87 protein-coding genes and 11 pseudogenes (1 of these 98 only partly in view) are annotated in these 101,715 nt (G+C 63.8%); 34 read left to right on the top strand and 64 right to left on the bottom strand.

The window, feature by feature from the left end; all coding sequences use genetic code 11:
- A partial coding sequence (locus ACIBG0_RS34050) for a Tn3 family transposase (protein ID WP_397038288.1) occupies window positions 1–239 on the top strand: 239 nt, incomplete at its 5' end.
- Window positions 240–326: 87 nt separating this feature from the next.
- Here ACIBG0_RS34050 and ACIBG0_RS34045 read toward each other — a convergent pair.
- The 3 genes from ACIBG0_RS34045 to ACIBG0_RS34035 all read right to left on the bottom strand — a co-directional run bounded on the left by ACIBG0_RS34045 (window position 327) and on the right by ACIBG0_RS34035 (window position 2,807).
- Complete coding sequence (locus tag ACIBG0_RS34045; protein WP_397038287.1) at window positions 327–1,259, bottom strand: hypothetical protein; 933 nt, start codon at window positions 1,257–1,259, stop codon at window positions 327–329.
- Window positions 1,260–1,268: 9 nt separating this feature from the next.
- Window positions 1,269–1,823, bottom strand: coding sequence for a type VII secretion system-associated protein (locus ACIBG0_RS34040; RefSeq protein ID WP_397038286.1), 555 nt, complete (start codon window positions 1,821–1,823; stop codon window positions 1,269–1,271).
- Window positions 1,824–2,219: 396 nt separating this feature from the next.
- A complete protein-coding gene (locus ACIBG0_RS34035) occupies window positions 2,220–2,807 on the bottom strand; it encodes a hypothetical protein (protein WP_397038284.1) in 588 nt (195 codons plus the stop codon).
- Window positions 2,808–3,054: 247 nt separating this feature from the next.
- Between ACIBG0_RS34035 and ACIBG0_RS34030 the strand changes: the two genes are divergently transcribed.
- The 5 genes and pseudogenes from ACIBG0_RS34030 to ACIBG0_RS34010 form a co-directional block, all read left to right on the top strand.
- The gene (locus ACIBG0_RS34030; protein WP_397038282.1) at window positions 3,055–3,609 is read left to right on the top strand and encodes a transposase domain-containing protein; all 555 of its coding nucleotides are present in this window, start codon (window positions 3,055–3,057) and stop codon (window positions 3,607–3,609) included.
- 142 nt (window positions 3,610–3,751) lie between these two features.
- Window positions 3,752–3,976, top strand: a pseudogene (locus tag ACIBG0_RS34025) (transposase); the annotation flags it as partial.
- Window positions 3,977–4,027: 51 nt separating this feature from the next.
- Window positions 4,028–4,390 carry a hypothetical protein gene (locus ACIBG0_RS34020; protein WP_397038299.1) on the top strand — a complete coding sequence of 121 codons (363 nt, stop codon included), beginning with the start codon at window positions 4,028–4,030 and terminating at the stop codon, window positions 4,388–4,390.
- Window positions 4,391–4,537: 147 nt separating this feature from the next.
- Window positions 4,538–5,784, top strand: a pseudogene (gene istA, locus ACIBG0_RS34015) (IS21 family transposase).
- Window positions 5,784–6,155 (top strand): annotated as a pseudogene (locus ACIBG0_RS34010) (ATP-binding protein); the annotation flags it as partial. The pseudogenes istA and ACIBG0_RS34010, both read left to right, overlap by 1 nt.
- Window positions 6,156–6,229: 74 nt before the next feature.
- Here the strand turns inward: ACIBG0_RS34010 and ACIBG0_RS34005 are convergent.
- Genes ACIBG0_RS34005 through ACIBG0_RS33995 form a run of 3 tightly spaced genes read right to left on the bottom strand, consistent with a single transcriptional unit; the run spans window position 6,230 to window position 10,004 of the window.
- Window positions 6,230–6,673 (bottom strand): DUF6262 family protein, encoded by a 444-nt coding sequence (locus ACIBG0_RS34005; protein ID WP_397038280.1) that lies wholly within the window; start codon window positions 6,671–6,673, stop codon window positions 6,230–6,232.
- A complete protein-coding gene (locus tag ACIBG0_RS34000; RefSeq protein WP_397038278.1) occupies window positions 6,670–8,826 on the bottom strand; it encodes a tyrosine-type recombinase/integrase in 2,157 nt (718 codons plus the stop codon). Before ACIBG0_RS34000 ends, ACIBG0_RS34005 begins: the two co-directional genes overlap by 4 nt.
- A complete protein-coding gene (locus ACIBG0_RS33995) occupies window positions 8,823–10,004 on the bottom strand; it encodes a tyrosine-type recombinase/integrase (protein WP_397038276.1) in 1,182 nt (393 codons plus the stop codon). Before ACIBG0_RS33995 ends, ACIBG0_RS34000 begins: the two co-directional genes overlap by 4 nt.
- Before the next feature lie 124 nt (window positions 10,005–10,128).
- Between ACIBG0_RS33995 and ACIBG0_RS33990 the strand changes: the two are divergent.
- Window positions 10,129–10,575 (top strand): annotated as a pseudogene (locus tag ACIBG0_RS33990) (ATP-binding protein); the annotation flags it as partial.
- A gap of 209 nt (window positions 10,576–10,784) precedes the next feature.
- On the opposite strand, the gene ACIBG0_RS33985 reads toward ACIBG0_RS33990, so the two are convergent.
- From ACIBG0_RS33985 to ACIBG0_RS33910, 16 genes are all read right to left on the bottom strand, one after another.
- Window positions 10,785–11,033: a nuclear transport factor 2 family protein gene (locus ACIBG0_RS33985; RefSeq protein WP_397038274.1), complete on the bottom strand. Its 249-nt coding sequence runs from the start codon at window positions 11,031–11,033 to the stop codon at window positions 10,785–10,787.
- A 1,006-nt stretch (window positions 11,034–12,039) separates the two neighbouring features.
- Window positions 12,040–12,915, bottom strand: a complete 876-nt coding sequence (locus tag ACIBG0_RS33980) for a mycofactocin-coupled SDR family oxidoreductase (RefSeq protein WP_397038272.1) — start codon at window positions 12,913–12,915, stop codon at window positions 12,040–12,042.
- 33 nt (window positions 12,916–12,948) lie between these two features.
- The gene (locus ACIBG0_RS33975) at window positions 12,949–14,013 is read right to left on the bottom strand and encodes an Ldh family oxidoreductase (RefSeq protein ID WP_397038270.1); all 1,065 of its coding nucleotides are present in this window, start codon (window positions 14,011–14,013) and stop codon (window positions 12,949–12,951) included.
- Window positions 14,014–14,042: 29 nt separating this feature from the next.
- Window positions 14,043–15,092, bottom strand: coding sequence for a 3,4-dihydroxy-2-butanone-4-phosphate synthase (ribB, locus tag ACIBG0_RS33970; protein WP_397038268.1), 1,050 nt, complete (start codon window positions 15,090–15,092; stop codon window positions 14,043–14,045).
- Entirely contained in the window at window positions 15,089–15,595 is a 507-nt protein-coding gene (locus ACIBG0_RS33965; RefSeq protein WP_397038266.1) for a flavin reductase family protein, read from the bottom strand. The genes ribB and ACIBG0_RS33965 overlap by 4 nt, the downstream gene beginning before the upstream one ends.
- A gap of 125 nt (window positions 15,596–15,720) precedes the next feature.
- Window positions 15,721–16,566, bottom strand: coding sequence for a fumarylacetoacetate hydrolase family protein (locus ACIBG0_RS33960; protein ID WP_397038264.1), 846 nt, complete (start codon window positions 16,564–16,566; stop codon window positions 15,721–15,723).
- Window positions 16,567–16,623: 57 nt separating this feature from the next.
- The gene (locus tag ACIBG0_RS33955; protein WP_397038262.1) at window positions 16,624–18,081 is read right to left on the bottom strand and encodes an aldehyde dehydrogenase family protein; all 1,458 of its coding nucleotides are present in this window, start codon (window positions 18,079–18,081) and stop codon (window positions 16,624–16,626) included.
- A 51-nt stretch (window positions 18,082–18,132) separates the two neighbouring features.
- Window positions 18,133–18,504 carry a nuclear transport factor 2 family protein gene (locus ACIBG0_RS33950; protein WP_397038260.1) on the bottom strand — a complete coding sequence of 124 codons (372 nt, stop codon included), beginning with the start codon at window positions 18,502–18,504 and terminating at the stop codon, window positions 18,133–18,135.
- Window positions 18,505–18,597: 93 nt separating this feature from the next.
- A complete protein-coding gene (locus tag ACIBG0_RS33945; protein WP_397038297.1) occupies window positions 18,598–19,701 on the bottom strand; it encodes an LLM class flavin-dependent oxidoreductase in 1,104 nt (367 codons plus the stop codon).
- Window positions 19,702–19,820: 119 nt separating this feature from the next.
- Window positions 19,821–21,170 carry an MmgE/PrpD family protein gene (locus ACIBG0_RS33940; RefSeq protein WP_397038258.1) on the bottom strand — a complete coding sequence of 450 codons (1,350 nt, stop codon included), beginning with the start codon at window positions 21,168–21,170 and terminating at the stop codon, window positions 19,821–19,823.
- A gap of 27 nt (window positions 21,171–21,197) precedes the next feature.
- Window positions 21,198–22,028 (bottom strand): mycofactocin-coupled SDR family oxidoreductase, encoded by an 831-nt coding sequence (locus tag ACIBG0_RS33935; RefSeq protein WP_397038256.1) that lies wholly within the window; start codon window positions 22,026–22,028, stop codon window positions 21,198–21,200.
- Between the two features lie 166 nt (window positions 22,029–22,194).
- Window positions 22,195–23,574 carry an APC family permease gene (locus ACIBG0_RS33930; RefSeq protein ID WP_397038254.1) on the bottom strand — a complete coding sequence of 460 codons (1,380 nt, stop codon included), beginning with the start codon at window positions 23,572–23,574 and terminating at the stop codon, window positions 22,195–22,197.
- 433 nt (window positions 23,575–24,007) lie between these two features.
- The gene (locus ACIBG0_RS33925; RefSeq protein WP_397038252.1) at window positions 24,008–25,858 is read right to left on the bottom strand and encodes a sigma-54-dependent Fis family transcriptional regulator; all 1,851 of its coding nucleotides are present in this window, start codon (window positions 25,856–25,858) and stop codon (window positions 24,008–24,010) included.
- A 125-nt stretch (window positions 25,859–25,983) separates the two neighbouring features.
- Window positions 25,984–27,141: a UxaA family hydrolase gene (locus ACIBG0_RS33920; protein ID WP_397038250.1), complete on the bottom strand. Its 1,158-nt coding sequence runs from the start codon at window positions 27,139–27,141 to the stop codon at window positions 25,984–25,986.
- Entirely contained in the window at window positions 27,138–28,058 is a 921-nt protein-coding gene (locus ACIBG0_RS33915; RefSeq protein WP_397038248.1) for a UxaA family hydrolase, read from the bottom strand. Before ACIBG0_RS33915 ends, ACIBG0_RS33920 begins: the two co-directional genes overlap by 4 nt.
- Window positions 28,055–28,327, bottom strand: coding sequence for a UxaA family hydrolase (locus ACIBG0_RS33910; protein WP_397038246.1), 273 nt, complete (start codon window positions 28,325–28,327; stop codon window positions 28,055–28,057). Before ACIBG0_RS33910 ends, ACIBG0_RS33915 begins: the two co-directional genes overlap by 4 nt.
- A gap of 131 nt (window positions 28,328–28,458) precedes the next feature.
- On the opposite strand from ACIBG0_RS33910, the gene ACIBG0_RS33905 reads away from it, so the two are divergent.
- A complete protein-coding gene (locus tag ACIBG0_RS33905; protein ID WP_397038244.1) occupies window positions 28,459–29,337 on the top strand; it encodes a LysR family transcriptional regulator in 879 nt (292 codons plus the stop codon).
- 21 nt (window positions 29,338–29,358) lie between these two features.
- Here ACIBG0_RS33905 and rhaD read toward each other — a convergent pair.
- Together rhaD and ACIBG0_RS33895 are read right to left on the bottom strand one after the other, a co-directional pair.
- A pseudogene (rhaD, locus tag ACIBG0_RS33900) lies at window positions 29,359–30,715 on the bottom strand (bifunctional rhamnulose-1-phosphate aldolase/short-chain dehydrogenase); the annotation flags it as partial.
- 54 nt (window positions 30,716–30,769) lie between these two features.
- A pseudogene (locus tag ACIBG0_RS33895) lies at window positions 30,770–31,183 on the bottom strand (rhamnose isomerase); the annotation flags it as partial.
- An 88-nt stretch (window positions 31,184–31,271) separates the two neighbouring features.
- Between ACIBG0_RS33895 and ACIBG0_RS33890 the strand changes: the two are divergent.
- Together ACIBG0_RS33890 and ACIBG0_RS33885 are read left to right on the top strand one after the other, a co-directional pair.
- Window positions 31,272–31,949 (top strand): response regulator, encoded by a 678-nt coding sequence (locus tag ACIBG0_RS33890; RefSeq protein ID WP_397038242.1) that lies wholly within the window; start codon window positions 31,272–31,274, stop codon window positions 31,947–31,949.
- A gap of 215 nt (window positions 31,950–32,164) precedes the next feature.
- Window positions 32,165–32,812, top strand: coding sequence for a TetR/AcrR family transcriptional regulator (locus ACIBG0_RS33885; protein WP_397038295.1), 648 nt, complete (start codon window positions 32,165–32,167; stop codon window positions 32,810–32,812).
- Between the two features lie 57 nt (window positions 32,813–32,869).
- On the opposite strand, the gene ACIBG0_RS33880 is transcribed toward ACIBG0_RS33885, so the two are convergent.
- The 9 genes from ACIBG0_RS33880 to ACIBG0_RS33840 all read right to left on the bottom strand — a co-directional run bounded on the left by ACIBG0_RS33880 (window position 32,870) and on the right by ACIBG0_RS33840 (window position 45,531).
- Entirely contained in the window at window positions 32,870–34,348 is a 1,479-nt protein-coding gene (locus ACIBG0_RS33880) for an APC family permease (RefSeq protein WP_397038240.1), read from the bottom strand.
- A 325-nt stretch (window positions 34,349–34,673) separates the two neighbouring features.
- Window positions 34,674–37,526 carry an FAD-binding and (Fe-S)-binding domain-containing protein gene (locus ACIBG0_RS33875; RefSeq protein ID WP_397038238.1) on the bottom strand — a complete coding sequence of 951 codons (2,853 nt, stop codon included), beginning with the start codon at window positions 37,524–37,526 and terminating at the stop codon, window positions 34,674–34,676.
- A 58-nt stretch (window positions 37,527–37,584) separates the two neighbouring features.
- Entirely contained in the window at window positions 37,585–38,775 is a 1,191-nt protein-coding gene (locus ACIBG0_RS33870) for a cytochrome P450 (protein WP_397038236.1), read from the bottom strand.
- Window positions 38,776–38,818: 43 nt separating this feature from the next.
- Window positions 38,819–39,271: a flavodoxin domain-containing protein gene (locus ACIBG0_RS33865; RefSeq protein WP_397038234.1), complete on the bottom strand. Its 453-nt coding sequence runs from the start codon at window positions 39,269–39,271 to the stop codon at window positions 38,819–38,821.
- On the bottom strand, window positions 39,268–40,437 hold the full coding sequence (locus tag ACIBG0_RS33860; protein ID WP_397038232.1) for an FAD-dependent oxidoreductase: 1,170 nt from the start codon (window positions 40,435–40,437) through the stop codon (window positions 39,268–39,270). Before ACIBG0_RS33860 ends, ACIBG0_RS33865 begins: the two co-directional genes overlap by 4 nt.
- An 87-nt stretch (window positions 40,438–40,524) precedes the next feature.
- The gene (locus tag ACIBG0_RS33855; protein ID WP_397038230.1) at window positions 40,525–41,157 is read right to left on the bottom strand and encodes a fumarylacetoacetate hydrolase family protein; all 633 of its coding nucleotides are present in this window, start codon (window positions 41,155–41,157) and stop codon (window positions 40,525–40,527) included.
- Window positions 41,158–41,446: 289 nt separating this feature from the next.
- Window positions 41,447–42,817, bottom strand: a complete 1,371-nt coding sequence (locus ACIBG0_RS33850) for an NAD-dependent succinate-semialdehyde dehydrogenase (protein WP_397038228.1) — start codon at window positions 42,815–42,817, stop codon at window positions 41,447–41,449.
- A gap of 33 nt (window positions 42,818–42,850) precedes the next feature.
- Window positions 42,851–44,482 (bottom strand): flavin-containing monooxygenase, encoded by a 1,632-nt coding sequence (locus tag ACIBG0_RS33845; protein WP_397038226.1) that lies wholly within the window; start codon window positions 44,480–44,482, stop codon window positions 42,851–42,853.
- Window positions 44,483–44,634: 152 nt separating this feature from the next.
- Window positions 44,635–45,531, bottom strand: coding sequence for a LysR substrate-binding domain-containing protein (locus ACIBG0_RS33840; RefSeq protein ID WP_397038224.1), 897 nt, complete (start codon window positions 45,529–45,531; stop codon window positions 44,635–44,637).
- A gap of 268 nt (window positions 45,532–45,799) precedes the next feature.
- On the opposite strand from ACIBG0_RS33840, the gene ACIBG0_RS33835 reads away from it, so the two are divergent.
- From ACIBG0_RS33835 to ACIBG0_RS33825, 3 genes and pseudogenes are all read left to right on the top strand, one after another.
- The gene (locus ACIBG0_RS33835) at window positions 45,800–46,780 is read left to right on the top strand and encodes a C-terminal binding protein (RefSeq protein WP_397038222.1); all 981 of its coding nucleotides are present in this window, start codon (window positions 45,800–45,802) and stop codon (window positions 46,778–46,780) included.
- A 169-nt stretch (window positions 46,781–46,949) separates the two neighbouring features.
- Window positions 46,950–47,084 (top strand): annotated as a pseudogene (locus ACIBG0_RS33830) (CoA transferase); the annotation flags it as partial.
- 74 nt (window positions 47,085–47,158) lie between these two features.
- Entirely contained in the window at window positions 47,159–47,833 is a 675-nt protein-coding gene (locus tag ACIBG0_RS33825; protein ID WP_397038293.1) for an aldo/keto reductase, read from the top strand.
- A 76-nt stretch (window positions 47,834–47,909) separates the two neighbouring features.
- On the opposite strand, the gene ACIBG0_RS33820 is transcribed toward ACIBG0_RS33825, so the two are convergent.
- The 5 genes from ACIBG0_RS33820 to ACIBG0_RS33800 form a co-directional block, all read right to left on the bottom strand.
- Entirely contained in the window at window positions 47,910–48,425 is a 516-nt protein-coding gene (locus ACIBG0_RS33820) for an SCO family protein (protein WP_397038220.1), read from the bottom strand.
- Window positions 48,418–50,022 carry a hypothetical protein gene (locus ACIBG0_RS33815; protein WP_397038218.1) on the bottom strand — a complete coding sequence of 535 codons (1,605 nt, stop codon included), beginning with the start codon at window positions 50,020–50,022 and terminating at the stop codon, window positions 48,418–48,420. The genes ACIBG0_RS33820 and ACIBG0_RS33815 overlap by 8 nt, the downstream gene beginning before the upstream one ends.
- Window positions 50,023–50,145: 123 nt before the next feature.
- Window positions 50,146–51,249: an NAD(P)-dependent alcohol dehydrogenase gene (locus tag ACIBG0_RS33810; protein ID WP_397038216.1), complete on the bottom strand. Its 1,104-nt coding sequence runs from the start codon at window positions 51,247–51,249 to the stop codon at window positions 50,146–50,148.
- Window positions 51,250–51,259: 10 nt separating this feature from the next.
- Window positions 51,260–52,819, bottom strand: coding sequence for a class I adenylate-forming enzyme family protein (locus tag ACIBG0_RS33805; protein WP_397038214.1), 1,560 nt, complete (start codon window positions 52,817–52,819; stop codon window positions 51,260–51,262).
- Window positions 52,820–52,839: 20 nt separating this feature from the next.
- Window positions 52,840–54,300, bottom strand: coding sequence for an aldehyde dehydrogenase family protein (locus tag ACIBG0_RS33800; RefSeq protein WP_397038212.1), 1,461 nt, complete (start codon window positions 54,298–54,300; stop codon window positions 52,840–52,842).
- Between the two features lie 183 nt (window positions 54,301–54,483).
- Here ACIBG0_RS33800 and ACIBG0_RS33795 point away from each other — a divergent pair, with 183 nt between their 5' ends.
- The 4 genes from ACIBG0_RS33795 (at window position 54,484) to ACIBG0_RS33780 (ending at window position 58,899) form a co-directional block, all read left to right on the top strand.
- Window positions 54,484–56,109, top strand: coding sequence for a sigma-54-dependent Fis family transcriptional regulator (locus ACIBG0_RS33795; protein ID WP_397038210.1), 1,626 nt, complete (start codon window positions 54,484–54,486; stop codon window positions 56,107–56,109).
- 494 nt (window positions 56,110–56,603) lie between these two features.
- Window positions 56,604–56,978 carry a cupin domain-containing protein gene (locus ACIBG0_RS33790; protein ID WP_397038208.1) on the top strand — a complete coding sequence of 125 codons (375 nt, stop codon included), beginning with the start codon at window positions 56,604–56,606 and terminating at the stop codon, window positions 56,976–56,978.
- A gap of 47 nt (window positions 56,979–57,025) precedes the next feature.
- Complete coding sequence (locus tag ACIBG0_RS33785) at window positions 57,026–58,138, top strand: alcohol dehydrogenase catalytic domain-containing protein (RefSeq protein WP_397038206.1); 1,113 nt, start codon at window positions 57,026–57,028, stop codon at window positions 58,136–58,138.
- 80 nt (window positions 58,139–58,218) lie between these two features.
- Window positions 58,219–58,899, top strand: coding sequence for a GntR family transcriptional regulator (locus tag ACIBG0_RS33780; protein WP_397038204.1), 681 nt, complete (start codon window positions 58,219–58,221; stop codon window positions 58,897–58,899).
- A 27-nt stretch (window positions 58,900–58,926) separates the two neighbouring features.
- On the opposite strand, the gene ACIBG0_RS33775 is transcribed toward ACIBG0_RS33780, so the two are convergent.
- From ACIBG0_RS33775 to ACIBG0_RS33760, 4 genes are read right to left on the bottom strand one after another with little or no spacing between them, the layout of a single operon-like run.
- Complete coding sequence (locus tag ACIBG0_RS33775) at window positions 58,927–59,457, bottom strand: DoxX family protein (RefSeq protein ID WP_397038202.1); 531 nt, start codon at window positions 59,455–59,457, stop codon at window positions 58,927–58,929.
- A gap of 30 nt (window positions 59,458–59,487) precedes the next feature.
- Complete coding sequence (locus tag ACIBG0_RS33770) at window positions 59,488–60,921, bottom strand: aldehyde dehydrogenase family protein (RefSeq protein ID WP_397038200.1); 1,434 nt, start codon at window positions 60,919–60,921, stop codon at window positions 59,488–59,490.
- A complete protein-coding gene (locus tag ACIBG0_RS33765) occupies window positions 60,918–62,117 on the bottom strand; it encodes a CaiB/BaiF CoA transferase family protein (RefSeq protein WP_397038198.1) in 1,200 nt (399 codons plus the stop codon). The genes ACIBG0_RS33770 and ACIBG0_RS33765 overlap by 4 nt, the downstream gene beginning before the upstream one ends.
- A complete protein-coding gene (locus tag ACIBG0_RS33760; RefSeq protein WP_397038196.1) occupies window positions 62,117–63,307 on the bottom strand; it encodes an acyl-CoA dehydrogenase family protein in 1,191 nt (396 codons plus the stop codon). Before ACIBG0_RS33760 ends, ACIBG0_RS33765 begins: the two co-directional genes overlap by 1 nt.
- Before the next feature lie 285 nt (window positions 63,308–63,592).
- Here ACIBG0_RS33760 and ACIBG0_RS33755 point away from each other — a divergent pair, with 285 nt between their 5' ends.
- The 10 genes and pseudogenes from ACIBG0_RS33755 (at window position 63,593) to ACIBG0_RS33710 (ending at window position 75,348) form a co-directional block, all read left to right on the top strand.
- Window positions 63,593–64,450: a fumarylacetoacetate hydrolase family protein gene (locus tag ACIBG0_RS33755; protein ID WP_397038194.1), complete on the top strand. Its 858-nt coding sequence runs from the start codon at window positions 63,593–63,595 to the stop codon at window positions 64,448–64,450.
- Entirely contained in the window at window positions 64,447–65,046 is a 600-nt protein-coding gene (locus ACIBG0_RS33750; protein WP_397038193.1) for an amino acid synthesis family protein, read from the top strand. Before ACIBG0_RS33755 ends, ACIBG0_RS33750 begins: the two co-directional genes overlap by 4 nt.
- A gap of 36 nt (window positions 65,047–65,082) precedes the next feature.
- Window positions 65,083–65,634: a VOC family protein gene (locus ACIBG0_RS33745; RefSeq protein ID WP_397038191.1), complete on the top strand. Its 552-nt coding sequence runs from the start codon at window positions 65,083–65,085 to the stop codon at window positions 65,632–65,634.
- Entirely contained in the window at window positions 65,624–67,228 is a 1,605-nt protein-coding gene (locus ACIBG0_RS33740; protein WP_397038189.1) for a bifunctional 3-(3-hydroxy-phenyl)propionate/3-hydroxycinnamic acid hydroxylase, read from the top strand. The genes ACIBG0_RS33745 and ACIBG0_RS33740 overlap by 11 nt, the downstream gene beginning before the upstream one ends.
- 193 nt (window positions 67,229–67,421) lie before the next feature.
- On the top strand, window positions 67,422–68,660 hold the full coding sequence (locus ACIBG0_RS33735) for a PucR family transcriptional regulator (protein ID WP_397038187.1): 1,239 nt from the start codon (window positions 67,422–67,424) through the stop codon (window positions 68,658–68,660).
- 122 nt (window positions 68,661–68,782) lie between these two features.
- Window positions 68,783–70,426: a flavin-containing monooxygenase gene (locus ACIBG0_RS33730; protein WP_397038185.1), complete on the top strand. Its 1,644-nt coding sequence runs from the start codon at window positions 68,783–68,785 to the stop codon at window positions 70,424–70,426.
- A 120-nt stretch (window positions 70,427–70,546) separates the two neighbouring features.
- The gene (locus ACIBG0_RS33725) at window positions 70,547–71,476 is read left to right on the top strand and encodes an alpha/beta hydrolase (RefSeq protein ID WP_397038183.1); all 930 of its coding nucleotides are present in this window, start codon (window positions 70,547–70,549) and stop codon (window positions 71,474–71,476) included.
- A 44-nt stretch (window positions 71,477–71,520) separates the two neighbouring features.
- A pseudogene (locus ACIBG0_RS33720) lies at window positions 71,521–72,193 on the top strand (acetyl-CoA C-acetyltransferase); the annotation flags it as partial.
- A 193-nt stretch (window positions 72,194–72,386) separates the two neighbouring features.
- Window positions 72,387–73,484, top strand: a complete 1,098-nt coding sequence (locus tag ACIBG0_RS33715) for a CaiB/BaiF CoA transferase family protein (protein ID WP_397038181.1) — start codon at window positions 72,387–72,389, stop codon at window positions 73,482–73,484.
- Window positions 73,485–73,509: 25 nt separating this feature from the next.
- Window positions 73,510–75,348, top strand: coding sequence for an acyl-CoA dehydrogenase (locus ACIBG0_RS33710; RefSeq protein ID WP_397038179.1), 1,839 nt, complete (start codon window positions 73,510–73,512; stop codon window positions 75,346–75,348).
- A 34-nt stretch (window positions 75,349–75,382) separates the two neighbouring features.
- On the opposite strand, the gene ACIBG0_RS33705 is transcribed toward ACIBG0_RS33710, so the two are convergent.
- Window positions 75,383–76,006 carry a TetR/AcrR family transcriptional regulator gene (locus ACIBG0_RS33705; RefSeq protein ID WP_397038177.1) on the bottom strand — a complete coding sequence of 208 codons (624 nt, stop codon included), beginning with the start codon at window positions 76,004–76,006 and terminating at the stop codon, window positions 75,383–75,385.
- A gap of 108 nt (window positions 76,007–76,114) precedes the next feature.
- Between ACIBG0_RS33705 and ACIBG0_RS33700 the strand changes: the two genes are divergently transcribed.
- The 3 genes from ACIBG0_RS33700 to ACIBG0_RS33690 are packed head-to-tail and all read left to right on the top strand — an operon-like array spanning window position 76,115 to window position 79,003.
- On the top strand, window positions 76,115–77,251 hold the full coding sequence (locus ACIBG0_RS33700) for an NAD(P) transhydrogenase subunit alpha (protein ID WP_397038175.1): 1,137 nt from the start codon (window positions 76,115–76,117) through the stop codon (window positions 77,249–77,251).
- A complete protein-coding gene (locus tag ACIBG0_RS33695) occupies window positions 77,251–77,580 on the top strand; it encodes an NAD(P) transhydrogenase subunit alpha (protein ID WP_397038291.1) in 330 nt (109 codons plus the stop codon). Before ACIBG0_RS33700 ends, ACIBG0_RS33695 begins: the two co-directional genes overlap by 1 nt.
- Before the next feature lie 4 nt (window positions 77,581–77,584).
- Window positions 77,585–79,003: an NAD(P)(+) transhydrogenase (Re/Si-specific) subunit beta gene (locus tag ACIBG0_RS33690; protein ID WP_397038173.1), complete on the top strand. Its 1,419-nt coding sequence runs from the start codon at window positions 77,585–77,587 to the stop codon at window positions 79,001–79,003.
- 124 nt (window positions 79,004–79,127) lie between these two features.
- Here ACIBG0_RS33690 and ACIBG0_RS33685 read toward each other — a convergent pair whose 3' ends face one another.
- From ACIBG0_RS33685 to ACIBG0_RS33665, 5 genes and pseudogenes are all read right to left on the bottom strand, one after another.
- Window positions 79,128–79,784: a TetR/AcrR family transcriptional regulator gene (locus ACIBG0_RS33685; RefSeq protein ID WP_397038171.1), complete on the bottom strand. Its 657-nt coding sequence runs from the start codon at window positions 79,782–79,784 to the stop codon at window positions 79,128–79,130.
- A 7-nt stretch (window positions 79,785–79,791) separates the two neighbouring features.
- Window positions 79,792–80,085, bottom strand: coding sequence for a hypothetical protein (locus ACIBG0_RS33680; RefSeq protein WP_397038169.1), 294 nt, complete (start codon window positions 80,083–80,085; stop codon window positions 79,792–79,794).
- A 191-nt stretch (window positions 80,086–80,276) separates the two neighbouring features.
- Window positions 80,277–80,729, bottom strand: coding sequence for a MaoC family dehydratase (locus ACIBG0_RS33675; protein WP_397038167.1), 453 nt, complete (start codon window positions 80,727–80,729; stop codon window positions 80,277–80,279).
- A gap of 20 nt (window positions 80,730–80,749) precedes the next feature.
- Window positions 80,750–81,511, bottom strand: coding sequence for a 3-oxoacyl-ACP reductase FabG (gene fabG / locus ACIBG0_RS33670; RefSeq protein ID WP_397038166.1), 762 nt, complete (start codon window positions 81,509–81,511; stop codon window positions 80,750–80,752).
- A 157-nt stretch (window positions 81,512–81,668) separates the two neighbouring features.
- A pseudogene (locus ACIBG0_RS33665) lies at window positions 81,669–82,633 on the bottom strand (IS5 family transposase).
- A 136-nt stretch (window positions 82,634–82,769) separates the two neighbouring features.
- Here ACIBG0_RS33665 and ACIBG0_RS33660 point away from each other — a divergent pair.
- Window positions 82,770–84,083 carry a DUF4241 domain-containing protein gene (locus ACIBG0_RS33660; RefSeq protein WP_397038164.1) on the top strand — a complete coding sequence of 438 codons (1,314 nt, stop codon included), beginning with the start codon at window positions 82,770–82,772 and terminating at the stop codon, window positions 84,081–84,083.
- A gap of 295 nt (window positions 84,084–84,378) precedes the next feature.
- Window positions 84,379–85,827 carry an NF041680 family putative transposase gene (locus tag ACIBG0_RS33655; RefSeq protein ID WP_397038163.1) on the top strand — a complete coding sequence of 483 codons (1,449 nt, stop codon included), beginning with the start codon at window positions 84,379–84,381 and terminating at the stop codon, window positions 85,825–85,827.
- A 22-nt stretch (window positions 85,828–85,849) separates the two neighbouring features.
- On the opposite strand, the gene ACIBG0_RS33650 is transcribed toward ACIBG0_RS33655, so the two are convergent.
- Window positions 85,850–86,389 carry a TetR/AcrR family transcriptional regulator gene (locus tag ACIBG0_RS33650; RefSeq protein ID WP_397038161.1) on the bottom strand — a complete coding sequence of 180 codons (540 nt, stop codon included), beginning with the start codon at window positions 86,387–86,389 and terminating at the stop codon, window positions 85,850–85,852.
- Window positions 86,390–86,881: 492 nt separating this feature from the next.
- On the opposite strand from ACIBG0_RS33650, the gene ACIBG0_RS33645 reads away from it, so the two are divergent.
- Window positions 86,882–87,217 carry a hypothetical protein gene (locus ACIBG0_RS33645; RefSeq protein WP_397038159.1) on the top strand — a complete coding sequence of 112 codons (336 nt, stop codon included), beginning with the start codon at window positions 86,882–86,884 and terminating at the stop codon, window positions 87,215–87,217.
- Window positions 87,218–87,265: 48 nt separating this feature from the next.
- On the opposite strand, the gene ACIBG0_RS33640 is transcribed toward ACIBG0_RS33645, so the two are convergent.
- From ACIBG0_RS33640 to ACIBG0_RS33570, 15 genes and pseudogenes are all read right to left on the bottom strand, one after another.
- Window positions 87,266–87,400 carry a hypothetical protein gene (locus tag ACIBG0_RS33640; protein ID WP_397038156.1) on the bottom strand — a complete coding sequence of 45 codons (135 nt, stop codon included), beginning with the start codon at window positions 87,398–87,400 and terminating at the stop codon, window positions 87,266–87,268.
- Between the two features lie 307 nt (window positions 87,401–87,707).
- Window positions 87,708–88,903 (bottom strand): annotated as a pseudogene (locus ACIBG0_RS33635) (IS701 family transposase).
- Between the two features lie 65 nt (window positions 88,904–88,968).
- Window positions 88,969–89,752: pseudogene (locus tag ACIBG0_RS33630) on the bottom strand (IS5 family transposase).
- Window positions 89,753–89,795: 43 nt separating this feature from the next.
- Window positions 89,796–90,281, bottom strand: a complete 486-nt coding sequence (locus ACIBG0_RS33625; RefSeq protein WP_397038155.1) for a hypothetical protein — start codon at window positions 90,279–90,281, stop codon at window positions 89,796–89,798.
- Entirely contained in the window at window positions 90,241–90,570 is a 330-nt protein-coding gene (locus tag ACIBG0_RS33620) for a hypothetical protein (RefSeq protein WP_397038154.1), read from the bottom strand. Before ACIBG0_RS33620 ends, ACIBG0_RS33625 begins: the two co-directional genes overlap by 41 nt.
- Before the next feature lie 300 nt (window positions 90,571–90,870).
- On the bottom strand, window positions 90,871–91,461 hold the full coding sequence (locus tag ACIBG0_RS33615; protein ID WP_397038153.1) for a twin-arginine translocation pathway signal: 591 nt from the start codon (window positions 91,459–91,461) through the stop codon (window positions 90,871–90,873).
- A complete protein-coding gene (locus tag ACIBG0_RS33610) occupies window positions 91,458–92,099 on the bottom strand; it encodes a hypothetical protein (RefSeq protein WP_397038151.1) in 642 nt (213 codons plus the stop codon). Before ACIBG0_RS33610 ends, ACIBG0_RS33615 begins: the two co-directional genes overlap by 4 nt.
- Window positions 92,066–93,529, bottom strand: a complete 1,464-nt coding sequence (locus ACIBG0_RS33605) for an MCE family protein (protein WP_397038150.1) — start codon at window positions 93,527–93,529, stop codon at window positions 92,066–92,068. Before ACIBG0_RS33605 ends, ACIBG0_RS33610 begins: the two co-directional genes overlap by 34 nt.
- Entirely contained in the window at window positions 93,529–94,647 is a 1,119-nt protein-coding gene (locus ACIBG0_RS33600) for an MCE family protein (protein ID WP_397038148.1), read from the bottom strand. The genes ACIBG0_RS33605 and ACIBG0_RS33600 overlap by 1 nt, the downstream gene beginning before the upstream one ends.
- On the bottom strand, window positions 94,644–95,867 hold the full coding sequence (locus tag ACIBG0_RS33595) for an MCE family protein (RefSeq protein ID WP_397038146.1): 1,224 nt from the start codon (window positions 95,865–95,867) through the stop codon (window positions 94,644–94,646). The genes ACIBG0_RS33600 and ACIBG0_RS33595 overlap by 4 nt, the downstream gene beginning before the upstream one ends.
- Before the next feature lie 5 nt (window positions 95,868–95,872).
- Complete coding sequence (locus ACIBG0_RS33590; protein WP_397038144.1) at window positions 95,873–97,021, bottom strand: MCE family protein; 1,149 nt, start codon at window positions 97,019–97,021, stop codon at window positions 95,873–95,875.
- Window positions 97,018–98,046, bottom strand: coding sequence for an MCE family protein (locus tag ACIBG0_RS33585; protein WP_397038142.1), 1,029 nt, complete (start codon window positions 98,044–98,046; stop codon window positions 97,018–97,020). Before ACIBG0_RS33585 ends, ACIBG0_RS33590 begins: the two co-directional genes overlap by 4 nt.
- Window positions 98,043–99,251, bottom strand: a complete 1,209-nt coding sequence (locus tag ACIBG0_RS33580) for an MCE family protein (protein ID WP_397038140.1) — start codon at window positions 99,249–99,251, stop codon at window positions 98,043–98,045. Before ACIBG0_RS33580 ends, ACIBG0_RS33585 begins: the two co-directional genes overlap by 4 nt.
- A gap of 5 nt (window positions 99,252–99,256) precedes the next feature.
- Window positions 99,257–100,105, bottom strand: a complete 849-nt coding sequence (locus ACIBG0_RS33575; RefSeq protein WP_397038139.1) for an ABC transporter permease — start codon at window positions 100,103–100,105, stop codon at window positions 99,257–99,259.
- Window positions 100,106–100,114: 9 nt separating this feature from the next.
- Window positions 100,115–100,825 (bottom strand): MlaE family ABC transporter permease, encoded by a 711-nt coding sequence (locus tag ACIBG0_RS33570; protein WP_397038290.1) that lies wholly within the window; start codon window positions 100,823–100,825, stop codon window positions 100,115–100,117.
- A 396-nt stretch (window positions 100,826–101,221) separates the two neighbouring features.
- On the opposite strand from ACIBG0_RS33570, the gene ACIBG0_RS33565 reads away from it, so the two are divergent.
- Window positions 101,222–101,715, top strand: partial view of a TetR/AcrR family transcriptional regulator gene (locus ACIBG0_RS33565; protein ID WP_397038137.1) — the 5' portion only. It continues 88 nt past the right edge of the window; 494 of the gene's 582 nt are visible here — the first part of the coding sequence; it begins with the start codon at window positions 101,222–101,224; the stop codon falls past the right edge of the window.

The following is a 101,715-nucleotide window of genomic DNA, read 5'->3' as shown; positions in this document are numbered from 1 at the left end:
ACCGCGAGCACGCCGAGGTATCGATGCTCGCTTTGCACCTACTGCAATCGGCGATGGTGCACATCAATACCCTTCTGCTGCAAGCCGTCCTGGAATACCCGGAATTCCACGACCTGGTCGGTGACACCGAACGCCGCGCACTGAGCCCGCTGTTCTGGTCCAACATCAACCCCAACGGGCGCTGCCGTCTCGACATGACTACTCGCCTGGACCTCGCCCGGGAACGGGTTGCCGGGTGAGGAGCATTGGCGGCATCGGGTCGGCGTTTCAGTGGCAACGGCGGAATTCTGTACCGATACTACTGAAATACCTCCTCAAGGCTCTGCCTACCATTCCCGGGTTCCCGGCTTTGCTCCCAGGCGTTGCCATGCGGGACTGTCATCGGCTTTGTGCACTTCGATCCCGGTCCGGCCTGGGATGACATGATCCTTCAGCGCGCCCTGTACGGTTCTCGGGTCACCGATCGTGGTGGACACATCGCCGGTGGGTACGTACATCTCGGGACTGCCGATGCTTGTTCGCAGATTCTCGATATGCGCGGCGGCGGAGCTGGGAAAACTCTTGTCGGGCAGCAACACTACCGGGCCGGCGTTCTTCTGAGCGGCTCGTGCCAGTTGCATGTTCGCTGCCTGTACTTTCAGCAGCGTTTCGTCGTCCACGGCGACCGTCTCGGTCTTCCGCCATCCGGTCTTGACTGTCAGCAGCCTTCGTCGTCCGGGTGCACCGTCCGGAGACTGTGCGGTCTCGGTACTCACCGGCTCGGTCAACGACCGGCTGCGGACGAAGGTGTTGTCCTCCGGCGGCCATCGGCGAACCCACGGCGCAGTATCGAGGTTCCAACCATCATTGGCGGCTCTTTTGAATTGGACATCGTCGGGTCTGACGACGTTGTATCCGTGATCTTCCCCGTCGTATGCGTACTTCCCGTTCGACCACTGTTCCATGTGAGCGGCGTCCTCGACGGGATAATCGAGGACCAGTGCAGGTTTCTTGAACCTTTGTTCCGCCCGCCGCGTTTCACTGACCACCTGGGAGGGACGGAATGCCACTTCTCGATCGGGTACGAAGTTGTCGACCGGGATGGCTTCGAGACGCTGAAATCCATTCGCGCTGAACTCATCGGTCGCGGTGAATGTCCTGTCAGCCTCGCCGAGCTTTCCCGCGGTCCCAACGTACTTCTCCGCCAAGCCGCGGGACTCCTTGCCGGTGAGTTTGATCAGCGGATCGATGAGCAGCGATTTCAACCGTTCGGCGAACACAGCATCACCTCACACTCGGGGTGCGGGCTGTCGCAGCGCAGCGACCGTCAGACGACACGACACACGACTGCCGGGGTTGATGAGGACTTCCACGCCGGCGGGAACGACGGCGGCAATCTTGTCGCCCACCAACGGACGCCATCGATCCACCTCGACGCCCTGCCGATGCACCGCGGCGGTGGCGATCAGCACGCACGGCACACCTTCCGAGGTACCGAGCATCGGACGATTGTTGGCATCGCATCCGACATCGACAACCGAGTTTCGCAAGGTAGCGATGAAATCGCGGATCAGGTTCCGCTTGTCGACGGATTGCGAAGCATCGTCCGCCGCCTGACGCAGGATCGCATCAAGCGGATCGGAAGGCAACGACTCGTCAGCGAGCAGATAGGCGAGGTTCGGTTCGAACGGCCCCGAACGGCCGTCCTCGTCGATCTGCCAACCGCCTATGATCGCTTCTGGCGGTGGTTGCTGTTGTGCTGCCTCAGCGGGTTCCCAGCCCGGCGCGGTCAGGGCCAGCCAGCGCGTCTGACGCGTCTGAGGGGCAGGCTGATCCGTCATCATCTCATTCCTATCCGATCGGCCCGCATCCTTGGGACACGCACCACGCCCGAACCTAAGCGCCTTGTTCAGAGCGCCCAACGACGCTAGTCCACTCGGCGGTCGACTCGCCCACACGACTTCCCACCGACGAGAGCTACTCGAATACTGCCGCCACTAGGCAATACCGGCGGCAAAGGCGCGTTCTCGGAAAAGCCCACCATCGGGCATTGAACGCGATCTCTACCTGGCGCATAAGTAGTGGCAACCGAATCCGTCAGAAAGGGGCCGCGGTGTCAACGGCAGCTGAATCCTGGTTCAGGCGCACTTTTCGTGATGGCAGCCCGAAGCCTGTTCCCTCGACGCGGATTGCGGATTTTGGCACCGCTACCAGCCAAGATGCAGTTCGGCGTGCTGACGTCAATAGAGGCGCAGATCGAACTCATTCGCCAACACCAGTGCCTGTTCGTCGGTGGCGAGTACGTAGTAATCAGTGATTTCCGACTCATCGCGTTCAATCGGCCAGAATCTCCGGTGGTCGTCCGCGTTCGGTGGGTCGAGGTCATCGATGTTTTCCCATACCGTCATCAGGTCCAAATGGCGGCCGGACCGATGCTCCAACGACCACTGGACAACCGAACCGTTACAGGTAAACCGCAGGATATCCGCACCGTCGAGGCCGAAGGTCAGCTCGACATCATCGACGGCGACAGCATCGCCGGTGCAACGTGTCGCCGCACTGAGCAGACTCCTGTAACCAGCGGCGAGGTCATCGGTCTTGTCGCCGTCTATGGAGACCGCCACTTCGAATTCTTCCAAGGCCCACAGCAAATCCTCATCCTCGACGAGCCCGTCGCCGAAAAATCCGAGCACACGGTCCGCGGTGTCGGTCGAGATCATGCCAAGCGAAATCAGCCGCTCGGCCAGAGCGGCATAGGTTACTTGCTCTGCCTTTGTCACCTGGCCATCCTGACCGTGACGATGTGCCCGCTGCAAGCCCCCGATCACGGTTGGTAGCCGACCGGGGATTGCCCACGGATCAACCACGGCTGCAAGCGTTCTTCACCGACCGTCGCGACTTCTCGTCGTGCTCGATCACGGAAAGTGCGCTTGAACCGGCCGGTGTGGCGGGGGGTGTGAAGTGGGACAGCGGAACTGCTGGTAGAGAGGTTGTCGACCAAATCAACCTTCGGTGCAGGAGTTCCGCTGTCTGTTCAGTCGGTCATGCCCCGGCCCGGTGTGGTGGCCGCGGGGGGTGTTCGCACCGGCGCATCTGGGCGAGTTGACCCAGATCGTGTCGTTCGATCTGGTCGATGCGGCGTTGGAGTCCGCGCGTGCGACCCAGCGGCGGGTGCGGGTGCTGCCGTCACGGGTGGTGGTGTATCTGCTGCTGGCCGGAGCGCTGTTCGCCGGGATCGGCTACCGTCAGGTCTGGGCGCGGCTGACCGCGGGCCTGGGCCCGATCGCGGTGGCCGCACCGACGTCCTCGGCGCTGACCCAGGCGCTGCGCCGGGTCGGGCCGGCACCACTGCGGGAGTTGTTCGACCTGCTGCGCGGTCCGGCCGCCGGCGCCCGCTGGCGTGGACTGCTGGTGTGCGCCATCGACCGGACCTCGATGTTCACCCCGGACAGTGACACCAATTCCGCCGCGTTCGGCCGTCAGACCGGCCGGGCAGGCACTGGTGCGGGGTATCCGATACTGCGCCTGTGGCTGTGGTCGTGGGTGGTACGCGCACGGTCGTCGACGCCGTGTTCGGCTCCTATCTCGTCGGTGAAACAACCCATGCGCCACAGCTTTTCCGCTGTCTGAAACCGGGCATGCTGTTGTTGGCCGACCGCAACTTCGTAGTGACCGCGTTGATCGAGAAGATCACCGGCACCGGGCCGCAATTGCTGATCCGCTGCAAGGACAACCGGCACCTGCCGCCGATCACGCGGCTGGGCGACGGGTCGTGGCTGGCCCGTATCGGCGCGGTGACCGTGCGCGTGATCGACGCCGAGATCGTCGTGCGGCTCGGCGGCAGCGGTACCCGCCGTGTCGGCCGCTACCGGCTGATCACCACCTGGTCGACGAAAAGCGTTACCCGGCAAGTGAACTGGTTGCCCTCTACCATCACAGGTGGGAGATCGAAACCAGCTACTGCGAGCTGAAATCCACCATCCTGGGCGGACGGGTCCTGCGTGCCCGCACCCCGGCAGGAGTCACCCAAGAGGTCTACGCCCTGCTCGTGGTCTACCAGGCACTACGCACCACCATCACCGACACCGCCCTTGCTACCGGCATGATCAGTCCAGACCGGGGCAGCTTCACCGTCGCTCTGCACGCCGCCCGTGACCAGGTCATCCACGCTGCCGCCGCCGTCGCCGGCGCCACCATCGACCTGGTCGGCCGCATCGGGCAGGCCGTGCTAACCAACCCGATCCCATCCCGCCGCCACCGCAGCAGCCCCCGCGTGGTCAAACGCGCAATCTCCAAACACCGCGCCAAAGGGCCCATCGACCGCAACACCTACAAAATCCACATCAGCGTGCACCTGTTGCCCGGTTTGACAACCGGGCAACAGAACCAAACTGAGCGGCATTGCGGTTAGTCCCGAGGTACCCCGAGAGCTTCCAGACGCACCCCGCTGAGGCGAGCTTTGTCGACGGCAGGTGAATACTGACCCCCGCGTGGCATCTGAAAACAGACCCCTTGGTCGGTGATTCTGGCTCTAACCGAGCCAGGAGGACACGAAGGGATGCTTGCCGTGGAGGATTGGGCTGAGATTCGTCGTTTGCACCGGTCAGAGGGCGTTCCGATCAAGGCGATCGCCCGGTTGATGGGCGTATCTCGCAATACCGTGCGGGCCGCTGTGGCTTCGGACCGGCCGCCGAAGTATGAGCGGCCGGCGAAGGGGTCGATCGTGGACGCGGTCGAACCGCAGATCCGCGAGTTGCTGAAGAACTATCCCACGATGCCGGCGACGGTGATCGCCGAGCGGATCGGCTGGACGCGCTCGATCCGGACGCTCTCGGGCCGGGTTGCCGAGCTGCGCCCGGCGTATCTGCCTCCGGACCCGGCCTCGCGGACGGCGTATGTCGCCGGGGAGATCGCTCAGTGTGATTTCTGGTTCCCGCCGATCGAGTTGCCGGTCGGGTTCGGGCAGGTCCGAGGCCCGAAACAACTGCCGGTGCTGACCATGGTGCTGGGCTATTCGCGGTGGCTGATGGCGATGCTGATCCCGACCAGGCATTCCGAGGACCTGTTCGCCGGTTGGTGGACTCATATTCACCGGTTGGGTTCGGTGCCAAGGGTTTTGGTCTGGGATGGAGAGGCGCGATAGGCCGCTGGCGCGGCGGGCGCAGCGAACTCACCACAGAATGCCAGGCGTTCCGCGGGACGCTGGGCGCGAAGGTGATCGTCTGCAAGCCTGCCGATCCGGAAGCGAAAGGCATTATCGAACGCGCCCACGACTACCTGGAACGCTCGTTCCTTCCGGGCCGAACATTCACTGGTCCAGCAGATTTCAACATCCAGCTCGGCGAGTGGCTGGCGCTGGTGAACACCCGGACGCGCCGCGCGCTGGGATGCGCACCGGCCGACCGGGTCACCGCGGACCGCCACGCGATGCTCACCTTGCCGCCGGTGGCGCCGGAGACCGGGTGGCGGCGCTCCGGGCGACTACCCCGTGACCACTACGTCCGGCTGGATTCCAACGACTATTCGGTGCACCCGGCCGTGATCGGCCGCCGGATCGAGATCGTCGCCGACCTCGACCGTGTCCGGGTGTTCTCCGGTGGCCGGATCGTGGCCGACCACGAACGGATCTGGGCCTGGCACCAGACCATCTCCGACCCAGCTCATATCGAGGCGGCGAAAGTGTTGCGGCGCAGCCATATCGGCGTGCTGCGGCCAGCTCCCGAACCGGAAGTCGAGCAGCGCTGCCTGACCGACTACGACACCGCGCTCGGCGTCGACCTCGACACCGAAGGCGGGGTGGCCTGATGCCCGGACGAACCCGAACCACCGCCAAAACATCCACCACCGCACGGGATTTCACCGCCGAGCTGAACCTCCTCACCCGCGCGTTGAAGGCACCCTCGCTGCGGGAAGCCGCCGAGCGGCTGCCCGAACGCGCTCGTGCTGAGAATTGGAGCCACGAGGAGTTCCTGGTCGCCTGCCTGCAGCGCGAGGTGTCGGCTCGTGAGTCCCACGGCGGTGAGGGCCGCATCCGCTCCGCGCGTTTCCCTTACCGGAAGTCGTTGGAAGAGTTCGATTTCGGTCATGCTCGCGGGCTCAAACGCGACGTGGTCGCCCACCTGGGCACCCTGGATTTCGTCACCGCCAGGGAGAACGTGGTGTTCCTGGGCCCGCCAGTTATCGCCGGTTTGATCTTGATTTCTGCTTGTTTTCGCAGGTAGTGCCGTTCTTTCGATTGATGTGACGATGGTCAGCAGGGGCCGATGGTTTTGGCTGTGGTGGGTGGGGTGGGGGTGCCGCGTCGGGCGAGTTCGCGGCGTAGTTCGAGGTTTTCGCCGTGGGCTTGTTCGAGGGCTTCGCGCAGGGCTTGGACTTCGGTGCGGTGCCGCTTTTTCAGGTCGGTGATCTGCAGGCTGAGTGTTTGGATGAGGGTGTTCTCGGAATCTGTTGGGGGCGTCCCAGTTTGAGCTGGCCGGGCGTTGTGGCGCAGACGTTCGATGCGGGCTCGCAGGTCGGGATGGTTGTAGAGGAAGGCGTGGGAGACGCTCGCTTCGCGCCCGACGGCCTGGAAGGTGACGGGCTCGCCGCGTTTGAGCAGGCGCCGGATGGCTTGCTCGGCGTCGTCGGTCTTCTTGCCGGACTTGGCTTTCGCGGCGGCGACCAGGGCAGCGGTGCGGTCTTCTCGGCTCGTCACGGTCGTGTCCTTGCTGGGATGGGGCCAAGGGTGAGCGGGACGGCGCCTGATGCGGTGTCGCGGCAGCCGCCGCCTTGAACGGCGCGGCCGGAGTCGGCTGGCAAGGACTCCAGCAGCCGGGTCAGGGCTTGCTGTTCGGCGCGACGCTGGGCGAGCCAGACGTTGTCATCGGGCATCGGCCGTCCGTGCCGGTTCTCGAATTCTGTTGTGGCGCGGTCGATCAGGACCGTGGTGTCGTCAAGTTGGCGTTGCAGCGCGGCCGCGTGGGTGGCATCGGTGGCGAAGACCGAACACGTCAAACAAGCATTTCCCTTGTCGCAGGATTGCAGCGGCGGCAGCAGGCACCAGCCGTTGGGCAGGAACCGGTCCGCGCGGTCGAACAGGTGCAGGCTGTCGTGGTCGTCGCGAGAGAACTGGATGCGGGTGCCGTCGGCCTTGAGTTTCACCGTGGCCAGGAACGCCTGCTCGGCATGCTGGTCGCGAGCGGCGATGTAGTGCATGGTCATCGTCGGGGTGGCGTGCCCCGCATAGCGTTGCAGCACGTGGATCGGAAGACCGAGCTCGGCCAGCCGCGTCAGACGGGTGTGCCGGAACCGGTGGGTGTGGCTGAGCTGGACCGGGCGGGCTTGGCTGTCGGTGATCTGAACCAGGTCGTCGAACTGTCGCAGAATCCAGTTATAGCTGCCGGACGGGTAAGGCTTGTCGCCAGTTCGGTTGCCGCTGCGCTGGGAGAACAGGAACCGCGGCTGCCGGTCGGGAAACTGTTCACTGATCCAACGCCGCTGTTCGTCGATGACCTCGACCACTTCCTGATCGACCAGGATGGTGTCGGGTGCGACGTCGATTTTCGTTTGCGCGTAGTGGAATCGGGCGATCCGTTCTCCGTCGGTGCCAGCAGTGGATTCCGGTGGGGCGGACAGGCAGTCGAAGGCGCAGGTGCGGATCTCGCTGGATCGGCGGCCGGTCAGGATCTGCAGCAGGATCATCCGCATGGCCTGCGGGTTGCCCAGACCGTCGGCGGTGATCTGGGTTCGGTCACCGCGGGTGATGGTCATCTGTTCCTCGCGCGGCAACCCGATGATCGGGAGCGCGGCGGTGATCTGGGCCAAGGCGTGGTCGTCGACGTAGTGGGCGTCGTTGAACTCTCGGGTGTGAGGGATCCGGGTGACCTGGGCGAACCAACTGGCAGCATGCGCTGGGGTGATCCGGTCCCATGCCGAGGGACCGAGTATGGCGCGGGTTTCAGCGGGGTTGGCGGCGATGAAGGCCATCAGTTCTGCCACTGCCCGCAGGTCATCGTTGACCAGGCGGGGATGAGCCTGTTTGCCGAGGTCTCGCTTGTCGCCGGGGTAACGCACCCGGTTGCGCGGGTCTGCCGCCCAGCCCCGGAACTGAGCTGCCTGGTAAGCAGCGAGCGCTGGGTCTCCCAGCACCGAGGTCGGATCATCGATGCACTGAGTGAGCCAATTGTCGAAGCGGCGCAAGCATTTCAGCCGTTCCTGGCTGACCGTGGTCCAGCGCAGCGTCCCAGCCTCCAGCGCGGTCCCCAGATACCACTTCACCGCCGGCCGCAGCCAGGTCTGGGCGACCTGGCCCGGAATGCAGCCGTAGTTGGCCATAGGTTCGCGACCAGACAGTGGGATCCGTGGGTCGCAACGCGGATGCCAGTAGTCCAGCTCCCACCACGGGCCATCGTGGCAGCGGGCCAGCAGCGCCAAGCGCGCGAACCGGAACAGGATGCGCAACCGAGCGCGGACACCCTTATTCGGCAACCGCCCCAAGCGGCTGGCGTAATACCAGCCTTGCAGCGATGACGCTGTCTCCCAATCCATTTCACGGATCGAGGCCGGGAACTGATGCTCCTTCTTGATCGCGTGCCGGACGATGCCGGCGAGATGGTTGATCGCCAGCACCGACGAGCGAGTGCCGTCTTGGGCCTGCCAATGCGCCATCCAGGCCAGCTCGGCAGCCATCGGGTCCGGAAGGCCCGTCAGGATGATGTTGTGATCTTTGAGTTCGGTGAACGCCTCCCAGTTCTCGACCTCGGGCCCGATGATCGGTCCCTGCCAGGCGCGCGGCGACTCGAGCCAGAGCCGCCAGATCGGATCGACCTGCTCACCAGAGGCCAGGAATGGCGGACGATTCGTGTTCACTGACCCACCTGCCAGCCCGCGGCATAGGACTTCCAGTTCGCCGCCGCCCGCAACGCATCGTCCTCGCGGACCCAGCCATAAAGATCAAGCGTGGTCTGAACATGGGCGTGACCGAGCCGACGCGACACCACCCACTCCGGTGTCCCCGCCAGCAGAAGCGCACTGGCATGAGAATGCCTGAACCAATGCGGCGTCCAGTCATTCGGACCGATTCCTTTGCGCCGCAACGCATTCACCTTGTCCCGCACCGTCCCTTCCCGCAACGGCGCCAGCAGCGGCGGCCGGGCCAGGTTCACCAGCAGCGCCGAATCGACTGTGACCGGCAAGCCGAGTTCAGTTGCGCGGCAAGCCAGATAGGTCAGGTAGTCGGCGAACAACCGTTCGAGGTCGGCGCCGACATAGACCCGTCGGGGTCGCATCATCTTCACTCGCGCGCCGTTCTCGTTGTCCTCACGCGGAACAAGGTCGATGAAAGCGGTGCCGCCGCGGCCCAACACGAAATCACTGATCCGAAGCCCCAAGGCTTCACCCAGCCGCATGCCGGTCTCGGCCAGAATCGCGAACAGGAGCCGGTCGCGAAGGTTCCCAACCCAGTCGCCAGTGACGTGGTCGGCGACGGCGCATCCATCGAGGATGGCCTGGATCTGCTGCGGCAACAGCAACGGCGGCCGATCGGGAGGGCGTTGACGGCGCACCCGCACCAACGACGACGCCTGGGGCGCCGACCGAGCATCCAAATGCGCCAACAGCCCTCGAGCGGGCATCCGCCTCGGCGTTCCCCGCAAGAGCCGACCAGCAGCCGGAACACCGAACACCTCCTGCTGCCAGCGATAGAACGAAATCAACGCCGCCAGACGGGCTTCCAACGTCGTCGCGGTCGGCTGCTCCTCGGCGGGAACCAGGCTGTGTTCGACAGTGCGACCGTTGCGCAACCACGACAAGAACCCAGTCACCGCAGGGACCCCGACCTCCTGCCACCCGCCGGTCTCGCCGCGCTGCTCGAGGAAAGTCCACCACTGCGCCAACGCCGTGGCATACCCGCGGACCGTGTTCGGCGACCACAGATGCCGATGCGCCTCTATCCAATCCTCGACCGGGCCGACCGTCCGATACTTCGCGTCGACCACCGTCCACGTCCGCGCACCGCCGGACGGGCGCACCGCAATCCCATAGGCCACCAGAGCCATTCCTTCATCACGTCGTTGAAGCCCCACAGATAAGCAGGCAACAACGACCACCGATGCCCGCCATAGGTCTTCGTCGTGAACATCGATGAGGACGGGTCAGCACCCGTGGATAACGCCCGGCACCGGCAAAACCCACCTGGCGATCGGGCTGGCGATCCGGGCATGTCAGGCCGGGCACCGGGTGGCGTTCGCCACCGCTGCCGAATGGGTCTCACGCCTGGCCGAGGCCCATCATGCGGGCCGCCTGCAGGCCGAACTGATCAAACTCGGCCGCTACCCGCTCCTGGTCGTGGACGAGGTCGGCTACATCCCGTTCGAGAACGAAGCCGCCAACCTGTTCTTCCAGCTCGTCTCCTCCCGCTACGAACGCGCCAGCCTGATCGTGACCAGCAACAAGGTCTTCGGCCGCTGGGGCGAGGTATTCGGCGACGACGTCGTCGCCGCCGCGATGATCGACCGCCTCGTCCACCACGCCGAGGTCATCGCCCTCAAAGGCGACAGCTACCGGCTCAAGGACCGCGACCTCGGCCGCGTCCCCACTGCCGGCACAACTGAAGACTGAAACCAACCACCCCACCGACCAAAGGGGTCAAAATTCGGGCGCCGAGAAGTGTTCAGGATTCGCGCGCCGTTGACAAGCTTCTCCCGCCGCCGCCCGCCGCCGCCGTGCAAACGCTATTGACCAGCGCAGTCAAACCTCAATGCCCCTTTCTGACGTACTCCCACCTCCGGAGGGGAATCCGGATCGCTACTTTGCGGCTCAGGTCAGCATCAGGATTCCGGGGCCTTGTAGCACTCATCACCGGCATAGAACTCACGGATCGTCGTCAACTCGTACTCGGTGTGAGCGTCGAGCCAGTCGACGAGTGCCTGAGTCACCTCGGCACGGCCATCGGCAGCGATTGGCAGCCGAGCCGACTCGAAATGAGCGTCTTCAGCGAGTAATGCCGCGATGGCATCCGCATCGCGCGCGTTCTGCGCCGCCGTAAACTTGTGCGTGAGCTCGGGGTTCGAGGTCATATCTCACGTTCTCCTTGGCGTATGCCTTTGCGCCGTCGATGACGGCGGGTGCCGGTGCGGTGCGGTTGATTTCGGACTTACCATTGTTCCGATTCACCATCACCTGTTTGACAATATGCAGACGGCACGCGCAGAAACTGTGCCAATTCGGGAAGATGTCGACCATCGACTCATGTCGATCACGTGCAATACTAAGAATGCGAGTCCACTGTGAGCTGAGCGGACTGCTGCTGGCCATCGATAGCGCCAGGTGCGTACGCCGATACTGAGACAGAATTCGAGGGCCATCTGACACGTCGACTAGTTCGCCCGTGGTATTCGCTAGTGCCATTCGGGCCACTGAACCTTGCAGCCTCGCGCCAGCCGCGGCTGGTTCACCTGAGCAAGCCGAAACGGCTGCGCGCAACCTGCAACCGCCCCCATGGTGGGCGCCACATGTTCGGTGCACTGGATCTGGCCACCGGGCAGCTGTACTGCCGCGTCCACGAGCGGAAAAGATGGCCGGAAGTCCTGGCTTCTTGAAGTCCCTGCGTCGCGGGTGTCCAGGTCAGAAGCTGTATCTGGTCGCGGACGACAACTCGGTTCACAAGCGTCGCGAGGTGCAGCAATGGTCCGCGCCAACGAGTGGAGCTGGTGTTCGTGCCGACCTATTCGTCCTGGTCGAACCGCATCGAGTGCGAGTTCTCCGCGCTGGGCGGGACCAACCACTGCAGCCACGGCGAACTGGACGACGCGATCAGCACCTACATCCGCTGGCGCAACCAGCATGCCGAACCGATCCGCAAAATCGCTGTCGGCTCGAAACCCGCCACCCTCAGGCTCACTAGGCAAACAGCGTGTTGCCGTCGCATTGGGGCCTGGGTTTACGAGGACCGACTCGCTCAGAGAGGCGCGGATGTGAGCATCGCGGCGTTGATGGCAAATCTGGCCGTTGCATGCCGTCCAATTGCACGCTGTCCCCCAGGCTATGTCGGAGGTTCTTCGGTCCGAGCACCCGTGCCTCAGCTCAGAGTGACGCTGCTTCGTCGACGATATTGTTGTTGAAGTTCAGTCCTGGCAGCAGTCGATGCCCGGCGTCGATCAACATCTCCAACCCTGTCACGTGCCGAGATTCGTCCGACGCGAGCCAAATGGCACCGTCTGCGACAGCTTCTGGCGCCAGAGCGCTTCGGCCGCGGAGTACGTGCCAGTTTCGGCATGCCGCCAGGTAGTCTTCGCGCGTTGCTCCAGTCTTACCCGTGATTCGATCTCTGGTTCCAGGGTTGTCGTTGATCACTGTGTCGACAGGTCCGGGCAAAAGCGCATTGACGCGAATGTTGTATTGGCCGAGCGCAAGCGCCGCGGACTTCATCACCCCGATTACACCATGCTTGGCGGCGACATAAGACATGTTCCCTGCGTCACCTTCCTGCCCGTTCGTCGACGAGGTCAAGATGACCGACCCACGCATGCGCTCCATCATGTGCGGAGCCACGGCTTTGACCGTTCGCCAGACACCGCCGAGACAGGTGTCCGTCACGACATTCCATTCGCTGTCGGTGATCTCCCAGAATTGCTTATTGTCGAGCACACCGGCGTTCGCAACAACGACATCGATGTGGCCGAACTTGTCGAGTCCGGCGGCAACTACGCTGTCGATCTGGTCCTGGTCGCGGACGTCCGCGATCTCGGCAACCACACCGCGACCGATTCGTTCAACGGAAGCTGCTGTCTCTTTCAGATCCGCTGCAGTAGCGAGCGGGTACTTGATGTGTTCGATCGGCCCATCGATGTCACACACGATGATGTTCGCTCCTTCACGAGCGAATTTCTCAGCGATTGCTCGCCCTTGGCCTCGCGCACCACCGGTGATGAAGGCTGTCTTGCCTTCGAGACGGTTCATGTAATTCCCTTTCATTTCGTAATTTGGCCCGGACTAATTCAGCGACACCGGCTGTGGAATTCTGTCTGCGGCGCCTACCCGCGCCGCCGCGTCCTGAATGGCGTTCCACGCCCCTTCGCTGATCGCGATGCGATCCCCGCTCCGTTCCCTCGCCCGTTGCTCCGGGTCGCCTGGCGCGAGAACCTGCTGGAAACCTTGGGCCGGCGAGACGGCATGAATGTCGTCGCGGAGCTGTTCGGCTTCCGCGAGAACGTCGGATAAGCCGCGGAACGAGTCCGCCGCGACAGTCAGGATCAGCAGACCCTGCCGCTTGAAGATCGGACCGCCGCCGTCGCCGAAGCGTTCCGGCCCGAGCAGCACGCGTCCCAGCAGTTCGACGAGAACCGCAAGCCCGAAGCCCTTGTGATCACCGAAAGTTCGCATCGAACCGCCGCGCTCGAGCAACGTCGGATCGTCCGATGGCCGACCTTCCGCATCGACGAGGCTTTCAGTAGGCATCCTCCGGCCCTCCATCGCCGCGACCATAATCTTGCCGATAGGAGCTGCAGCCGTCGAGAAGTCGACGACCATCGGCTTCCCCGAGGCAGTGGGGAATCCCGCCGCAATCGGGTTGGTGCTGAGAAGCCCGGACCGACCTCCGAACGGGGCGACGAGGCGGCTACCACCCATCCCGCCGACGAAGGCCATCGCAATGCAATCTGCGGCTGCAGCTCGCTCGATGTAGGCACCGAGCCTGCCCACATGTGTGCTGCGGACCAGTCCCGCCAGTCCGAGACCGCCGGACCGGGCCTGCTCACACGCCAGATCGGTAGTAATCCGGGCCGCCACATGCGAGAAGCCCCACTCCGCACTCACTGTCGGCGACGTGGTATCGGTGAGAACTTGGGGTCGCGCGCCGGCAACGACCTGTTTGTCGTCGACGTACCTGGCGTACGAGGGCAGCCTGCTGATTCCGTGCGAGCCGTGGCCCACCAGATCGGCGTCCACGAGATGCTCGGCGATCTCTCGCGCCATGTCACCGGGTGTGCCCAGTCCAGCCATGACAGCTGCGGCCAAATCTATTGCGTCCGAGGAGGCCAACTCGACCGATGTTGTCATTCGTTCGTCTTCCTGTTGCATCGGTGTTGTCACGCAGTCCGGCTGAGGCGCGGAGGCAGGTATTGCGGTGTCCGGTTCGGATCGACACCCAAATCTCGCAGAATCCACTCATCGAGTTTCGCAATAGGTTCGCTTGCAGCATTATTCGTAGTCAGTCCGCACGCGCGACCGTTGTCGTGCAGATATACGACGACACCCGACCCTTGACTTCCGAATCGCGCGAGCGCAGAGGCCAATCGTGCGCCGCAGTCGCATGCAGCTCCGCCGAACATATCGGCAGTAAGACATTCGCGGTGCACGTATACCGGAGTATCTGGGCCAATCTTCTCCAAGGATCCGGACACCAGAGCCATATGCTCACCACCCTCGGCATCGCAGTAGCCAACGGCGTCGAACTGGCCGTACCGGGTGGACAGCAAGGTGGTCGCGCCGCGTACGACTTGAGGCTCGGTGCTGCGACGGTACTCGGCGATGTCGGCGACCGTGACAACAACCAGGCCGTGTTCGGCAGCGAACCGCTCGAGTTCGGGTCTGCGGGCCATCTGGTCGGGGAAGTCGACCGAGACGATCTCAGCGAGCGCCGCCGCAGGCGTGACGCCGGCCAGGTGGGTCAGGTCGATACCGGCCTCGGTATGCCCGCGCCGGGTAAGCACACCGCCTGCGCGGGCTCGCAGCGGTACCACGTGTCCTGGACGCACCAGGTCCGCGGCGGTGGTGTCGGGATCGCCGAGTGCTGCGATGGTGCGGGCACGGGCCGTAGCAGAAATACCGGTTCCGTTGTCGCGCAGGTCGGTAGCCACGCAGTATGCAGTGCCGTGCGGGTCGTCGTTGGAATAGTGCATCGCCGGCAGGCCGAGTCGGTCACAGGTGGCCTCGGGCAGCGCGACACACAGGAACCCTGAGGTGTGCCGGATCATGAACGCGACCGTTTCGGCGCTGGCGAGCGACGCGGCGAGGATCAAGTCGCCCTCGTTTTCGCGGTTTGCATCGTCGACGACCACAACGGGGCGGCCGGCGGCGATCGCAGTCCAGGCCGCGCGCACTCGCGTATGGGCCGAGTTTGTGCTGAGCGGAGTCACAGCGATACCGTCTCAAGTTCGGCGAGACGTCGAAATCGGCTCCCGTGAAACACAAGTGGAGAGTCGGCGCCTGTCCACGTTCCGTGAACCTCGAGCACCACGATATCGTGGTCCCCGCATGGCACCTCGGCGTGGATCGTGCAGTCCAGCCACAACGATGCTCCGTCGATGAACAGGCTTCCATCGCTCTCGACGGTGACGTCGGTTCCGGCGAACCGGTCACCGTGCTTGCTGGCGAGTCGACCACAGATCGCGTCGTGCCCTTCAGCGAGCACGCTCAGTCCCAGGTGCCGCGCGAGCCGCAGCTTCGGCCAGGTCGTAGAACTGCGCTGAATGCATACCGACACCAGCGGCGGTTCCAAGGACACTCCGGTGAATGAGCTTGCGGCTAAACCGGCCTTCTCACCGTCGATTTCCGCGCACACGGCCGTCACTCCCGACGGGAAATGTCCGAATACGCGGCGGATCTGATCGCCATCCGCGATAGGTTCGAGTGCAGGCACTGTGGCCTCCTAGAAGTTAATTTTCCGACCGCGCATCTGCGGATTGTTCTTAACGTTATTGGTGCTGACTGCGAGGGAAGTGTGTCAAAATCTGCCACCTTTGCGGCTAGCGTCCAGTCCTCACGTCACACGCGCTCGTTGCGGACGGTGTTGGTGAGCGAACCAAGACCTTCGATTTCGACCGTAATGCGGTCACCGTCCTCGAGGAATACCGGCGGCTGACGCTTCATCCCCACGCCACCGGGTGTGCCGGTGAGGATGACGTCGCCGGGCCGGAGGGTCGTGAACTCCGAGATCGTCTCGATGAGACGCGGGACATCGAAGATCAACTGTGAGATGACGGCTTCCTGGAGAACGTTCCCGTCGAGAACGGTCCGGATGCACGCATCGGCGATGCCCGGGACCTCCTGTGGGGTGACAAGGTACGGGCCGATCGGGGTAGAGCGGTCCCATGCCTTACCCTGCAACCACTGATGGGTTTTCCGCTGGTAGTCGCGCATCGAGATATCGTTGGCGACGGTGTAGCCGAGGATGTGTTCGTGAGCCTGCTCGCGCGGGATCCGTCGGCCGGGGAGGCCGATCACGAGGGCCAATTCGGCCTCGTAGTCGATCTCTGTGGTCTCCGGCGGTGCCTCGATGTCTTCGTACGGGCCGACGAGGGCGGAGGGGAATTTCGTGAACATCACCGGGTAGGTGGGTAGATCGCGTCCGGTCTCGCCGACGTGTTCGTGATAGTTGAGCCCGATGCAGATGATCTTTCCTGGGTTGGGCACAACCGGACACAGGCGCACTTCGTCCACGCCGACGGCCTCGTCTTCGAGCCGGCGGGCGCCGGCAAGGACGTCCGGAGTTGTGCTGGGGCCCAGTTCGAGGAGGCCGTCGAGAGATATCAAGCGATCAGCGGCGTGATCCGAACGCTCGACGGCACCGACGCGACGGCGGCCGTCGATTTCATAAGTTGCGTATGCCATGATCGGACAGATCCTGTTCTCGTTGTCTGAGGCCGCGAGCTGGTGTCGCCCTCGGCATCACATCTGCAGCGATTTGTAGGTGAGGAATTCTTCGATGCCGAAGCGGCCGCCCTCACGGCCGTGGCCCGAGGATTTGAAGCCGCCGAAGGGTGCCCGCGAGTTGTATGCGCCGCCGTTGATCGAGATTTGGCCGGTGCGGATGCGACGGGCCACGCCCAGCGCTCGGTCTGTGTCGCCGGACCAGACTGCCCCGCCGAGGCCGTACTCACTGTCGTTCGCGAGCTCGACGGCTTCGTCTTCGTCGTCGAAGGGAATGAGGACCGCAACGGGTCCGAAGATCTCTTCTTTTGCGATCGCCATGTCCGCGGTGACGTCGGAGAAGACGGTCGGGGCGACGAAGTAGCCGTGCGTGAGGTTGTCGGTTGTTTCGGTGCCCCCTGCGACGACACGTGCGCCGTTGGCGATTCCGCATTCGATGTAGTCGAGCACGCGGCGTTTCTGGTCGGCGCTGGCGACGGGGCCCATCGTCGAGTCGGGGTCGAACGGCTGTCCTACCCGGTAGGTGGCGGCTGCGGCGGCCGCCGCAGCTTCGGCGGCGTCGAGTTTGGCGCGCGGCACGAGTAGACGGGTCAGTGCGTTGCAGGTCTGTCCGGCGTTCTGATAGCACTTCGACAGACTGACGGTGATGGCTTCTTCGAGATCGGCGTCATCGAGGATCACCGAGGCGGATTTGCCGCCGAGTTCCATCGACACCGGCTTCGCGGCGGCTGCGGCGATCTCGGAGATCCGCCGCCCTGCTCGCGTCGATCCGGTGAAGGACACCATGTCGATGTCCGGGTGCGATACCAGGGCTTCTCCGGTGGTGATGCCGTCCCCGGAGATGAGGTTGAAGACTCCGTTCGGCAGTCCGATCTGGTTGATCACGTCGGCGAGGAGGAAGATGCTCAGCGGGGCGATCTCGGAGGGCTTGACCACGACCGTGCAGCCGGCTGCGAGCGCGCCGGCGATCTTGGCGGTGACCTGGTGCAGGGGGTAGTTCCACGGCGCGATGGCAGCGACCACACCGATCGGCTCACGCAGCACGAGCGAGTTGCCGATTCGTTCCTCCCACGCAACTTCGTCGATCGCCTCGGGCATCACCGTGAGATCGCCGATCGCGAGTTCGACTTGGATGGCCCGTGATTGGGCCAGGGGCACGCCGACCTCGCGAGAGATGAGCTCGGCGAACTCATCTGCCCGCGAGTCGATCGCGTCCGCGATCCGCCTGATCCATTCGCCACGCTCGCGCGGCGACAATCGCGACCATGAGTCGAACGCTGCCCGAGCCGCCCGAGCCGCCCGATCGACATCGTCGATTGTTCCGTTCGGAACCGAACCGATCAGTGACTCGGTGGCCGGATCGCGCACGTCGATGGTGCCGTTTCCGGTCGCCTGGACCCAGTGCCCGTCGATGTAGAGGTCGGGTCTGGTGATCAGGTCAGGGGCGATGATGAGGTCGGGGACGGAATTCGTCATGGCATGCTCCGGGAGTCGGTGGCAGGGGCGGATCGCGGACGCGGAATCGCGTCAGACCTTGCGGAACGAGCTCTTGGCGAGGATCTTCCCGTCACGGAGCTTGAAGTAGTCGATGCCGTGCGTATCGACGTCGGCACCGTCCTTGGTCTTCGCCACGAACCGCCACTCGTTGACGGCTTCGTCGTCGGTGTAGATCTCGGCGAGGATCTTGAAGCGACCGTTCTCGTGGTTGTTCAGCCAGCCGAGCAGGGCATCGAGGAATGCCTCCCTGCCCTCGAACGATGCGTCGCGAGCCCCGGGGTAGAACGTCGCGTCCTCGGTCAGCAGCGCCTCGATCGCCTGGCGATCGAGGTTGTTCTGACCTTCGGCGAACGCGCGGATCGTCTCGGCGTTCTTGGCAGCGGCGGCGGTGGGGGAAGTCATGAGTGCGTGTACTCCTTTCGTCATTCTTCATCGGTGTTCGAGTCCGCACCGGCGATCCGGCCGTGCTCGGCGGACAGGATGGGGTGGTGCGGATCAGCGTACGACCGCAATCTGCTGCTGCAGGTCGGACAGCGACTCGGTCTCGTGCTCGAGGTCCTTGATACGCGGCAGCACTTCGGTGCCCAGGAGTTCGAGGTTGCGCCGGTAGGCCTCCGGCTGGTCGAGGTAGTCGAAGGTAAAGGCGATAAGGGTGCCGAAGCCGCCGGAGACCTCGATATCGCGCTGCAATTTCTCGACTACCGTGTCTGGAGAGCCGATGAGCCAATGGTTTTCAGCGAAGTACTCGAGCGACATCGTTGCCGGGTCGTGCTCGTCGAGCTCGGGCGCCATCAGGGGGAGCATGCCGGAGCGCGCGTACGACGGCCACGTCCATTCGCGATAGCTGCGGCCGAGTCCGCCCTTGATCGCGAGCTCCATGGCCACTTCATCGGTGTCGGCGACGAAGACGGTGTGGGCGACGCGCCAATCGTTACGATTCGGCTTGTGGCCGGCAGATTCTGCGCCCTCGACGTACTTGCGCCAGTGGCCGGCCAGGTAATCGCGATTGATCGCGAAGCTCATCGGCAGACAGCCAGCTGCGCCGGCCTCCATGAGGGTGCCTGAGTTGGGGCTCAGTCCGGCCATCGCGAGCGGCGGATGGGGCTGCTGGTAGGGCTTCAAGAACGGCCCGCTCAGTTCCTCGCTGTAAGCGGGGATGTCGAGCGTCCAGTACTTGCCCTCGTGACGCTGAGGACCTTCACCAGACCACACCTTGCGCATGATCTCGACGGCCTCGGCCATCATCGCCTTGGGTTCGCTGGTGCCGTGGATCTGCAGGTCCTCGCGCGTCGCGCCGGCGCCCAGGCCCACCATCAGGCGGCCGCGGGACATGTGGTCGAACTGCATCAACCGATGGGCCAACGCGATCGGATTGTGATTCGCCGGAACATTGGCACCGGTCGCGAGTTTGATCCGGCTGGTCTGGGTGATCGCTGCGGCCAAGTACAGCTCGGGGCTGGCGACCGGTTCCCAGCGTTGGGTGGTGTGCTCACCGACCCACACCTCCGACAGTCCGTACTCCTCGGCCCACCGGATGAGCTGCATATCCCAGTCGAAGCCATCTTGGAGATTCGTTTCCGGAAGCCGAAATGGAACCATAAAAAGACCGATATCCACGACTTTCCTCCCATTGTTCTGAGTAGTTCTCGAAGAACTGTTGACCTACTTGAAGTGTCACAGTCACCGACGGGCGAGAACTGTGCCAAAGTGGCACGCGATCACACCGTGAATGCGACGATTTCCGCTACCGGAACATCGAGCGCGGCTTTTCGGATGTCCGCCCACAGCGCGGTCTTCGCGGGGCCGGCACAGGCGATGAATTTCGCCTCCAGTTCGGCGTCGCTCATCGGGTCCGCGTTCTTACCCCGAGCTATTTCGACCGTCTGCTCGATACGACGCCCGGACGCTGTGTGCACCTCCACCGAGGCCGGGAACTCGGTGCCGTCGCGATGCCGTTCGTCTACGACGAGCGTCATTCGCTGCATCAGTGCGCGCACGGCGGGATCAGTGACAGCGTCCGATGTGAAGTCCGACAGCTCGAGGTGGCCCCGGACCAACGCCGCCGCCACCGTGTACTGCGCGCTGAACCGCGCCTCGTTAGCGGTCTGCGGTGTGTTGTGTACCAGCAGCTTCGGTGTGAGGGCGCTGACTCCCACACGGACCTGCCGGATCTCGTCGTCACCGAGTTCGGCGTGGATTGCCAGCGCGGCTTGCACGGCCGGATGCGAAGCGCCACATGAGGGATACGGTTTGATCGCCAACCCCACCGGGTCGAGGAGAGACCAGGTTCTGCCCAGTTGCGCGGCGAACTCCACCGGGGTGCCCCCGGCGCGTCCCATGAAAACCGAGCAGAACCCGAGGTCGGCTTCCAGAGCTGCGGGATCGGCGTCCCAGCCGCGCACAGCGAGTCGAGCGGATTGGATTCCGCCCATGGCCGCCGCTCCGGCGTGCAGCGGTTTGGTCATCGTTCCGGTGTTGGCGCGCAGGCCGGCCGCGCGGGAGGCGGCGATTCCCAACGCTCGTTGTGTCGTCTCGGCGTCGAGACCCATCGTTCGGGCTGCCGCTGCCGCGGCGCCGACAGTGCCGATCGTGCCGGTGGAATGGAATCCGGTCTCGTAGTGCGCCATGTTCATCGCGCCGGCGAGGGCGGCATCGACCTCGAATCCCGCGATGTAGGCCGTCAGCGCGTCGCCGAACGAGGCGCCGCACTCTTCGCCGACCGCCAGAATCGCCGGTACCAGATGGCAGCTGGGATGTCCGTACAGCGGATGGTTCGAGTCATCGAAATCCATGGCATGAGCGAAGGTGCCGTTGACCAGGCCGGCGAGTTCGGGGGTCGTGCGACCGCCACCGAGTATTCCGGAGACCTCGCGTGCCCCTTGATCTTCCACGTACCCGAGCATGGTCGAGCCGATGTGGTGGCGGCGGCCCGCGAGAGCCACCCCGATGACATCGGCGATCGCCGTTCGCGCCCGGTCAACGGCCAGCTCCGGTACCTCGGAGAGAGTCAGTGCGCTGACGAATTCAGCGAGTTCCCGGGTTTGCCCCATCCGGCTCGCGGTCGTCATGGAGCACTTTCTGGCTGCGGCGTCATCTCATTTGACCTGGAAACCGGCGTCGATGGTGAACTGGGCGCCGGTGATGAAGCGGCCCTCATGGGAGACCAGGTAGAGCACGGCCGCGCTCACGTCTTCCGGCTCGATCCAGGGGACGTCGAGCAGATGAATCGTGCCGTAGGCCTCGATGGCATCCTCGAGTTGCGGGTTCTCCAAGTCGGGCCGGAACATCCGGAAGTTTCCCTCGTTGACGAGCATGTCCGTCCGGACGTTGCTCGGGTGCAGCGAGTTGACCCGGATGTTGTGCTTGCCGAGCTCGTTCGCCAGTGCCTTGGCCAGCCCTGTCACCCCGTGCTTGGCCGCAACGTAATGTCCGATGTTGTCCATGCTCCGCAGGCCGGCGGCCGAGCTGGTCAGCAGGATCGACCCGCCGTTGTCGGCGTCGATCATTTGGTTCATGCCGGCCCGGGCAGTGTTGAAAACACCGGTCAGGTTGATGTCGATCATCTCCTGCCACTGGGTGGCAGTCATTTGCGACATAAGCCCTTGGCTGACGATGCCCGCGTTGGCGAGGATGATGTCCAGGCGGCCGAACCGATCCACTCCCTCATCGACGATCTCGGTGAGGCGGTCGAGATCGCGCACGTCGGCCTTTCGGGCGAGAATCCGACCGCCCGCTTTCTCTACGAGACGCACCGTCTCCTGCAGATCTTCTTCCGACGCCATCGGATACGGTGCCGTCTCGACTGGAGCGCACACATCGAAGGCGATGATGTCCGCCCCCTCCTCGGCCAGGGCCACTGCATGGCTCCGACCCTGACCGCGTGCGGCGCCCGAGATAAATGCGACTTTGCCTTCGACACGACCCATTGCTTCGTTCCTCTCGTCCGGTGCTGCCCGTCGCAGGCGACCGGTGATCTAGATTCCCTGTACCGGGAGGCTGTGAATTGTGCCAATCTGGCACATCGCGAAATGCCCGTTCGGCACGTCGGACCACAGATTGATCCTCGGGTCGCCGAACAGGCACTTGCAACGCTCAGACCTGCAGCTTCCTGCCGTCCGGTGCGTCCTCGTCGCCACGTTCGGCGCGTCCGAGATTGTCGTAGTACTCCGGTTTCGCACTGCGGAAATACAGCGCGATGCCGATACCGATCACGAGCGCCGTCGCCGGAACGGCGAGCAGCCACGTCAACTGTCCGGGCTCACCGCCCACCACGAGATCGAACCGGGACATCGCGAACACAATGATCGTTCCGATGGCGATGATGGAGATGATGGGAGCGATGACGGTCTTCCATACGCTGTCGGTGCCGCGGTTGAGCGGGCGGGCGAACCAGGCAATGACGGCGATGCTGACCAGCACCATCAAAGTCATCACTCCCATCGAGCCGAGTCCACTCATCGCGCCGTACACCACGGGAGTATTGACAGGGAGTCCGGCGATCGTGACCAAGGCGATCACCGCCATCACCGCGATCGCAAGCGAGGCCCGGTAGGGCGAATGGTGCTTGGGGTGGACGCCGGCCAGGTACCGCGGCACCGCATGGTCAGCGGCCAGGTTGAAGATGTAGCGCGAGGCCACGTTATGCGTCGAGATCAGTGCCGCGATCGACGACGTGGAGACCAGTACAGCCGCGATCATCGAGACGTTCGAGGCTACGAACGTGTCGAGAGCGTCATTGAACATGCCGGCCGGGTTGTCTTTCGCAACCTGTTGGGAGCTCGGCCCGTAGGCTGAGATCAATGCGTAACAGGAGACGCTGTAGAAGATGCCGATGAAGATCACCGCGAGATAGGTCGCCCGCGGAATGGTCTTGACCGGTTCCCGAACCTCATCACGGTACAGAGCAGTCGATTCGAATCCGACGAAGTTGCCGAAGGTGAACAGAAGCGCGACGAAGATGCCGGTTCCGGCTCCCCCCATACCTGACGGGTTGAACGGCTGCCCTGAGAGACCGTCGACGCCGCCCTGCCCCAGCGATGCGACATTGAATACGACAACCAGCAGGATCTCAAACGCCATGACGATGCTAAGGACCTTGGCCGACACCTCAACATGGAAGTGTCCCAGCGTACTAACAATCGCCCACGCGACAAGCGTCCAAATCCACCATTCGGTTTCCGGGCCATGGAAGAGCGTGATCATCTCGGCGATGGTCACACCGGTGAAGCAGTAAAGGCCGACGAGAATCATCGTGTACGACAGTGCTGCAACGAAGGCACTGCCGAGTCCGAACGCTCTGCCTATCCCTACCGTGATGTAGGCGTAGAACGCTCCCGGACGCGGCACTCGCCGCGTCATCGTGGTGAACCCGACCGCGAAGATGAGAACCAACGCGGTGGTGATGAGGTAGACCAGCGGCGCTATCTCACCGGCGAAGTCGATGGCGAATGCCATATAGCCGGCAATCGTCACAATCGGAGCAGAAAACGCCATGACGCCGAGGACCAGCGGCGTCGTTCCGAGATTGCCGGTAAGCCGAGTTGGCTGTGTGACCGCGGTAGTGCCCCCGGCTCCGCTCGAAGGCAACGTCGAGATTGCCTGGGGTTCATCCTTTTTCATATCCACCTGATCCCATCGGGATTGAATCGGCAGTCCGTTTCGGCGGAGAGTGATCCGCCGCGTCGCCGGTTTTGCTTGAGAAGAGCCGCCACGTCACACTGCAGTTACATCGCACTGAAGTGATCTACGTCTCGTACTTCGGACTGGAGGAAGTCTAAGCAGCCGCAGTAGACGCCGAACTGTCTCATTATGGGACGGACGCCTCTGAGCTATGACTTTGAGCTATGACTTTGCAAAGCAAAAAGGGCCACATGCGCAATAAGCGCAGCGGCCCGTATGCCCCATCTCAACTGAGTTCGTAACCCCTCCGACTGTAGTTTTCCATCTTCCGATACAGCGTCGACCTCCCGATTTCAAGCAGATCGGCGGCTTTCGCCCGATTGCCTCCAGCCTCGGCCAGTGCCTGGCGTATCTGCTCGACCTCCGCGGCTTCGAGGCGGCTGAGCCGCCCGCGTGCGAGAGATGCCTGGTGCGCCTCGTTCAGGTCGGAAACACATACCGTTCCCGTTGTGTTGCGCAGAGCGGCCGTGGTCACGACCTCGCGCAGCTGCGCGACGTTGCCAGGCCATTCGGCATTCGCCAATGCAGTTAAGAGTCTGCCACTGCACACTTGCCGCGCGCCGGCGTCCGAGGATCTCAGAAAATACGCGACGAGCAGCGGTATGTCATCGCGCCGCGATCGCAGGGGCGGTAGTCGTAACTCGATGGGCACGGTACCGATGGCATCGGTGAAAAATCCGGCATCCATCTCGTAGGCGGTCACAATGAGCATTCCCCGATCCGCGGCCGCCCGAAGCGCGTCCCGCGTGTGTTCGAGAACGTCGAGCGAAATCTGATCGAAGTTTTTTGCGACGACAGTCTGGCCGACGGCAAGCGCGGCGTCCATTGCAGCTGCGCGCTCCCAGGCATTCCCCGAATCGGCAGGACCACATTCGATCACCGCCACATCCTGTGTCGCAGCCATCAGACGAGCAAGGTGAGTGCGACCTGCGCCTCGCTGACCAGTCAGACACACCGCGACACTCTGCGTCATCGCGGCTACGGCCGCCGCCTTCAGCCGACGCACCACGGCGCTGGCTCCGATGAAGTCGTCGAGCAAGGCCATCGAGGCCGCCGCCGGCAACACTGCGGAGCCGGCGATCGCCGACTGGGCCGTAATCTCATACAACCGCATCACCGCACCGACCACCTGTCCGTCGATCGTCACCGGTTTCACGTTGACCGTCAGCATCCGGCCGTCGGAGAGTGCCACAATCTCCTCCCGCACCTCGCCGAATGCGTCCACCTGCCGTGCGATTCCGGACAGGACCGCGAAGTCACTGTTAGACAGCATCTCTTTCGCCCGGTTACTCGCGATCGTCGTACGGCCGTCAATCGCAACGACGGCAGCACCGCCACGCAGTCGGGACTCACGTGTATAAGCCCGGAGAAGGGCCTGCTCACGGAAGGTCAAGCGATCGGACACGCGGCGTCCGATTTCACCAGCCGCCCACTCCACCGGTAGGGCGAGCGCTCCGGGTGCCGAAGACAGAGCAATTCGCTCAGGCACCATCAGCGTGAGCACCGCGACGACCCGGTTGCGCAGGCCATCGAAGATCGGCGCGGATGTGCAATACGTTCCCTGCAGGTCCTCGGCATAGTGCTCTGGCCCCCAAACCTGCACCATCCCGCCCTCTTCGAGCGCGGTGCCGTCCGAGTTCGTGCCCGCGAACTCCTCTGCCGCAGCCATGCCGATCACAGCCGCGTGCAAATCAGCCCAACGGAGCGCTACCGAATCACCCATGCGCAGCGCATGCACCCCTGAAGCATCCGATAGCAGAACGCAAGCCCCGGTGTCCTGCGCCATGTCGTCGAGCCGCTGCATGATGGGCGTTGCAATTTGAAGGAACGGAGCGTCGAGCCGGGATTCACGTACCTCTGTCCGCAGCACTTCGGGATCAACCAGACAGGCCGCACTGCGCCGCCACGACCGTTCGATCACCTCGCGGACCCCTGTCAATTCAGCATTGCCCGGGTCGGACAGGAACTGCTCGCGCAGCGCACGCTGCCGCGCCAGCGATACAGAGGTAGGACGCGCCCGAACCAATTCAGCACCTTTCGTGCGGATCGGACCGCCGGGGAGGATCAGCTCCGTCATCTTGTCAATCCTCCGACTTCTGTCGGGCCTCAGAAAGACCCGTATCGATACTTGTCCGGCGCATAGGACACATACGTCGCGTCACTAACCTATGCTTCCCGCGAACCCTGGTCCCATCCCGATTATCACGCTCCGGTCGGTCTGATGAAGCTGAGCGCGAATTCGTGATTGCCTCGCAACTCGGCCTTGGTGAGACGGCCTGAGGCGACCTCGATGAGCTCGTCCAGTATGCGCTGGCCGATTACCTCGATTGGCGTACCTGCGAGGACCGTACCTGCATCGATGTCGATCAATTCCGGAAGCCGTTGCGCTACATCGGAATTCGAGCTGATCTTCAAGCACGGTGCGATCGGGGACCCGGTCGGGGTGCCCAGACCTGTCGTGAATGCCACAATCTGTGCGCCCCCGGCCACCATCGCCACCATCTGCTCGATGTCTTGGCCCGGCGTATCCATGATGTACAGGCCCGGCGCCGAGGGACGCTCGGCATACTCGACTACACCGCTGATCGGGCCTGTGCCGCCCTTGCGGGCGGCACCCATCGACTTCTCTTCAATGGTCGTGAGACCGCCAGCGATGTTGCCGGGAGCCGGCTGGCTACCGAGCAGATCTACACCGATTCTGGCTACGTCTTTCTCGAATCTCGCGACTACCTCGATGATTTGCCGTGCCACCGCCTCGGTGACGGCACGCTTGGCCAGGAGATGCTCGGCCCCGAGTAGCTCGGTGATCTCGGCGAGGATGGATGTTCCGCCGGATTCGACGAGACGATCACTCGCCACCCCCAGCGCCGGATTCGCGGTAATGCCCGAGAAGGCGTCGGAGCTGCCGCATTCGAGTCCCAGACACAGCGTCGAAAGCGGTGCTGGCTGGCGGACGGCAGGAACCTTCTCCACCAACAATTCGGCTAGGGCATCCTTCGCGGCCGTCTCCAGACTGTCGAAAGTGCCGGCCCGGTCCAGCCGAACGATGCGATGCGGCTTCTGTGCGTCCGCCAACGCCTGCCCGAACAGCTCGACTTCGTCACCGATTCCCAGAATCAGCGTCGCGCCGACGTTGGGATGCGTGGCGAACCCCAGCAAGGCAGCCAGCACGCGCGCCTGGTCCGCGTGGCCTCGCGGGCTATCCCACTCGTGCCGGAGCGCGATGACTTCTCCGGTCGCGGCGTCAGCGACGTCCACGGCGATCTCGCACAGTGCCGCGTGCACGGGTACTACAAGCGTGTGGTCGCGGTACCCCCAGCGACCGTCTGGCCGCAGGAACCCCATCAGTTCGGTCTTCACATCGTCCTCAGCAATCGTGGAATAGCAAAGGTGGTGGAGTTCCGCAGTTCGGATTTCGCCGGAACGCCTGAAAAGACGTCGAGCACGGCGGCCCAGATGTCGACAGCGGCCTCGTCAGCAGCGATGTCGAACTCGCCGGGAATAGCCGCGTGCAAGCCTCCGGCTGCGGCGACACCGACGACCGGAACGAGCGCGATCGATGACGGCGGTTGGTTCTCCGCCGGGAACTCGACGATCACCTGCGGGCGGCAGGACGCCACCGCAAGTACGCGCGCACTCTGGGCACCGGGATCCTTCGCAAGCACGCTCAGTGAGGATGATCCTGGCTCACTACCCACTGCCAAGGGGGCGGGCGGTTCCGAGAGCCCGGACAAGTCGGCGTCGTCGGACCCGGCGAGAACGACCCTGGCGCCGCGCGCGACGGCATGTGCCACTAGGTCTGCAAGTCGGTCGTCCTTGCGATCGGCGACGATGCCGAGCGTCAAGGCACTCGCATCGGCGGCGTCTCGTTCGATGGCGTCGGCCAGCGCCTTCAGTCTCCGCGCGATACGAATGCCTTCCTCCCGCGCCGCTGTACTTCCGCCCCTGTCTTGGATGCCGACAAAGTGCGGATCCCGGCCGTGCCGCACGATCTCATCGACGACGGACCGTCCCTGAACGGTCTCGCATCCGAGGCTGACGACCAGCGACTGGGCCACATTCGGTGAGCTCGCCAGTCCCGCGAACAGCGCCCGGGTTTGCACGATGTCCTGCCCGATATGTCCGCAGCCGTGCTGATGCGCCACCGCCGTCGCGCCAGCGGCCTCGGCGATTTCAGCTGCGACGAGGGCCGAGCACACCACAGACGGGAGCACGAAGACGTGATTTCGGGCGCCCGGTTGCCCCTGCGTGCGGGGATAGGCGTTGATCTGGGTCATCGAGGGCAACCGGGCAACCGCTTGCTGATGACGTTATGCACGTGCACGTGCTCGCCGGATGCAATGTCGGAAGTGGCTTCGCCGACCGGCTCGCCGTAGCGGATGATGTCGGCACCCCGGGTTATCGCGCGCAACGCCACCTTGTGTCCACGCGGCACGTCGCTGCCGATGGTCAGGCGGATATCGTGCGTGCTCGTCACCTCGCCGCTGCGCAGATCGGTAACAGCGATCGCAACGTTGTCGCGGTCGTCGAGTAGGAGCAGTTTCATATGTCTCAGTCTCAGTGCTGCTGCCAGCCCTCGGAAACCACCAATCACTAACGGAGTCATTAGCTACGCTGATCATCCGGTAGCCTCAGCGCATTCGACAATGGCACGTTTTCACTGACAGGAGCCGATACGTGCAGTTCCGGCAGTTGGAGACCTTCATCTGCATCGTCGATGCGGGCACGCTGACCGGCGCTGCCCGGCGGCTCTACAAGACCCAGGGCGCCGTGTCGCAGGACCTGAAGTTGCTGGAGAACGGCCTCGGCGTCCAGCTCCTCGACCGGACAGGCCAGCGGGTCAAACTGACGGCGGCGGGTAGCGCTCTGCTGCCGATCGCCCGGCGCGTAATGAGCGACATCGCCGACGCGACGTTCGAAATGGAATGCATTCGTACCGGTCAAAATCCGGTCATCCGCCTCACATGCCTGCCGTCGCTAGGCCCACGTTTATGCCGACTGATGGCCGACTACACCCGTGGGCATCCAGGCACTCGGTGGTCGTTGGTCACGTCGCTGCGGGGTGCGATGATCACAGGTCTGCGCGACGACCAGTTCGATCTGGCCATCTGTGAAGGCTACGCCGACGAAGGCATCGTCAATATTCCCCTGATGCGTGAAACGTTGCACCTCGTTATGCCGCATGATCATCCACTGATAGGAAAGGCACCGCTGCGCCCCGCAGATCTTACGGATATGCCCTATATCGGGCTACATCGACGCTTGGGTGCGCTGCTGGAAGCGCAACGTTTCTTCTCGGCCGGCGAGGCCTACCCGACCCCGGTCGCCGAAGTCGACACCACCCAGCTAGTTGCCGAGCTTGCCGCCGGCCTCGCTGGCTATGGGTTCATCCCCGACTCGGCCATTCCTAAGGACGGGTTCCCTCTCGTCACTGTTCCGACCGATCCGCCGCTCACACGACAAATTTCGCTCGCCCGATCCGCCAACCGCAGCATTCCGCCCGTTGTGGAAATGTTCATCGATTACCTCATTGCCGCATGGCATGCGGATTCGTGATGAAAGTCCTGCAGTCCACTCAGCCGCGGCCTCGTCGCCATCGAGATCGGCGACGACAACGCAGGCGCCTTCGGCCGCCAAGCGCTCCACGATCGCCTTGCCGATGCCCGAGGCGGCACCGGTCATCAGGGCGATCCGCGTGGCCAGGGGTTTGGGTGCGGGCATCCTGGCCAGCTTGGCCTCCTCGAGTGGCCAGTATTCGATCCGGAACTTCTCGGCCTCGTCGATCGGGGTGTAGCGGGAAATGGCCTCCGCGCCACGCATGACGTTGATCGCGTTGAGGTAGAACTCGCCGGCCACTCGTGCGGTCTGCTTGTCCTTGCCATAGCTGAACATGCCCACACCGGGGATGAGCACAATGGCCGGATCCGCGCCGCGCATCGCCGGTGAATCGGCGGTGGCGTGACGCTCATAGTAGGCGCGATAGTCCTCACGGTAGGACTCGTGCAGTTCGAGGAGCCGGGCGCGGCATTCGTCGATGCTCGCCGCGGCGGGAAGATCGAGCACCAGCGGTTTGACCTTGGTACGCAGGAAGTGATCCGGGCAGCTCGTACCGAGTGCGGCCAGCCGCGGATGCTGTGTGGCGGCGAGGAATTCCAGCACCGGTTCGGCGTCGGTGAAGTGCCCGACCTGTCTTCTGTCGTGGAGACCAGACCCCGCAGGAACGGGGCAAGCGCGGCGGCCTTGGCGCGGCGCTCGTCCACCGGCAGCGGCGCGTATCCCGGCAGTGCGGGACCGAATGACGTTGGGCGACCGTGCATCTCGATGAGTTGTCGCGCGGACGTGATGATCTCGAGCGAGTGCGCTTCCGCTTCGTCGGAGGTCTCGCCCCAGGCGGTGATGCCGTGACCTCCGAGGATCACGCCGATCGCCTGTAGGTTGCGCTTCCTGATCGCGGCGATGTCCAGTCCGAGCTGGAAGCCCGGTCATCGCCAGGGGACCCAGATCACGCGATCGCCGAAGATCTTGCCGGTGAGTTCGGGTCCGTCGGCCGCGGTCGCCAGCGCGATACCGGAATCGGGGTGCAGGTGATCGACGTGCGCGGCTTCGATCAGACCGTGCATGGCGGTGTCGATCGACGGCGCGGCCCCGCCGCGGCCGTGCAGGGTGTAATCGAGCGCGGCGACCATCTCGTCTTCGCGATCAGGCCCCGGGTAGACCTCGGTCAAAGCGCGCAGACGGTCCGGCCGCAGCACGGCCAGTCCTTGTTCAGCGCCGAAGCCCTTGACCCACATCAGATCCACGGGCCCGCCGGTGACGGGATCGGTGCCGGCGCCTTTGGCTGAGGTGTGTTGCCGCCCGCGTAGTTGGTGTTGTTCGGATTCGATCCGAGCCGGTTCGACCGGGCGACCAGCTCCGCAATAACGGTGTGCGACATGATGGGTTTTCCTCGATTCAGTTCACGCTGAGTTCGGCAGTTCGCAACGAAATATCAAGCGCCCCAGACCGATTGAGCGCCACCGACACGTTCGGCGGCGATCTGCCGCTGGTAGCCCGACGCCGCGAAAGCCGCCACGGGGTCCTCGGGCAGACCACGATCGGCGCGCCAGCGGGCAAGCCAGGGGCGAACATCGGTGTAGAAGGCATCCATGAACACCGCGTTGGCTCCCAGCACGTCGCCGGATTCCTGCGCCGCGGCCAGCGCCTCGGTGTCGACCAGTGCCGCGCGGGCAGTCATCTCCTGCACGTTGAGTACCGATCGGATCTGGCCGGGGATCTTCGCTTCGATGTTGTGGCATTGGTCGAGCACCAGCGCTACGTCGGAGTCAGGATCGAGGCCGCCGCCGCGGATCACTTCGAAAAGGATCCGGAACAGCTGGAACGGGGCGGCCACGCCGACAATGAGCGGTAGCAGGTGGCACTCTCCGCGCGGAAGCCACCCTCGACGGGCACTTCACCCTGCACGCCGACCTACCAGCACCTAAGGCTATGGAATGACCATCCGGGTTCTGCTCGCCGACGACCAGGCGCTCATTCACGCCGGCTACAAGATGATTCTCGACTCCGAACCCGATATCGAAGTAGTCGGTGAGGCGGTCACCGGGCGCGACACGGTGCACCTGGCCCACACCACTCGCGCCGACGTCGTGCTGATGGATATTCGCATGCCCGACGTCGACGGCATCGAAGGCACGCGGCTCATCGCGGCCGACGAAAACCTCGTCGGCATCCGGGTGCTGGTACTGACGACATTCGAAAACGATGACAACGTCCTGCTCGCCCTCCGCGCGGGAGCCAGCGGATTCCTCGGAAAGAATGCCGGACCCGACGAACTGATCAACGCCGTGCGAGTCGTCGCCGCCGGCGATGCCCTGCTTTCTCCGAAAGCGACCCGCGGACTGATCACGCATGTCCTCGATCGACCCGATGCCTCCCCGCCGCAGGGCTCCGAGGTACTCGAGCTTCTCACCGACCGTGAACGTCAAGTCCTCGTGCTCGTCGCCCACGGCCTGTCCAACGACGAAATCGCCACACGCCTGTTTGTCTCTCCCCTGACCGCCAAGACCCACGTCAACCGCACGATGACCAAACTCGGCGCGCGTGACCGCGCTCAACTTGTCGTCACTGTCTATCAGAACGGACTTGTGCGCCCCGGCGATGCACAACCGTGAGGGAGGACGGATCGGGCAGCGACGCAGCACATCTAATAGAGCTCAGGAACGACGGAATCGCCGCTGCCTGAAACTGATTCCACAGCTGGACTATCGAGCCACTTGGTGGCCCGTGCGATTTCGGACGAACAGTGTAATCTCCCTGTGAAAGGCGCACCTGTGCCATTCGCATGTATTCAGGTCGTGCGCTACCGGCCCGACCATGATGGAGGGTGATGGTACAGCCGCTGTTCACGCAGGCCGCCGATGTGTTCCGGCGTCACCTCGACAAGTACGACTGGTCGGATCAGAGCCCCTCACGTCGCCATATCTTGCAGGCATTTCTTCGCCTGGCAACCGCGAACGGGTTCAACTCGGTGTCCATGCGGATGATCGCCCGTGAAGTAGACATCAAGGCGCCCAGCATCTACGCGCACTTCCCCGAGGGGCGGGACGAGATCGTCGCCGAGTCGCTACGCTGGCATTTTCACCGATTCGGAATCGCGATTCTGGAGGCCGTCGACCAGTCCGAATCACCAGAGGCTTCCTGGGACGCCATGGTTCGAGTGCATCTGACTCGTCAACTGCGGTTGCCCGAGAGCAATCTCTGGGATTTGCTGGTCGCGACCGACAAGATGGTGCACAACCTGCCGGCGGACGTGCGGACGGAAGCAGATCAATGGGTGGATCTGTATGAGCGGATGTACCGTGCGGCGGCTGCCGATATGGGAATCGAATCACCCGACGAGACGGTTCGAATTGTCATGGCGCTCTTGGAAAGCGCCTCGCGGTGGTCCGCCTGGAATGGCGATGACAAGGAGTTGCCGCGGCTGGCGGATCGAGCCGTCGCGCTCACGCGGTCGATACTCGACCTCGCACGATAGTCGAGGGCGCCCGTATCCCCTCATCGAATACGGGCGCCCTCGGCGGGTTTGCGGTCGCTACAACTGCTGGCGGCCGATGCGTTGGTAGACATCGGGTTTCGTTGCCCGCAGGATATAAGCGACTACGACACCCGCGATCGGCAGAATGAAGGTGAGGCCCAAGAAGAGCGCGGTGATCAGGCCGGTGTCACCGAGCAAATCCGAGTAGTTCGCGACCGCCAGCACGGTGACGACCCCGAGACCGATGACGGTCAATACCGGCGCTATCAACGTCTTCCACAGCGAGTCGGCGTCGTCCCCCCGGTTCTTGCGCAAATACACCACCACGGAAACGCTCGTAGCCAGCATGAGCAGCAAGACCGCGAAAGTTCCGCTGCCACTTGCGATCGGGTAGAGCTTGTCCGGTCCCACGCCGATGGCCGTGAACAGCAGCACGGCGATCGCCCAGACCCCACCCACCAGTGCTGCCGATACGAACGGCGAGCGGTGCCTCGGGTGCACCTTCCCGAGGAAGGTGGGCAGCACACCATCGGCGCCGAGCGAGAAAAGGTACCGGGCCGCCACATTGTGGATCGAGAGGACCGACGCCAGGATGGATGTCATCAAGAGAATTGTCACGATGTCGACGACAATCTTTCCGGTCAAATTCAGCAATGCGGAAGTGAACATTCCCGCGGTGTCGTTGGTCGCGGCGTCCTGGACCTTATTCGCGCCGAAGAAGGCGATATAGGCCCAGGCCGCGATCGCATAGAAGACGCCCACACTTACTACCGCGATGTACGTCGCCAGGGGAATTGTCCGGTCAGGGTTCTTGACCTCATCGCGGAAGATCACCGTCGCCTCGAAGCCGAGGAAGTTGCCCACCACGAACAGCACGGCTAAACCGAGATTCGAGTCCGAGATGTGCGGCAACGCGAACCCTGCTCCACCGGCCCCGGCAGGTTCACCGTGCACGAAGGCCGCGACATCGAATACCACGACCAGGATGACCTCGAGCACCATGACCGCTGTCAGCACTTTCGCCGACAGATCGATCCGCCGATACGCCAATGCTGTTGTCACGGCGACGAGTCCGAGTGCATACCAGTACCAAGGAATGTGCGGGCCGTGGAGGTTGTCGACAACGTAGCTCTGGATGGTCACCGCGAAAAACGGTGGCGCGAAGAAACCGATCGCCGTGTATCCGAATGTCGCCAGGAACGCACCGCCGAGCCCGATCGGCCGACCGAGGCCCGCCGTGACGAAAGCGTAGAACCCACCGGGATTCTGCACTCGCCGGCCCATCGTGGTGAACCCCACCGAGAACAGCACCAGCAGAATCGTTACGAGCATGTAGATCGCCGGTCCGGTGTGGCCACTGAACATCAACAGCACCGGGATGAACCCCGCCACTGTCGCGAGCGGTGCCGAAAACGCGAGCACGCTCATCACGAGTTCACCGACGCCCATATTGCCGCTCAGGCGGTCGGAGTGTTTGCCCGAGCCGACTTCCTGCATTTCACCACTAGCGGAGAATTCCGCTCTCTCTGTCGTCACAGCTATTTCCTTCGAGCTCCCCCGCACGGTTACTGGGGATAGATTCAAGATTGATCGTAGGCCTTCGTTGCCTACATCACAGTGATTGGGACGGTACCCGCATCACACCCTGCCGAACAGGGCGGATTGATGCGGAAAGTTCGTGCGATTATTGCGCCGATCGCAATGCCGTCACAATTACTTTCGCACGCTCATAAACTAACGAGTCGATATGACCGCAGCGTTTCGCCAATATGTCAATGCAATTCGAAGTACAGGTACTCTTGATGCAAGAAAAGCCCCGCGTCAGCAGGGCTCTTCGTCAACCACAAATACGAGAATCGGCCTAGGTTGTGAGTCGTCCTGACAACAGCTCGGCCAGATGACCCGCGCGCCGATCGGTGAGGTGGTCGATTTGTGTACGACACGAGAATCCGTCCGCCAGGACCACTGTCGTCGACGATACCGCGCGCAGAGCAGGAAGCAACTGCGTTTCGGCTACCGCCACCGACACGTCGTAATGACCACGTTCGGCTCCGAAATTGCCGGCGAGACCACAGCATCCGCCGACCGCGGTCACTCGAGCGCCGGCTCGCTTCAGCAATGCCCGGTCGGACTCCCATCCGAGGACGGCATGATGATGACAGTGCGGCTGTGCCAGCACCTCTACGCCCGTGAGATCTGGAAGCCGATAGTCCTCGTCCGAGATGAGCAGTTCCGCAAGGGTTTTCACAGCTGCGGCCACCTCGGCCGCGGCCGGGGAGTCAACCAACTCGGTCAGATCGGAACGCAGCACGGCGATGCATGACGGCTCGATTCCTATGACGGCCATGCCCTGACTCACGTAAGGATGCAACGCGGCAACGGTCCGTTCCAGCTTCCGTCGTGCGCTGTCCAACTGACCGGTGGAAATCCAGGTCAACCCACAGCACACGGTGCTCGATGGGAGGTGTACGCGATATCCGGCTGTGTGGAGTATCTCGAGCAGCGCGGTCGCCACCGCCGGAGTGAAACTGTCGGTGAAGGTGTCGGCGAAGAGCACGATGTCCTTCTTCGCCGAGCTTTCCAACGTCGCTCGCTGGCTTGCCCGCCAGGCGGATCGCTGCGCGGAGTCACCGATCGCGGGAATCGAACGGCGGGAGTCGATCCCGGCTATCCACGCGATTGCGGGATGCGCCGCCCGCACGCCGCTGAACCAGTTCACGAGCCTGGGCGCGCGGCGGGCGAAGCGCATCCACAGCGGGAGGCGACCGAGCGAATAGTGGGACCGCGGTCGCGCGCGGCCACGATATCTCTCGTGCAGTACTTCGGCCTTGTAGGTCGCCATGTCGACGCCGGTGGGGCAGTCGGACTTGCAGCCTTTGCAGCTCAGGCACAGGTCCAGTGCTTGAAGCACTTCGGGTGATGTGCGGCCCGCAGGGCCCAGACGCCCGGTGACCGCGTCCTGAAGGACACGCGCACGCCCTCGGGTCGAATCCTGCTCGTTGCGCGTCGCCTGGAAGGATGGGCAGATCACGGTGGACGCCGAGGAATCAGGGGCCACACATCGGCCGACACCCGTGCAGCGGTGCACCGCACCGAACAGATCGTCCGCGTCGTTCGGGTACGCGAAGGCCAGCGGAGTTCGTCGCGTCGGTGCCGGAAGGTATCGGACATCCGCGGACGCCGCGACCGGGTCGACAATGATGCCGGGATTCATGAGGCCGGCAGGATCGAAGTGATGCTTCACCGCCCGGAAGAGGTCGATCGCCTCGGGCGAATACATATGGGCGAGCAGCGAACTCCGCGCGCGGCCGTCGCCGTGCTCGCCGGACATCGAGCCGCCGTAGGAGCCAACCAGCCTCGCGGCCTCGTCGAGGAAATCCTCGTACCGCTGCCTGCCCCGGCCGTCCTCGAGCTCGAAATCGATGCGCACATGCACACATCCATCGCCGAAGTGCCCGTACGGGACACCGGTCAGGCCATAGTTCGAGAGCAGATCCTCGAAACGCACCAGATAGTCGGCGAGGTGTTCCGGCGGTACGGCGGCGTCCTCCCACCCGGCATGCGCGGGACGCCCACTCGGCGTCCGTGCCACCAGCCCCGAGCCGTCCTCGCGGATCTTCCACAGCGCGGCCGCCTCCGCCGCCGAGGCGACCAGACGCCAATCCAATGCGCCGCTGACCGATGCGATGGCCGCGACCATGCCTTCGAGTTCAGCGCGATCCTCACCCGCGAACTCGACGAACAACCACCCTGTGCCCCGCGGCATTTCGGGAACCGCGCCGGGGCGCAGCGCTCGCACGACATCGGTGATCCTGCTGTCGAGTCCCTCGCAGGCGATCGGCGAGAACGCCAGAATGGCGGGTACGGCGGCGGCTGCCGCGACCATGGTGCCGAACCCGAGTACTCCCATCACGCGGTGGGTCGCATCGGTGACGAGGCGAACGTCCGCTTCCACCACCACGCCGAGCGTGCCCTCCGACCCGACGAGCATTCTGGTGACGTCGAACCGGTTCTCGGGCAGCAGCGCGTCGAGCGCGTACCCCGACACCTGGCGACCGAACCGCCCGAACTCGGTTCGAATTGTCGCCAGCGAAGCCATCACCGTGGTGCGCAGCGAATCCAGCACCGGCGAAGCGGCGGGTTCGGCCGGCGCCAGACTGCCCAGCCGCAGGTGCTCCCCCGCGGCCGTGATCACATGCAGGCCCTTGACGTTGTCGCTGGTGCGGCCATAGCCGAGCGCCCTCGACCCGCAGGCGTTGTTGCCGATCATGCCGCCGATCGTGCACCGCGAATGCGAGGAGGGATCCGGGCCGAACCGCAATCGGTGCGGAATCGCACTTCGCTGCAGGGTCGCGTGCGCGACGCCGGGCCGCACCCGCGCGGACTTCGACTCGGGATCCACCTCGAGGACGGCATCGAGGTACTTGCTGTGGTCGAGGACCAGTCCGGTTCCGATCGCATTGCCCGCGATGGAGGTTCCCGCGCCTCTGCTGGTGAGGGGAACGTTCTTGTCCGCGCATTCGGCGACGATGGCGTCGACATCGTCGATGCTGCGCGGAAATACGACTGCCCCGGGCGAAACACGATAGACGGACGCGTCCGACGAGTACAGCGACCGCACGAGTGGGCTGTCATCGATCCGGACGCCGCGCGCCGACAATGTCCGCACCACTGCGGCGATGTCGGCAGCCTTCAGGTTGGGGCGAGGCTGCACGTCGAGTACTCCTTCGTGGTTCCGGAACCATTGGGCTCCAGGTCGTTCGGCCGGATCCTCAATGCAGGATGACGGGAAGCTTCTCGAAGACGACGAGGCGGTCGGTCCGGATCTCGATCGGATCCCCCGCCAGTTCCACCCGGTCATAGCGCTCGGCCACGACGGTGAGGATGGCCTCGACCTCCGCGAGGGACAGCGCTTTGCCCGCGCAGGTGTGCGGACCGAGGCTGAAGGTGAGGTGGCGGCTGGCCTCGTTTGGCCGTTCGTAGTCGAATTCGTCCGGGTTCTCGAAGATCTCCGGATCGCGGTTGGCGGCCCCGATCGGAAACTTCACGCACGATCCGGCCGGAATCCGCACACCGCGGATGTCGATGTCCTCGGTGGGAAACCGCGTGATGATCAGCTCGACCGGGTACATCCGGGCCAGTTCGTCGACGAACTTGCCTCGGATGTCGGACTTTTCACGATAGGCGGCCATCAGGTCCGGTCGTTGCGCGAAGAGCCTGAACGCCGCGCCGATGAGATACGCGGGATTGGGGCCACCCGACATGTGCAGAATGACGGTGGTCTCGAGAACCTCACGCCAACTGAGTTCGCCGCGCCCATGGGCGGCGAGCAGCTCGTCCACGAGGCCTGAGCCCGGATTCCGCTGCTTCGCGTCGAGGTGCCGCTCGGTCTCGCCGAACATGAACTCGAGTCCGGCGACCGACTTCTCGCGGGTGCCTTCGACCGGGTCGGTCGCATTGATGAGCATCGCGTCCCACAACGCCCAGAACATCGCCTCGACATGGCCTTCGGGCATGTCGAGAATCCGGCACATGGTGTCGTGCGTCGGCCTCACACCTAAATCGAAGTGGGCGTCGACCACTTCGCCGGCGGCCAGCTTGTCGAGTGTCGCGTTGAGCGATGCCCGTGTGGTCTCGAGATACTGGCTGATCAACTTCGGCGTGAACCACCGGTTCGTCAGGCGGCGCATCCGAGTGTGCTGCGGAGGGTCGAGCGACAACACCGTGTTACCGAATGCTTCCCACGGATGTGGTCCCCGCGGCGCGGGTTCGACGATGCTCATGGACGGCAGGCGACCGAAGTGCATCGTGTCGTCGTATCGGGTCACGACGTAGGAGCCCTCCGGTGCGCGATGGACCGGATCGATGCGGCGGGCGCGCTCGTACCAGGGATACGGATTCGCGCGGAATTCCGTGGTGTTCCAGGGAAATAGGATCTCGGTGTTGTCGAATTCGACGCTCATGACAGTTCTTTCGTCTCGATGGCCCGGCAGCGGAACGGTCAGTTCAGGCGGGGATGCGATCCATCAGGGAGCCCGCCCAGGTCGAGGCGAGATCGTCGGCGGGTTCGCCGGACGCGGCGTCGTGCTTGGCCGTCTCACCGATTTGCCGGGCGCCCAATGCGATCAGCACTCGATGGAGTGTCTCGATCCCGTTGTTGAAGGTCTCGTAGACGCTATCGCCCAGCCCGAACGCGCCGAAACTCAGGCCGCTGAGGTCAGGGCGTTCCCTGAGCAGTGCCTCATGGAACAAGGCAGCGCTTTCGGGTAGTTCACCTTCGCCATAGGTCGAGGTGATGACAACCGCCAGGCGCATGTCGGCGAGCCCGGGTACCAGACTGTCGGAGAGTTCCGCGATCTCGGTCTCGAATCCTTCGCTCTGCAGCGTAGCCGCGATGTCGTCGGCCACCATCTCGGCGTTACCGGATTCCGTGCCGAACAGGATGTGAATCGTGGTCATGGCGTGTCCCTGGATTCGGCCGCGGCAAGCAGTTCGTCGCGGGTGGTGAACTTGGTGCGGCAGCGCCCGGGACGTGCGCGGCGCGTCTCGGCCTCCTCTATTCGCTTCCAGCCCTCGAAGGTGACATGGTTTGCGGGCAGCAGGGATTCGAGAGCATCGGGCCCGGGCAGGGGACGCTTCCGCATCAGATAATCCGCAAGCGTCTGGGCCGCTGCCGTGGCGAGCTTCCGGTTCTCGGCCAGATTCCCCAAGCGCCCGCTCGCAGAACCGCCCACCCGGAAGACGTTCGAGGACTGGTCGAATTGCTCGCCCAGCGGCGAGGCGTCCTCGAATCCGACAGCCGAGATCACCGTGTCCACGGTGTAGTGCTGGGGCTTCGATGGGTTGATTCGCTCGTGGGTAGCTACCCGTGTTCTGTTGCCGTCCGTGGTGATCGAGTGCAAGACCTGCTCGAATCGCACATCGACGAGGACCGAACCTTCGCCGCGATTCGCGTCGGGGTCGAAAGGCTTCCCATCGAACCGCAGATCAACCGACTGGACCGATGCGAGCTCATGGATCATGGCGGGCTCCCATTTCGCATCCTCGCGCCGACTGCGGCCGATGATATGAATTGCTTTGATACGACCAGGAAGCAGCGCTTCCCGTGCGGCGTCGTCGATGTCCGACGACAGCAATTCGGCCGACGATTTGGTCAGCAGGCGGGCGACGTCCACGGCGACATTCCCGGTGCCGATGACGGCGACCTCCTCGCCGAGGTCCGGCACACCGTCGCCCCTGTGCCGCAATGCCGCGTCCGGATCCGAATTGAGCAGGCGGAGCAGGGAACCGGCGCCGAGCACCCGGGCGGCCGGGTCTTGGGGTACGCCGAGGCCACGGTCCTGGGACAGTCCCGTGGCGAGGACGACGGCGTCGAAAGTCTCGGACAGGACCGTCATCGGCAGGTCCTCGCCGATGACGGTGTTTCCGACGAAGCGAATCCCGTCCTGCGCGAACAGCCGGTCGAATTGACGGTGAACGGCTTTGGCTCCTTGATGATCCGGCGCGATGCCGTGGCGGATTAGCCCGTACGGCGTTGGCAGGGAATCGAATACGGTGATCCGAACCTGCGGCATGCGTTTGCGCAGCGCCTGGGCCGTGAAGCATCCGGAAGGACCGGATCCCACGATTGCCACCCGGTGTGGCGGTTCGGTCTCGAACTGCGGCTGCGCAATTGGTTGGCGAGCGATGTTCATGGCGGTTACCCCTACGCGTCACACGACTACGTTGCGGAGAAGCCCGATCTTCTCGATCTCGACCTCGACGGTGTCACCGGGTTGCAGCCACACCGGAGGTCGGCGCTTGGCGCCGATGCCCTCCGGTGTTCCGGTCGCGATGATGTCGCCGGGACTCAGCGCCAGGAACTGGCTGATATAGGACACAATCCGCGCGATCGGGAAGATCATGTTCTTGGTGTTGGAACCCTGCACCTGCAAGCCATTGACACGGGTGCTCAGGTCGAGCGACTGGGGATCGCCCACGTCGTCGAGCGTGACGAGCGCGGGGCCGCATGGAGTGGAACCGTCGACCGCCTTGCCCGCCAGCCACTGGGTCCCGCGGTACTGCAAATCGCGGGCGGTGATGTCATTGAAAACGGTCAGCCCGGCGATATGGCCGAGTGCGTCGTCCTCGGCGACCCGGCGACAATTCCGACCGATCACGATCGCGAGTTCGCCTTCGAAGTCCAGGTTCACCGAGACGTCGGAGCATGCGATGCCGTCGTGCGGCCCGATGAGGCTGCTGGCGAACTTGGCGAAGATGTCGGGGTGGCTCGGGAACTCCCGGCCAGTTTCGCCCACGTGGTCGGAGTAATTGAGGCCCACGCAAAGCACCTTGGCCGGATCCATGATCGGCGCGCCGAGTTCTATGACGTCAATCGTGCCAACGGGTCGCGCTGAGGACTCGTCCAGCCACTCCGCAAGGGCTCCGGAGAGCGCGGGCAGGCGATCTCCGTTGGCCGCGAGGAAGTCTCGCATGGACCCGAACCTGGCGTCCGCGATCGCACCACTTGCGGACAACGTATCGTTGAGCCCGAATATGTTGTCCCCGTGCTGGATTCCGGGTATCGGGCCTTCGCCTGTCAGATATGTGACGAGTCGCATGAAATGCCTTCTGTCAGAGTAGCTATCGGGTGGGCTACGCGATGCGCAGCAGCTTCTTGTTGGCGAACTCGTCGAGGCCGAGCCGACCGAGTTCACGGCCGATGCCCGATGCCTTGACACCTCCGAACGGAAGACTCGGCTGACTGCGGATCAGGGAATTCAAGCCGACCATGCCGACTTCGAGCCGATCGGCGATGTCAGCGGCCAGCTGCGGATCCGAGGTGAAGACCGCCGCACCGAGACCGAATCGGGAGTCGTTCGCGACGTTGATCGCTTCCTCCGCCGAATCGACCTTGTACAGGACCGCCACCGGCCCGAACAGTTCCTCGCCGTAGGCACGCATATCCTTGGTCACGCCGGAGAGCACGGTCGCCGGGTAGTAGGCGCCCGCCCCGTCCGGCACCACTCCCCCGGCATGGACTGTCGCGCCCTTGGCGACGGCGTCCTCGACCTGCTCGGCCAATTCCGCACGCCCTGCGAGGGAGGCCATCGGCCCCATCTTCGTGGCTCGATCCAGCGGGTCACCGGTGGTCCAACCCTGCGCGCGTTCGACGAACGACGTCAGGAACTCGTCCCAGATCGCGCTGTGCACGATCATCCGCTTCGACGAGGTGCACGCCTGACCGGCGTTCGAGAAGCGCCCTGTCTCTGCAAGATCCAGCGCGTGCCCGAGATCCGCGTCGGGCAGCACGATGAACGGATCGGACCCGCCGAGTTCGAGTACACACTTCTTCAGGTGTTTGCCTGCCTGCTCGGCTACGATCCGCCCCGCCTGTTCGGAGCCGGTAAGCGAAACGCCGTGCAGTCGGGGATCGGCGATCAGATTCCCGATCTGGTCCGAGGACACAAGGAGGTTCTCGTAGACTCCGGCCGGGGTTCCGGCGTCTCGGATCATGGACTCGATGAGCAAGCTGGTCCCGGTGCACGATCGCGCGTGTTTGAGCAGAATCGTGTTGCCGAGCAACAGGTTCGGAGCGACGAAACGCGCGACCTGATACAGCGGATAGTTCCAGGGCATGATGCCCAGGATCGGGCCGATGGAGCTCGTGCGGATCAGTGCCCGGCCTCCCCCGGCGACTTCTAGTTCCTCATCGCGCAGCAGGCTGGGGCCCTTTTCCGCGTAGTAGTCGAAAATCGATGCGGCGAGCCCGATTTCACCTTCGGTCTGGCTGACAGGCTTGCCCATTTCACTCGCCACCGCCTCAGCCACCTGAGTCTTACGCTGTCGGTGGAGTTCCGCGATACGGGAGAGCAGCGCCGCACGCTCGTGCAACGAGGTTCGCGACCACTTGCCATGGGCGTCGGCCGCGCGAGCCAAGGCCGACTGGGCATCGGCGTCCGACATCAGCTCGTACTGTGCGAGATTGGCGCCGGTACGGGGGTTCACGGTGTGATATGTAGTCATTCTCAATCCTCTGGGGGGCCGTCGGAATCGCAGTCAGACCGCGGCGGGAACATGGATCTGGTAGCTGGGGTATCCCTGCTCGGCTTCCGATTCGGCGATCTCGATGTACTTGTCCAGGCCACCAACGAAGAAGTTCGCGGTCTTCGTCTTCCGTTTTCCGGGGATGTTCGATCCGAAGATCCACGAACCGGTTTCCAGGAACAGCGAGCCCTTCAGTTCGTCGAGACAGGTTCGGAGCCAGGCTTCTTCGGCCTCAGGCCGGAGTTCGATCGAAGCGCCGGGTGTGTCGAGCACGCTGCCGATAGCCCGGCTGATCCATTGGGCTTCGAGGCCGATCGCGGGCGGCAGATTAACGAACGGGCCGTTCGGGCCGAGCACCATGAACATATTGGGAAATCCGGCGACGGCCACTCCGAGATGGCTGCGCGGGCCCTCATTCCAGTGCTCGCGCAGCGTCTTTCCACCGCGGCCCCGAATCTCGACGCCTCGATAACTGCCGTCGACAGCGTCGAAACCTGTTGCGAGCACCAGAACGTCGAGCTCGTGCAACATGCCGTCCTCGGTAACGACACCCGACTCGGTGAACTCCCTGATCGGTGTCTCCTTGAGGCTGACCAGCCTGACGTTCGGCTGGTTGAAGATCTGGTAGTAGCCGGAGTCGCAGATCGGGCGGCGCGCGAAGGGCTCCCACGGAGTGAGCCTGCGGGCGGTCTCCGGATCTTGCACGATCTGGGCGATCTTGCGACGAATGAAGTTGGCGGCCTCCTCGTTCGCTGCCCTGTCCGAGGTCACATCACAGAAGGTCTCGTTCGTGAAGGTGTAATTGCCGCCCTTGTTCCAGGCCCATTCGAAGATCTCTTCGCGCACTTCGGGGGCCACGCCGAGGGTATTGCGCGTGGTCTCCTCGGCGATGCCGAATCCGATCTTGACGTGCGCGAACTCCGCCCACCTCTCCTCGCAGGTGTTCTTGAAATGCTGCAGCTCCTCGTCGGTCCACTCCCGGTTACCGGCGGGCACGGTGTACTGCGGGGTGCGCTGGAACGAGGTGAGATGACGCACGACCTTCGCGGCCTCGGTCATGAATTGCACTCCGGTGGAACCGTTTCCGATCACACCGATGCGCTTGTCCGCGAGATCGAGGTCAGCGGGCCAGTCTGCCGTGTGCACGATGCGCCCCTGGAAGGACTCGATACCCGGGAAGTCCGGCACGTTGACCCGTGACAGCAATCCCAATGCGGTGACCAGGAATCGTGCCCGGAACGCCCCCTTGTCGGTCTCGATCCACCAGGTCTGCGACTCCTCGTCGAATACCGCGCTGCGCAGCTCGGTTTCGAGCCGGAAGTGATCCCGCAGCTTCCAGAAGTCCACCGCGTCCTCGAGGTACCGGCGGATTTCCGGACCCGTGGCATACCTGGTCTTCCAGTTCGTGACCTGCTCCTGGTAGAGCTCCTTTTCGAACGGGAGCTGATACATGAAGCTCTGAGTGTCCGACAGCGCGCCCGGATACCGGTTCCAGTACCACGTGCCCCCGATACCAGGTGCCTTGTCGATGACGACGGCCTCGAGTCCGAGATCGGCGGTCAGCCTGCGCAGGGCCATGATTCCGCCCATGCCGGCTCCGACGATTACCGCGTCGACCTCCCGCACCTGATCATCGTTACCCATTTCGAACTCCTTTATTGCACTGCGGATAATTACCGATTTCGGCCGCGCACGAGTTTTCAGATAGAGCGTGGAATGACACCCTTATTGAGAGGCGACTCTACGTGTGAAGTAAATCGATATCCAGGTGTCGTTGATGCGAATGCAGTCGGCGACTATTTCCGGTTCAGCAATTGTCCGAGCGCAGTCTTCACCACCGGGCTGTCCACCGGATCGCGCCAGGCCGCACGCAGGTGGACATCCGGAACCCGTTCGACATCGGCCGGCGCGAGCGGAATGAAAACGACATCGGGGTTGACATTGCATAGACCCACCGAGGCCAATGCGAGATGACAACCGACTCCGGCGCTGACGAGCGCAATGCACGCCTGAGTGTCCGGAGCGAATTGCACATTGTCGATGACGGTTCCGTAGGCATATCCGAGCCGCCAGAGTCGATCGGTGGTCACCGACCCCCACGCGTAGGGCAGCGAGACGAAGGATTCCTCCATCACCTGGGCGAACGTGACCGTGCCCGCAGCGGCGAGCCGGTGGGTTCGCGGCAGCGCGACGGACAGCGAGTCGGGCATCAGCACGCTCGTGGACACGCCCGGCGGCAGTTGATCCCATCGCCCGAGCCCGACGTCTATCTTCCCGTCGACGAGGTTCCGCATCACCGGTCGCGAAATCGACTGGGACGACAGCTCGAGGCGAATGCCGGGATGCTCGCCACGCATGTCACGCGCGAGGGCAGCGACGAACGGGTGCGCCGCGACGCCGGAAAATTCCACCCGGACCGCACCCGTCTCGCCCGACGCGACCGCGCTGACCGTTTCGGCGGCGCGTCGCACTGCGGCCAGCACCGCACGGGCCGGCTCGACGAGCGCCGCACCGGCGTGTGTCAATGCCACCGTCCTGGTGTTTCGATCGAACAAGCGCGCATCCAGCTCGTCCTCGAGGCTCTTGATTGTCCTGCTCAGCGGCGCTTGCGCCATGAAAAGCTGGTCTGCCGCGCGCCCGAAGTGCAGGTGTTCGGCCACGGCCAGGAACGCTTCCAACTGCCGGATGTCCATGACGCCTCCTGGTACTGCGTCCCGCCAGCCTAGCCTAACGCACGTTAGTTAGTAAGGTGATGTGATGAGCGTCCTCGCACGGCAGGGCGAGACTGATCCAGAATTGTCAGCGCAGTGGATCTAATTCGGAAATAGACTCCATACGGTCGGCGACGCCATTGACATCGACTCACCCGCGCTCCTACGTTCGAGCATGATTTCCACGATGAACCACATTCGCGGCGCAGCACGGTCGACAATTGCGCACGCGTAACGATAAGAGGGCACAATGACGCGCAGTGACGCCTGCGAAAACTTGCTAACCGATCCCAGTCGATTGGGTACGATCCTCATCGCGCCCCATCAATTTCCAGCAGTCGAGCGAGAAAGGGAACTCGCGAAGGAATTCGGCATGGAGATCGTTGTCGCCCCGGATTCCGATTCGTTTCATGCGGCCATCCCCGACGCCGCGTTGGTGTTGGTGACGCCCTATGCGAGAGTGGAGGCGGAGGATTTCACTGCAATGAAGCGGTGTGTGGCCGTGATTCGTTATGGAATCGGATACGACAACATCGACGTCGAGGCGGCGCGCGCCGCCGAGATCCCGGTCGCGATCGTCCCCGGGGCCGCCAGCGAGGAAGTCGGTTCACACGCCTTCACCATGGGTCTGGCCCTGGCCCGCAGGATCCCGGCAGGTCAGGCGTCCATCGCACGCGGCGCCTGGGCGGGGAGCGTCGGACTCGATACGCCTCGGTTCTCCGAACTCGATGTGGCCGTGATCGGCATGGGCCGCATCGGTCGACGGGTGGCCGATTGGTACGCCGCGATCGGCGCCAACGTCCGCGCCTACGATCCTTTCATCAAGTTCGATACGGTTCCTGCGGCTCCGCTCGAGGAATTGCTCGAGCAGTCCGACGTTGTGTCCCTGCACATTCCGCTCACGCCCGAGACGCGGCACTTCATCTCGGCTGATGTCCTGCAGCGCATGCGCGAGGGCTCGGTGATCGTCAATGTCTCGCGTGGCGGCCTGATCGACGAGTACGCACTCGCGGCCGCGCTGCACTCCGGACACATCGCCGGGGCCGGGCTCGACGTCTTCAGCCAAGAACCATTACCCGCAGCGCATCCGCTGCGGGATGCGCCGAACACCATCATGACACCGCATGTGTCCTGGCGGTCCAACCGCGCACTCGAAACCCTCCAGGACGGCGTCGTCCAACGGTGCCGACAAGCGCTTACCGGACAACCGATTTCGGATCTCGTCACCTAATGGCCGCCCTCCGCGTTCCCGATCTCGCCCGCCGCCGCGCCAGAAGCCTCGACCCGGTCTCCCGCCTCGCCGCCAATTCAACCGTCGCCGGGCCAAGTCGGTGACGATGTCGTCGAACGTTCCGTCCTCAGCTCGCACCTCACCCGCAACGCATTTGCGCTGATTACCTGGCATGGCCTTCTACGACACCTACGAAACCGCCGACGGCAAATACATGGCGGTCGGCGCGATCGAACCGCAGTTCTACGCGCAGCGGCTCGCGGTGCTCGAGTTCGACCCGGAATACCTGCCCCAGCAGAACGACCCTCATGGAGTCCTCGCGGGCCGCCGGGTTGGTGACGTCGTTCGCGCCGATGACCAGGGCGACACCCCGACCATATCCGCGAGGTCGTCGACAACAGCCTGCGCAATCTCGGCGTCGACCACATCGACGTGCTCTACCAGCACCGCGTCGACCCGAACGTGCCCATCGAGGATGTCGCCGGGACCGTGAAGGAACTGATCGAGGCGGGCAAGGTCACCTACTTCGGCCTGAGCGAGGCCGGACCGCAGACGATTCGCCGCGCACACGCGGTTCAGCCGGTATCGGTACTGCAGACCGAATACTCGCTGTTCGAACGCGATGTCGAGCAACTGTTCCCGACCCTCGAGGAACTCGCCATCGGCTTCGTCGCCTACTCCCCACTCGGCCGAGGCTTCATCACCGGCGCCGCCAAGCCCGCCAGCGACTACGACCCCACCGACATGCGCAACACCGATCCTCGTTGGCAACCAGGCAACTTCGAGAAGAACATCGACGCCGTCCGCCGACTCGGCGACCTCGCGGCCACCAAGGACATCACTGTCACACAACTCGCCCTGGCCTGGCTGCTCACCCGCAACGAACACATCGTGCCCATCCCCGGCACCCGCAGCCCCCGACGCGTCGAGGAGAACACCCACGCCGCCGACCTAACCCTCACCAATTCCGATCTCGCCGCGATCGACGAGATCCTCCCCACCGGCGGCTACGGCGCCCGCTACGTCGACCACTTCCTGCCCACCTGGATCTGAACCGGCCAGCGACGCCCGGCCCGAATCCTTAGACCAGATGGCACGGATTCGGGTCGGGTTACGCCGTTCCAGTCGGCTAGCGGAGGATCGCGGTCAGGCGTGTGACCAGTTCGTCTTCATCAACAGCGTCGGTGAAGTGCGCCATATACGCACCGTCCGGATCGAGGACATAGGTGAACGCTGAATGGGGCATCTGGTAGCCGTCCGGATCCTCGGGATCGCCGACAACCGTCGAGAACACGCGGAAGGAATTCTTAGCCGTCTCGATTTGCTCGGCCGACCCCGTCAAACCGGTGAACCGCGGATAGTCGGACGACAGGAACCGCTTCATCGCTGCGGGTGTGTCTCGCTCCGGGTCCACCGTGATGTACAACGGCTGAATCCGTTGCGCCAGCGCGCCCAGACGGTCGAGCACGCCAGACAGACGGTTCAGTGCTCGAGGACAGACCATCTTGCAGTGCGTGAAGCCGAAGAAGACCAGGACGTATTTGCCGCGGTAGGTCCTGTCGGTCACCTCGCATCCGTCATGGTCGACGAGATCGAACGTTCCGCTGACAGCGGGCCGCGCAAGGTTGGTCGGCGTCTCATTCATTATCTGATCCATTCAGTGCGGAGACCTCGAGTTCGAAGGCTCGCGGTTCGCCAGCGGGCACCCGGATCATGATCCCGTTCTCGACGCGATCGATGTCGATTCCCGACGTATCGGGCGGCGATGCTGAGACGGGCTTCCCCGCGCCGCCTGTCGCAACCACGACACCGTGTTCCCACAATGACCAGGACGCCCTGTCCGCGACATTGCCGAGAACGATCGAGCCGTTGCCGTCCCGCTCCGCATGACGCTGAACCCGGAAGGTCAGTCTGCCCGAGTCAGGCGCGAACCACGCCTGACTGACCGCGATGTCACCGGCGACATCCGTCAGCGCGGGCTCGGTGAAATGTGTTGCCCCCCAGGGCTCGTTGTACAGCTTCCACAAACCGTCCGGCACATTCAACCGCGCATATCCCAGCAAAACGTTGCCGGCAAGCGGCTCGACCACGGTGCGGTTGCCATTTTCGTCAGACGGCCTATCGTTCCGCGGATAGTACAGTCCACCGTCACGCCATGTCGGCTTCATGAACCGATCAGCATGGGCCAGCAATCCGTTCAGTGTCTCCTCGTCACCCATCTCGGACGCCCACGCCGTCACCCACCCGAAATCGCACGTGTCGTTGACCACCGTCCGACCCATGACTTCCATCGCGGGCGCCGAGCGCACCGATTTCGTCCCGTGCGGACCGTCGACCAGTAGGTCCTTGACCTGCTGAGGATAGTGGGTGTGGACGAAATCCCTGTTCCACATATTCATCAATGTTCCGCAAAAGGCATCGATCCAAGGCGTCGTCGGCTCGTTGGGAATGACTGTGCGCGAGTCCTGGGCGACCAACATGTTGTAATGCCCGCTCGAATCGAGCCGACCCAGCTCCGACCAGGCCTGCTCGTAGCTTCGCGTCACTTCCGCGGCCACGTTTTCACCGGTCACGAGATCGTGCATACGGAATCCGAGGATCGCCGGCTGGTTGCAGATCTGAAAAATACAGTTGGGCTCGCACGCGACACCGAGATAGCCACTCTCGACCATCTGCCAGTAAATATGATCGTTGAGAGAGTTCTCGTCGTACTCGAATCGTTTCGGCTCGCCGCCCCAGAAGAAGGACCAATAGTCGAAGGTGAGGGCACCCGGCCGCGCGTAACGGTCATCACCGAACAGATGGTGATACATCAGCGCTGTGGACTGGACATAGGCGCTGTACATGATGTTGTCACGGACGACCGGATTCCACTCTTCTTTGTATGTGTCCACCAGGTGCGCATTGAAGAGCAGCCCACCACGACTGGAGTCGCGCCAATACATCCACACCTCAGGCATGAGCAGCTTGTCTATGAGCCTCTCGAAGACCGGTTTGAAGACGCCCGGTGCGTTCGGCAGCCGATGGACGTGAGTCAGTGCCAATGCGTAGGCCATATAGGCCAGCTGGAATCGATAGCCGCCGAAATCGTCCTGCCCGTTTGCCTTACCTTGCATCAGGGACCAGTCGTTCGGCAACTGCCGGGACAAGTTGTCGAAATGCCGTATATGTCCGAGCTGCTCGGCGCTCAGAACCGTGTCGGCGACGGTACTGCTTTGCTCTTGTGACTTGATGTGGTGCATTCTGCTGTACTTTCTTGCGCAGCCCGGTGACCATGCCGCGACTTGGTGGAGCCTGGATCTTGCAGGAGTCTTCCCTCAACCGGTGTCCGAGAGAACATCCCGGACCGGCGCCGCTACTCGGCCTCAGTTGCCGAAAGTGAGCACGGCCTTGATGACGTGGCCATGGTGTGCCGCCTCGATGGCCTTGTTGATATCGGTGAATTCGAAGGTCTCGATCAGCTTGTCGAAGGGGAACCGACCAGCCTTGTAGAGGCTGAGCATTCGCGGGATGAACTCCGACGGAGTGGCGTCACCCTCGATCACTCCGATCAAGGATTTGCCGAACAGCAACTGTCCGTGATCGATGGTGATCTCGTTCGGAATTCCTTGGAAACCAACGGTGGCGCACACTCCCGGCGTCTGCAGACACTCGAGAGCGCTGCGTACCACAGCAGGGAATCCGATGCAGTCCACCGAGTACCGCACGCCCAGCCCACCGGTAATGCTCCGAATCGCCTCGGCCGCATCCACTTCGGACGAGTTCACGGTGTGAGTGGCACCGAGTTCGGCGGCCTTCGCGAGCCGCGACTCCTGAATGTCGACCGCGATGATGGTGGCGCACTCGGCAACCTTCGCCGCCAGCAGCGCGGCCAAACCCACCGATCCGGCACCGAAGATCGCAATCGACGATCCGGGCGCCGGATCGAGGGTGTTGAGCACCGCACCGGCGCCGGTTTGGATACCGCAGCCCAGCGGCCCCAGCAATTCCAGCGGCACATCGTCGTCGACCTTGATGGCGTTCTGTTCGGTGACCACCGAGCGCTGCGCCCAGGACGACTGGCCGAACCAGGCGCCGAGGACGGGGGAACCGTCCCTGCTGAAGGGCGAGGTGCCGTCCAAGCGGCTGCCGACCAGGTTGAGCGCCAAGAAGTCGCGGCAATGCTGCGGAACTCCCCCGACGCAGTTGTCGCATCGACCGCACGAATTGTACGAGAGTACGACGCGGTCGCCCGGGACCAGCGCGGTGACTTCGGAGCCGACCTGCTCGACGATGCCGGATCCCTCGTGCCCCAACACGATCGGCGTCTGGCCCTCGCCCGGTGCGGCGATCACGCCCAGATCGGTGTGGCAGATGCCCGAGCCGACCATCTTGACCAGCACCTCTCGTGGTGCCAGCGGAGCGATGTCGACTTCCTCGATGACGAGCTGCGAATTCGCCGATTCGAGAACGGCTGCAGTTGATTTCACGATGTATTCCTCAGTTCTTCTCTGCGAGCTCGCCGAGTTTGCGGCGCATGATCTTTCCCGACGCGGTGGTCGGCAACTGGTCCACGAATACGACCGCACGGGGTCTCTTGTAGGCGGCGAGACCGTCTCGACAGTGGTCCAGGATGTCCGATTCACTCGGACGCGCACCGGAATTCGGCACAACATAAGCGACGGCGATCTCGCCGCGCACATCGTCTGGGCGTCGACCGACCGCCACCATCGCGACGTCCGGGTGGCTCGCGATCACTCGTTCGATCTCGGCCGGATACACGTTGTATCCGGCCGTGACGATCATGTCCTTGATCCGATCAACCACGAAATAGTGGCCGGTATCGTCGACATAGGCGACATCTCCGGTCCGCATCCAGCCGTCGGCGCGAACGACTTCCGCTGTCGCGGCGTCATTTCCGAAGTAGCCCAGCATGACGAGCGGACCACGCACCAGCAGTTCCCCCGCCTCGCCCACGGCGGTTTCGCGGTCGCTGCCATCCAACGCGACGATGCGGATATCGACGCCGGGCAGCGCGACGCCGATCGATCCGGGAACGGCGGGGGCATACGGGGTGTGGGTGGTACCGAGGCCGGCGAGTTCGGTCATGCCCCACAGCTCGATCATCGGCACCCCGGATCGCCGCTGCCATTTCCGCAGGGTGTCGACGGAGAATGTCTGCCCGCCGACGGTCGTCATGCGCAGGCTGGTCAGATCCGCACCGGCGAGCGCGTCGTCGGCGAGAATCATCGAGTACATGGCGGGTACGCCCTCGAACATCGTGGCCCGCTCGGCGGCAATCAGTTTCAACGCCGCGGCGGCATCGAAACGCTCCATGAGCACAACCGTGCCACCGGCCAGAAATGTGGAATTGATCGCCACGTTTCCGTACACATGAGCGGCAGGCAGGGCTGTGACCACGATGTCGTCTCGGGTGCGACCGTGCATCGTCGCCGTCAACGCGCAATTGAGCAAGATCGCGCGATGCGACTGCATGGCTCCTTTCGGATGCCCTGTGGTTCCGGATGTGTAGGCAATCGCACACAAATCCGCCGGACGGCGTGGGACGGTCGCTTGCTCCTCCTGTAGTTCTTCCAGTAAGAGCTTGTGGAACGGCGTAGCGGAGTTCTCCCGCAGGTTTTCACCGAATTCGGAGAACAGCTTCACCGACGGGACATCGGCCAATACCGCCGCGACAGTGGCCGTTTGCGCGGACCCTGCGAATACCGCAGCAGATTCGCAATCATTGAGCACGTACGCCAGCTCGGGTTCGGTGAGCATCACATTGACCGGGTTGACCGCCGCTCCCGCGCGCAACGCCCCGTGATAGCCGACAATCCACTCCCAGCTGTTCTGGCCATAGAGAGAAACGATGTCGCCGAGGCCGATTCCCCGCCGCTGCAACGCAGCCGCGATACGGCGCGACATCAAATCCAGCTCCGTGTAGGTGAACTGCCTGTCACCGACAATCAGCGCGATCTTGTTCGGATACCGCTGCGCGGCGAATGGCAGGATCTCCCCCGGACCGACCTCGGGGGCGAAGGACAACGCTTCAGACATCGGGCAACCGCCTTGCCGGGTCAGGAGACCGCTCCGGTCACCTTGTTCAAGGTGACCGTCTGGTGGTTGGTGTACTCGGCCAGGCCGTGCAACGAGTTCTCCGCACCGATACCGGACTGCTTGTGCCCACCGAACACCTGATGCGGCGAATACTGGTGTACCTCGTTCAGCCACACCGTCCCCGCCTCCAACTGCTTACCGATCCGCTCGACAGCCTGGAGATCAGCGCCCCAGACAGTGGCACCCAGACCCCAGAGCGTGTCGTTCGCTCGTGCGATCACGTCGGCCTCATCGGTCCACCGCAACAGCGGAAGGATCGGCCCGAACGGCTCTTCCGCGACCAGCCGGGAATTCTCCGGCGGATTGTCGACGACAGTCACCGGCACGAACCAGCCCTCCGCGGCCTGATCGATGGAACCACCGACAGCGAACGTGTAGCCGTTCGCGGTGCAGTCGTCGAAGTACTCGACCACCTTGCGATACTGCGGCTCGTTCTGGATCGGACCCAGCTGGGTCTCCGGGTCGGCGCCGTTACCCACGACGATGGTCCGGGCGTACTCCACCAGCTCGTCGCGCACGGCATCGTAGACACTGTCGTGGACGTAGACCCGCTTGGCGGCATTGCAGAACTGCGCATTGTTCTGGAAAGCCGCCCAGAACAACTGCGGTGCGACCTTTTTCGGGTCGACATCACCGAGCACGATGGCCGGGTCGTTACCGCCCAACTCCAGGGTGATCCGCTTGAGCGTGCTGGCCGCCGAGCGCATGACGTGCTTGCCGGTATCGGTGCTGCCGGTGAAGGCGATCTTCGCGATGCCCTCGTGCGCTGTCATCCATTTGCCGAGTTCGTCATCGCCACTGACCGCACTGAGCACACCCGGCGGCAACAAGTCCTGCACGAGTTCCACCAGCTTCAGATCGCACAGCGGCGTGAACGGCGACGGCTTGACGATGATCGTATCGCCGGCCACCAGCGCGGGCGCGATCTTCCAAACCGCCAGGAGAATCGGGAAGTTCCACGGCACGATGGCCCCCACCACGCCCAGCGGGGTGTGACGGCTGATCACACGCCGTTCCGCGGAATCCTCGAGCACCTCCTCGGGCAGCGACTGCTTGGCGATCTCCCGGAACCAGGCAACCGAGCCGAGTACCTCCCACTCGGCCATGGCGCGAGGTTTGCCCTGTTCTGCGGTGAGCAGGGCCATGAAGTCCTCGGCATGCTCCTCGAGGCGGTCGCCGATGGCCGACACGATGGCCTGCCGCTCGGCCAATGGCGTCGCCGACCAGCTCAGGAACGCCGTACGCGCCGCCTCGACAGCCCGGTCCAGGTCATCGCGAGTAGCCACGGGCACTTGCGCGATCACCGACCGGGTCGCCGGGTTGTACACGTCCGAGACGTTGGCACCCCCGACGGACTCACCATTGATCGTCATGACGAAATCGGCATCGATGCCGATACGGACGCTGTACTCCACGGTCACGGTTCACTCCTTGATACATGCGTCACGTCCTCCGACGTAACTGCATCAATGCTGATCTGTGCGAGCCAGGTCACAGTGTTCCGATTCCGAACGATTCCACCCCGGCCTCCGAGTCGCGGTGTGCCGCCGATCACAATGACTAGACTGAGCGCGCTACATCGACAGCCAGGAATGACACCACCAATGAGTACCGATTTTGGCGCGCGCAGTCAGCGACCCGAGATCGCCGACGCGTGGAAGCGCGCCGCCCTCTTCGGGCTGGACCCCGGAATGCCGGTTCGCGAAACGGTCTTCCTCCCAGACTTCGACCGGCGCAGTCGACTGTCCATAGCCGCACAGCCGATTCTCGACCGCATGCTGGACGAGCTCGCCGACACCACATTCTCGGTGCTGCTCACCGACCGCACCGCGCGCATCATCGACCGCCGGGTAGCCCAGCGCCGATTGAACACCGCCCTCGATGGCGTCCTGGCCTCGCCCGGATTCAGATATCTCGAGGAATCGAGCGGGACGAACGCATTGGCGACCGCATACGAGTTGCGGAAGCCCATCGCAGTCACCGGTGACGAGCACTTCCTGGAGTCACTCAAACAGTTCTGTTGCTACGGCGCACCGATCATCCATCCGATCACACGCCGCGTCGAGGGCGTTCTCGACATCACCGGCTCGGTCGACCAGTCGACGACTCTGCTGGGCCCGTTCCTGATGCGGGCGGTCCACGACATCGAACAACGACTGCTGGCAGGGGCCCGGATGTCCGAGCAACGACTCCTCGCGGCGTTCCAAACCCACACACGCAACAAGAACCACGCCGTCCTCGTCTACGGCGAGAACGTCATGCTCAGCAATCCCGCGGCAGTCGATCTCATTCACGCGACCGATCATGCGGCACTGCGTGACGTCGCGTCCGACGTGGTTCCGAATCGTCCCGTCCAGCGGCAGCTCACTCTGTCATCCGGATCCATCGTGCTGGTCACCGCCCGATCGGTATCCGACACCGCCGGAGGAGTCATATTCGATATCAATCCCCTACCCGATCTCACCCCCTTTCCCGAGGAACCACGCCACGCGAAGACCGCGGTGCCAGCGACGACCCACCGTGTGGAACTCGTAGTCGGGGAGCCGGGCACCGGCCGCACCACCGCCGCGCGCGAGATCGCGGGAGACAGCGCCGACTTCTTCGATGCCCTCGACTCCGACCTCGACGACAGCTGGACGACACGGGTACGTAGCGCACTACGCCGCACAGACAGCGTCGTCATCGACAACATCCATACACTGACCCCCGAGCTGGCAGCGCGCCTCGCTCCAGCGATTCGGACCGCCCCCGGCCTGGTCGTCATGACCACATCGCCGTTGGCCCCCACCGATCGCGAACAAGCCGCACTGGCGGCCGAGGCTCTGAACCGCCACGAACTTCGCCCACTCCGGACCTACCAACAGGACTTTGGCGCCCTGGCCCTGAACGTCCTGCACACCCTCAAATCGTGCGCTTCGAAGGGCATCACTCCTTCGGCACTGAGCGCTCTGGCCGCCCAGCCGTGGCCGGGCAACCTTCGCGAACTCACATCAGTACTCGACTACGCGAGAACCCGTCGTCCAGTCGGCGACATCACCGAAAAGGATCTGCCGTCCGCCTACCGGTCACCTGCGACGCGACGCCTGACCCTGATGGAAACCGCGGAACGCGACGCGATCGTCTCGGCGCTACGAACCGCCAATGGCAATAAGGCCGCTGCCGCCGCCCAGCTGGGCATCGGCCGCACTACGCTCTATGCGCGCCTACGCCAGTACCGGATAACCGGCTGAGCTGGTCTCACACCCGGCCGAACGGTTCGGATGGCTCGAGCCCCCGGCCAGAACACGGCACATGGACCACTCGAACGGCGTGCTGGCTGCTCCCACTCGCGCTACTGAGCGACTTTGCGCATTTCCACCGCCACGCTGGGCTGTTCATAGGCAGGCCGAACTTCGCACTCAACGCGCTCTCGGCGAGCGAGGCAACGCCCTACTCATCTGTGTGGTACGCGGGTCCTGAGGACATGTTCGGAAGAGTCGGCAATCTGAAGCTCTATGCAAAACTCAAATCTTATGCATAAACTTCCCGTGTGATGGGCACCACTCCATCAGCGGCGAGAAAGGGTACGAGCATCATGGTTCGTCGGATTGTGACCGGCCTCGACAGCAAAGGACGTTCGGTCATCGAGGGAGACGGCCCGACGGCCGCCATAGTGTACGAGCACACACCGGGGTTCGAGTGTTCCTTGGTATGGACCACCGCCTCGCCTCCTGCGGCAAGTGGCATGACCATCGGTGCGACGACTACCACCTTCCTGCCGGACCCCGGGGAGACCATTGCGCTCACGGTGACATTTCCGCCGGACAGCGTCTTTTCCGATCCCGATTTCGACCCGGCCGCGGCCGCCGCCGAGAGTGTGCGGAACACCCCTGGCCTCGCGGAATGTTTCGAGCCGACCGCTCCGGGGATGCACACCACGCCGACCATCGATTATGTCGTCGTTCTCGATGGGACCGTGGTCCTCGAACTCGATGACGGTGTGACCACCGAAGTGGGTCCGGGCGATGTGGTCGTCCAGAACGGAACCCGTCATGCCTGGCGTGTGCCAGCCGACAAGCCCGCGACGATCTTCGTCGTGCTCATGGGTCAGGCCCGCTGACCGTTCCTCTTCCTACCCTCCGCATTGCGAAAGGCCCCGCCATAACCATGACCGACACCATGCTTGCCGCACGAATGCACAATGTCGCCGAGAAAATGCGTCTGGAACAGTTGCCCGTACCGAAACCGGGGCTCGGCGAAGTCCGGGTTCGGGTGCACGCGGTCAATATCGTCCCCAACTTGAGCAACATCCTGGAGAACTGGACCACCTGGTTTCCCGGGAGCCCGCTGCCCACTCTGCCCGCCGTCTTCGGTCTGGATCCGGCCGGTGTCGTGGAAGAAGTAGGCGATGGAGTCATCGATTGGAAACCCGGAGACCGGGTTTACGTGAATCCCGGTCGGTACTGCCAGTCGTGCGAGTCGTGCCGCAACGGCGACCTCATCAATTGCTCGAGCTACGCGTTCTCCGGATACTTCGGCTTCACCCCTACCTCGGTGAAGCTGCTGGATCGCTACCCCGGGGGGTTGGCCGAGTGCATGCTGGCGCCCGCGTACTCCCTGGTGCGGTTGCCGGACAATCTCGACTTCAACGCGGCGGCTCGGTTCGGCTATCTGGGAACCATGTATTCCGCCCTGAAGAAGGTGAACGCCGGCCCGGGAAAGACCATCCTGGTCAACGGGGTCAGCGGGACGCTCGGACTGAGCGCGGCGCTCTTGGCGCCCGCAATGGGTTTGACCACGCTGTACGGCACCGCGCGTAACCGTGAACTGCTCGAGTCGGTTGCCGAACTGGTGCCCGGTCGTCTACGTGTGCATTCGCTGCTCGACGGGCCGGTCGATACCTGGATCCTGGAGCAGACTGGCGGCCGTGGTGTCGACATCTACATCGACGCGCTCGGTCCCGGGGCCGACCACGAAACCTTCCGCGAAGGTATGCGTTCCCTGCGCCGCGGTGGTGTGTGCGTCGATATCGGGGCGATCATGGGCGACCTTGCCATCGATATCCATCGCATGATGGATCAACAGCTGAGCCTGATCGGTTCTGCCTGGTCCACTCCGGGTGAGTGCCAGGAACTCGCCGATATGGTCGCGGCGGGCACACTCGACCTGTCCCCGCTGGAACATCGCGTCTATCGCCTGGCCGATGTCAACGAGGCGATCGGCGGAATCGCGAACCGCAATGGCGGGTTCAGCAATTTCATCGTCTCTCCGGTCGCATAGCGGGCTCAGGTCCGGCCGGGGCGCGGTGGCGTGAGTCGCCTAACAATGCGAAAAGATGAAATTATGCATAGAATCACCGCATGAGTACGGCGACTGCGCCTCCGCCCCTCGTCGAGCAGACCGTTGCCCGGCTGAGGCAAGACTTGTTGTCCAACGTTCATCGTCCGGGTGACAAGCTCAAGGTGGATCACCTGCGAGACGTGTACGGCTGCTCCAGCAGTCCGTTACGTGAGGCTTTGAACCGGCTGACCTATGAGGGGCTGGTAGTCGCGGACGAGCGTCGTGGATTCCGGGTGGCGCCGATGACTGTCGACGATTTCAGCGACATCACTCGTCTGCGCCTGATTCTCGACATCCAGGCGCTCGAAGAATCCATCGCCGTAGGCGAAGACGAGTGGGAAGCGCGGGCAGTGGCGGCGTTCTATCGGCTGCAGAAGGTCGAAGAGCGATTGCCGGATGGTCCCACGGTGCTGGACGGTGAATGGACGCAGTTGCACAAGGCCTTTCATATGACCTTGCTTTCCGCGACCACCTCGCCGCGGTTGCTGCAGACCTGCTCGAATCTGTTCGACCAGGCGGAAAGGTACCGGCGTTTCTCGGCGGCACACCGCACTCAGCCGCGCTCCAAGTCGGGTGAGCACGAGGCCATCCTCGAGGCGACGATCGAGCGCAACCGAGCCGAAGCGACCGCGTTGCTCGCCGGTCATATCACCCGTACCCAGCAGGACATCGCGGCGCTGATGCCCAAGCTGGGCTTGTGACGGTGCCGGACAACGTAGGGCCGGTCGCTACCTTCGCCGTACTTCCTGTCGGCGGGTCGCGATAAGCAGTGGCAGGGACGCCGCAGCCGCCAGCACGAGTACACCGGTTCCGGTCAGGATTCCCCACCGTTCGGTGTCGTTCCACGGCATTCCTGTCGCGGCGTCCAGCGACCACGCGCCCGGGCCGCTGAAGGCCACGAGGATCGAGAGCGCGGCGAGGACGAACGGGTACTCGCCACCACCTGTCGCATTCCAGAAGGTTTTCGACCTATGCGTGAGCGAGCTTCCGGCGACCAGCATGGTTCCCGCGCCGATCGCGGCGCCCGCGGGCGTGGCGAACCCGGCTGCGAGCAGTGCCGCGCTCGTCGATTCGGCGACCGCTGCCACGATCGCCATCAGCTTGCCGGGTCGCTGTCCCAGCTTCTCGAACGCTGTCGCTGCCGCGCCGAGACCACCACCGGAGAAGCAGCCCAGGAGTTTCTGCGTCGCGTGGGCGAAGAACAGGAACGCCAGCGCGAGGCGTAGCAGCAACAGCGCCAGGTTCAGTGCATCGGTCATGGTTGCGCTTCCTTGCCGTAGGCCATCTCGTCACTGCCCGAAGACGTAGCAGGTTTTGGTGAGGGTGTAGAAGTCACGAGCGTCCCTTCCCTGTTCGCGGGGTCCGAAGGAGGACCCGCCTCGGCCGCCGAACGGAACGTGATAGTCGACACCGGCGGTTGGCAGGTTGACCATGACCATTCCCGCGGTGGACGCACGCCTGAACCGAGTCGATGCGGCGAGCGAAGCGGTGTAAATGCCCGCCGTCAAACCGAAGTCGGTGTCATTGGCGACCGCGATGGCTTCCTCGAGGCCGTCGACTCGAATGACGGAGGCCACGGGTCCGAAGACTTCTTCCCGATTGATGGTGTGCGCGTTGTCGGTATCGAGCAGCAGTGCCGGTGCCATGAAGTTGCCGTTGGTCGGTCTATCGAGCAGTTCACCGCCGACGAGCGTCGCCCCTTCCGAGGTGGCGACCGAGAGGTAGTGCTGGTCCTGTGCGAGTTGGGCTTCGTCAACCACCGGGCCCATCGTGGTGTCGGCATGACGGGCATCACCGACTATCAGCCCGGCCATTGCCTCGCGCAGCCGGTCGACGAACCGGTCGTGGATCGTCTCGTCCACGATCAATCGTGAGGACGCCGTGCAGCGTTGCCCGGTCGACCCGAATGCGCCATCGAGGGCGCCCGCGACCGCAGCATCGATATCGGCATCGGCGAGGATCACCAGTGGGTTCTTGCCGCCCATTTCCAGCTGGACACGTGCACCATGGGCCTGCGCCGATGCGCGAACGTGTTCGCCGACGGCTGTGGATCCGGTGAACGAGACCGCGTTGACACGGGGATCACCGGTCAGGATGTCGCCGATCTCGCGTCCCTGTCCCATGACCAGGTTCAGCACGCCCGAAGGCACCCCGGCGCGCGACAGGATATCCACGAGGTGCCACGCCGATGCCGGCACAAGGTCCGCCGGTTTGAACACGACGGCGTTGCCATGGGCCAGCGCCGGGGCGATCTTCCAGGCGGGGATGGCGATCGGAAAGTTCCATGGCGTGATGACGGTGACCACACCCACCGGTTCCCGGCCGACGAGTATCTCCACGCCGGGACGGACAGAGGGGAGGAACTCGCCTGGGTTGCGGACCGCTTCGCCCGCGTGGAACTTGAAGATCTGGCTGGCACGGCGCACTTCGGCCAGGGCTTCGGAGAGCGTCTTTCCTTCTTCCCGGGCGAGCGTGTCGGCCAGTTCTTCTGCGCGCGCGGCGATTTCATCGCCCGCCCGGTCCAGCACCGCACCGCGGCGGGCACCGGGTAGCGCCGCCCAACCAGGTTGTGCGGCGGCTGCGGCCGCCACTGCCTGTTCGGCTTGGTCGGCACTGGCACGGGTGAATTCACCGACGACGTCGTCGTGATCGGAGGGATTGACATCAAGTGAGTGGGTCGGGCCCATCAGCCAGTGGCTGTCGATGAAGTTGGCATAGGTCATTGCTTCGCGTCCTCCGGGTTCCGAGTCAAGTGATCCACGGAGGCTCCCGAGGTCAGCCATTGCCGGATCGTGCTGCTGTCGGCTCCGAGATCGGGGGGTGGGGTCGGGCGGCGGACCTCGCTGCGCGAGTACCGGATGGGGTGAGCTACCTGAGGTGGATGCGGTGCGGGCAGGTCCACGAGCGGCGTCAGCCCGAGGGCGGCGGCGCGCGCGAAGCCTGATTCCACGGTGCCGACCTGCCCGGCAGGCACACCGATCCGGAGCAATCGCTCCTCCCATACGGCTGCGTCCTCGGCCGACAATTGTTTTTCGAGCAGCGCGACGAGGGCTGTCCGGTTGGCGATCCGATCGGAGTTGGTCGCGAATCGTGGGTCCGAACCGGATTCACCGATATCCAGTAGTTCGGTCAGCTTCCGGAACTGCGCGTCGTTGCCACACGCGACCGCCAGCAGTCCGCTCTTGCAGCGCAAGGTCTCGTAAGGCGCGATCGACGGGTGCTCGTTGCCCATTCGCGACGGGGAATTCCCGGTGCCCAGGAAGCTGCTCGCCTGGTTGGCAAGCGATCCCAGAAGACTGGACAGGAGGTTGACCTCCACGTGCTGACCGTGGCCGGTGCGGTCGCGTTCCCGCAGCGCCGCGAGGATTCCGATCGCCGCGTCCTTCGCCGCGAGTACATCGACCAACGCGACGCCGACCTTGCTGGGTGCACCGTCGATCTCACCGGTGATGCTCATCAATCCGCCTACGGCCTGGACGACGAAGTCGTAGCCCGGCAGGTCCTTGCCGCCAGCACTGCCGAAGCCCGTCACCGAGGCGTAGACGACTCCGGGGTTCTTCCGGGAGACGGTGGAATAGTCGAGTCCGAATCCGGCCATGACGCCGGTTCGGAAATTCTCGACGAGAACATCGGACCGGCGTGCGAGTTCGTCGGCGAGTGCGCGATCGTCGGCGTCACCGAGATCGAGTGCGATGCTGAGTTTCGACCGGTTCGCGGCGGTGAAGTACGTGCTGGTCTCACCGGCCCAGGGCGGCCCCCACTGACGGGTCTCGTCTCCGTGGCCGGTGCGTTCGACCTTCACCACGGTGGCGCCGAGGTCGGCCAGCCACATTGTGGTCAGCGGTCCCGCCAGGACCCGGCTGAAGTCGGCAACCAGGACTCCGGACAGCGGCCCACCGATCATGCGGTCGTTGTCCATCACACGCCCGCCCGGAAAGCGGACTGACCGGTGAGGGCCCGACCGAGCACGAGCTGGTGCACCTCCGAGGTGCCTTCGTAGGTGAGGACGGACTCCAGATTGTTGGCGTGGCGCAGGACCGGATAGTCGAGGGTGATGCCGGCGGCGCCCAGGACCGTGCGGCACTCGCGAGCGATCGCGAGTGCTTCGCGCACGTTGTTGAGTTTGCCCAGACTGATCTGGTGGGGCTCCAGGGCACCTTGATCCTTCAGCCGCCCGGTGTGGAGTGCCAGCAGCATTCCTTTGCCGAGTTCCAGACTCATATCCGCGAGTTTTGCCTGCGTCAGTTGGAAAGCGGCCAGCGGCTTGTCGAAGATCTCGCGCTCCTGCGCGTACGCGATCGTAGCCTCCAAGCAGTCGCGCGCAGCCCCGAGAGCGCCGAAGACTATCCCGAAGCGAGCCTCGTTCAGGCACGACAGCGGACCCGATAGCCCACGAACCACCGGCAGAATCGCCGACTGCGGAAGTCGGACTCCGTCGAGAACCAATTCGCTGGTTACCGACGCCCGCAACGACAACTTCCGGCGGATGGGTGGTGCCGAGAATCCCGGCGTATCGGTTGGGACGACGAATCCGCAGATGCCTTCGTCGGTCTGCGCCCAGACCACCGCGACATCGGCCACGGAGCCGTTGGTGATCCACATCTTGGTGCCGTTGAGGATCCAATCATCCCCATCGCGCACGGCCCGGGTGCGCATGCCCGCCGGATTGGAACCGGCGTCGGGCTCGGTCAGACCGAAACATCCGATTGCCTCACCCGTCGCCATTCGAGGTAGCCACTGCTGTTTCTGTTCCTCCGAGCCGTGTTTCCAGATGGCGAACATGGCCAGCGATCCTTGGACGCTGACCAAGGATCGGAGCCCGGAGTCGACGGCTTCGAGTTCCATGCATGCGAGGCCGTATGCCGTTGCCGAGGTCCCGGCGCAACCGTATCCGTCGAGATGCATTCCGAGCACGCCCAGCTCGCCGAGTTCCCGTGCCAGCTCGCGCGCGGGGATTTCGCCCGCCTCGTACCAATCCTCGATCCGCGGTCGGATGCGGTCGGTGACGAACTTGCGCACCGTATCGCGAATAGCGGCGTCCTGCGGGTCGATCAGGGTATCGACCGCGAAGAGGGTCAGAGGCGCGGTGCCGCGAGTCTTTGCCATCATGTCTCCATTTTCGTGCACAAAATCTATGTTCATCCAGCAACAAGATATTAAGCACAGAATCACACACTGGTGCGCACTGGCAAGGTCGCAGTCCTCGATCCCGTCCAGCCCAGTGATCGATGGTGAGCATCGGGGGCAAGCGGGTCGCCGTCGTAGGAACAGGCGCCTCCGGCGTTCAGGCCGTCCCAATGGTGGCTAAAAAATGCAGTAAGTCTTGTTTTGTGCATGAAAACTGGCTAGGTTGAGTCCCACCCGCCCCGACCTTCCTGACGATGAGGTGTACTGATGAAGCTCATGTCCTTCCGCCACGCAGGCCGCGAGTCCTTCGGCGCTGTGGTCGGCGACGATGTCGTCGATCTGTCCGAGGCGAGCGGCTCGTCCACGTTGGCGGCCTTCATCGCCAGCGCGGGTTTCGCTGAGCGCGAGGCACTGCTCGAGAAAGGGCACCCACTGCCGCTCGACCAGGTCACTTTTCTGCCCGTGATTCCACGACCGGAGAAGATCGTGTGCTCGGTCCGCAACTACATGGATCACCACCACGAGGCGATCGCCGCCGGACTGAAACGGGAATTGTCCGATTATCCGCCGGTCTTCCTGCGCGTATGGCGTTCCCAAGTGGCCCACCAGGCCGCGATCATCCGCCCCCGCGCCTCGGAGACCCTGGACTGGGAGGGTGAGCTGGCGGTCATCATCGGCCGCGGTGGCCGCGACATCCCGGTGGATGCCGCGTGGGAGCATGTAGCTGGATACAGCTGCTACAACGACGCGTCGGTGCGGGAGTTTCAGTTCCACGCCAAGCAGATCGCGGCCGGCAAGAACTTCGAATCCACGGGCGGCTTCGGTCCCTGGATGGTGACGACAGACGAGATCGAAGCCGGACGGAAGCTCGAGGTCGAGACCCGGTTGAACGGTGAGGTCATGCAATCCGGTGACACCGGACAGATGATCTTCTCGATTCCGCAGCTCATCAACTACGCGTCGACGATCTTCACGCTCACGCCGGGCGACGTCATCGCCACCGGCACCCCCTCCGGCGTCGGCTTCAGCCGCAAACCACCGCGTTATATGAAGCCCGGCGATGTGGTCGAGGTCGAGATCGAAGGAATCGGGACGCTGCGCAATCTCGTCGAGGCACAGTCATGAGTAGCCGGGTAGACGGTGACCTCGTCCGAGTTCGTAAGCGGACGCTGACAATGGATACGATCTTCCACGAGTTCGGCCCGCCGCCGGAGCGTCCGATCAGGCTGGCGGCGGCCGCCGCTGTCGTGGCGAACCCCTTCGCCGGCCGATACGTGGAAGATCTCACCGGGTTCATGGCAGCGCTGCGCCCACTCGGAGTCTCGCTCGCGGAAGACCTTGTTGAAACACTGGGTGGCAGGGACGAGATCGAGGCCTACGGTAAGGCGAGCATCGTGGGCGTAAACGGCGAGCTCGAGCACGGCGCGGTCTGGCACGAGGCCGGTGGCTGGGCGATGCGCGAGACCCTCGGTGGTCCCAAAGCCATCGTCCCGTCCACCAAAGTGGTCGCCGCTACCGGATACCGTCTCATGGTCCCCCTGCACCACGTCCAGGCGGCCTACGTGCGAAGCCACTTCAACGTGATGGAGATCGGCGTGCAAGACGCACCGCGCCCGGACGAGATCGTCTTCGCGCTCGTCATGGCCGATGGTGGCCGCATCCACTCGCGACTGGGAGGGCTGGCACAGCACGACATCGCGGTCCACGACGGCCAACGCTGACCCCACCGAGCATTCGTCCTTCGAGGAGCTTCCGCAATGTCCACGTCCGAGTCGTCATTTCGGCCCGTCTTGTCCCACTTCGGGGTTTTCTGCCGCGATCTCGACGCGATGGTGATGTTCTACACGTCGGTGTTCGACATGGTGCAGACCGACCGCGGCGAGGGCCGCACGATGCCGTTCACCATCGCGTTCCTGTCCGGGAATCCGTCGCAGCACCATCAGCTGGCTTTGGCATCCGGGCGTGACCCGGAGGCCCCGAGCACCGTCATGCAGCTGTCGTTCAAGGTGAACGACCTCGGTGCCCTTCGTGAGGCATGGACGCGGGCTGAAACAGCCGGTGCTGCCAACCTTCGAGGTCTCAATCACGGCAACGCATTGTCCATCTACTTCTCCGATATCGAGGGCAACACCGTAGAGGTCTACCTCGATACTCCCTGGTACATCTCCCAACCTCACGGCGATCCCCTCGACCTCAGCCGCAGCGATGACGAGATCTGGGCCGAGACCGAGAAGGTCTGTAGTGCGGATCCCACCTTCATGACGGTGGAGGCGTGGCAGCAGAAGTTCGGTGGGCGCGATGCCGACTGACAGGAAAATCGACGCCGATGTGCTGATCGTGGGCATGGGGCCCACCGGTGTCGCTCTCGCGGGGTTGTTGGGCCAGAACGGCGTCACCGCCGCGGTCTTCGACAAGTTGCCCGGACTGTATCCGTTGCCCAGGGCGGCCGGTATGGATCACGAAGTCATGCGCATCGCGCAAGAGCTCCGGGTTTCCCGGGCTCTGGCACCCCACGTCGTGCCCTACCGTGCCAGCCAGTATCGGGGTGTCGATGGCCAGGTGATCAAGAGGCTCGCTTCACCGCCACCCCCGTACCGCCTGGGCTGGGACCCGATGTTCGCATTCGATCAGCCCGCCTTCGAAACTCTGCTCCGTGAGCGGGTCGCGACACTCCCGTCGGTCGACGTGTCACTGGAGTGCGCCGTCACCGATATCGGCCAGGACGACGACATCGCATGGGTCGACGTGTGCCGCGCCGGAACCGACACCGTGGAGCGAATCACCGGACGGTATCTGGTCGGCTGTGACGGCGGGTCGAGTTTCGTCCGGCGCACTCTCGGGATCACGTTGACCGACCTCGGGTTCCACGAGAACTTCCTCGTCGTGGATGCCCTCGTGGGCGATGAGGCATTGGCACACCTGCCTGATACCCAGGTGCAGTATTGCGAACCGGTACGACCGGCGACGTTCGTCGTGCTGGCCGGTCGCCACCGCCGGTGGGAGATCATGCTCGAGCCGGGTGAACTTCCCACCGGACCGGTTGCGGATGCCGATGTGTGGCGTTTCGTGGAGCGCTGGATCAAGCCGGGAGAAGCCGAAATCTGGCGCTCGGCCGCTTATATGTTCCACGGCCTCGTCGCCGACACCTGGCGCCACGGCAGGATCTTCCTCGCGGGCGATGCCGCGCATATGACCCCGCCCTTCATGGCTCAGGGCATGGCGCAGGGCATGCGCGACGCACAGAACCTCGCCTGGAAACTACGGCAGGCGATTGGTGATCCCAGGACCGGAGATCATGTGTTGGACAGCTATGAATCCGAGCGGCGGCCGCACGTCATGAGCACCACCGGGCGCACGATCGAGCTCGGACGCTTGATCTGTGAACGGGACGAAGCAGCCGCCCGGGCACGCGACGCTGCCCTGCGGGGCCCCCACGACTCAGATGTCCCCGTCACATATCGCTCCACGTTCCTGCCGCCACTCACCGATGGGCTGGTGGCCCTTCACACCCCCGGCGCCGGCCAGATCCTGCCGCAGCCTTTTGTGGCGGGGCCCGACGGCCCCGTACTGCTCGACGACGCCGCGGGACGCGGGTTCCGGTTGATCGTGACACCGCCGATGAGCGAATCGGACGTCGAAGTGCTGCGCACCTCACTCACACGACTCGATGGCCAGGTACTCCGTATCCACCCGGCGGGGTCAGCCCTTCCCGACGATCCGCGCGCTTTTGTGGAGATCGACAACGTTCTCACCTCATGGCTCGCAGAGCTCGGCAGCGCGGTCGCCATCGTGCGGCCCGACCACTACGTCTACGCAACGGCCTCGACCGCGGAGGAAGCTCGGACACTCGTTGATCGTCTTGTCGCCGATCTCGAAGTAGCGGGCACGTCGATCGGCGGCTGAACACGGCATTCACTGCCATGACTTCGAAGCCGTCGGTGCCGCAAGCATTTTCAGCGTCAAGAAGCTGTGGCAGCGGGCCACCAAGCTGGTGGTTGTGCACACCAGTCCGTATGTACTGGTTCCTATCCTCGTAGTAGCGGTCGGTGCGGTATTCGGAAGCCGAGTTGCGGCACGATCGCGATAGTGTGAACTGATGTCCACCTCGACGCTGAGATGGGAGCCACCGTCCGCGCATCTGTTGGCGTTGATCACCGCAACGGTAACGCGTTTCGTGGCGGATCTGGACGGGCTCGTCGACGAGATGACGGCAGCGGCCATCACCGCGGCACCCGCACTGGCTCATGACGCCGCGCTCGAAGAGAGCGTGCGCGCGAGCGTTCGGGCGATGACCTTGCGCTGGGTCGAAGCCGAGCGCAGCCGACCCGGCCATCCGGTACCCGTCGATGTGCCACCCGCAGCCCTCGACGTCGCGCGTGACTTGATCAGACACGGGGTTGAGTTTCAACAGCTCCTGACCGGCTACCGGTGCGCTGAGAACGTGGGATGCCGACGCTGGCTACTGGCCGCATCGGAGACGGTGCCGCCGAAAGAAGTCGCTCTTGTCGCCGACTTCGGTTTGCGTGCCATCAATGAATGGGTCGACGCCGCGCTCGTTTCGATCAACCGCCAGATCGAGCAGGAGCGCGACGATTTGATCGGTGGAGTGCTCACCCGTCGCCTGGAAATGGTCACGCTGATTATCGACGGCGCGCCGATTCGAGAAGCCGTGGCGCGCGAACGTCTGGGATATGACCTATCGGGCTGGCACACCGGGATGGTGTTGTGGTCCGACTCTGCGGATTATGAGCAAGGTCTGCTCGAGAAGATCGCCCGCCTCGTCGCACTTGGAGCGAACCTTCGGCAGCCGCTGATTCTTCCGGCCACCGCGACCACGACGTGGGTGTGGCTGTCCAGCGACCACCGGCTCGATATACACCAGCTCAGGGAGGCGATGGAACAGGCCCCAACCGGAGTGCTGGCGGCCGTCGGGTCGAGTAGAGCGAGCATGACCGGATTCCGCCGGACCCATCGGGAGGCGGTCGCTACCCGCCGAGTTGCCGAGCGAAACAAGGGGAGAGAACGGTTCACCACCTACGACGACGTGCGGATTGCGGTACTGGCATCCCAGGACGAGGAGGCTGCCGCGCAGTTCGTTTCCGACACTTTGGGTGAACTCGCGCACGCGGGCGCCGATCTGCGCGAAACCCTGCGGGTCTACCTGCAGGAGGACGGTAATACCGCGCGCACCGCCGCGCGACTGTACACACATCGCAACACGGTGTTGAACCGATTGGAGCGTGCGCAACGACTTCTGCCGCAACCATTGTCGGGGCGACGCCTGAGCGTCGGGATGGCACTGGAGCTGGTTCATTGGTCAGGCGGGTGGCGTTAGGAGGGAACCCTCTGTCGAAGGTGTGCAGCCACACACCCAACGGGTCGCTTTGTGTGCACAGAGCACTTCTGAAGTGACGCCGATCACGCGTAGCGTCGTCGGACGTCGCGAAAGGAGATGTGATGAGCGACTCAGTTGAGTTCGACGCGGTGGTAATTGGGGCAGGTTTTGGCGGTCTGCGGGCTTTGCATGATCTGAGGCAAATGGGATTGACGACAGTTCTGCTCGAAGCCGGTACGGATGTCGGTGGCGTCTGGTATTGGAATCGGTATCCGGGAGCACGGACCGACAGCGAGGCTTGGTACTACTGCTATTCATTCTCCAAAGAGGTACTTGCCGAATGGGATTGGTCGCAGCGGTACCCAACCCAAGAGGAGATGTCACGGTACTTCCAGTTCGTCACCGACCGGCTGGATCTGCGCAAGCACATCCGATTCCAGACCCGGCTCGTGGGGGCGACCTGGGATGAGTCCGCCAATGTCTGGGTGGTGCGGACCGACGACGGGCAATCGTTCACCTGCCGGTACCTGGTTTCGGCAGCAGGTCCACTCTCCAAGCCGTATCTGCCCGATCTCCCGGGGCTGGATTCCTTCACCGGGCAGTGGTACCAGAGTGCATATTGGCCCAAGCACGATATCGATTTCACCGGCAAGCGGGTCGCCGTCGTAGGAACAGGCGCCTCCGGTGTCCAGGTCGTCCCGGTGGTAGCCCTGTCCGCCGCGCAGGTCACCGTGTTCCAGCGGACACCGAATTACGTGCTGCCAGCGCGAAACCGGCCGCTGGACGAGGCCGAGCGGGTCGCGATCAAAGCCGATTACGACAATATTTGGGAGCGTGCACGCCGCCAGTTCTACGCCATGGATCTGCCGGTGTGCGAGCAAGCCGCGGGTGACCTCAGCCGGGAAGATCAGCAGCGGGTCCTCGAACGAGCCTGGGAGGTGGGCGGATTCCGCTTCCTGTTCAACACGTTCAATGATCTGTGGCTCGACGGCAAAGCCAATGAGATCGCGTCGGAGTTCATTCGAAACAAGATCCGCGCAATCGTCAAAGACCCCGCTACCGCGGAATTGCTGTGCCCGAAGTACCCGTTGGCGGCCAAGCGACCCCCGTGCGGGCACAACTACTACGAGGCCTACAACCGCGAAAATGTCTCGCTTGTCGATGTGAGCGAAAACCCGATCACGGAGATTCTGCCCACCGGTCTGCGCACTGCTACGGACAAGTACGAGGCCGATATCATCATCTTCGCAACGGGATTCGATGCTGTCACCGGGCCTGCACAGGGTGTCGATATCCGCGGCCGCGATGGACGGCGTCTGAGCGAAGCGTGGGAGACGGTACCCGGAACCTATCTGGGATTGGCGGTCGATGGGTTCCCGAACCTGTTCACCGTGGCTGGTCCGTTGGGCCCCTTCGCCAACGGCCCGACCATGGTCGAGGGGCAGGTCGAATTCGTCACCGCCGCAATTGCTCACATGCAGCGAAATGGCGCGGCCGCCATGGAACCGACCCCCGAGGCCGTCGACGCCTGGGTCCGTCATGCGGGAGAGATACTCGAAGGCACGGTGCTGGCCAACGCCGCGACGGCGAATTCCTGGTTCCTCGGCGCAAACATTCCTGGGAAGCCGCGCGGCATTCTGGCCTATTTCGGTGGTGCGGGAACGTACTTCGACCGACTTCAAGACGAGGCCGCATCAGATTTCCCGGGGTTCACCTCCATCGTCTCTGCTCAGACGGCGCAGCAGGCCGTCGCCGTAAACAGCTGAGACCTGCCGTCCGCCCGCGATCTGAGGGCGCGGACCCGAAAGGCCCTAAAAGCCGTGGCCTTTCGGTTGGCGACCAGATCCGGGCGGTGGCCGGCTCGGCTCAGAAAGGAATGTGTGCAGATGAACGAAGTCGAGTTCATCAGCGATGGACAGCGTTGTACCGCTTGGCATTTGCCGGGCGCGAACTCGGATCTGGACATCGGCAAGGGACGCCCCTGCGTCGTGATGGCACATGGATTCGGAGGAACACGCGACAGTGGTCTATTACCATTCGCTCGGACATTTGCCGACGCCGGAATCGATACCCTTGTATTCGACTACCGCGGTTTCGGTGACTCGGCGGGCGCTCCGCGCCAGCTGGTCTCCTTCCGCCGTCACCGCCGCGACTACGCTGCGGCCATCGGGTTCGCGCGTGGCCTCGACGGCGTCGACCCCGATCGGATCGCCGCGTGGGGATCCTCGTACGGGGGCGGTCACGCCCTTGCCGTCGCGGCTGACGATCCGCGGATCGCCGCGGTAGTGGCGCAAGTGGCCGCCGTCGACGGCCTGGTGTCACTGGTCGGCGCCATCAAGTCGAACGGCCTCGGGTTCCTGCTGAAAGTCAACCTCGCGGCACTGCGTGACGTCGCGAGAGCCCTGACAGGCCGACCGCCGCTGTTGGTACCGATCGTCGGACCGCCCGGCAGCGTCGCGGCGATGAACTCCCCCGATGCCGTCTCAGGGATGCTGGCCTTCGCCGGGCCCACGTGGCGCAACGAGTTCGCCGCCCGGGAACTACTCGCGATTCCACTCAATCGTGCGACCACCAAGGTCGGCCGACTGCGGTGCCCCGTATTGCTGCAGATAGGTGAGCACGACGCGGTGGCTCCACCGGCCTCCATCGAACGCGTAGCGCGCCGCATCGGCAGCTGTGCCGAGGTACGCCGTTATCCGGCAGGCCATTTCGACGTCTACGTCGAGCCGTGGCTGACACCGAACGCCACCGACCAAGTCGCATTCCTGAAGAAGCATCTGACGCCTAGGACGGTCGACACGGTGGAGAAGCCATGATCACGACATCCGGTACGCAGACAGCGGCGGCGGCGAGCACCGAAGAGTTCGCCGACGCCGAACGCATCGCCGCGGACTGGGGCTTCACCCGACTCGATATGGAGGAGTTCGCCCTCACCAGCCATCAACGGGCAGCCACCGCGCAACATCGAGCGGGAGATCACCCCGCTCGCGGGAGAAGCACGAGACGAGGGGCCACCGCCGGACATCACTATGGAGAACATGGCCCCGCCTCGAGACCCTGTGTCCGGACGGAGTAATCACCGCAGCGGTTTCCAGCCAGATCTCCGACGGTGCCTCCGCCGTCTTGATCGCCTCGGAGGATGCCGTCAAGACCCACGGCCTGACCCCTCGCGCGCGCATCCCCCGGCCTGTCGGTGCTCGGCGACGACCCGGTCAACATCCTCACCGCTCCCCTACCCGCCACCCAGCACGCCTTACAACGTGGCCCCCGCATGACGATCTCCGACATCGACCTCTACGAGGTCAACGAGGCCTTCGCCAGCGTCCCCAGGGTTTGCCACAAACACGTCCCGCCGATCCGACACGCTCAACGTCAACGGCGGCGCCATCGCTCTCGGCCATCACCTCGGCGCCTCCGGTGCCCGGTTGATGATCACACTCCTGCACGAACTCGAACGCACCGACGGTCGCTACGGACTCCAAACCATGTGTGAAGGCGGCAGCATCGCCAACGTCACGATCATCGAACGCGTGTCGGCGCCTGACACCGCGCGGCTTCGATGTGCGGGTGTCTACACATCGAAGCTGCTCCACCGATTCCCTTTCGAGTTGGCGGAGAATCCGCATCCACAGCCGCTGACGGCAGCGTATTCGCCAACAGCAACTCTCCTAAGTTATATTGAGTGCCCACTACATAGTGAGTCCGCACAACAAACAGAGGTAGGGCGTGAGCACTCCATCCACCGACAAGCAGGGCCCGCTCGCGGGCATCCGGGTTGTCGAACTGGCCGGAATCGGACCGGGTCCGCATGCGGCACTGTTGCTCGCCGATCTCGGCGCGGATGTGGTGCGGGTGCAGCGGCCGAATCAGATGCCCGGCTCCATGGAACGCCCGCAGTGGCGCGGGCGCACCATTGTCGAGGCGAACCTCAAGGATCCGGCGGATATCGAGAAGGTGCTCGGCCTCATCGCGAAGGCCGATGTGCTGCTCGAAGGCTTCCGCCCCGGCGTCACCGAGCGCATGGGCCTAGGTCCCGACACCGCGCTGGAACGCAATCCGCGCCTGATCTACGGCCGCATGACCGGCTGGGGCCAGTCCGGCCCGCTCGCCGACCGCGCCGGCCACGACATCAACTACATCTCGCTCACGGGCGTGCTGAACGCCATCGGCCGCAAGGGTGAACGCCCCGTCCCGCCGCTGAACATGGTCGGCGACTTCGGCGGCGGCTCCATGTTCCTGGTCTTCGGCATCCTCGCCGCCTTGGTCGAACGCCAGACCTCCGGCAAGGGCCAGGTCATCGACGCCGCCATGATCGACGGCGCCCTCGCCCTCTCGCACATCATCTGGGGCATGCGCGGCATGGGTGCATGGTCCGACGAACGCGGCAGCAACCTGCTCGACACCGGCATGGCCTTCTACGACACATACGAGACCGCCGACGGCAAGTACATGGCGGTCGGCGCCATCGAGCCACAGTTCTACGCGCAGCTGCTCGCGGGGCTCGAATTCGACCCGGAGTATCTGCCGGAACAGAACGATCCGGACAGCCAGGAGTATCTCCGAAAGCTGTTCGCGGACAAATTCAAGACCAAGACCCAAGACGAGTGGACGGCAGTGTTCGACGGCACAGATGCCTGCTGCACCCCAGTGCTGTCGTGGACCGAAGCCGAGCAGAACTCTCACATCACCGCCCGCAGCAGCCTGATCGAGCTCGAGGGTGTTGTGCAGCATGCGCCCGCGCCGCGGTTCTCGCGTACCCCGGGCGGTATTCCGACACCGCCGCCAACCTCCGCCACACGTATCGACCTGGTCTGGGCCGACTGAAACCAACCACTCGAAAGAACAACTCATGAGCCACTACAAGAGCAACGTCCGAGACATCAAGTTCGACCTGTTCGAGGTCCTCGGAATCGATGACTTTCTCGACGGCGGGCACTACGGTGACCTCGACTCCGAGACCGCGCACAACATCCTCGACGAGGTGGCTCGGCTGGCTGAGGGACCGGTTGCGGAATCGTTCGTCCAGGCCGATCGCGAGCCGGTGATCTTCGATGCCGTAAACCACGAAGTACGAGTGCCCGATCCGCTGCGCAAGACGGTGCTGGCGCTCCAGGAGGCCGGTTGGTGGCGGCTGGGTCTCCCGGAGGAGCTCGGTGGCGTCCCGGCACCGATGCCTCTGGTCTGGGCCGCGCGGGAAATGCTGTGTGCCGCGAATTCGTCGGCGAAGTTCTTCGAGATGGGCGCGCAGATGGCGGAGGTGCTGTTCGAAGTCGGCACGCCGCAGCAAAAGCATTGGGCCGCAGCGGGTCTGGAGCGCGGATGGGCGGGCACCATGGTGCTCACCGAGCCCGATGCCGGGTCCGACGTCGGCGCCGGCCGGACCAGGGCGATCCCGCAGGAGGATGACACCTGGCACATCGAGGGCGTGAAGCGATTCATCTCGAGCGCCGACGTGGGTGATCTCGCGGAGAACGTCTTCCATCTGGTGCTGGCGCGCCCTGTCGGCGCAGGGCCGGGAACCAAGGGCCTCAGTCTCTTCTACGTCCCGAAATACCATTTCGACACGCAGACACTGGAATTGGGTGCGCGCAACGGCGTTTTCGTCACCGGCGTCGAGCACAAGATGGGCATCAAGTCCTCGCCGACCTGCGAGCTCACCTTCGGCGGCACCGACGTGCCCGCGGTCGGCTGGCTGGTCGGCGGGGTGCACGACGGCATCGCGCAGATGTTCAACATCATCGAAGGCGCGCGCATGATGGTCGGCAACAAGGCCGCCGGTACGCTGTCCACCGGCTACCTCAATGCTCTCGACTACGCGAAGCAGCGCGTCCAGGGCGCGGACCTCACCCGGCTCGCCGACAAGACCGCACCGCGCGTGACCATCATCTCCCATCCCGAAATGCGCCGTTCCCTGCTGACGCAGAAGGCCTATGCCGAGGGGCTGCGGTCGCTGTACCTGTTCACCGCCGCCCACCAGGGCAAGGTTCCGGAACTGGCGCAGCATGTTTCGGGCGCGGATGCGGAGTTGGCGGCCCGGGTCAACGATTTCCTGCTGCCGATCGTGAAGGGTGTCGGTTCCGAACGCGCCTACGACACCCTGAAACTGAGTTTGCAGGTCCTCGGCGGCTCGGGATTCCTGCAGGACTACCCGCTGGAGCAGTACATCCGCGACACGATGATCGACACCCTGTACGAGGGCACCACCGCGATCCAGGCGCAGGACTTCTTCTTCCGCAAGATCGTCCGGGACGGCGGGCGCGCACTAGACTATGTCTTCGGCCTGATCACTGGATTCCTTGCCAGCGGCGATCGCGACGGCCGCCTCGTCGTCGAAAGGCGACTGCTGGCAGCGGCTCTCGATGATGTTCGGGCGATGGTGGAAACCCTTACCGGATACCAGAGCGCCGCCGCCGATGCCGATGCCGAACAGATTTACAAGGTCGGCCTGGGCTCGGTCCCGCTGCTGTACGCGGCCGGGGATCTGCTGATCGGCTGGCGGCTCCTCGAACGAGCCGCGGTGGCGCTGGAAGCCCTGTCCGGCGAGGCCGAGAAGGACGCTTTCTATCACGGCAAGATTATGGCGGCATCGTTCTTCGCCAGAAACGTCCTGCCCACACTTACTTCGACTCGCGCCGTCCTCGCGTCGCTGGACACCGATGTCATGCAATTGGACGAGGCGGCGTTCTGACAGAGCCGTAGCTGATAGCGACGACCGGATCACCTCAGGCGACGACTGCGGGCGATCCGTCGCCGATCAGCACCCGGGACAGACCGCTCCAGCACAGCGCGACCACCGCTTCGATGGCCTCGGCCTTCGGGGCAGTTCGGCCGGTTTCGAGCCAGTACTGCGCCGCGAATTGGCTGGCACCGATCAGTCCAACGGCGAACAGACGAGCCCGTTGCACATCGAGTCCCGAGTCGCGGGCGACAAGATGCGCGATGGCGTCGATACACGCATCGGTCGCGCGGCCTATACGCCATTGAACCGAGGGCTCCCCAGCGCCATAGGAGTCGAAGACGAGCCGGAAGTACGGGGTATCGCGGTCGATGAAATCGAAGTACGCCGCGATCGCGGCATAGACGCGCCCTCGATTGTCATCGGTCGCGCGCAGCGCTTGCCACATGCTTTCGGTCAGCGAGTCCAGTTGATCCTGCAAGACCAATAAGTACAGGTCGAGCTTGGTCGGAAAGTATTGATACAGGATCGGTTTGCTGCATCCCGCCCGATGAGCGATCTTGTCCATCGTGGCGGCGCGGTAACCATATGCGACGAAAACCTCGCTTGCCGCCGCGAGGGCGGATCGTCTGCGGAAGTCGTGCCTGACTCGGGCGCTGTGTACGTCCACTGAATCGCTCCTCCTCGTCTGGTCGCACAGGGGCGGGCAACATGCCATATTAATAGAGTTGTCACTCACTATAATAGTGCCGCGACGACGAGTAAGGGACTTTGACCAGTGGAGACAGCGCAGAGTGCCGACGCGGGCCTCCCCATCCGGACCCGTGTCGGCGTTGTCCGGGAGACCGATGTCGGAGAGCGTCGGGTTGCCTTGGTGCCCAAGCTCATTCCGAGCCTGGTGCGGCAGGGTGTCGATGTGATCGTCGAATCCAGTGCCGGGCTCGGGGCCTCGATTCCGGATGCGGCGTATGTGGAAGCAGGCGCCACGATCGGTGGTCCCTGGGGCGCGGACGTGGTGGTGAAGGTCGCGCCACCCAACGACGCCGAGGTTCGCAAGACGCGGGTCGCGCAGACATTGATCGGCTTTCTCTCGCCACGCGACCCGGACAACAAGATCGGAGCTCTGCGCTCGGCGGGCGTGAGAGCCTTTGCGGTGGAAGCGATTCCGCGAATTTCCCGCGCTCAAGTCATGGACGCGCTGTCCTCGCAGGCCAATGTTGCCGGCTACAAGGCCGTACTGTTGGCTGCGTCCGAATCCACCCGCTTCTTCCCGATGCTTACCACCGCCGCCGGCACTGTGAAGCCCGCGACCGTGCTGGTGCTCGGCGTCGGCGTGGCCGGTCTGCAGGCCCTGGCCACCGCCAAGCGTCTTGGTGGTCGCACCACCGGCTACGACGTCCGACCCGAGGTCGCCGACCAGGTGCGCTCCGTGGGTGCGCAGTGGCTGGACCTGGGCATCGATGCCGCCGGTGTGGGCAGGTACGCCCGCGAGTTCACCGAGGCGGAACGCGCACAGCAGCAGCAGGTGCTCGAGAACGCCATCAAGGGCTTCGACGTGGTCATCACTACCGCGCTGGTGCCCGGCCGCCCCGCGCCGCGCCTAGTCACCGCCGCCGCCGTCGAAGGCATGAAACCCGGCTCGGTCATCGTGGATATCGCCGACGAGACCGGCGGCAACTGCGAGCTCACCGAGCCGAGCAAAACCGTTGTGCGCCACGGCGTCACCATCGCTTCGCCGCTGAACCTACCGGCCACCATGCCAGAGCACGCCTCGGAGCTGTACTCCAAGAACATCGCCGCCCTGCTCGAACTCATGCTGAAAGACGGTGCGCTGCGGCCCGATTTCTCCGATCAGGTGCTGGCCGACTCCTGCGTCACGCGCGAGGCGGAACCGAACTCCGAGGTGAAAGCATGATCTATACCCACCTTCTCGCGAACATCGCGATCCTGGTGCTGTCCGGGTTCGTGGGCTTCGCGGTGATCTCGAAGGTCCCCAACACCCTGCACACGCCGCTGATGTCGGGCACTAACGCCATTCACGGCATCGTGGTGCTGGGCGCGCTGGTGGTGTTCGGCAAGATCGAACGGCCCTCGCTCCTCATCCAGATCATCCTCTTCGTCGCGGTCGTGTTCGGCACGCTGAACGTCATCGGCGGTTTCGTCGTCACCGATCGCATGCTGGGCATGTTCAAGGCGAAAAAACCTGCCGCGCAAGAGAAGACCACTGTGAAAGCAGGCGAGTAGCATCATGGACAACCTGGTCAACGTTCTCTACATCCTGGCCTTCGCGCTGTTCATCTACCGCCTAATGGGCCTGACCGGCCCAAAGACCGCGGTGCGCGGCAACTGGATCGCCGCGATAGGCATGATCATCGCGGTGGCGGCGACCTTCATCTCCATCCGCGACACCTCCAACTGGATCATTATCATCGCGGGCCTTGTCGTCGGTGTGGCCCTGGGTGTTCCGCCCGCAAAATTCACCAAGATGACGGCCATGCCGCAGCTTGTAGCCGCCTTCAACGGCGTGGGCGGCGGCACCGTCGCACTCATCGCGTGGACGGAATTCCTGGAAACGAAAGGGTTCACACGGTTCGACAACAGTGAGTCGCCGACCGCGCACATCGTGATCGCGTCTCTGTTCGCGGCTCTCGTCGGTTCTGTTTCGTTCTGGGGCTCGCTCATCGCGTTCGGCAAGCTGCAGGAGATCCTGCCTGGACGCCCGATCGGCCTGGGTCGGCTACAACAGCCGCTCAACATTCTGCTCCTGGCCGGCGCTATCACTTCTGCGGTTGTCATCGGTATCGGAGCAACCGACGACGGTGCCTCGATGTGGTGGATGATCGGGCTTCTGCTCCTTGCAGCGGTCCTGGGTTTGATGGTGGTGCTGCCGATCGGTGGCGCGGACATGCCCGTGGTCATCTCCCTGCTCAACGCCCTTACCGGATTGAGTGCCGCAGCGGCGGGTTTGGCGCTGGACAACACCGCGATGATTGTGGCGGGCATGATCGTCGGCGCGTCCGGCACCATCCTGACCAACCTGATGGCCAAGGCCATGAACCGCTCCATCCCCGCCATCGTCGCCGGTGGCTTCGGTGGCGGCGGAACCGCTCCCGGTGCCTCGGGTGGTGAGCAGAAGCAGGCCAAGGCCACCTCGGCCGCGGATGCCGCGATCCAGATGGCATACGCCAATCAGGTCATCGTGGTCCCCGGCTACGGTATGGCCGTGGCCCAAGCCCAGCACGCGGTCAAGGAAATGGCGTCGTTGTTGGAGGCCAAGGGCGTCGAGGTCAAATACGCCATCCACCCCGTCGCCGGTCGTATGCCCGGCCACATGAACGTGCTGCTCGCCGAAGCCGAAGTGTCCTATGACGCGCTCAAGGAAATGGACGACATCAACGGCGAATTCTCCCGCACCGATGTGGCTCTGGTGATCGGCGCCAACGACGTAACCAACCCCGCCGCCCGCGAGGACTCCTCGTCCCCGATCTACGGCATGCCCGTCTTGAACGTGGACCAGGCCAAGAGCGTGATCGTGCTCAAGCGTTCCATGAACAGTGGTTTCGCCGGAATCGATAACCCGCTGTTCTACGCCGACCACACCAGCATGCTCTTCAGCGACGCCAAGAAGTCGGTCGGTGCGGTCACCGAAGAACTCAAGGCGCTCTGAGAACCCCTGAATCCCGCGTCACCGCCACGCCTTCGGTGGCGCGTCGTGCCGTCACCGCGCTTCCAACCTCCGCGCGGTGACGACACAATCTTGTTCAGGGGCGCCGATCAGCGTCGACGATTCGTCACCGAGTCGTCCGTGCCTGCCTGATCTGTTCGACGCTCAGCGCCGATGGCCGAAGCGGCAGACAGGGCTCGCGATCCGATCGAATTCCGTTGAGCAGCAGCGTCAGGTATCGCCGCCACTGGTCGGGGTCCACTGTCTGGGTGAAGATCGCCACGCTCTGCAACATCGAGAGGACAGTGAAGATATCGCACACTGCTATCTCGGGACGTACCAGTTCGTCGGCTCGTAAGCGTTCGAGAAGCGCGTTGAGCGGGCGACTGATTACCGGCGCGTATTTGTCGAAAACTGCTGAGCTCTCCTGCGATCCGGTCATGGCGGCGGTAAAGGTCCGATTTCCCGCGACAAGTGCGCAGGTTTGCTCCAGCATATGAACCAAGCCGCGCCACGGATCCCGATGCTGGGCAGCCGATTCAGCGATCTCGGCGATTCGGTTGAGGTACCGCTCGAGGATCTCGGTGATGAGCTGGTGTTTGTTGCCGAAATGCCGGTAGGCCGTGCCCACACCCACTCCCGCCGCCTCGGCGACATCGTCGAGCGTTATGTTCCCGCCGAACTGAGCGAGCAGTTTGTCAGCCGCTTCGAAGATTCGCTGGCGATTGCGCGCGGCATCGGCCCGCAAGCGTCGGGGAAGGGGCGTGCTCTTGCTGTCGGTCATCGTGGTCTCACAGGGCCAGATCGGCGAGCTGATGCTGAGCGATCCCCACCTTCTCGTCGATGACCCGATCGCTGGCGGGTGCGGCCGCATGGGCCATTGTTATGAAGGCGAGAACGAGAAGGATCATCGCCACAGCGAAGGCAATGATCGAGGTGAGTACCCGGTAATCAACGCGATACCGCTGAGATGTCAACGGCTTTGTCCCGTTGCTGATCAGCCCGTCCAACACGAGGATGCCAGCGATCTGGTCGCGCCCGCGTCCGCGGTCTTCGCTATACCGGAAGGCTACTGAATTCACCATGCTGAGACGGCTGTTCGCAACGGCAGGCGCGGCTGTCCACAACGCTCCGTCGTGCGATTCGCGGTGCGGACTCGCTGCCATCGCGACGGCACCTGCTCGACTGAATTCGACCAGGTCCGTCGCAAGGTCGCCAGCCAGGGCCGACATGTCCCGCGGATGATTCGCGACTTCGCCGCGGCAATCCATGACGGTCAATCCACCAGCAGCAGAACCCATTCGGCTACGCACGCCGGTTTGGCGCCGCCCTCGATTTCGGCGGTCGCCCTGATCGCGATCTGAGTGCCCGCGGACGTCGGCGTGGTGGCGATCAATTCAGCGCCCGCCCGCACCCTATCGCCGACCTTCACCACGGACGGGAAGCGAACCTTGTTGCACCCGTAGTTGATTCCCATCTTCAGCCCGTCGATGCGCCAGATTTGGTCGGTGAGCACAGGCAGCAGCGACAAACTGAGGAAACCGTGTGCGATGGGCGCACCGAAGGGGCCTTTCGCGGCCGCCTCCGGATCCACATGGATCCACTGGTGGTCACCGGTCGCGTCGGCGAACAGGTCTACCTGCTTCTGGGTGACTTCATACCAGTCGCCGTAGCCCAGATGGGTGCCGACTGCCTGCTGGAACTCAGTGATTCCGTTGAAAACCTTCATCTTTCGTATTCCCTGATCGGTCAGACCGTCGGACCGCCGGACACATACAGCGTCTGACCCGAGAGGAACCCCGCACCATCACCCGCCAGGAATGCCACCGTATTCGCGATATCCTCGGGCTTTCCCGAGCGGCCGACGGCGATACCTTTCACCACAGCGTCACGGAACTGCTCGAAGGGCACGCCCATTCGCTCGGCCGTTGCCTGAGTCATCTCGGTTTCGATGAATCCAGGCGCGATCGCGTTCGCGGTGATGCCGAACTTGCCAAGTTCGATCGCCAGCGTCTTGGTGAACCCCTGCAATCCGGCCTTCGCCGCGGAGTAGTTCGCCTGGCCCCGGTTACCGAGCGCGGAAGTGCTGGACAAGTTGATGATCCGACCCCATTTGGCCTCGGTCATGTATTTCTGTGCGGCTCGGCTCATGAGGAAGGAGCCGCGCAGGTGCACGTTCATGACCGTGTCCCAATCGTTCGCCGTCATCTTGAACAACATGCTGTCGCGGATGACTCCGGCGTTGTTCACCAGCACCAGCGGCGCGCCCAGTTCCGCAGCCACCCGATTCACCGCCGATTCGACACTGCTCTCATCCGAGACGTCGGCACCGACGCCGAGCGCGGTACCACCGGCCGATTCGATGTCGGAAACCACGGTCTTGCATGCCGATTCGTCCAGATCGAGAACGGCGACAGCGAATCCTTCGGCAGCCAACCGTTTCGCGGTTGCCGCGCCGATGCCACGGGCAGCCCCGGTGACGATAGCGGCTCGGACGATGTCAGTGCTCATATGCTTTTCTCCTGAAAATGGCTGGTCGAATCGGTCTCGCATCCAGTTATTATATTGAGTGTACACTCTATTAAATTAGACACGGAGGTTCCCGGGCAACGAACTCAGGCCAGGCCCGCCACAGACGGGCCGGTGAAACCCCGGCCCTAGGACCTGTTTAAGAAGCTCGCAGCCAGATGTTGATCGCGGCGATCTGCGCGGTCGCCTTGAATCGGACGGCGAGTTTGTCGAACCTGGTTGCCACGGCGCGGTTTTGTTTGAGTAGGTTGATGCCGCATTCCACGGCATGGCGCTGCTTGTAGACCTGTTTGTCGAAGGTCGGAGGCCGTCCACCGGTGGAGCCGTTGTTGTGGCGGTTGGCCACTTGGTCGGCCTTGATCGGGATGGTCGCCTTGATACCGTGCCGCCGCAGGTAGGCCCGGTTGCCACGCGAGCTGTACGCTTTGTCCGCCAGCACCCGGTTCGGGCGGGTCCGCGGCCGACCTCCACCGAGACGCGGCACCCGGATCTCCGCGAGCACTACCTCGAACTGTGGGCTGTCGCCACGCTGACCGGCGGTGATCACCACCGATAGGGGTTTGCGGCCCTGCTCGCACGCCAGATGCGTCTTGGTGGTCCATCCGCCCCGCGAACGACCCAACGCGTGATCCTCGGGTTCGGGATCATCCTCGGTGCTGGGCGGTTCGGTCTGCAGATCCCCCTTTTCCTTGCACCGGCAGCATGCTGATGCGCCCGCGACACCGACGAGTCCACGCTGACATCCCAGGTGATCCGCCCCTGCGCGTCGGCCATGGTTTGCAACGCCGACAGAATCGCCGCCCACACCCCGCCGCGCTGCCAGCGACGGAACAGCCCGTACACCGACTCCCACGGCCCGTAGCAGTCCGGGACGTCACGCCACGGCGACCCGACCCAAATCCGCCACCGGATCCCGTCGATGAGCTGCCGTTTCGTCCACTTCGGCGGGCGACCGGACTTCGTCCCAACAGGCAGCAACGGCGCAATCACGGCCCACTGCTCGTCGGTCAAGTCCGCCCGCCTCGTTGCCGGTACGCTGATCACAAGGTCGTCTACCGGAGACCTCGCTCGTTCCCGGCCAACGACACCCCGCCCGACAAGCATTTTCGCGTCAGAACAGCTGGCACGAAGTCCCCTTCCCAGCGCGCCGACGAGGTTCGCCATGACCGAGAAGCCATCCGATAGAGGAGCGCTACGATCGCGTCCTCGGGAGTGATCCTGCAGAGGTAGGGAGCAGGCGTTGACAGATCCGGCAACGGCAATCGTCGAGGTGTCGTATGCAATGGGCTGGGACTTCGCCACAAGGTCAGTGCTCTACCCGCTGAATGAGACCTCAGCCAGCGAGCGGGACCGGAAAGGTCGGCCTTATGTGGTGGTGTACGGCACGCTGCAACGGCGTTATCCCCTCGAGGTGCACCTGGTCTCTTGGAACGATCATTACTTCGGTATCTGGGCCTACGACGAGCAGGGTCGTCGGGTAGCCGGCGCCGACCTGCGATTGGTCGAGGCGGACCGGCTGTTCATGCGCCGGATGGAGAACTGGCACTACAGCACCTCGGGCATGCCCGAATTCGCCTGGGGCGCAGGCCAGGACTTTATAGACCACCCTAACCCCCAGGGTCCGGGTCAGCACCGGCTCGCACCGCAAGGGAACGCGGGCCCCTCCATCGGTCCGGGATGGTCGAAAGACGATCAGATCTGGTACTCCAAACCGCGATTCGGTGAGCACGCCTTGCTGCTTCGCGGCACCACCCGCCAGATCAGCGGCCCTTTGACCTTCCGGGAAGCGCCCATGCCTGCACAATGGCAGGGATCGTCATCGTTGCTCGCTGGTGCCTCGTGCCCCTGGGAGCCTCCTCATCCCGCGTTGCCAGGTCAGCTCGGCGCTCTCTTTCAGCCGGGCGCTCGGATCGCATACATCGGCGACGTGGCCAGCGATGAGGAGATCGTCACCGTCGTGGATCCGGTCGACGTCGGGGAGGTGAGCATTCCCAGTGGAAGGCTCATCGTCGATATGGCCTATGTAGATAGGGACTACCCCGACACCGACCGTCGGGTTCGCGAACTGTCTGAGCGGATCCCTGCGGGGACCTACCGGGTCCAGGCCGCGATGATCCGCGAGGACTGGGAGTACCAGGGCCGCAGCGGCTCCAATGTTGATTCGAGAGCGGTCCGGCTGGTGCTCGCCCCCGAACCTGCGGTCACCTGGGAACTAGCACTCTGCGCAGATGACGATCTGCGGCTGCTGCAGTCCGAAGATGTCGTCGGCTACCTGATCGACAACGGTGACGACGGATGCTTCGCAGACGCTTCCGCCTGGGAGGCGCTCGCGGACCAATATGCCTGCTGGTTCGACGATGGTGACGACTCCGGAATCGAGCGTCTCGCCGATGGCTTCACCTGCGTCCACGACAACGCTACCGGTGGGGACATGATCGCCTTCCCCACCGCGGGCGGCAGAGAAAACCCGGTGTGGCTGGGGCGTGCGGAATCTGGTCAGCTCGTGGCTATTCTCGCCGCCACCAGTCCCCTCGCCAACGTCCGACTGCTGTGATCCCCGTTCCCTTCTGCAATCGCCGACTCCAATTGCGGATCGCCGACCACGACACCACACATCGATGAGGTAGGCGGGACTATCCAAGGGTGCCCAGACATCACGACAACATTTTCCGCCCCACGCTGACTGCACCGCACAGCAGCGCAGTCACCTCAAACCACTTCTTAAACAGGGCCTAGCTTGAGTTTTAACCTCTGAGCTGGGTTTTCAGTACCCCGGGTGATCATGGGTGAAGCCCTTGGTTGATCATGTCTCCTTGCGACAGAAAGACTTTCGATAACCAAGGGCTTCGGTGAACAGTGTGCACGACACCGGCTGCGCCGGTGCGGTCGGGGAGCTGTCGGCGTTCCGGCAGGAGTTGTATCGGTGCCTGCCCCGGCGGGCGGATGCGGTATTCGATGTGGTGGACGCGGTGTTGTGTGCGGACGGGCCGGTGCGGTCATTGCCGGAGCTGTCACTGGTCGGCGAGCATCGCCGGGGTCACGGCAGCGTCTATGCGGCACTGGACCGTGGTCGGATCGACATCGCACGATTGCGGCGGGCACTGGTCTCGGTGCCACTGCCGCGGGCCGCGGAAGGCCGGTTGGTGCTGGCGGTGGACATCACCTCCTGGTTGCGACCGGAAGCGCATACCTGCCCGCAGCGGATACTGTGTCACACCTACGGGCGCACCAAGAACACCCATCAGATGATTCCCGGCTGGCCGTACTCGGTGGTCTGCGCGCTGGAATCGGGGCGTAGTTCTTGGACCGCGCCACTGGATGCGGTGCGGCTCGCACCCGGTGACGAGGCCGCCACGGTCACCGCGGACCAGCTGCGCACCGTGATCGGCAATCTGATCGAGGCCGGGCACTGGCGAGGGGGTGATCCGGATATCTGGATCGTCGCCGACGCCGGCTACGACGCACCCCGGCTGGCGTTCCTGCTGGCAGATCTGCCCGTGGCCGTGCTGGGCCGGATGCGGTCGGACCGGGTCCTGCGCCGCCGCGCACCCGCATGGCAGCCCGGGACGACCGGCCGCCCACCCAGGCACGGCGGCGAGTTCGTCTTCGGCGATCCCGCGACCTGGGGTGAGCCCGACACTGCCGTCACGACCGACACCCGCCTCTACGGACCAGCCACAGCACGGTCATGGAATCGCTTGCACCCCAGGCTTACTCATCGATCATCCTGGACTGTCCAGGCCGGGAAGCTGCCGGTGCTCGAAGGCACCGTGATCCGACTCGACGTCGACCGGCTCCCCAGTGGCGCCATCCCGAAACCGGTGTGGTTGTGGCATTCGGTCGTCGACCTGGATGCCGCCGAGGTCGATGTGCTGTGGCAGGCATTTCTGCGGCGGTTCGATATCGAGCACACCTTCCGCATGCTCAAACAAACGCTCGGCTGGAACGTCCCCAAACCCCGCGACCCCGCCGCCGCGGACAGATGGACCTGGCTGCTTCTGGCCGCCTACACCCAGCTGCGCCTTGCTCGTGAACTCACCATCGATATCCGGCGGCCATGGGAGAAACCCGCAGCCCCACAACGACTTACACCAGCACGAGTCCGTCGAGGCTTTCGGCACCTCCGCCGGAAAGCAGCCTGTCCCGCCAATGCACCGAAACCCTCCCGACCCGGACCCGGTCGACCAGCCGGCCACCGCAACCAGCGTCCGGCACCCCGCTACGACGTGCACATCAAAACACCCAGCAACCAGAAGCCATCCAAACCCGCCGGGTCACGACCCCGCCGAACAGGATAAAACCCAGCTCAGAGGTTAAAACTCAAGCTAGGTGCGCCAGACCCTGGATGACCATCGCCCGGAACTCCCCCGCGATCTCATCTATGCGCTGACCGCGTCGGGGCCGATACCACTGCGCGACCGAATTCACCATTCCCAGTAAGCCATTCGCCACGATGCGATTGGCACGGGTCAGTTCGCCTGCCCGATATCCCTCTTCGAGCACGCTTTCCCAGCAATCCTGCACTTCTTGCCGAAGCGCCTGCAGCTGCCGCATATGCTCCGCACCGAGGGCGTCCGCGTCCCGCATCTGGATGAGCACTTCACGCTGATGCCGCGCGATGATGCCGACATGAACGTCGATGAGCTGCCCGAGCTTCTCGACCGGAGTGGCATCCATGGCGACAACCCGCTGCGCACCCGCCAGCGCCTTCTCGGTGTAGCGCCGCAGGATCTCCCACAGCAGCTCTTCCTTGGACTTCATGTGGTAATACAACGCACCCGGCTGCAGGTCCGTCCGGTTCCCGATCTCCGCGACACTCGTGGCGTGATAACCCACCGTGGAGAACAGCTCGATCGCCACCTCGAGGATCCGTTCCCGCGTCGCCTCAGTATTGCCTGCAACGCTGCCCCGCGGTCGCCCCGGACGTCGCGGACGTCGCGGACCACTGCTAGTCGACTGATCAGTTGCACCCACGACGACACAGTCTAGGCTGACGCCCAGGATCCGTTGCGCTCCACGCGGCACGTGGAATTCCAGAAACGCTCGCGAAAATCAGAGTGTTGGGCCGGGCGTCCATGGCGCGCGTCAACGCGGTAGGCAATCATCACCACTCATCCGCGCCGACATCGACCCGCACTACCGCCTATTGTGGGGTGCAATCAGGGGGTGATCGGCCTGGTATCGCGCACCGACCGACATCATGCCGACCCGGATACCCTATTGCCGCTGGTTGTTTCGGTATTCATCGACGGGCCGACTCACCCGTCCTGATCGTCACGAACCCGCGGGGAGGGGGCTTGGGCTCAAGGGGTGATTGCAACAGCACCGTCGAGTGATCGAAGGGGTTGTTGGATGGAGTCGTTGGGTCCGAGCCGGGTGGTGGTGCGCCGGTTCTGGGAGTTGGTCGGGGCGGGGGTGGGGCCGTCGGTGGCGGGGCCTGCTGTCGGCCTGTCGCAGCGTACAGGCTGCGGTGGTTGCGTGAATGTGGTGGGGTGGCACCAGTATTCACTGATCCGGTCACAACCGGGCCGCGGCCGCGCTGCGGGTCTGTCCGTCCACGATGTCGCCCGGCGGCTCGGATACCACGATGCCGCGGGCTTCAGCCGCGCCTACCGCCGCTGGAACGGCACGAACGCGGGCGAGCACCGCCAGCTTCTGACATCGTCACCGCAGCGCACTGCGCGATGACGGTCGTCGGATCATCAACGACCGGTCATCGCCGGTTCGCCTGCCCCTTTACACCGACAGTGCGCCGAGGGTATCCAGATCGGCTACCTGCCGAGAGATTCGCTCGATCGCGGACCTCGTGTCCGCGCGCGGCTGCAACTCGGGTTCGAAGCGACTGCCACCGAGGGTGAACAATCCGAACACCAATGCATGCTATGGCTGTTGACGGTATGCCAACCAAACTTCGTCGAAACTCGGCGCGGCCTCAACACCAGCGTCCCCAAGCCCTTAAGGTAACGACGCAGCAGATCCTCTTCCCAGTTCCAACGGTTCTCCGGCACGAGTGCACCGGCGAGCACGTAGGCGTAATCGAGCATCTAGCACGACAGTTGTATTTCGTTGTGTGTCAGGTGTTTTCGCTGGTAGCGGAGTTGTCTCGCGTGTGCTTGGTGGTGGCGGCGCCAGCGGGTGGCGGCTAGGGCGTGGGTGAGGGTGCGGGCGGGGTGCATGATCACCGCCAGGAGACGGCGGATGTCGGCGACTGTGATCGGGCCCAGCCCGCGTGGGCTTTTGGGTCGGTGGCGGCGGTGACGGCCAGGAAGGCGTGGGCGAGCATGGCCAGGGTGATGTGGCGGTACCAGCTGTCGTAGCGGCGGACCTGGTAGTGGTCCAGTCCGCATTGGTCCTTGGCGGCTTGGAAGCATTCCTCGATCGCCCATCTGGCTGCGGCCACGGCCACGATTTGCTCTCGCTCGACAGTGGCGGGGTGAAAGCACAGGTAGTAGGCGATATCGTCGGGGTCGTCGAGGGATCGGCGGGCCAGCAGTGTGCGCACGTAGCCGACGGGGACGTCGCCGAAGGACGGCAGGGTTGCCCATGCCCAGTCGTATTCGCGTTCGCCGCGCACGCCGGGCCCGGCCGAGATCTGATGCCACGCCTCGGCGGGTGCGCGGCCGACGAAGGTCTCGACGCGGCGGCGGCCGTCGAGGTCGGTGACAGTTTGACCGACCGGCACTTCGACCACATAGGGCAGCCGCCGTGCTTCGAGGAAGGCCCGGAACTTCCCGTCCCGGCCGTAGGCGGAGTCCGCGGCGACCCACCCGGCTTCCACACCGGCGTCCAGGGAGCGGCCGAGCATCTTCTCCGCCAGCCGGGGTTTGGTCGCAACTCCTTGCCCGCAACCCTTTCCGGGATTCCTGCCTCGCGACAGCGGTCCGGGTCTCCGACCCAGGACTCCGGCAGATACAACTCCCGGTCGATGAGCGCGCGACCTGCGCGGCTCGCATACGCCAGAAACACCCCGAGCTGGCAATTCTCCACACGCCCCGCAGTGCCGCAGTACTGCCGCTGAACCCCGGCGGACTTCACACCTTTCTTAACGAACCCCGTCTCATCCAGAACGAACACGCCGTCCGGACCTGCCAGCGCCTCGGCCACATACTCACGCAACAGGTCACGCAGTTCCTCAGCACTCCAGCGGGACCGGTTCAGGAAATGCTGCAGGCCGCCGGGATCGATGACCCCGGCAGCCTCAGCCAGCTGCCAGGAGTTCTTGCGCTCCACCGGCGCCAACAACCCCATCAGATACGACCGAGCCCACCGCCGCGGCTCAACCCGCCCGAACACCCCCGCCACCCGAGCGCCCAGATCATCGAAACCCGACCGCCACACCGAAACATCCTCAGCGACAACATCATCCACCATCACACCGAAGCATCGTGCCACGAACTACAGTGACACACAACAAAATACAACTGTCGCGCTAAGAGCTCCTATCGGGTTCGGTTGCTGAGTCGTCGCCAGCAGATCAGGGCGGTGGCGAGGTCGAGGAATCCGTGGTGGATGTCGGTGCGTCGTTCCCATCGGATGGCCAGTCGCCGGTACTGGTGGAGCAGGGCGAAGGATTGCTCGACGATCCAGCGGCCGGCGGTGACCTTGTCGCGGGTGCCGCGGCGCGCGATGTATCCGGTGATACGTCGTTGCCTCAGTTCGGAATACACGCTGGGGTAGTCGTATCCCTTGTCCGCGATCAGAGTGGTGATCCGGTGGCGGGGTCGTCCCGCACGCCCGCGCAGGGGGCGGACCCGGTCGAGCAGGGTGGTAACAGCAGATGGTCCTTGACATTCGCCGCCGACAGCGCCACCGCGAGTGGGAACCCGTTCGCGCAGGTCAGGATGTGGTGCTTGGAACCGGTCTTGGCGCGGTCGACCGGGCTCGGACCTGTTGCGGCGCCCCTTTTTTCGCCCGCACATGCGAGCCGTCAACCATGACCCGGTCGAAGTCGATCAGCCTGGCCGCGTGACAACGGGCGAGCACGGCCTGATGGATCTGTTCGAACGCTCCAGCGGCCTGCCAGTCCCGCACCCGCCGCCAAAAGGTCATTCCGGACCCGAACCCCAGTTCCTGGGGCAGGTCTTCCCACCCGATCCCGGTGATCAGCACGAACAAGATCCCCTGCAGCACCCGGCGGCCATCCATCTGCGGCGGTCCCGGTGTCCCAGCCGGTTTCACCGGCAATAGCGGTTCGATTACCGCCCACAACTCGTCATCCACGATCCACGGTGCTGCCACAGCGAAACATCCTGCACCACACCAGAACTCACCGACACCCGACCGAACCTGTTAGGAGCTCTAATGGCCGCGAGCGACGCATTGCCAGTCGTACAGGCCCATCCTGCCGCTGGGGTCCCGGAGCCAGCTGCCCAAGTGCAGGTCCTGGTGCAGCAGGGTTTGCGGGGCGCTGCGATACAATTGGAGCGCCCCGCAGATAGGCCGGATAGATCTCACCTCGCTGGTCGTAAATCGACCCGGGAACAATATCCTTGGACCGCTCCAGTCCGACCAGCACGCGCCGGGTGAACGCGATCTTGCGATTGAGGTCCTGCTGCCAGACCAGAGTGGGATGCAGGCCGGCCAGGTCCATCGTGAATCGCGGACTCTCCCAGAACATCCCGTGATATTTCGACAGCTCGATCACAATGTCCTCGGCATCGGCACGCGAGACCTCGTTCTGCTGCGGATCCGAAAAGTCCAGCCGCTGACGCTCAATCCTCGAGCAGCACCAGCGAACGGTGGGATTTCGCATCGTATTTCGAGTAGTACGCTCGCGGGCTGCGGACATCCAGGTCCGGTCGTATGCGGTTGTAGAAAATCGACTTCCCTGTGGCAATCCCAGTGATACCCAACAATATCCGTGATCCGAAGGTGGCCGTCGACTTCAAGAACAGATGTGTCGGCAGGCCGGCTTCATGTCCGACATCGTTGTAGCTCACCCGCAGCGCCCGCCGCGAACTCGTACCGTCGTCGCCGCCGGTCACCACCACGTCGGTGACCCACGCACCCGGGGCATCGCCGCACAGGACGAGGTCAGCCACTCCGGTGTGATTGCCTCTGCCGAACGCGGGATCTCCGACGCGTCATGCAGCTCGGGCGTCGGGCCGACGCGCTCCCACAGCATTGCGGTGCTGATCCTCGCAACCGTGGTCACGGTGCCCATTTTGTCGCTGGTTGTCATAACTTCCTACTTCCGGTTCGGCCGACAGCACTGCCGGCGCCATACGCCATCGTTTTCGTCCCCGGTCATGGCAGATGACCTCGAAACAACAGGTAGGCGACCGCCCGGATGAGCTCGACAAGTACTTCACTGAAATTGAATTCCATGCATATCCCCTGATCTAGATCGGATCGAATTTCTCGATGAGCCAGGTGTCGTCCGTCGCGGTGAGTGTGGCCACGACACTGCTGGCGGATTGTGCGGGAGTCGGCCCGTCGGCACTTGTCGTGCTCTGATTCACGAACAGCAGAACCCGCGCGTGCTGACCATCGATCGACATCAGCGACGCGGCCGAGACCGTTGCGGTGGTGGCGATCTTCTTCTCCTTCGACGCCGGAATGACCACGTCGTCGGTGAATTTCGAGTAGTAGCCCAGGAAGGGGCCGGTGAGCCGATGACGGGCCGCCGCAACGTCGGCGTCCACCGTGTCCGGCTTATAGGACAGCAGGGCCACCGCGCTGTCGCGCGCCTGTTGCACGGCGACCACACGAGCGTTCTCAACGCGGTCGGCTTCGATGAGTTTGTACTGGAATATCCCCAGGACAGCGGCCAGCGCGATGACCGCACATACGGAAGCACCGAGGATCAGGCTACGGTGACGACTCGGTTTCGTCGTCTCAACTGTCGGGCTCTCCTCCGTTACCGCATTCTCGGACTCGGCTACTGTGCTCGTCTCGATTTCTGTGCTCGCTGTTTCGGTCGCTGTACTCATGGCACCAGTTCCACATTCGAGGTGAGCTTCTTACCACCGGATTCTTCGACCGTTATCCGCATTCGCCATGCCTTCGGCGTCGGATTCGGCTCGGCAACGGTTCTGGTGGTTATACCGGCTCCGATCAGTACCTTGGCGGTGTTACCGTCGAGCGATTCCAACCCGGCCGCGTTGATGGTGCCCTCGGATGTCGACTTGGCCTGTTTGACGACGTCGGCGAACGATGCGGAGCGCGAGGAGAAGTCGTCCCGGAACGCCCCCGTGGAGCCATCGATGATGCGTTTGACGTCGGCGTCGGCTTGGTCCCACCGAATCGTCGTCAAATTCAGCGCCTGTTGTTCGGCCGCCGCGACGAACTCCTGACGCCGCGCCTGCAGCGTACGTTGCTCACCGAGGGCGTACTGCTGCCATCCTATGCCCGCGCCCACACCGGCCGCGACCAGCGCGGCTACCGCGCGCACGAGGCGCCGTCGCCTCCGGCCGACACCCTTTTTTGTCGCGTCGGGTGCCGCTTCGGAGCTGTCGTCGACCACCGAATCCGGCTGCTCGCGAACATGATCGGAATCGGTCGAGTCCGGCCGTTCGCGATCGATATCGTCGGCGGTCAGTGTGTCGCGGGAAGTACCAGTTGTCGCCATGTCGAGTCCTCCGATGGGCGTTTAGCGAGATTGGTCTGGACGTAGGTACGGCCGTCAGGGCCCAGATAAGTGCCTGATGCGGGGTCGTACGCAGCAACTCCCATGGGAGGTCCGATGGCCCCAACGCCGGTGCGACCGGAATTCGCGGAGGCAGGTGCAACACCGGTCGGTCCGTTTGGATCGCCCCCGCTCGGCACATTCGGACCACCGATCCATGGCGTGCCGTCGTTGAGCGGCACGTAACTCTTGTCGCTTTCGCACATCGCCGCGGTCGGTGCCTTTTTTGCAGGATTGTGGGCGCACGGAATGTTGCGCATGCCGCGTACATTGTTGGGCGAGTTCTGCGGTACTCGGCAGTAAAGGTCCTCGACAGGACGGTCCGGGTGATCCTCGAAAACCGGGCTGCGCCGCTGATCCGATGGTAGGTAGCCAGTCGTGCATACCCCTGGCAGATTCAAGTTGAGGTTGAAATCGAGGAACAAGCCCTTGTAGAGCGGGTCGCCCTTCAAGTTGGGCACCAACGTTGCGTCCAGCACGGCAACTCCCTGCGGCAAAAGCACCAGCAACTGTTCGAGATTGGCGTTGTAGGTGATAGCGATGTTCTCGATATTCACCAGATTGCCCAGCAGCACCGGCATGGTCAGGTCGAGTCGGCGCAGCAGCCCGGTCGCCTGGTCGGCAGCAGAGCCGGCGGTGTCGACAAGATTGCCGAAAGCGCCATTGTTGCTGCGTAATTGGGCCGTCAGGTCCGCCAAATGCGCTGCCCACGCGGCGATATCGCCGCGGGTCGAGGCCTGAGATTGCAGGACCGGACCGGACTTCTCGATGAGATCGGTGATCTGCGGCAGGTTGGCCCGGGCGCCGCCGCTCAGCGCCGAGGACGCCTCGAGGATTCTGGTGAGATCAGGGCCCTTGTCATTGAGGCCATTGAAACTCTCATCCACCACGGTGGCCAGATTCTGATTGGGGACAGCCGCGAGCCCCTTCTGCACGGTATCCATCAGGACGCCGATATCGGGCGGGATGGTGGTGTGGTCCGCAGGGATCACGTCCCCCTCGCGCAGTGCACGGGCGGCGGGATTACGCGGCACCAGATCGATGTACTGCTCCCCGATCGCCGAGCGGCTGTGTACATTCGCGTCGACATCGGACGGTATGTGTACATCGGACTTCAGCGTGAGGACGGCGCGCACTCCGGCGTTGTCAAGCTCGACACGTTCGACCTTGCCGACTTCCGTCCCGCGATAGGTGACGTTCGCGGTGCCGTAGAGTCCTCCCGCCAGGGGGAATTCGACCGACACGCGATAGCGTCCGACGCCAAGGTATTTGGCGGGCAGTTGCATGTACTGCAGCGCCATGATGGTTCCGGCCACGATGGACACCGTCAACACGATCGTCAACTGGATGATGACTGTTCGGTGCAGCCGCATCATTTCCCCCCGAGGTAGGGAAACACCAAGGGGTTTCCGCGTGTTGCTGGGCTTGGTTGGATTCCGACGCTGCGACCGAGCAGCGCCTCGATGCCGGTGAGCCGGCCTTCCAGCGGGGTCCCAACGAACATCGAGCTGTCGAGGCGGCTCAGTGTGAGATCGATGACGGCCGTCAGGTTCGCGTAATCGCCGCGCACCCAATTGCCGAGCGTGTCCATCGGCCACGGATAGGAGGCGAGTAGAGCCAGCGAGCGGGTCAGTGCCTTACCGGAATCGGCGAGCGAGGCCAGGACCGGTCCGAGGTTCTGCAGATTCTGCATGAGCGCTTCCTGGCTCTGCGAGATCGTGCTGTCGGCGACGGCACTGAAGTGTCCGATGCTGGTTACCGCGTCGGCGATCTTGGTGCGTTGCTCGCTGAGCACGGCGATCGCCTCCGGAATCGTCTCCAGTGCGGTGTCGACCACGGATTGCTGGGCCGCGACCTGCCCGGCGAGCCGGTCGAGGTTCTCGGTGGCGTCGATGATGTCGTCGCGCTGCTGATTCAGTCCGGCGATGAAGGTGTCCAATTGGGTGAGCAGCGAGCGGACGGTATCGACTCTAGAGGCGAACGCCTGGTTGAGCGCCTGTGTAATTTCTTGCACCTTGCCCAGCCCGCCACCGTTGAGCACCACCGACAGTGCCGACAGAGTCTGTTCGGTGGTGGGATAGGCGCCGGCGTCGGTCAGCGGGATGACGGCACCGGGGCGCAATTCTCCGGTCGCCGCACGGTCTTTCGGTGCGCTCAGCTCTATATGGGTCGAGCCGAGCAGACTGGTCTGACCGACAGTGGCGGTCGCATTCGCGGGCAGTCGGACGCCGCTGTCCAAGCGGACGGTGACCAGGGCGTGCCAATCCCGAAGTTCGATCTTGGTCACATTCCCGACGGTGACGTCGTTGACGCGGACTCGGGAATTACGTTGAACCGTAGTCACATCCGGCAGCTCGATCCGGACCTCATACGAACCCGCGCCACGGCCTTCGGTTCTGGGCAACGGCAGCGAATTCACACCCTGCCACCCACAGCCGGACATACCGCCGACGGTAAGCACTACCGAGACGACCACGAATGGGCGCTTCATCGCCGGCCTCCCGTCGGTGCCAGCATTCCGGCGATATCCGCAGGGGTCGGCGGCGCGCCGGGGCGCAGGCGATCCTCGCTGTAGGTGATCTCGTCCGGCCGCGCCACCGCTCCGGTTACGACGTTCTCACCGACCGGCGGCATATTGACCACTAGGTTTTTCAGCACCGGGCCGAGGTATTGCGCGCAGAGCCTCGCCGATTCCTTCGCCCCTTTCTGACTGGCCGCTTCGATAGCGCCACAAATGAATTGAATCGGGTTGGCGGCGTTGTTGAATGCGAGCATGCCGGTCAGCGCACCCTGCGCGGGCTGGTAGATGTTGACGAAGTTCTGGTAGGCGGTCGGCGCGGCATGCAGCAACTGCTTGAGATCGCCCGAACTCTCCTGCAGCGCAGCGACGATCGAATTCACCTGCTCCACGGTGGTGCCGAGGGCGTCACTGTTGTCGGTGAGGAAGCCGTGGATGTCGTCGACCGCGACATCGGTGTCGACGATGGCCTGTCCGAGCGCGCCGGGCTGGTTGTCCAGAGCAGTGGTGACGGCGGCCAGGTCCCTGTTCAGCTGGGCCATCAGGTCACTGCTGGAGGCGAGCGCCGCGATGAAGGTCTGCAGATTCGTGATGGTGCTGTAGATGTCGGCGGATTTGTCGCCGAGGATGGACATCGCGTTGGCGAGTTTGGTCAATGTCGCGCCCACTCCCGTCCCGCGGCCGCGCACATTGTCCGCTGCGGTGTCGATGAACGATCCGAACGCGCTCGGCTCGCCGGGGGCGGTCGGGGTCATCGAATCCGCCAATTTCTGCATCTGGGCACGGAAGTCGTCCCATTCCACCGGGACCGCGGTTCGTTTGATCGGGATGACCGCCCCGTCTTCGAGTTGTGGACCGCCGCTGTAGGCGGGTACCAGTTGGATGGCGCGGGCGGACACCAGCGACGGCGACAGGATCGCGGCTTTGGCATCGGCCGGGATCTTGTATTTCGAGTCGACGGAGAAGGTGATGCGTACGTGCTCGGGCTGTGGTTCGATGCGGTCGACCGTGCCGACCGCAACACCGAGGATCCGGATCTCGTCACCCGGATAAATGCCGTTGGCGTTGGCGAAGTTCGCCGACACCGTGACCCGATGGCTGCCGTACCACAGCCGCGCACCGACCAATGACGCGGCGACCAGTGCGATCACCACTACCAGCACCGCAAGGGATCCGCAGGAAATACGAGACATGGCCTTCACCGTCCTCCGTTCGGTACACCGGGCAGCAGGCCTAGTGGCAGCAGCCCAGGCGGCAAGAGATTCGGAGGAGCCGGGGCCGCCGGTGGTGCCGCCTGCGACGACGGCAGCGCCTGCTCCGGAGCCGTGAGCTGCGAGGGCAAAAGCTGCGCGGGGTTGAGGCCCTGGTCGGCGAATGCGGCGTCGATGAATGGCTGCAGCCACTGCCCCGGTACCAGGTTCGCCACGTATGCCTTGAAATACGGGCCCGAGCCGACCGATTCACCGAGCGAGAGCAGGTAGCGGTTGAGCAGCGTGATCGACTGCTGGATATCGGCCGTGTGCTTGTCGAGAATGCCCAGCACCGAATTGAGCCGCTCGAGTGCGGGCTGAAGCTGTTCGCGGTTGTCGGCGATGGTGCCGGAGATCTGTTTCGTTGCCGTCGACACATCGCTGGAGAACCGGGCCAGGGTGGCACTACGTGCCCGTAACTGCGCAAGCAGGACATTGGCGTCCTTAATCAACGTGACGATCTGATCGCTACGCCGGCTCAGCACCGTGGTCATCTCCGCGGCCCTGGTCAGCAAGTTGCGCAGGTCGCCGTCACGGGCGGTAACCGCATCGGAGAAACGGCCGACCGAGTCGATCGTCTGCTGCAGATCGGGCGCGGTCTGGCGGAGCGTATCGGACATGGTAGTCAGCGCATCGGAGACCTGTTTGGTGTCCAGCCCGCTGATCGTGGTAGTCAGATCGCCCAGGGCATCGGACAATTCATACGGTGAGGTTGTGCGATTTCGCGGGATGGCCCCGTGCAGCGCAGCCGTGCCGCGGGGGGTGATCTCGAGAGTTTTCGCACCCAGCACGGTGTGTGTTTTGATCGCCGCCTCGCTCAGATCACCGACGAACACCGCGTCGTCAACGGTGAAGGTCACCCGAACGGCTTGCCCGTCCAGGTCGGTGCTCTTCACTTTTCCGACCGACATTCCGGAAACCTGAACCACCGCACCGGATTTGAGCCCGCCGAGCTCGGCGAACTCGGCGCTGTATTCGTGGGTGCCGGAAAAGAACGGGATTTTGTCGTACTGCAGCGAGACCAGTACCAGCAGGAAAACCGTCGCGATACCAACGGCCCCGATCACGGTCTTGTTGCGCTCATCGAAACTCTTCACTTCGGCGTGCACCGTCCCGTGTTCTGCTCCGCGAGCTTGATGTACACTGGATTGCCTTTCGGTCCGTTGACTTTCAAGACGGCGTCGCACAGATAGAAGCTGAAGTAATCGCCGTAGAGGCCCAGGCGGCTGAGCGTCTTGTACGTCTCCGGCAGCCGGCCGAGGAGATCGTCGAAATAATCACGGTCACTGTCGATCTGGTTGGCGACCCGGCCGGTCTGGATGACCGTCGATTGCAGCGGCGGTCGCGCCTGCGTCAGCAGGTCCACGACCGTGCGCGATGCCCCATCGATACTGCTGACCGCCGCACCGAGGTCACTCGAGCGCTCCGCGAGGCCGCTGATCAACTGCTGCAATTTGTCGATGCCGGTCGTGAATTGGTCGGACCGGTCGGCGAACGAGGTGACCACAACGTTGAGATTGGCGATCACCGAGGAGACCAGCTGTGCGCGGTCGGCGAGCGCGGCGGTCAGCTGCGAGGTCTGCGCGAGAAACGACGCCACGGTGCCACCTTGGCCCTGGAAGATCGAAATCAGCTGCCCGGTAAGGTCGTTGACCTGCTTCGGGTCCAAGGCACGGAACAGTGGGCGGAACCCGCCGATCAGCGAGTCGAGATCCAGCGCCGGCGAGGTCTGTGCGGCGGGGATCGTCGCGCCCGCCGGCCGGGCAGCAACCGAACCCGCACCGACCTCCAGCGCCATATATCGGCCACCGATCAGGTTCTCGTATCGCACCGCGGCCTTGGTCCCCTCGGTGATAATGACCGCAGGGGTGATGCTGAAGTGCACGGCGACAACGTTATTCGGGCGCAGCTCGACCGAATCGACCTGGCCGACCTCTACCCCGGCGATGCGGACGAAGTTGCCCGAGCGCAGCCCGGACACATTCGCGAACTCCGCGACGTAATCGACTCGCTTGTCGAACCGGAGCTGACCGAACACCGCGAACGCGGCGAACATTGCGAGCAGGCCGACCAGCATGAACGCCACGAACCGGACGGTGGCCCCGGCAAGATTCTCTCTCATCGTTGATTTCCCATCGCGCCGAAGAGGTAGTCGACAAAGGACGGACTGCCGATTCCCGGCTGCGTCGGTAGATCCCCCGGACCGGTGCCCCAGCCGGTGTCGGTCACGAGCGCCTTGGGCGGGTAGTTCTGCGTCACATCCGGGAGCGATCCGCATCCCGGGCGGCCGTCCGGACCACCGCGGGCCCCATTCTTGGGCAGATTCTGCGGATACTTGTAGACGTTGTCGCCGAAGAGCAATCCACTGTCGACGATGATCGATTTGCCGGTCGCCCCACCCGCAGTCGAATTGCCGCCCATATCCAGAGCCCACTGCGCACCTTGCAGCATGCAGGTGAAGCTGGGGCTGTAGGTGTAAAGCAGCCGGCTGGTCGGTTCCAGCAGGTTGATCGCCTGAACGAGGTTGTCGTGGTTGGTGGTGGTGAAGTCGGCGCCGGTCTGACCGAGCCCGGCCACCGACACCAGCATGCTGTCCAGCACTGCCGACCGGGACGATATCGTCCGACTGGTCACCGCGGCATTGTCGAGGATCGCCAGTATGTCGGCGGCCGCGTCGCTGTAGGCGCCGGATGCCGCGTTCAGAGCACGAAAATCGTTCTGCACGACCGGTGTTCGCGGATTCAGCTCGCGCAGCACCGACTCGGAATCCGCCAGCGTCCGGCCGAGCTGCGGACCGCGGTTTCGCAGCGCGCTGGCCACCGCCTCCAGCGTGGCATTGAGCTTCGCTGGGTCGACCGCGTGCAATACATTCGTCAAACTCTCGAACACAGTGTTGACCTCGGTCGTCACATTGCGCGACGCGAGTACCGCACCGGCGGACAAGCGCTGGGACACCGCCGTTTCCGGGTCGACGAGATCGACGTACTTGGCACCGAATATGGTCGTGGAGCGGATCTCGACAGCCACGTTCGCGGGGATACGCGACACCTGCTCCGGCTCCAGTTCGAGCACCAGGCGGGTACCAGTCTGCTCGGTACTGATCGGACCTACCCTGCCCACCTGAACGCCACGGTATTTGACCTTCGCGCCGCGATCCATCACCAGGCCCGCCCGCGGTGCGGTCACCGTGACCGCGACGAAGGTCTTGTAGCTGCCGGTGAAGAACATGTATGTCGCACCGACGACCCCGACCAGGAACAGCACCAGCAGTGCGGTCCACCATCCCGGGTTGATCTGCTTGCGCCGCTGACCATGTTGTTGCCGCATCGCCCTCACGCCGCCAGATGCAGGTTGCCGGACTGCCCGTATACCGACAGCGAGATGGCCAGAGTGACCGACACCGACGTGATCAACGACGCCCGCACCGCACGCCCGACGGCCTCCCCCACCCCGGCGGGCCCGCCACTGGCGTTGAAGCCGTAGAACGAATGGATCAACATGACCAGCGTGGCCATGACCATCGCCTGCAGGAAAGACCACAGCAGATCGGTCGGGTTGAGGAACGTCCAGAAGTAGTGGTCATAGACGCCGACCGACTGCCCGTAGACGACGGTGGTGCCTACCCGTGCGGCTAGGAACGACATCAGTACCGCGACGGTGTAGAGCGGGATCGACACCAGCATCCCGGCCACGACCCGCGTCGAGACGAGATAGGTGATGGCGGGTACGGCCATGACCTCGAACGCATCGATCTCTTCGCTGATGCGCATCGCGCCCAGTTGCGCGGTGGTGCCGGCACCGATCGTGGCGGCCAATCCGATGCCCGCGGTCAGCGGGGCGATGACGCGCACGTTGAGGAATGCCGACAGAAAGCCGGTCAGCGCCTCGACCCCGACACTGCTCAACGAGTTGAAGCCTTGCACGGCGATCAGCGCACCGGCCGACAGGGTCAGGAACCCGACGATGACGATGGTGCCGCCGATCACCGCCAAAGCGCCTGTGCCCATACTCATGTGGGCGAACTGCCAGACGATCTCACGTTTGTAGGACCGCACCGCCGCGCCGCAGTGGTATAGGGCGCGGCCGAAAAACCTGGTCTGGTCGCCGAGGCGCTGCCACTCCGCCCATCCCCGCCGCAGTCGGCGCGAACTTCTGGGGAATCGATTGACGACGTTGTACATATCGCCCCTTTAGGCTGTCGCCTTGACGCCGACAGCGGTCACCACGACGTTGATGAAGAACAGTGCTACGAAGGCGAAGACGACGGTTTCGTTGACCGCCTGACCGACTCCGGTCGGGCCACCCTTGACGGTCAATCCTCGGTAACAGGCGATCAATCCTGCGCTGAGCCCGAACAACCCGGCCTTCACGATCGAGACGACGACCTCGGATGCGCCGGTGACCAGTGTCAAACCGGCCGCGAAAGCACCGGGGGTGACGTGTTGGACGTACACCGAGAACAGGAAGGCGCCGATCAAGCCGACGAGCGCGACCAGGCTGTTGAGCAGCAAGGCGACGGCGGTCGAGCCGATCACGCGCGGAAGTACCAACCGCTGCAGCGGATCGATGCCGAGCACACGCATCGCGTCGATCTCTTCCCGGATCACCCGAGCGCCCAGATCAGCGCAGACCGCCGTTGCGCCGGCACCGGACACCACCAGAACAGTGACCATCGGTCCGATCTGCGAGACGGCACCGAGTGCGGCACCGGCGCCGGACATGTCGGCGGCACCGATCTCGAGCAGCAGAATATTGAGCACGAACACGGTGAGAACCGTGAAGGGGATGGCGAGCATGAACGTGGGCACCATCGACACCCGGGCGATGAACCAGCACTGCAGAATGAGTTCGCGCCAGGCAAAGGGTCTGCGAAATGCGGCGATACCCGTATCGATCGACATAGCGAAAAAGTCACCCAAGGCGCGGACCACATCGCCTGCGGGTTTCAGGAAGCTGATCGGCCGTGCGCCGTCATCATTGACGCCCGGCGTGGCTTCGATAACACGTTCCTGGGGGGCAAATGCCCATTCAAGAATTTTCACAGCACGTCATTTCGATCGATTCAGTATTTGAAATGGCGGTGATCCGCTCGTGTGATGGCGATCACAATTCACTCTACCGTGGCTACGGTATCACCCAACGTGATGTGTGACAACAAGTTGTTCGACAGCTTGTTGGAACGTCGTTCTCCCTTTTCAGCAGCCCTTCTGACATGTTGTCCGACAACCTGTTACAAAGTACCTGTGGCCTCAGTAACGCAATCCTCGAGACAGTCCGGCGATGCACGACGACAGAAGGTGACCGACGCACTACTGCAGGGACTCCGCCGACTTCTCGAACCCGGCGCCAGCTTCACCGAGATCAGCATCAACCGACTCTGCAGGGAATCAGGCGTGCCTCGCGCCCAGTTCTATGCCTGGTACGAGGACAAGGGCGCATTCATCCGCACAGTGACCGATGACCTTTTCAAAATGGTGGACGAACAAGCGGCGCAATGGTGGCCCGACCCCCTCGCGCGCTCACCGGATCAGACCACCAAGATCGGCGCCGCAGTCCTGCGCCTCTACCGCGAAAATTACCCGATCTTCGCGGCCCTCGCCGATACCGCGGTATACGACAGCGCCGTCCGGGAGCATTTCGAGGAAAGTCTGGCTCAGGTGACAAACCGCATCACCGAGGTGATACAGCAGCGACAAGCCGACGATCCCACTCTGGCCGCATTGGACGCCGCCGAGCTGGCCGATATTCTCACCTACACTTTCGAGCGCACCTGCTATCGACATACCAAGAA

This window comes from Nocardia sp. NPDC050630 (genome assembly GCF_044457245.1).
Lineage (GTDB): Bacteria > Actinomycetota > Actinomycetes > Mycobacteriales > Mycobacteriaceae > Nocardia.
This window is presented reverse-complemented; position numbering and strand designations above follow the sequence as displayed.

Coding starts and splice junctions, on each gene's coding strand:
- ACIBG0_RS33985 (WP_397038274.1), bottom strand. CDS start 11,033: ATGACCTCGAACCCCGAGCTCACGCACAAGTTTACGGCGGCGCAGAAC.
- ACIBG0_RS33870 (WP_397038236.1), bottom strand. CDS start 38,775: ATGAGCGTCGAATTCGACAACACCGAGATCCTATTTCCCTGGAACACC.
- ACIBG0_RS33845 (WP_397038226.1), bottom strand. CDS start 44,482: ATGGGTAACGATGATCAGGTGCGGGAGGTCGACGCGGTAATCGTCGGA.
- ACIBG0_RS33935 (WP_397038256.1), bottom strand. CDS start 22,028: ATGGGTCGTGTCGAAGGCAAAGTCGCATTTATCTCGGGCGCCGCACGC.
- ACIBG0_RS33605 (WP_397038150.1), bottom strand. CDS start 93,529: ATGCGGCTGCACCGAACAGTCATCATCCAGTTGACGATCGTGTTGACG.
- ACIBG0_RS33675 (WP_397038167.1), bottom strand. CDS start 80,729: ATGAAGGTTTTCAACGGAATCACTGAGTTCCAGCAGGCAGTCGGCACC.
- ACIBG0_RS33955 (WP_397038262.1), bottom strand. CDS start 18,081: ATGACGAATTCCGTCCCCGACCTCATCATCGCCCCTGACCTGATCACC.
- ACIBG0_RS33835 (WP_397038222.1), top strand. CDS start 45,800: ATGACGCGCAGTGACGCCTGCGAAAACTTGCTAACCGATCCCAGTCGA.
- ACIBG0_RS33755 (WP_397038194.1), top strand. CDS start 63,593: ATGAAGCTCATGTCCTTCCGCCACGCAGGCCGCGAGTCCTTCGGCGCT.
- ACIBG0_RS33770 (WP_397038200.1), bottom strand. CDS start 60,921: ATGACCTATGCCAACTTCATCGACAGCCACTGGCTGATGGGCCCGACC.
- ACIBG0_RS33975 (WP_397038270.1), bottom strand. CDS start 14,013: ATGACAACATCGGTCGAGTTGGCCTCCTCGGACGCAATAGATTTGGCC.
- ACIBG0_RS33780 (WP_397038204.1), top strand. CDS start 58,219: ATGAGTACGGCGACTGCGCCTCCGCCCCTCGTCGAGCAGACCGTTGCC.
- ACIBG0_RS33680 (WP_397038169.1), bottom strand. CDS start 80,085: ATGGTGAATTCAGTAGCCTTCCGGTATAGCGAAGACCGCGGACGCGGG.
- ACIBG0_RS33940 (WP_397038258.1), bottom strand. CDS start 21,170: ATGACGACCGCGAGCCGGATGGGGCAAACCCGGGAACTCGCTGAATTC.
- ACIBG0_RS33750 (WP_397038193.1), top strand. CDS start 64,447: ATGAGTAGCCGGGTAGACGGTGACCTCGTCCGAGTTCGTAAGCGGACG.
- ACIBG0_RS33790 (WP_397038208.1), top strand. CDS start 56,604: ATGACCATCGGTGCGACGACTACCACCTTCCTGCCGGACCCCGGGGAG.
- ACIBG0_RS33960 (WP_397038264.1), bottom strand. CDS start 16,566: ATGGCATACGCAACTTATGAAATCGACGGCCGCCGTCGCGTCGGTGCC.
- ACIBG0_RS33625 (WP_397038155.1), bottom strand. CDS start 90,281: ATGCGAAATCCCACCGTTCGCTGGTGCTGCTCGAGGATTGAGCGTCAG.
- ACIBG0_RS33865 (WP_397038234.1), bottom strand. CDS start 39,271: ATGACCACGATTCACATCCTGTTCGGCACGGAATCCGGTAACGCCGAG.
- ACIBG0_RS33740 (WP_397038189.1), top strand. CDS start 65,624: ATGCCGACTGACAGGAAAATCGACGCCGATGTGCTGATCGTGGGCATG.
- ACIBG0_RS33765 (WP_397038198.1), bottom strand. CDS start 62,117: ATGGACAACGACCGCATGATCGGTGGGCCGCTGTCCGGAGTCCTGGTT.
- ACIBG0_RS33785 (WP_397038206.1), top strand. CDS start 57,026: ATGACCGACACCATGCTTGCCGCACGAATGCACAATGTCGCCGAGAAA.
- ACIBG0_RS33855 (WP_397038230.1), bottom strand. CDS start 41,157: ATGGATCCGGCCAAGGTGCTTTGCGTGGGCCTCAATTACTCCGACCAC.
- ACIBG0_RS33945 (WP_397038297.1), bottom strand. CDS start 19,701: ATGGTTCCATTTCGGCTTCCGGAAACGAATCTCCAAGATGGCTTCGAC.
- ACIBG0_RS33570 (WP_397038290.1), bottom strand. CDS start 100,825: ATGTCGATCGATACGGGTATCGCCGCATTTCGCAGACCCTTTGCCTGG.
- ACIBG0_RS33730 (WP_397038185.1), top strand. CDS start 68,783: ATGAGCGACTCAGTTGAGTTCGACGCGGTGGTAATTGGGGCAGGTTTT.
- ACIBG0_RS33805 (WP_397038214.1), bottom strand. CDS start 52,819: ATGTCTGAAGCGTTGTCCTTCGCCCCCGAGGTCGGTCCGGGGGAGATC.
- ACIBG0_RS33580 (WP_397038140.1), bottom strand. CDS start 99,251: ATGCGGCAACAACATGGTCAGCGGCGCAAGCAGATCAACCCGGGATGG.
- ACIBG0_RS33595 (WP_397038146.1), bottom strand. CDS start 95,867: ATGTCTCGTATTTCCTGCGGATCCCTTGCGGTGCTGGTAGTGGTGATC.
- ACIBG0_RS33980 (WP_397038272.1), bottom strand. CDS start 12,915: ATGAACCGTCTCGAAGGCAAGACAGCCTTCATCACCGGTGGTGCGCGA.
- ACIBG0_RS33910 (WP_397038246.1), bottom strand. CDS start 28,327: ATGAAACTGCTCCTACTCGACGACCGCGACAACGTTGCGATCGCTGTT.
- ACIBG0_RS33775 (WP_397038202.1), bottom strand. CDS start 59,457: ATGACCGATGCACTGAACCTGGCGCTGTTGCTGCTACGCCTCGCGCTG.
- ACIBG0_RS33795 (WP_397038210.1), top strand. CDS start 54,484: ATGAGTACCGATTTTGGCGCGCGCAGTCAGCGACCCGAGATCGCCGAC.
- ACIBG0_RS33840 (WP_397038224.1), bottom strand. CDS start 45,531: ATGGACATCCGGCAGTTGGAAGCGTTCCTGGCCGTGGCCGAACACCTG.
- ACIBG0_RS33885 (WP_397038295.1), top strand. CDS start 32,165: ATGGTACAGCCGCTGTTCACGCAGGCCGCCGATGTGTTCCGGCGTCAC.
- ACIBG0_RS33685 (WP_397038171.1), bottom strand. CDS start 79,784: ATGACCGACAGCAAGAGCACGCCCCTTCCCCGACGCTTGCGGGCCGAT.
- ACIBG0_RS33690 (WP_397038173.1), top strand. CDS start 77,585: ATGGACAACCTGGTCAACGTTCTCTACATCCTGGCCTTCGCGCTGTTC.
- ACIBG0_RS34040 (WP_397038286.1), bottom strand. CDS start 1,823: ATGATGACGGATCAGCCTGCCCCTCAGACGCGTCAGACGCGCTGGCTG.
- ACIBG0_RS33710 (WP_397038179.1), top strand. CDS start 73,510: ATGAGCCACTACAAGAGCAACGTCCGAGACATCAAGTTCGACCTGTTC.
- ACIBG0_RS33725 (WP_397038183.1), top strand. CDS start 70,547: ATGAACGAAGTCGAGTTCATCAGCGATGGACAGCGTTGTACCGCTTGG.
- ACIBG0_RS33610 (WP_397038151.1), bottom strand. CDS start 92,099: ATGGCGACAACTGGTACTTCCCGCGACACACTGACCGCCGACGATATC.
- ACIBG0_RS33815 (WP_397038218.1), bottom strand. CDS start 50,022: ATGCACCACATCAAGTCACAAGAGCAAAGCAGTACCGTCGCCGACACG.
- ACIBG0_RS33745 (WP_397038191.1), top strand. CDS start 65,083: ATGTCCACGTCCGAGTCGTCATTTCGGCCCGTCTTGTCCCACTTCGGG.
- ACIBG0_RS33615 (WP_397038153.1), bottom strand. CDS start 91,461: ATGAGTACAGCGACCGAAACAGCGAGCACAGAAATCGAGACGAGCACA.
- ACIBG0_RS33645 (WP_397038159.1), top strand. CDS start 86,882: ATGGAGTCGTTGGGTCCGAGCCGGGTGGTGGTGCGCCGGTTCTGGGAG.
- ACIBG0_RS33915 (WP_397038248.1), bottom strand. CDS start 28,058: ATGACCCAGATCAACGCCTATCCCCGCACGCAGGGGCAACCGGGCGCC.
- fabG (WP_397038166.1), bottom strand. CDS start 81,511: ATGAGCACTGACATCGTCCGAGCCGCTATCGTCACCGGGGCTGCCCGT.
- ACIBG0_RS33735 (WP_397038187.1), top strand. CDS start 67,422: ATGTCCACCTCGACGCTGAGATGGGAGCCACCGTCCGCGCATCTGTTG.
- ACIBG0_RS33950 (WP_397038260.1), bottom strand. CDS start 18,504: ATGACTTCCCCCACCGCCGCCGCTGCCAAGAACGCCGAGACGATCCGC.
- ACIBG0_RS33575 (WP_397038139.1), bottom strand. CDS start 100,105: ATGTACAACGTCGTCAATCGATTCCCCAGAAGTTCGCGCCGACTGCGG.
- ACIBG0_RS33850 (WP_397038228.1), bottom strand. CDS start 42,817: ATGACTACATATCACACCGTGAACCCCCGTACCGGCGCCAATCTCGCA.
- ACIBG0_RS33890 (WP_397038242.1), top strand. CDS start 31,272: ATGACCATCCGGGTTCTGCTCGCCGACGACCAGGCGCTCATTCACGCC.
- ACIBG0_RS33925 (WP_397038252.1), bottom strand. CDS start 25,858: ATGACGGAGCTGATCCTCCCCGGCGGTCCGATCCGCACGAAAGGTGCT.
- ACIBG0_RS33600 (WP_397038148.1), bottom strand. CDS start 94,647: ATGAAGCGCCCATTCGTGGTCGTCTCGGTAGTGCTTACCGTCGGCGGT.
- ACIBG0_RS33820 (WP_397038220.1), bottom strand. CDS start 48,425: ATGAATGAGACGCCGACCAACCTTGCGCGGCCCGCTGTCAGCGGAACG.
- ACIBG0_RS33585 (WP_397038142.1), bottom strand. CDS start 98,046: ATGAGAGAGAATCTTGCCGGGGCCACCGTCCGGTTCGTGGCGTTCATG.
- ACIBG0_RS33760 (WP_397038196.1), bottom strand. CDS start 63,307: ATGATGGCAAAGACTCGCGGCACCGCGCCTCTGACCCTCTTCGCGGTC.